This is a genomic window from Salinispora fenicalii, from assembly GCF_000514815.1.
In the GTDB taxonomy this organism is placed as follows: Bacteria; Actinomycetota; Actinomycetes; order Mycobacteriales; family Micromonosporaceae; genus Micromonospora; species Micromonospora fenicalii.
Genome location: NZ_AZWQ01000019.1, coordinates 1 through 115,343 on the forward strand (window position 1 = coordinate 1; position 115,343 = coordinate 115,343).

99 protein-coding genes, 1 tRNA gene and 11 pseudogenes (1 of these 111 running past the window's edge) are annotated in these 115,343 nt (G+C 67.0%); 41 read left to right on the forward strand and 70 right to left on the reverse strand.

Features of this window, described 5'->3' with window-relative positions; all coding sequences use genetic code 11:
* Positions 1–206 (reverse strand): annotated as a pseudogene (locus tag B116_RS26430) (flavin reductase); the annotation flags it as partial.
* Between the two features lie 648 nt (positions 207–854).
* On the opposite strand from B116_RS26430, the gene B116_RS0109080 reads away from it, so the two are divergent.
* The 6 genes from B116_RS0109080 (at position 855) to B116_RS0109105 (ending at position 5,027) form a co-directional block, all read left to right on the forward strand.
* Complete coding sequence (locus tag B116_RS0109080) at positions 855–1,667, forward strand: helix-turn-helix domain-containing protein (protein ID WP_188116015.1); 813 nt, start codon at positions 855–857, stop codon at positions 1,665–1,667.
* On the forward strand, positions 1,664–1,852 hold the full coding sequence (locus tag B116_RS0109085) for a DUF397 domain-containing protein (protein WP_027659882.1): 189 nt from the start codon (positions 1,664–1,666) through the stop codon (positions 1,850–1,852). The genes B116_RS0109080 and B116_RS0109085 overlap by 4 nt, the downstream gene beginning before the upstream one ends.
* Before the next feature lie 217 nt (positions 1,853–2,069).
* The gene (locus B116_RS0109090) at positions 2,070–2,525 is read left to right on the forward strand and encodes a hypothetical protein (protein WP_027659883.1); all 456 of its coding nucleotides are present in this window, start codon (positions 2,070–2,072) and stop codon (positions 2,523–2,525) included.
* Positions 2,522–3,319: a phosphotransferase family protein gene (locus tag B116_RS0109095; RefSeq protein ID WP_027659884.1), complete on the forward strand. Its 798-nt coding sequence runs from the start codon at positions 2,522–2,524 to the stop codon at positions 3,317–3,319. The genes B116_RS0109090 and B116_RS0109095 overlap by 4 nt, the downstream gene beginning before the upstream one ends.
* Before the next feature lie 458 nt (positions 3,320–3,777).
* Positions 3,778–4,644, forward strand: coding sequence for a hypothetical protein (locus tag B116_RS0109100; RefSeq protein ID WP_223874541.1), 867 nt, complete (start codon positions 3,778–3,780; stop codon positions 4,642–4,644).
* A complete protein-coding gene (locus tag B116_RS0109105) occupies positions 4,641–5,027 on the forward strand; it encodes a GntR family transcriptional regulator (RefSeq protein ID WP_018722233.1) in 387 nt (128 codons plus the stop codon). The genes B116_RS0109100 and B116_RS0109105 overlap by 4 nt, the downstream gene beginning before the upstream one ends.
* Before the next feature lie 169 nt (positions 5,028–5,196).
* On the opposite strand, the gene B116_RS0109110 is transcribed toward B116_RS0109105, so the two are convergent.
* The gene (locus B116_RS0109110; RefSeq protein ID WP_027659886.1) at positions 5,197–6,396 is read right to left on the reverse strand and encodes an RtcB family protein; all 1,200 of its coding nucleotides are present in this window, start codon (positions 6,394–6,396) and stop codon (positions 5,197–5,199) included.
* 238 nt (positions 6,397–6,634) lie between these two features.
* On the opposite strand from B116_RS0109110, the pseudogene B116_RS28975 reads away from it, so the two are divergent.
* Positions 6,635–6,739, forward strand: a pseudogene (locus B116_RS28975) (IS5/IS1182 family transposase); the annotation flags it as partial.
* Between the two features lie 75 nt (positions 6,740–6,814).
* On the opposite strand, the gene B116_RS0109120 reads toward B116_RS28975, so the two are convergent.
* Complete coding sequence (locus B116_RS0109120; RefSeq protein WP_155255733.1) at positions 6,815–7,060, reverse strand: hypothetical protein; 246 nt, start codon at positions 7,058–7,060, stop codon at positions 6,815–6,817.
* 30 nt (positions 7,061–7,090) lie between these two features.
* Here B116_RS0109120 and B116_RS0109125 point away from each other — a divergent pair, with 30 nt between their 5' ends.
* The 4 genes and pseudogenes from B116_RS0109125 to B116_RS24875 form a co-directional block, all read left to right on the forward strand.
* Positions 7,091–7,636 (forward strand): PadR family transcriptional regulator, encoded by a 546-nt coding sequence (locus B116_RS0109125; protein WP_018722237.1) that lies wholly within the window; start codon positions 7,091–7,093, stop codon positions 7,634–7,636.
* The gene (locus B116_RS0109130) at positions 7,623–8,258 is read left to right on the forward strand and encodes a GyrI-like domain-containing protein (RefSeq protein WP_027659888.1); all 636 of its coding nucleotides are present in this window, start codon (positions 7,623–7,625) and stop codon (positions 8,256–8,258) included. The genes B116_RS0109125 and B116_RS0109130 overlap by 14 nt, the downstream gene beginning before the upstream one ends.
* 121 nt (positions 8,259–8,379) lie before the next feature.
* Positions 8,380–8,541 (forward strand): hypothetical protein, encoded by a 162-nt coding sequence (locus B116_RS27400; RefSeq protein ID WP_155255734.1) that lies wholly within the window; start codon positions 8,380–8,382, stop codon positions 8,539–8,541.
* A 4-nt stretch (positions 8,542–8,545) separates the two neighbouring features.
* Positions 8,546–8,743, forward strand: a pseudogene (locus tag B116_RS24875) (transposase); the annotation flags it as partial.
* A gap of 230 nt (positions 8,744–8,973) precedes the next feature.
* Here the strand turns inward: B116_RS24875 and B116_RS27405 are convergent.
* Entirely contained in the window at positions 8,974–9,435 is a 462-nt protein-coding gene (locus B116_RS27405) for a hypothetical protein (protein ID WP_155255735.1), read from the reverse strand.
* A 214-nt stretch (positions 9,436–9,649) separates the two neighbouring features.
* Positions 9,650–9,973 carry a pentapeptide repeat-containing protein gene (locus tag B116_RS28980; protein ID WP_155255736.1) on the reverse strand — a complete coding sequence of 108 codons (324 nt, stop codon included), beginning with the start codon at positions 9,971–9,973 and terminating at the stop codon, positions 9,650–9,652.
* A 520-nt stretch (positions 9,974–10,493) separates the two neighbouring features.
* Between B116_RS28980 and B116_RS26450 the strand changes: the two are divergent.
* The 4 genes and pseudogenes from B116_RS26450 to soxR form a co-directional block, all read left to right on the forward strand.
* Positions 10,494–10,830 (forward strand): annotated as a pseudogene (locus tag B116_RS26450) (ISL3 family transposase); the annotation flags it as partial.
* Between the two features lie 597 nt (positions 10,831–11,427).
* Entirely contained in the window at positions 11,428–13,623 is a 2,196-nt protein-coding gene (locus B116_RS0109160) for a carbohydrate binding domain-containing protein (RefSeq protein WP_027659891.1), read from the forward strand.
* A gap of 5 nt (positions 13,624–13,628) precedes the next feature.
* The gene (locus B116_RS27415) at positions 13,629–13,787 is read left to right on the forward strand and encodes a hypothetical protein (protein WP_155255737.1); all 159 of its coding nucleotides are present in this window, start codon (positions 13,629–13,631) and stop codon (positions 13,785–13,787) included.
* A 355-nt stretch (positions 13,788–14,142) separates the two neighbouring features.
* Positions 14,143–14,589, forward strand: coding sequence for a redox-sensitive transcriptional activator SoxR (gene soxR / locus B116_RS0109170; protein WP_018722240.1), 447 nt, complete (start codon positions 14,143–14,145; stop codon positions 14,587–14,589).
* A 51-nt stretch (positions 14,590–14,640) separates the two neighbouring features.
* On the opposite strand, the gene B116_RS0109175 is transcribed toward soxR, so the two are convergent.
* From B116_RS0109175 to B116_RS0109295, 24 genes are all read right to left on the reverse strand, one after another.
* On the reverse strand, positions 14,641–15,912 hold the full coding sequence (locus B116_RS0109175) for an activator-dependent family glycosyltransferase (protein WP_027659892.1): 1,272 nt from the start codon (positions 15,910–15,912) through the stop codon (positions 14,641–14,643).
* Positions 15,913–15,919: 7 nt separating this feature from the next.
* Positions 15,920–17,530, reverse strand: coding sequence for an MFS transporter (locus B116_RS0109180; protein ID WP_027659893.1), 1,611 nt, complete (start codon positions 17,528–17,530; stop codon positions 15,920–15,922).
* Positions 17,531–17,829: 299 nt separating this feature from the next.
* Complete coding sequence (locus B116_RS0109185; protein ID WP_027659894.1) at positions 17,830–19,593, reverse strand: acetyl/propionyl/methylcrotonyl-CoA carboxylase subunit alpha; 1,764 nt, start codon at positions 19,591–19,593, stop codon at positions 17,830–17,832.
* Between the two features lie 174 nt (positions 19,594–19,767).
* Entirely contained in the window at positions 19,768–20,733 is a 966-nt protein-coding gene (locus B116_RS0109190; RefSeq protein ID WP_027659895.1) for a Gfo/Idh/MocA family protein, read from the reverse strand.
* Positions 20,730–22,118 carry an NDP-hexose 2,3-dehydratase family protein gene (locus tag B116_RS0109195; protein WP_027659896.1) on the reverse strand — a complete coding sequence of 463 codons (1,389 nt, stop codon included), beginning with the start codon at positions 22,116–22,118 and terminating at the stop codon, positions 20,730–20,732. The genes B116_RS0109190 and B116_RS0109195 overlap by 4 nt, the downstream gene beginning before the upstream one ends.
* A 40-nt stretch (positions 22,119–22,158) precedes the next feature.
* Positions 22,159–23,139 (reverse strand): dTDP-glucose 4,6-dehydratase, encoded by a 981-nt coding sequence (gene rfbB, locus B116_RS0109200; RefSeq protein WP_027659897.1) that lies wholly within the window; start codon positions 23,137–23,139, stop codon positions 22,159–22,161.
* Positions 23,140–23,275: 136 nt separating this feature from the next.
* Entirely contained in the window at positions 23,276–24,349 is a 1,074-nt protein-coding gene (locus tag B116_RS0109205; RefSeq protein WP_027659898.1) for a glucose-1-phosphate thymidylyltransferase, read from the reverse strand.
* A gap of 378 nt (positions 24,350–24,727) precedes the next feature.
* Positions 24,728–25,351: a dTDP-4-dehydrorhamnose 3,5-epimerase family protein gene (locus B116_RS0109210; RefSeq protein ID WP_223874543.1), complete on the reverse strand. Its 624-nt coding sequence runs from the start codon at positions 25,349–25,351 to the stop codon at positions 24,728–24,730.
* Between the two features lie 76 nt (positions 25,352–25,427).
* A complete protein-coding gene (locus B116_RS0109215; protein ID WP_027659900.1) occupies positions 25,428–26,573 on the reverse strand; it encodes a DegT/DnrJ/EryC1/StrS family aminotransferase in 1,146 nt (381 codons plus the stop codon).
* A 556-nt stretch (positions 26,574–27,129) separates the two neighbouring features.
* Positions 27,130–27,276, reverse strand: a complete 147-nt coding sequence (locus tag B116_RS27420) for a hypothetical protein (RefSeq protein WP_155245725.1) — start codon at positions 27,274–27,276, stop codon at positions 27,130–27,132.
* 32 nt (positions 27,277–27,308) lie between these two features.
* Positions 27,309–27,893 carry an NADPH-dependent FMN reductase gene (locus tag B116_RS0109230; RefSeq protein ID WP_027659901.1) on the reverse strand — a complete coding sequence of 195 codons (585 nt, stop codon included), beginning with the start codon at positions 27,891–27,893 and terminating at the stop codon, positions 27,309–27,311.
* 426 nt (positions 27,894–28,319) lie between these two features.
* A complete protein-coding gene (gene rfbH, locus B116_RS0109235) occupies positions 28,320–29,621 on the reverse strand; it encodes a lipopolysaccharide biosynthesis protein RfbH (protein ID WP_018722253.1) in 1,302 nt (433 codons plus the stop codon).
* Positions 29,622–29,862: 241 nt separating this feature from the next.
* Positions 29,863–30,072, reverse strand: coding sequence for an acyl-CoA carboxylase subunit epsilon (locus B116_RS0109240; protein ID WP_027659902.1), 210 nt, complete (start codon positions 30,070–30,072; stop codon positions 29,863–29,865).
* Entirely contained in the window at positions 30,069–31,613 is a 1,545-nt protein-coding gene (locus B116_RS0109245; protein WP_018722255.1) for an acyl-CoA carboxylase subunit beta, read from the reverse strand. The genes B116_RS0109240 and B116_RS0109245 overlap by 4 nt, the downstream gene beginning before the upstream one ends.
* A 158-nt stretch (positions 31,614–31,771) precedes the next feature.
* On the reverse strand, positions 31,772–33,184 hold the full coding sequence (locus tag B116_RS24885) for an MFS transporter (RefSeq protein ID WP_050591847.1): 1,413 nt from the start codon (positions 33,182–33,184) through the stop codon (positions 31,772–31,774).
* Between the two features lie 125 nt (positions 33,185–33,309).
* On the reverse strand, positions 33,310–34,071 hold the full coding sequence (locus B116_RS28215) for an SDR family oxidoreductase (RefSeq protein WP_027659903.1): 762 nt from the start codon (positions 34,069–34,071) through the stop codon (positions 33,310–33,312).
* Positions 34,072–34,119: 48 nt separating this feature from the next.
* Positions 34,120–35,628, reverse strand: a complete 1,509-nt coding sequence (locus tag B116_RS0109260) for an FAD-dependent monooxygenase (protein WP_027659904.1) — start codon at positions 35,626–35,628, stop codon at positions 34,120–34,122.
* On the reverse strand, positions 35,625–36,569 hold the full coding sequence (locus B116_RS0109265; protein ID WP_027659905.1) for an aromatase/cyclase: 945 nt from the start codon (positions 36,567–36,569) through the stop codon (positions 35,625–35,627). Before B116_RS0109265 ends, B116_RS0109260 begins: the two co-directional genes overlap by 4 nt.
* A gap of 47 nt (positions 36,570–36,616) precedes the next feature.
* On the reverse strand, positions 36,617–37,399 hold the full coding sequence (gene fabG / locus B116_RS0109270) for a 3-oxoacyl-ACP reductase FabG (RefSeq protein WP_027659906.1): 783 nt from the start codon (positions 37,397–37,399) through the stop codon (positions 36,617–36,619).
* 68 nt (positions 37,400–37,467) lie between these two features.
* Positions 37,468–37,734, reverse strand: a complete 267-nt coding sequence (locus B116_RS0109275) for an acyl carrier protein (protein ID WP_026321729.1) — start codon at positions 37,732–37,734, stop codon at positions 37,468–37,470.
* A gap of 101 nt (positions 37,735–37,835) precedes the next feature.
* Complete coding sequence (locus B116_RS0109280; RefSeq protein ID WP_027659907.1) at positions 37,836–39,050, reverse strand: ketosynthase chain-length factor; 1,215 nt, start codon at positions 39,048–39,050, stop codon at positions 37,836–37,838.
* Positions 39,047–40,315, reverse strand: a complete 1,269-nt coding sequence (locus B116_RS0109285) for a beta-ketoacyl-[acyl-carrier-protein] synthase family protein (RefSeq protein ID WP_027659908.1) — start codon at positions 40,313–40,315, stop codon at positions 39,047–39,049. The genes B116_RS0109280 and B116_RS0109285 overlap by 4 nt, the downstream gene beginning before the upstream one ends.
* Positions 40,316–40,382: 67 nt before the next feature.
* Positions 40,383–40,709 (reverse strand): TcmI family type II polyketide cyclase, encoded by a 327-nt coding sequence (locus tag B116_RS0109290; protein WP_018722264.1) that lies wholly within the window; start codon positions 40,707–40,709, stop codon positions 40,383–40,385.
* 53 nt (positions 40,710–40,762) lie between these two features.
* Positions 40,763–42,235, reverse strand: coding sequence for an FAD-dependent monooxygenase (locus tag B116_RS0109295; protein ID WP_027659909.1), 1,473 nt, complete (start codon positions 42,233–42,235; stop codon positions 40,763–40,765).
* Between the two features lie 426 nt (positions 42,236–42,661).
* Between B116_RS0109295 and B116_RS28220 the strand changes: the two genes are divergently transcribed.
* The 3 genes and pseudogenes from B116_RS28220 to B116_RS24900 form a co-directional block, all read left to right on the forward strand.
* Positions 42,662–43,522 (forward strand): hypothetical protein, encoded by an 861-nt coding sequence (locus B116_RS28220; RefSeq protein WP_050565601.1) that lies wholly within the window; start codon positions 42,662–42,664, stop codon positions 43,520–43,522.
* Between the two features lie 395 nt (positions 43,523–43,917).
* Entirely contained in the window at positions 43,918–44,796 is an 879-nt protein-coding gene (locus B116_RS24895) for a ScbA/BarX family gamma-butyrolactone biosynthesis protein (protein ID WP_018722267.1), read from the forward strand.
* Positions 44,797–45,069: 273 nt separating this feature from the next.
* Positions 45,070–45,354, forward strand: a pseudogene (locus B116_RS24900) (transposase); the annotation flags it as partial.
* Positions 45,355–45,596: 242 nt separating this feature from the next.
* Here B116_RS24900 and B116_RS0109315 read toward each other — a convergent pair.
* From B116_RS0109315 to B116_RS0109360, 9 genes are all read right to left on the reverse strand, one after another.
* A complete protein-coding gene (locus B116_RS0109315) occupies positions 45,597–46,289 on the reverse strand; it encodes a ScbR family autoregulator-binding transcription factor (protein WP_082312765.1) in 693 nt (230 codons plus the stop codon).
* Positions 46,290–47,162: 873 nt separating this feature from the next.
* Positions 47,163–47,798, reverse strand: coding sequence for a DsbA family oxidoreductase (locus tag B116_RS24905; protein ID WP_082312766.1), 636 nt, complete (start codon positions 47,796–47,798; stop codon positions 47,163–47,165).
* A 355-nt stretch (positions 47,799–48,153) separates the two neighbouring features.
* Entirely contained in the window at positions 48,154–49,395 is a 1,242-nt protein-coding gene (locus B116_RS0109330) for an MFS transporter (RefSeq protein ID WP_082312767.1), read from the reverse strand.
* A gap of 674 nt (positions 49,396–50,069) precedes the next feature.
* Entirely contained in the window at positions 50,070–51,209 is a 1,140-nt protein-coding gene (locus B116_RS0109335; RefSeq protein WP_223874558.1) for a glycosyltransferase, read from the reverse strand.
* Between the two features lie 2 nt (positions 51,210–51,211).
* A complete protein-coding gene (locus B116_RS24910; protein ID WP_050591849.1) occupies positions 51,212–52,039 on the reverse strand; it encodes a class I SAM-dependent methyltransferase in 828 nt (275 codons plus the stop codon).
* Entirely contained in the window at positions 52,036–52,698 is a 663-nt protein-coding gene (locus B116_RS0109345) for an antibiotic biosynthesis monooxygenase (RefSeq protein ID WP_033667476.1), read from the reverse strand. The genes B116_RS24910 and B116_RS0109345 overlap by 4 nt, the downstream gene beginning before the upstream one ends.
* The gene (locus tag B116_RS0109350; protein WP_027659914.1) at positions 52,685–53,548 is read right to left on the reverse strand and encodes an NmrA family NAD(P)-binding protein; all 864 of its coding nucleotides are present in this window, start codon (positions 53,546–53,548) and stop codon (positions 52,685–52,687) included. The genes B116_RS0109345 and B116_RS0109350 overlap by 14 nt, the downstream gene beginning before the upstream one ends.
* A 613-nt stretch (positions 53,549–54,161) precedes the next feature.
* On the reverse strand, positions 54,162–54,794 hold the full coding sequence (locus B116_RS0109355) for an NAD(P)-dependent oxidoreductase (RefSeq protein ID WP_018722277.1): 633 nt from the start codon (positions 54,792–54,794) through the stop codon (positions 54,162–54,164).
* Positions 54,785–55,735 carry an NAD-dependent epimerase/dehydratase family protein gene (locus tag B116_RS0109360; protein ID WP_027659915.1) on the reverse strand — a complete coding sequence of 317 codons (951 nt, stop codon included), beginning with the start codon at positions 55,733–55,735 and terminating at the stop codon, positions 54,785–54,787. Before B116_RS0109360 ends, B116_RS0109355 begins: the two co-directional genes overlap by 10 nt.
* Positions 55,736–56,303: 568 nt before the next feature.
* Here B116_RS0109360 and B116_RS0109365 point away from each other — a divergent pair.
* On the forward strand, positions 56,304–56,999 hold the full coding sequence (locus B116_RS0109365; RefSeq protein WP_018722279.1) for a response regulator transcription factor: 696 nt from the start codon (positions 56,304–56,306) through the stop codon (positions 56,997–56,999).
* A 174-nt stretch (positions 57,000–57,173) separates the two neighbouring features.
* Here the strand turns inward: B116_RS0109365 and B116_RS28985 are convergent.
* From B116_RS28985 to B116_RS26465, 4 genes and pseudogenes are all read right to left on the reverse strand, one after another.
* Positions 57,174–57,531, reverse strand: a pseudogene (locus B116_RS28985) (MFS transporter); the annotation flags it as partial.
* A gap of 331 nt (positions 57,532–57,862) precedes the next feature.
* Positions 57,863–58,508, reverse strand: a pseudogene (locus B116_RS28760) (nucleotidyl transferase AbiEii/AbiGii toxin family protein).
* A 50-nt stretch (positions 58,509–58,558) separates the two neighbouring features.
* Positions 58,559–58,876: pseudogene (locus B116_RS24920) on the reverse strand (hypothetical protein); the annotation flags it as partial.
* Positions 58,877–58,896: 20 nt separating this feature from the next.
* On the reverse strand, positions 58,897–59,151 hold the full coding sequence (locus B116_RS26465; RefSeq protein WP_155255738.1) for a hypothetical protein: 255 nt from the start codon (positions 59,149–59,151) through the stop codon (positions 58,897–58,899).
* A 754-nt stretch (positions 59,152–59,905) separates the two neighbouring features.
* On the opposite strand from B116_RS26465, the gene B116_RS27425 reads away from it, so the two are divergent.
* Positions 59,906–60,850 carry a hypothetical protein gene (locus tag B116_RS27425; RefSeq protein WP_155255739.1) on the forward strand — a complete coding sequence of 315 codons (945 nt, stop codon included), beginning with the start codon at positions 59,906–59,908 and terminating at the stop codon, positions 60,848–60,850.
* A gap of 531 nt (positions 60,851–61,381) precedes the next feature.
* Here B116_RS27425 and B116_RS26475 read toward each other — a convergent pair.
* The 6 genes from B116_RS26475 to B116_RS0109415 form a co-directional block, all read right to left on the reverse strand.
* Entirely contained in the window at positions 61,382–62,221 is an 840-nt protein-coding gene (locus tag B116_RS26475) for an Eco29kI family restriction endonuclease (protein WP_082312769.1), read from the reverse strand.
* Between the two features lie 807 nt (positions 62,222–63,028).
* A complete protein-coding gene (locus tag B116_RS25920; protein ID WP_027659917.1) occupies positions 63,029–63,613 on the reverse strand; it encodes a hypothetical protein in 585 nt (194 codons plus the stop codon).
* Between the two features lie 4 nt (positions 63,614–63,617).
* Positions 63,618–65,288, reverse strand: a complete 1,671-nt coding sequence (locus B116_RS0109400) for a DEAD/DEAH box helicase family protein (protein WP_027659918.1) — start codon at positions 65,286–65,288, stop codon at positions 63,618–63,620.
* Positions 65,285–67,609 (reverse strand): ATP-binding protein, encoded by a 2,325-nt coding sequence (locus B116_RS0109405; RefSeq protein ID WP_223874546.1) that lies wholly within the window; start codon positions 67,607–67,609, stop codon positions 65,285–65,287. Before B116_RS0109405 ends, B116_RS0109400 begins: the two co-directional genes overlap by 4 nt.
* A gap of 413 nt (positions 67,610–68,022) precedes the next feature.
* A complete protein-coding gene (locus tag B116_RS0109410) occupies positions 68,023–68,403 on the reverse strand; it encodes a very short patch repair endonuclease (RefSeq protein WP_223874547.1) in 381 nt (126 codons plus the stop codon).
* Between the two features lie 383 nt (positions 68,404–68,786).
* Positions 68,787–70,091 (reverse strand): DNA cytosine methyltransferase, encoded by a 1,305-nt coding sequence (locus tag B116_RS0109415; RefSeq protein ID WP_027659921.1) that lies wholly within the window; start codon positions 70,089–70,091, stop codon positions 68,787–68,789.
* 180 nt (positions 70,092–70,271) lie between these two features.
* On the opposite strand from B116_RS0109415, the gene B116_RS24935 reads away from it, so the two are divergent.
* The 4 genes and pseudogenes from B116_RS24935 (at position 70,272) to B116_RS0109430 (ending at position 71,885) form a co-directional block, all read left to right on the forward strand.
* Positions 70,272–70,742, forward strand: coding sequence for a DUF4259 domain-containing protein (locus B116_RS24935; protein WP_050591850.1), 471 nt, complete (start codon positions 70,272–70,274; stop codon positions 70,740–70,742).
* Positions 70,717–70,818: pseudogene (locus B116_RS28225) on the forward strand (DUF6244 family protein); the annotation flags it as partial. The gene B116_RS24935 and the pseudogene B116_RS28225, both read left to right, overlap by 26 nt.
* Before the next feature lie 197 nt (positions 70,819–71,015).
* Complete coding sequence (locus B116_RS0109425) at positions 71,016–71,417, forward strand: CdiA C-terminal domain-containing protein (protein WP_018799921.1); 402 nt, start codon at positions 71,016–71,018, stop codon at positions 71,415–71,417.
* A 15-nt stretch (positions 71,418–71,432) separates the two neighbouring features.
* The gene (locus B116_RS0109430) at positions 71,433–71,885 is read left to right on the forward strand and encodes a SitI3 family protein (RefSeq protein ID WP_027659922.1); all 453 of its coding nucleotides are present in this window, start codon (positions 71,433–71,435) and stop codon (positions 71,883–71,885) included.
* A 371-nt stretch (positions 71,886–72,256) separates the two neighbouring features.
* Here the strand turns inward: B116_RS0109430 and B116_RS0109435 are convergent, their stop codons facing one another.
* A complete protein-coding gene (locus B116_RS0109435; RefSeq protein WP_027659923.1) occupies positions 72,257–72,724 on the reverse strand; it encodes a DIP1984 family protein in 468 nt (155 codons plus the stop codon).
* A gap of 509 nt (positions 72,725–73,233) precedes the next feature.
* Between B116_RS0109435 and B116_RS0109440 the strand changes: the two genes are divergently transcribed.
* Positions 73,234–73,306: transfer RNA gene (locus tag B116_RS0109440), tRNA-Arg, on the forward strand.
* 545 nt (positions 73,307–73,851) lie between these two features.
* Positions 73,852–74,433, forward strand: a complete 582-nt coding sequence (locus tag B116_RS0109445) for a hypothetical protein (RefSeq protein ID WP_027659924.1) — start codon at positions 73,852–73,854, stop codon at positions 74,431–74,433.
* Between the two features lie 534 nt (positions 74,434–74,967).
* Here B116_RS0109445 and B116_RS26480 read toward each other — a convergent pair.
* Positions 74,968–75,318 carry a hypothetical protein gene (locus B116_RS26480; protein WP_027659925.1) on the reverse strand — a complete coding sequence of 117 codons (351 nt, stop codon included), beginning with the start codon at positions 75,316–75,318 and terminating at the stop codon, positions 74,968–74,970.
* 281 nt (positions 75,319–75,599) lie between these two features.
* Between B116_RS26480 and B116_RS0109455 the strand changes: the two genes are divergently transcribed.
* On the forward strand, positions 75,600–76,901 hold the full coding sequence (locus B116_RS0109455) for a choice-of-anchor A family protein (RefSeq protein WP_027659926.1): 1,302 nt from the start codon (positions 75,600–75,602) through the stop codon (positions 76,899–76,901).
* A gap of 378 nt (positions 76,902–77,279) precedes the next feature.
* Positions 77,280–78,575, forward strand: coding sequence for a type VII secretion-associated serine protease mycosin (gene mycP / locus B116_RS0109460; protein WP_082312770.1), 1,296 nt, complete (start codon positions 77,280–77,282; stop codon positions 78,573–78,575).
* 107 nt (positions 78,576–78,682) lie between these two features.
* Here the strand turns inward: mycP (B116_RS0109460) and B116_RS0109465 are convergent, their stop codons facing one another.
* The 4 genes from B116_RS0109465 to eccD form a co-directional block, all read right to left on the reverse strand.
* Positions 78,683–78,970: a WXG100 family type VII secretion target gene (locus tag B116_RS0109465; RefSeq protein ID WP_018722300.1), complete on the reverse strand. Its 288-nt coding sequence runs from the start codon at positions 78,968–78,970 to the stop codon at positions 78,683–78,685.
* A gap of 17 nt (positions 78,971–78,987) precedes the next feature.
* Positions 78,988–79,317, reverse strand: a complete 330-nt coding sequence (locus tag B116_RS0109470; RefSeq protein ID WP_027659928.1) for a WXG100 family type VII secretion target — start codon at positions 79,315–79,317, stop codon at positions 78,988–78,990.
* Positions 79,318–79,460: 143 nt separating this feature from the next.
* Positions 79,461–80,909 carry a type VII secretion protein EccB gene (eccB, locus tag B116_RS0109475; RefSeq protein WP_027659929.1) on the reverse strand — a complete coding sequence of 483 codons (1,449 nt, stop codon included), beginning with the start codon at positions 80,907–80,909 and terminating at the stop codon, positions 79,461–79,463.
* Positions 80,910–80,966: 57 nt separating this feature from the next.
* Entirely contained in the window at positions 80,967–82,355 is a 1,389-nt protein-coding gene (gene eccD / locus B116_RS0109480) for a type VII secretion integral membrane protein EccD (protein WP_018722303.1), read from the reverse strand.
* Positions 82,356–82,492: 137 nt separating this feature from the next.
* Here eccD and B116_RS0109485 point away from each other — a divergent pair, with 137 nt between their 5' ends.
* The 8 genes from B116_RS0109485 to B116_RS24945 all read left to right on the forward strand — a co-directional run bounded on the left by B116_RS0109485 (position 82,493) and on the right by B116_RS24945 (position 93,437).
* The gene (locus tag B116_RS0109485; protein WP_027659930.1) at positions 82,493–86,476 is read left to right on the forward strand and encodes a type VII secretion protein EccC; all 3,984 of its coding nucleotides are present in this window, start codon (positions 82,493–82,495) and stop codon (positions 86,474–86,476) included.
* A gap of 130 nt (positions 86,477–86,606) precedes the next feature.
* Positions 86,607–87,239: a hypothetical protein gene (locus B116_RS0109490; RefSeq protein WP_027659931.1), complete on the forward strand. Its 633-nt coding sequence runs from the start codon at positions 86,607–86,609 to the stop codon at positions 87,237–87,239.
* A gap of 29 nt (positions 87,240–87,268) precedes the next feature.
* Positions 87,269–88,828 carry a WXG100 family type VII secretion target gene (locus tag B116_RS0109495; protein WP_027659932.1) on the forward strand — a complete coding sequence of 520 codons (1,560 nt, stop codon included), beginning with the start codon at positions 87,269–87,271 and terminating at the stop codon, positions 88,826–88,828.
* 100 nt (positions 88,829–88,928) lie between these two features.
* Positions 88,929–90,194: a type VII secretion-associated serine protease mycosin gene (mycP, locus tag B116_RS0109500; RefSeq protein ID WP_027659933.1), complete on the forward strand. Its 1,266-nt coding sequence runs from the start codon at positions 88,929–88,931 to the stop codon at positions 90,192–90,194.
* Between the two features lie 241 nt (positions 90,195–90,435).
* A complete protein-coding gene (locus B116_RS0109505; protein WP_027659934.1) occupies positions 90,436–90,768 on the forward strand; it encodes a hypothetical protein in 333 nt (110 codons plus the stop codon).
* Positions 90,769–90,834: 66 nt separating this feature from the next.
* The gene (gene eccE / locus B116_RS0109510; RefSeq protein ID WP_155255740.1) at positions 90,835–92,457 is read left to right on the forward strand and encodes a type VII secretion protein EccE; all 1,623 of its coding nucleotides are present in this window, start codon (positions 90,835–90,837) and stop codon (positions 92,455–92,457) included.
* Positions 92,454–93,149: a hypothetical protein gene (locus B116_RS27430; protein WP_027659936.1), complete on the forward strand. Its 696-nt coding sequence runs from the start codon at positions 92,454–92,456 to the stop codon at positions 93,147–93,149. Before eccE ends, B116_RS27430 begins: the two co-directional genes overlap by 4 nt.
* The gene (locus tag B116_RS24945; RefSeq protein WP_050591851.1) at positions 93,150–93,437 is read left to right on the forward strand and encodes an ABC transporter permease; all 288 of its coding nucleotides are present in this window, start codon (positions 93,150–93,152) and stop codon (positions 93,435–93,437) included.
* A 66-nt stretch (positions 93,438–93,503) separates the two neighbouring features.
* On the opposite strand, the gene B116_RS0109525 is transcribed toward B116_RS24945, so the two are convergent.
* From B116_RS0109525 to B116_RS27435, 9 genes and pseudogenes are all read right to left on the reverse strand, one after another.
* Positions 93,504–95,006, reverse strand: coding sequence for an aminopeptidase P family protein (locus B116_RS0109525; RefSeq protein WP_027659938.1), 1,503 nt, complete (start codon positions 95,004–95,006; stop codon positions 93,504–93,506).
* A 152-nt stretch (positions 95,007–95,158) separates the two neighbouring features.
* Positions 95,159–95,650 carry a MaoC family dehydratase gene (locus tag B116_RS0109530; protein WP_027659939.1) on the reverse strand — a complete coding sequence of 164 codons (492 nt, stop codon included), beginning with the start codon at positions 95,648–95,650 and terminating at the stop codon, positions 95,159–95,161.
* Positions 95,651–95,722: 72 nt separating this feature from the next.
* Positions 95,723–97,075: a hypothetical protein gene (locus B116_RS0109535; protein WP_027659940.1), complete on the reverse strand. Its 1,353-nt coding sequence runs from the start codon at positions 97,073–97,075 to the stop codon at positions 95,723–95,725.
* Complete coding sequence (locus tag B116_RS24950; RefSeq protein WP_050591852.1) at positions 97,062–98,063, reverse strand: ornithine cyclodeaminase family protein; 1,002 nt, start codon at positions 98,061–98,063, stop codon at positions 97,062–97,064. Before B116_RS24950 ends, B116_RS0109535 begins: the two co-directional genes overlap by 14 nt.
* Positions 98,060–98,920, reverse strand: coding sequence for an HpcH/HpaI aldolase/citrate lyase family protein (locus tag B116_RS0109545; RefSeq protein ID WP_027659941.1), 861 nt, complete (start codon positions 98,918–98,920; stop codon positions 98,060–98,062). The genes B116_RS24950 and B116_RS0109545 overlap by 4 nt, the downstream gene beginning before the upstream one ends.
* Complete coding sequence (locus B116_RS0109550) at positions 98,917–100,170, reverse strand: 8-amino-7-oxononanoate synthase family protein (protein WP_027659942.1); 1,254 nt, start codon at positions 100,168–100,170, stop codon at positions 98,917–98,919. The genes B116_RS0109545 and B116_RS0109550 overlap by 4 nt, the downstream gene beginning before the upstream one ends.
* Complete coding sequence (locus tag B116_RS0109555; protein ID WP_027659943.1) at positions 100,167–100,973, reverse strand: cupin-like domain-containing protein; 807 nt, start codon at positions 100,971–100,973, stop codon at positions 100,167–100,169. The genes B116_RS0109550 and B116_RS0109555 overlap by 4 nt, the downstream gene beginning before the upstream one ends.
* Positions 100,974–101,138: 165 nt before the next feature.
* Positions 101,139–101,863 (reverse strand): annotated as a pseudogene (locus B116_RS24955) (zf-HC2 domain-containing protein).
* Positions 101,860–102,011 (reverse strand): annotated as a pseudogene (locus B116_RS27435) (RNA polymerase sigma factor); the annotation flags it as partial. The pseudogenes B116_RS24955 and B116_RS27435, both read right to left, overlap by 4 nt.
* A gap of 98 nt (positions 102,012–102,109) precedes the next feature.
* Between B116_RS27435 and B116_RS0109565 the strand changes: the two are divergent.
* A complete protein-coding gene (locus tag B116_RS0109565) occupies positions 102,110–102,859 on the forward strand; it encodes a spermine/spermidine synthase domain-containing protein (protein ID WP_027659944.1) in 750 nt (249 codons plus the stop codon).
* On the opposite strand, the gene B116_RS0109570 is transcribed toward B116_RS0109565, so the two are convergent.
* Together B116_RS0109570 and B116_RS0109575 are read right to left on the reverse strand one after the other, a co-directional pair.
* Positions 102,856–106,752, reverse strand: a complete 3,897-nt coding sequence (locus B116_RS0109570) for a glycoside hydrolase domain-containing protein (RefSeq protein WP_027659945.1) — start codon at positions 106,750–106,752, stop codon at positions 102,856–102,858. The two genes, B116_RS0109565 and B116_RS0109570, sit on opposite strands and share 4 nt — an antisense overlap.
* A 109-nt stretch (positions 106,753–106,861) precedes the next feature.
* Positions 106,862–107,659 (reverse strand): class I SAM-dependent methyltransferase, encoded by a 798-nt coding sequence (locus B116_RS0109575; RefSeq protein ID WP_018722320.1) that lies wholly within the window; start codon positions 107,657–107,659, stop codon positions 106,862–106,864.
* A gap of 159 nt (positions 107,660–107,818) precedes the next feature.
* Between B116_RS0109575 and B116_RS0109580 the strand changes: the two genes are divergently transcribed.
* Entirely contained in the window at positions 107,819–108,862 is a 1,044-nt protein-coding gene (locus tag B116_RS0109580) for a sodium:calcium antiporter (RefSeq protein ID WP_018722321.1), read from the forward strand.
* A 52-nt stretch (positions 108,863–108,914) separates the two neighbouring features.
* Here the strand turns inward: B116_RS0109580 and B116_RS28630 are convergent, their stop codons facing one another.
* From B116_RS28630 to B116_RS0109600, 4 genes are all read right to left on the reverse strand, one after another.
* Positions 108,915–109,037, reverse strand: a complete 123-nt coding sequence (locus B116_RS28630; protein WP_263404868.1) for a hypothetical protein — start codon at positions 109,035–109,037, stop codon at positions 108,915–108,917.
* A 234-nt stretch (positions 109,038–109,271) separates the two neighbouring features.
* Positions 109,272–111,563, reverse strand: coding sequence for a heavy metal translocating P-type ATPase (locus tag B116_RS0109590; protein WP_027659946.1), 2,292 nt, complete (start codon positions 111,561–111,563; stop codon positions 109,272–109,274).
* Between the two features lie 8 nt (positions 111,564–111,571).
* Positions 111,572–111,769 carry a hypothetical protein gene (locus tag B116_RS0109595; protein WP_018722324.1) on the reverse strand — a complete coding sequence of 66 codons (198 nt, stop codon included), beginning with the start codon at positions 111,767–111,769 and terminating at the stop codon, positions 111,572–111,574.
* Between the two features lie 23 nt (positions 111,770–111,792).
* Complete coding sequence (locus B116_RS0109600; RefSeq protein WP_027659947.1) at positions 111,793–112,002, reverse strand: heavy-metal-associated domain-containing protein; 210 nt, start codon at positions 112,000–112,002, stop codon at positions 111,793–111,795.
* 105 nt (positions 112,003–112,107) lie between these two features.
* Between B116_RS0109600 and B116_RS0109605 the strand changes: the two genes are divergently transcribed.
* The 3 genes from B116_RS0109605 to B116_RS0109615 all read left to right on the forward strand — a co-directional run bounded on the left by B116_RS0109605 (position 112,108) and on the right by B116_RS0109615 (position 115,102).
* The gene (locus tag B116_RS0109605) at positions 112,108–112,410 is read left to right on the forward strand and encodes a metal-sensitive transcriptional regulator (protein WP_018254491.1); all 303 of its coding nucleotides are present in this window, start codon (positions 112,108–112,110) and stop codon (positions 112,408–112,410) included.
* A gap of 43 nt (positions 112,411–112,453) precedes the next feature.
* On the forward strand, positions 112,454–113,788 hold the full coding sequence (locus B116_RS0109610; RefSeq protein WP_027659948.1) for a YibE/F family protein: 1,335 nt from the start codon (positions 112,454–112,456) through the stop codon (positions 113,786–113,788).
* 297 nt (positions 113,789–114,085) lie between these two features.
* A complete protein-coding gene (locus B116_RS0109615) occupies positions 114,086–115,102 on the forward strand; it encodes a coiled-coil domain-containing protein (RefSeq protein WP_027659949.1) in 1,017 nt (338 codons plus the stop codon).
* Positions 115,103–115,222: 120 nt separating this feature from the next.
* Here the strand turns inward: B116_RS0109615 and B116_RS0109620 are convergent, their stop codons facing one another.
* Positions 115,223–115,343: the 3' end of a carbonic anhydrase gene (locus tag B116_RS0109620; RefSeq protein ID WP_027659950.1), read on the reverse strand. The gene runs 578 nt beyond the window's last position; the window shows 121 of its 699 coding nt (coding positions 579–699); its start codon lies off the right edge, out of view; its stop codon occupies positions 115,223–115,225.

Consider the following 115,343-nt stretch of genomic DNA (forward strand, 5'->3'; position numbering starts at 1 on the left):
CTTTCCCTGAGGTCGGGTCTGGTGCCGTTGAGTCGGGATAGCTGATCTGATGCCTCGGCCAGGAGCTTGTCCTGGTGGGCCAGTAGTGCTGACCTCCTGCCGCGATACTCGGCCAGCAACGCGAGCCGCGCGGGTTGGCAGGGCCAGTCGGCGCCGCAGGCCCGGCACCGCCACAGCGGGCGCATGGGGTCGTGTGCGCGGATCATGGTCGGTTCCCGCCCGCGTGGTCACGTAGGCAGCGTTTGAGGTCACCACACCGGGGGCACCAACTGCCCGAGCGGCTTTTGGTCACCAGGCCCAGAATCACGCCAACGGCGAGCCCAACGACTACGGCAGTAGCAATGCCGACCATCGATACCCCCCTCAGTCTCGCCTGTCGGCGCCTCGGGCAGGCGGCCGGTGCGCGGTCACCAGCGACCTCCGTTGGCTCGCCACTGCTGGGCCGGAGTGAGCCAACCAACGCGGCCTACCTGGGGGTTGGCGACGGTGGGTTGAGTCATCCACGCCGGCAGATTGATCGACCTAGCTCGCTGCACCATCACAGGGCACAGGACACCGTTCCTCTGCTGCCGTGCGATCGCGGGGGACGGTGAGTTCTTCCTCTGGCGGCGGAACCAACGACTGGGGCGCATGTCTCCTCCTGCACGGCTGGGGATGTGGCGACCTATACGGGTTGCACATGGGGCGCTACGTCGAGTCCATCGTGCATCATGCACACAGGGCCATGCAATACACGTGATTCAAATCGGGTCGACCTTCGGGGTATCTGGATTCGCGTCTGCGTGAGTACGATGCGATGCATGGCCAACTCACGGCGGTACCAACCAGGCAACATGGCTGGTCGACGGCTCGGAATGATGCTCCGGGCGCTTCGAGAGGCGGCCGAGCTAAGCACGGCTCAGGTTGCGGAGCACCTTGCCAGCAGCCAGCCGAAGGTCAGTCGGATCGAAAATGCCGTATCCCCTGTATCCAAAGGGGATCTGATGCTGATGCTCAACCTGTACGGCGTCACCGACCCGGACGAACAAGATCGGCACTGGCAGCTTGCCCGCGCCGGACGAGAGCGGGGTTGGTGGGAGTCGTACCGGGACGTCATCACCGGTTCCCTCGGGTCATACATTGGATTCGAGAACGACGCCACGTCCTTGAAAGTTTGGTCCTTGGGAGTCTTCCCCGGGCTGCTCCAAACCGAGTCGTACGCTCGGGCGCTGTTTGCGGCGGACCCCGTACGAACGGAGCCCGAGGAGGTGGATCGGCTGGTGGCGGCTCGAATGCAACGTCAGCAGCGGATCGAGAACGACGGGCTGAGCTTGTGGGTCGTCCTTGACGAATCGCTACTACACCGTCAAGTCGGGTCCTCGGAGGTGCTTGCAGGGCAGCTTGAGCGAGTGACCGAACCACCATCAGGAGTTACTGTGCAGGTGCTGCCATCAAACATCGGATGGCATTCCGGACTGAGCGGCGCTTTCACGATCATGGAATTTGCGGAGTACCCCACGATCGCGTTCCGTGAGGCGTTGACCGGGGACACCCCGGTCGACGCCGCCCGCGATGTGGGGCGATACACCTTGGCTTTTGATCACCTCCGAGCTTCAGCCTTGAGCCCGGTAGAGTCACAGAAAGTCGCCGCGTCGGTGGCCCGTGAACTACGGAGGGACCAGGTATGAACCTCGACGGCGCCGTGTGGCGCAAATCCACCCGAAGTTCCGGTGGCGGTAACGGGGACTGTGTGGAGGTCGCCGACAACCTTCCCGGCGTCGTCGGCGTCCGTGACAGCAAGGACCCAACCGGGCCGGCGCTGGTGTTCGGTCCGGAGGCGTGGCAGGCGTTCGTTACGCAAGCCCGGCGCTGACAAGCACTTAAGCCCCCCAGTGCTGGCGCGCTGGGGGGCTTAAGCATGCCCGGTCCTCGACGTCAGGTATCACCCTCCAGATAGCCGATATCGGCTTCGAGCCCGGCCGTACTCGGCTGGTGAGCAGGCCGCGAACACCTGTTCGTGAGCACGGTCATCGGCCTCGGTCGGCCCCCCGAAAGGTCAAGCCGGTTGACGGCACGGTCAGAATTCGGGGGTGCGTGCCTTCCAGGAACTGGTTGACGAGGCAGCAGCGGCGGACGTGTCCGGGTGGAGCTTCGACTGGCTCAACGGCCGCGCCACCGAGCAGCGACCGCCATGGCGGTACTCACGTCTGCTCGCGTTTGAACTCATCGAGTACTTTCGCGGCCCCCTGCCCCACGAGCGTTTTGCTCGTGACCCACACCGGGAGGTCGCCGCCGCTCGGCGCTCCGGGTTGGAGATCGTGGAGCTGCGCACCACCCGCTGCCGGATGGAGTTCTTCGAGATCGGCGCGGTCGTCTACACCCTGCGCAAGTGCGCCTGGTGGGTACTCAACTTCGCCGTTGAGCGGCACCGCGCCCGACTCGAACGGCTCGACGCCCACATCCGCACCCACGGTACGTTTGTCGCGCACTCCACCAGGACCCTGATCGAGGTCAGCCGCGTACCCCGCCGAAAGGCACAACAATGATCGGAACCAAGATCGGCGCCGGGCGGGAGGCGGACGTACACGTGTGGTGCGACGATGCGATCGTCAAGCTGTACCGGCCCGGACTGCACGGACACCGCGCCGAGGCGAGAGCGCTGGCCACGCTGGCCGGGCACGGCGTCGCCCCGAAACTGACCGACACGGTGGAGTGGGATGGACGCGTCGGCCTGGTGCTGGAACGCCTAGACGGGGCAGACATGCTCACCCTGTTACAGCGACAGCCGTGGCGGATGCTCGGCGTGGCCCGCACGCTGGCCGCCACCCAGCTCGCCGTACACCAGGTGTCGGCCCCCGCCGACCTGCCCGAACTCCGCTCGGTCCTGGCCGGCCACATCACCGACGCCACCATGCCGACGCGGCTACGGGACCACACGCTGCGGCTCCTCGAAGACCTGCCCGAGGGGGACCGCCTCTGCCACGGGGACTACCACCCCGGCAACCTGATGCTCACCGGTGGTCGAGCCGCGGTCATTGACTGGCCCAACGCGACGCGTGGTGTCCCAGCAGCAGACCATGCCCGGACGATGCTGCTCCTGCGCTACTCCGCTCCGCCACCGGAGATACCACGGGTGTCTTCTAGGTTGATCACGAGCAGCCGGTCGGTGTTCACCCGCCGCTACGCCCGCGCCTACCGGGCTGGCTCGGTGCAGCCACTACCGCAGTCAGGGCCCTGGCTGGCGGTACAGGCCGCGGCTCGCCTCGCGGAAGGCATCGCGGGCGAACGAGCCACCCTCATCGCTCTCCTGGAGCGCCGCTACCACCAGACCAGGCGGTAACGGGCGGGCGACCCTCCGGCTTCGACGGCACGGCTCCCGTCTGTCCCTGTCGGCGGGCTTCCTCTGGGGAGACAATCAGCCAGGGACGCGGGACGCGTAGCGGGTCCGCCGAAGCGGACGAGGTAGTGCCAGACGCGCTTGAGATCCTGCCGGTGGTAACAGCTGGTGCGGACAGCGTCCCACCACAGCACCCAACGGCACCACGCCGCCGCCGGCGGCGCCTGGAACCGCTACAGCCCAACCCGCAACGCGCCGTGACTGGCGAGCGGCCGGTGAATACAAGAAGGTTGGACTACCGCGCACCCTGCCAGACTCACCGGCCTGTTTTGGCCCGGGCGCCGCCGAAGCGAAGCAGCTGAGCCTGTCTGGCTGACCTTGGTTGTATCAACCACTTGACACAACCAAGGTGTCCCGGCATTCTCGCTTGTATCAATCACTTGATACAAGGAGGTGTCATCGTGGTTGGTGCTTGGATTGTGGGGCTCCTGCTGGTGCCGTTGCTCGGCGTCGCGCTGGCCGGCCCGTCCGCGGCGGACGAGCCCGCAACCGAGCACATCCGACGCACCACCCGGCGCTGGCGGTGGGCCGGCCTGGCCGTCGGAGCGGCGGTCGCCGCCGTCACCGCCGGCTACGACCCGCTGGGACGAGGCGTCCTGCTGGCCGCACCCCTGTTCGGGCTCTGCGTGCTGGCCGGAGTGGTGGCGGGAGAAAGCCGGGTCGTCGCGCGCCCCGCCTGCAGCACCCGCCAGGCCGCTCTGGAGACCCGGCAGGTCCGCCACTACCTGCCACGCCGACCGTTCCGGGCGGTGGCCGCCGCCGGCACCGCGCTAGCCGTCCTACTGGCCGCTACCACCGCCGCTGGATCCCCCGACGGCCTCGGCCGCGCCGGCCGCGCCCTGGCCTACGACTGCGGCGACTTCATCGGCACCCACGGCCCATGGGCCGGCTCCTTCTACAGCCTCCCACTCGCCCCGCTGGTCGGCCTCGGCGTGCTGATCGCCGCGCTGGCGATGCACCGGCTCGTCGGGCGTCCGCGCCCGCAGGCCCCCGCCGGTGACATGGTGCGTGACGACGCCGAGCGGCGCCACTCCGCCACCGCCGTCACCGGCGCCTGCGGCGTGCTGGTCACCATCCCGCTCATCGGGATCAGCCTGTTCACCGCAGCCGGACTGCTGTCCAGCCCGTGCCGGCCCCTGTGGTGGACCGCCGCGGCCTGGGGGCTGTTCCTGCTCGTCCCGGCCTGGATCGTCCTGCTGGCCTGGAGCTCCGTCGCCGTCCTTAGCCCCGGCCCCCGCGCCGACCGGCCCGCCCCGGTGTCGGCGTGAGCACCCCGACCCTACGGGTCGACACGCAGGACCCCACGCCCCCATACGAGCAGCTGCGCCGGCAACTGTCCGACCTGATGCACACCGGAGCACTCAAACCCGGCGACCGCCTGCCACCGCTGCGGCAGCTCGCCGGCGACCTCGGCCTGGCCGTCGGCACCGTGGCCCGCACCTACCGCGAGTTGGAGGCCGCCGGGCTGGTCCGGTCCCGACGCGGCGGCGGCACCCGCGTCGCGGACCAGGCGCCCGCGCCACCCGCTGACGGACACCGCCAAGCGCTCGACCGGCACGCGGCCGCCTACCTGCGACAGGCACAGCTGCTCGGCGCCGACCGGGAAACCGCCCTCGACGCTGTACGCCGCGCTTGGCCCGCCGACGCGTGACACAAATCAGGCCCCGCCGCACCGGAATACCCGCGTCATCAGGCGATCATCGTGGATGCAGATCTCGCCGCCAGCACCACGCTCAGCGTGATTCACCGTGATTGCTGGACGAGCCATGAACACGAATACAAGACATTTAGATTACGCGACCCTGCCAGTCTCAAGCGGCCTACCCCTTTACGCAGACCACCTGCTTGAGGTGCGCTACCACCTCGACCAGGTCGGTCTGCTGCGCCAGCACGGCCTCAATGTCCTTGTACGCGCCGGGAATCTCGTCCACGACACCGGCGTCCTTGCGGCACTCCACCCCGGCGGTCTGCGCCGCCAGGTCATCGGTGGTGAAGCTCCGCTTGGCCTGCCCCCGGGACATCCGCCGGCCCGCACCGTGCGACGCGGAGCAGTACGCGGCCTCGTTGCCCTTACCCCGCACGATGTAGGAGCCGGTCCCCATCGATCCGGGGATGATGCCCAGCTCCCCCGCCCCGGCCCGGATGGCGCCCTTGCGGGTGACCAACACCTCCACGCCGTCGTAGGTCTCCTCGGCGACGTAGTTGTGGTGGCAGCTGATCGGCTCGTCGTAACTCACCTGCGGGAACCGGTCCCGGACCACGGTGCAGAGCAGCGCGAGCATGACCGCCCGGTTGCGCCGCGCGTACTCCTGCGCCCACCACAGGTCCCGGCGGTACGCGTCCATCTCCGCCGTCCCGGCGAGGAAGACCGCCAGGTCACGATCGGGCAGGGCGGCATTGTGCGACAACCGCCGGGCGATGGCCATGTGCCGCTCCGCCAGCTCCTTGCCGATGTTCCGGGAGCCGGAGTGCAACATCAACCACACCCGACCCGCGTCGACACCACCCTGCTCAAGGCAGACCTCGATGAAGTGGTTCCCGCCGCCGAGCGTCCCCATCTGGTTCATCGCTCGGCCTTCCAGCCGGGCGACTCCGGCGTGCAGGCCGCTGAATCTCCGCCAGAAGTCGTCCCATCCTGCCTGCGCCAACCCCCAGATCCGACGCGGGTTCACCGCCTCCTTGCGCTGGGCGAAACCGACCGGAATCGCGTCCTCGATCGCGCGCCGCAGCCCCGCGAGGTCGTCCGGCAGGTCGGCCGCGGTCAGCGAGGTCCGAACCGCCGACATGCCACAGCCGATATCGACGCCGACCGCGGCCGGCGAGACGGCCTGCCGCATCGCGATAACCGATCCGACGGTGGCGCCCTTACCGAAATGCACGTCGGGCATCACGGCTACGCCCTGCACCCAGGGCAGGGTGCCGATGTTGCGGAGCTGCGCAGCGGCCTGCGGTTCAATGCTGTACGGGTCGGTCCACACCCGGACCGGAGCCCGGGTGGAGGGCAGCACGGCGTACGTCATGATCTGCACTTCCTGACGGTTTGCGATTCACAGGTCTACCGAACACCGGAGTGCGCCCTCGCGCTCGGCACAACGGTTTCGACCTCGTCGAGCCCAGTATTGCGAAGACAACCGTCGAGATCACCGGAATATTGGGGCTCAACCCGTACTGGCAACCGACTGCCGATCCGACGAGGCCGGGTGTCACCGCACTGACCACCGAGATCAGGTGGTGGCGACAATGCACCGGCAGCAAGTCCGACTCGCGGCTGGCTTCGAGACCGGCGTTGCCACCGCCTGGCGCTACGTCCAGGAGGCGATAGCCCTGCTCAGCGTGGCGGCCGACGACCTGGACACCGCGATCGTCCAAGCCATCCTCGTCCTGCACCACGTCGAAGCGAACCGCTACGCAGGATGAAAGCGGCTCAATGAGCACGACTCACAAAATGTGTGCCAGAGCCCCGTTTGAGGGCTCTTCGAAGTTAAGCGGGGTTGAGGTGTCCGCGGTGGCGGCGGGTGGTCGCGGTACGGGTGCGTAGCCGCTGGGTTTCGGGGTTGCGGAACCTACCTCGTCGTCCAGCCGGACCCGCGGCAGGTGGCCGCGCATCTGGTTGAGCAGTTGGAGATCACGGACGTATCGCGCCTGGAGCTGCACGGAGAGCAGCACGCGACCGCCCCTCTCCATGGCAGCTATTCTAGTACTAGAATATTCGTCATGGAGCTGACTCCGGCTGAGCTAACCGTCCTAGGCTTGATCATCGAACGGCCGCAACACGGCTACGACCTAGAGCAGGTGATCGAACAGCGCGGCATACGACGGTGGACAGAGATCGGCTTCTCCTCGATCTACTACCTACTCACCAAGCTCGAGCGACGCGGTTTCCTACACGCTCCGAAGGCTCCAACCGGGAAGTCACGCCGCGTCTTCCACGCCACCGACGAAGGTCGCCGGGCCGCCGCACGTGGCGCGCTGACCCTGGTCGCCGACGCACAGCCGGTCCCCCATCCCCTGCTGGTCGGTGTCGCCAACCTGTCCCTACTCTCGGCGCAGCAGTACGCACAGGCGCTACGCACTCGACTGACGCAGGTCGAAGCCCAGATCGCTGCGGTCCAGGACGCTCAGGCGATCCAGGAACGGGACACGCAAGGCTTCCCACCACTCGCTACACGCGAACTGTTCTCCTATTCCCTCAGCCTCTTGGAGGCAGAAAGGCAGTGGCTCGCCAGCCGAGTCCAGGAACCCGATGATGAACAAGTCTGAAGAGAAAATCGACTTCAAGAAGACCCTTGACGCGTATCGCGCACAACCAGGTCGACTTCGTATTGTCGACGTGCCGGACATGCAGTACCTCATGACCGACGGCCACGGTGATCCAGGCACCTCAACTGCCTTCGCCGAGGCGATCGCGATGCTCTACCCAGTGGCATACGGACTGAAATTCACCAGCAAGCGAGACCTTGGGCGCGACTACGTCGTCCCGCCGCTGGAGGGCCTGTGGTGGGCCAAGGACATGAACTCCTTCACCACCGCACGGGACAGGACACAGTGGGATTGGACACTGATGATCATGGTCCCGGGGTGGATCGACCAGCTCATGTTCGAGGCGGCCATCGAGCAAGTCAGAGCCAAACACCGACCGGCTCGGCTCGACCACGTCCGCCTCCAGACACTGTCCGAAGGGAAATGTGTGCAGACGCTGCACGTCGGCTCCTTCGACAACGAGGGCGACGTACTTGAACACATGCATCACGAGTTCATCCCTAGCCACGGGCTACGCATGACCGGAAAACACCACGAGATCTACTTCAATGACTTCCGCAAGGTCGCACCAGACAAGCTACGCACCATCCTCAGGCAGCCGGTCACCGACATCCCGGCGTAAACGGGCTCTTCGAAGTTGAGCGGGATTCGCGACTGAGGTCGACCCGAGAGTGAAGGCTCGCAGCTCATCAATAGTCATCTGGGTATCTAGATCGGATAGTCACAAGTGAAGAGCTGCGAGCATGGTCAACGATACGACCCGGCTGCTGGGCCTGGACGGCCTGGTCGCCGAGCGGGTCGAGGTGGACGCCTCAGACGTCCCAGTGGTGGACCTGTCCACCGGTTGTGAACAGGCACGATGCTGTCCGCGGTGCAGGCAGCGGGCGCTACGGGTGAAGCAGTAGACCCACCACCATCAAGACCTGGCGGCCCGAAATCCTCGCGTTGCTGCGCACCGACATCACCAACGCCGGCGCCGAAGGCACCAACCGCGTCATCAAACCGGTAGCCCGCAACGCCTACAGGTTCCGCAACCCCGAAAACCAGCGGCTACGCACCCGTACCGCGACCACCCGCCGCCACCGCGGACACCTCAACCCCGCTTAACTTCGAAGAGCCCGTTTGAGGCGGCGTTGACAACGAATCGCCTGCCAAACGCACGCACGAGCAGGCTTCACCCTGCTCCGCCACCGCATCCTCCTCGGATAACAGCACCCTCCGTCACCACCGAATGTGAGACAGGGCCGTTACTTGACAGACCCACGGGGTTGGCGCGGGAGTCTGGGATGTGTCGAATGGTCCCGCCGAGGTTTCAGCGGGACCATTCGTGCCGGGTATCAGGGCAGTCGGATGGTCCAGGTGTTGGGGAAGCTGCCCGGACAGGAGGCAGCCGAGCCCTCGCCGATGATGACGTACCCGGCGGGCACGGGGGAGATCTTGCACATCACGGTGGGTCCCGTGGTGGACGGGGTAGTGATCGTCCAGGTGTTGGGGAAGCTGCCCGGACAGGAGGCAGCCGAACCCTGGCCGATGATGACGTACCCGGCGGGCACGGGGGAGATCTTGCACATCACGGTGGGTCCCGTGGTGGACGGGGTAGTGATCGTCCAGGTGTTGGGGAAGCTGCCCGGACAGGAGGCAGCCGAACCCTGACCGATGATGACGTACCCGGCGGGCACGGGGGAACTCTTGCAGATCGTCGTTGTCGCCGCACTGGCTGGCGTCGCGACGGTCACCGCCGAGATGATCCCGAGGCTGATGGCGGCGGCCGCCCCGAGGCGGCGCAGGGCCTTCGCCATCCGTCCACCTGTCTGCGGTCGTCGCGGCAGTCGCCGGACCCATTCCGGTCGAGTCATGCTGCTCCCTTTCGATCCCATGGCAGCGGAATGCGCTGCTGTCGTTATTTACTGCGATGATTAGCCGAGTGCTCTGGACATTTCAATGGCTACCATGATGGATAGACAAACAGAGTCTGTGCGGGTCGATGCGTGGCCGCGACCTCCGTAAACGCGTTCAGGGACTAGTGTGCCGAGTCGTTAATTCGTTGGCAGTATGCAGCGACCGTTTCGAGGATGTCGTCAGCCGCCTTGGTCTACACGAACGGTTTGGAGTCGGCGCTCCACGCCTCGATGAAGGGCCGGGCCACGCCGCGTGAACAACGCCATGGGTGGACAGGCTCGCTACCGGCAACGCCAAACTCACGCGGCACAGGTCCGCCTCGGACGGGTCCATGCCAGTCAGGCTCACGTCAGACAAGTTCGCGCGGTTCAGGCTCGCATTGTTCAGGTACACGTAAGTCAGGTCCGATGTAGTGCTCGATAGTCTTGGGAAGATCACTTATGGCTACAATTCCTCCCGTCTCGGAAGCCAATGGCGTTACCCTTGGCACTCGGAGATTCTCACGCCATGCAGCGGGTGTCCATTACGTGGCAGGTAAAACGAGCCCTTTCCAAGCCATCCGCCCACGCGCAGTGAACCTTCCCGAGTAACGGTCCACGACTCTGTGCAGTGCCCTCGTCTTGAACAGGCTGTTGCCGCGTTCGCCACCGCGCGGAGCCGGTTGTGGGCTCGGTTGGATGCCTGCTGCAGGTCGGTGAGCTGACCGTTCTTGGGTGTTTGCACGCAACGGCGGTGGTGTCGGCATCGCATTCATAGCCAAGGTCGGCCAGGGTCCGCACGTTCTCGCGGATATCGGCGAGGGTGGACGAGGCCGGGGTGAGCACGCAGGCGGCTGGTGTCGCGTTCCCGGCCGGGCCGTACTGGCGAGGTCCGCAGCGGCCAGGCGCGGGACTGTACAAATAACGGCCCTGTCTCACTTTCGGTGGTGACGGAGGGTGGCGGCTGTTGCTATTCCTGTGTGGCGGATGTCAACAGGCTTGTACAGGCGGTGATCTCGGGGTTGTCTCCGCTGGTCGTCGAGGACGTGGCCGACGAGGGTGAGCGGGTCGTGGTGCGGGCCCGCACGCCGTGGGACGCTGCGGTCTGCCCGAGGTGCGGGGCCTCGTCGGGACGGGTGCACGGCTATCACTGGCGGACGGTCGCGGACGTTCCGGGCGACGGGCGACGGGCGACGCGTGGCGGTTGGTGGTCCGGGTGCGGGTGCGGCGTCTGGTGTACCCGCACAGGCTGCCGCCGCACCTTCCGGGAACAGGTCTTCCGGGGTGCTGGAGCGATACCAGCGCCGCACAGCCCGACGCTCGACGGGCTTCGTAGCGAGCCACTTTGCCGCAGTAGGCCGCCAACGCCTCACGCTGCGCGTCGGCTGGTGACTCACCAAGTAGTTCGAGCGGTAGCGACAAGATCCACCGCTGGCCGACCGCCAGTCACAAATCGGGGTTCGGTGTCGGGTTCCCATTCCCACTGGGTGCCCGTCGTCTTCGGCACGATGTAGCTGTTGCTGCCTGCGGGAGCGGTGATGGTGTAGTAGCTGGACTCCGTTCGATGCACGTCGCGGGGTTCGCCGCGCCCTCCCCTCTCCGGGGTGTAATCAGCTGCACTACCATGCGACCATGTTGGTGTCCCCTCGCAGCGCCCGTCGTATTCCCGCCGCGCTCTTGCTGTCGACTGCCGTGATTGGGGCTGCGGGCGTGGTCGCTCCAGTGTCGAGCACCGCTGCAGTATTGGGGGCGAATACCGTGCGTCTACTGGCGAACGCGGGCTTCGAATCCGATGCGGATAAGCCCGAGTTGTGGTCCGGCGACGTAACCTCCGGGGCGGTGACGATCGTCGACTCCCCGGTCCGCAGCGGCCAATATGCCGCGCGCCTTGTGGATACCTCATCCGATTCTGGGGTGAGTCTGCGCAGTGCGCCGGTGGCAGTTCTACCCGGCGAAAGACTGACCGCATCTGCCTGGCTGAATCGAATCTCTGGCTCTGGAGGCTGGCTGTACCTGGAGTTCTGGCGCGCGGACGGCACGCGCACCTCGGCCTTTTCAGCGCCGGCTGGCGGCATGTCGGGGTGGCAGCAGGTGACCATCCAGGGTGTCACTCCGAATGATGCCATTACCGCCACCGTTCTGGCCTACAGTAGCTTCGCCGATGCGGCCACCACGGTGTGGGACGATGTCGAACTGGTGTCCCGGGCGCCAGGGCAGCGTCGGGTGCCCAATGCGGGGTTCGAAGAGCCCCGCGAAAATCCGAAGCCCACCGAGTGGTCGGTGGATGCACCGGGTGGATCGGCGACCGTCGTCAACACCGCTACTGCGGCACACACTGGCGTTAGGGCACTACAGATCGTTGATGTGTCGTCAAGTGCCGAGGTGTCGGCGCTCAGCCGAGCTGTTCCGGTGTCCCCAGGTGAGACGGCTACCGCCTCGGTGTGGGCGAGACGGATCAGCGGCACTACCGGCACCCTGTACCTGGAGTTCCGCGACGCCGCCGGAGTCCGCCTGGCCGCGGTAACCGACGACGTCGACGGTGTTTCGGGGTGGCAGCAACTTGGTGTCACGGGTACTGCGCCAGCAAGGACCACGACTCTGACCGTTCGTCTCTACAGCAGACAATCGTCCAGAGGTACCACCATGTGGGACGATGTCACGTTGCAATCTAGTCTGGATCGCCCCTACGACCCAGCCCTCGCCCGGGATGCTGTGGTGTTGGCGGTCGGTGACCAACGGATCGAGACGTACTCCGGCCTCAGCCGCGTCATGCACCCCGGAACCAAGGACGGTGATCCGGCGCAGGCGCATGTCGGTGCGGGTGTCGTACTGACCGGAACGGCCGCCGGCACCTGGGACGCCAACCCGAGGATCAGCGGTAGCGTTCTCCCCGAGGATCCGGGATACCGGATGTGGTACACGACGTCCTCCGGTACTGCTCTGGCCACCAGTGTCGACGGCCGTGTCTGGAGTCGCGACGGCCGCACCACGACGGTGACGACCAACGGCAACGGTGGTGTGGTGCGCAGCCCGACCTGGACCCCAGGTGGTACCGAGCCCCAGTACTTCACCTCAAGAAGCACCAGCGACTTCCGCTACCACGCTCTGCAGTCGGCAGACGGAATTTCGTGGAACGCCCTGACCGACAGCATGCCACTCAACGGCTGGGATGTTGTGAACGTGACCTGGGATCCAGCCACCCAACGGTTCGTGGCGATGCTCAAATACTACCCTGTGTCGTACCCGCAAGTGCCGACAGGACCACGCACAGTATGGGTTTCGACCAGTGTCGACTACAGAACCTGGACTACACCGCAACCAGCCTTCGCCGCTGACCACTTCGACAACGAACTGATTACCGATGCGGGCACCCACGGCGTCACCCCCTGGAGCGAGATCTACGGCATGCCGGCCATCCGACATGGCGACCAGTACCTAGGCCTGCCGTGGGTCTTCGACGTCATTCACAGCCCGAATCCGGTGCAGGGGGACCCTGGATTCGACAAGGGCCGCCAGAAGATCCAACTCGCCGCGTCCCGAGATTTGGTCAACTGGAGTCGGCCGAACCGCGACGAACTTGTCGCTCGAGGCCCTGAGGGGTCGTGGGACTGGGGCTTTAACCTCACTAGCACGACGATGCAGACTGTCACCGTCGACGGACAACAGCAGACCTGGCTCTACTACGGCTCATTTTCTGGTGAGCACAGTTGCTTAGCAGCGAACGTGGCAGCGGGTGACTGCCGAGTAGCTTACGGGCGCTCCAACATTGGCAGAGTCGTCTGGCCAGCTGACCGCTTTGTCTCTTTCCAGGCGGCCAGCGACGTCGGCACCGTCACCACCCGGCCACTCGCGCCTGCCGGCAATCGACTCGCCGTCAACTTCGAGCCGGGTGGCCCCGATGGATCCCTGATCGTGGAGGTGCTTGATCTGGCCGGCAACCCCATTCCCGGCTACGACACGGGTGCCGCCACCCCTGTCACCGCCGACTCTCTCGCCCCCGGAGCGATCGTCCGCTGGGGCGAAAAGACCACACTTCCCACCGACGTTGGCCCCCTACGATTGCGCTTCACCGTTACGAACGGAGATCTGTACGCATTCACCATCAACTGACCCTGATGCCGGCAACCGTTCGACAGCCGCTCGTAGCACACTGCATCGAGGGTGGGGCGGACAGTCTGCTGATCCGCCGCAACAACACCACCGGTGAACTGGGCCCTCTACCGCTGCTGGACACCCAACCGACCACCCTCACCCTGCTCGTGCGGGAGTATTGATCTAACGGCCCTGGCTCACTTTCGGTGGCAGCTCGGTCCGTTGCCCACGTTCCGGCCACCGACCGAGCCGGGTGATCAGGGCCGTCGAGGACGGCGACGGTCAGATACGGCCTTCGCGCTCGCTCTTCCTTCTCTGATTTGGTTCATCTTGGAGGATCAACGCGATGACCGTCTCTCATCTACGCAACACGGCCATCATGGGCAAGTCGTAGACCACGTGGACGCAACCCACTTTCGGCGGGCGCAACCTCAACCAGAAGCGCCGGGCATTCTGCTCTGCACTCTCTAGCGAACAAATGCCACTACCTACACTATTCGACTTGAACTTAAGTTCAGGTCAAGTAGTATGGTAACAATGAGCGACACGACCACCACGCGGGGGCTGACGGTCGGCGAATTGGCCAAACGCAGCGGCGTCCCGGCCTCGGCGCTGCGGTTCTACGAACGCCAGGGCCTCATCCAGAGCCGCCGCACATCCGGCAACCAGCGCCGTTACAGCCGCGACGCTCTGCGTCGTATCGCGTTCATCAAAGCCTCCCAGCGGGTTGGCATCCCACTGTCCACGATTGCGCACGTACTGGGCCTGCTGCCCAATGGACGCACCCCCACCGAGGAGGACTGGCGTCGGGTCAGCGACTGCTGGCGGGCGGACCTGGACTCCCGGATGAAGCTGTTGGCGCATCTCCGCGACGAACTGATGGACTGCATCGGCTGCGGCTGCCTATCCCTGGAGCGTTGTGCGCTGGCGAATCCCGCTGACGTTCTCAGCAGCGAGGGCCCGGGCGCACGCCGGCTACGGTGATGCCGACCTCGGTGACACCCAGCTCCGGGATGCACCGACCCACGTAGGCGGTCACTGGCGATGTTCCGCCATCAGCTTCTCCAGCAGCGGTACGATGTCGCTCGGGCTAGGGGTGGCCAGCATGTCACGGTGCAGTGCCGCCGTCCCGGTACGCAGGGAAGAGTCGGTGAGCAGGCGTTCCAGGTGATCGCCCAGGGTCTCGGCGCTGAGGCCGGCACCTTCGATGGTGAGCCCGGCACCTTGCGCTGCTACGTACCGGGCGATGTCAGGAAAGTCGCCGCCCTGAGTCGGGATGACGAGCTGAGGCACTTGGTGCGCGACGGCGGTGGCGAACGTGCCGGCTCCACCGTGGTGCACTATGCCGGCACACGTCGGCAGCAGAAGGTTGAGCGGGATGAAGTCGACCGTACGGACGTTGTCCGGCACGGTGATCGACGTCAGCTGCTTCTGATCGAGGGTCGCGACCACTTCGATGTCCATACCGGCGACGATCTCGAACAGGTCGGACAGGGAGATCGCGCCGTCTCTGGTAAAGAACTTGCGCCCGCTCACACCGAGGGTCAGGCAGACACGGGGCCGGTCACCGGCGGCATACGTCCATGGCGGAATGACCGCAGCGCTGTTGTAAGGGACCCAGCGCATCGGCACGGTCCGTACGTCGAGGGGCAGTCTCATTCGCGCCGGCATCGGATCGATGGTCCATTGGCCAAGCAGCAACTCCTCGCTAAACGTCAGGCCGTACCGCTTGAGTGTGGGTTCGAGCACCTCGGCCATCAGATCTTCGGAGATCCCGGAATCAGCCGCCTGCAGCCGCTCGCGGAATCGCAGCCGGGTCCACCCCATGTGGTCTAGGCCCCAGAGCAGCCGCGCATGGGCAGCGCCACATGCCGCCGCGGCGATCGCCCCAGGGAAGAACAACGGGTCCCAGAGGACCAGATCGGGCTCCCATCGCCTGGCGATGCTGACTAGGTCGTCGACGGCAGAACTCGCGGCCGTACTGGCACCGGCCTCGTGGTAGGCGGCGAATGGCGCGAGCATGTAGTGACGGACCGCCGTGTCGAGGTTCGTGTCGCCGGGGTCGATGTCCAAGGCGTCCGCGATCCGGGTCAGCACCGGGTTGTGGAAAGTGGCTCCCACCGCCGCCGTGAGATCGAAAACTCCCCCGACGGGGGCGGCGGATAGTCCGGACGCGGTGATCGTCTCGTTCATGTCCGGATGCGTTGTGACACAGACCTCGTGGCCCGCTGCCGAAAGGGCCCAGGCCAGCGGCACAACCGGGTAGAAGTGCGCCGCAGCGGGGAGAATGCCGATCAGTACACGCATGACGTACTCAAGCTCCTACAGTGTCGTCTCGGGCGGAAACGTTGTCACGGGGTGGTACCGACTCGTGGTCGGCACCGGCAGGCGGGGATACTCGGTCGTCGCTGTCTCGATGCTCCCGGCGCAGCAGGATGCCGACGGCGATCGCCAGAGTGACCAACACCGCGCTACTGATCGCCGATGTCACCGCCATCCCTGTGGTGAACGCCTCACGGGCAGCGGCGAGCAGACCGTCTCGGAGCTCGCCGGGCAGCTCGGCCGCCACACTGACCGCGCCGCCCAGCGTGCCCGTGGCGACCTCCATCGACTCGGGCGGGGTCGTCACGGGCGCGGACCCGGACAGTTCCTGGCGATAGACGACACCGCCGATGCTGCCCAGTACTGCGATGCCCAGGGCGAGGCCGAGCTCGCTTCCAGTCTCGGAGATGGCCGACGCCGACCCGGCGCGTTCCTCGGGAGCCGCCCCGACGGCCAGGTCCGTGCTTAGGGTCATCGCGCCGGAGATGCCGAGAGAGGCGATGACCATGCTGACCAGCAGCAAGGTGAGCCCTGTGGCCGAGCCGATTCCGGCCAGAGTACCGAAGCCCACGGCGCCGAGCGCCAGGCCGCCCGCCATCACCGCCGAGCGCGACAGGCGGCGGACGGCAAGCGGCGCCAGCATCGCCCCGGTGACGCCCATGAGCGTCCACGGCAGGGACCAGAGTCCGGCTCGTAGCGGGGACATGTCGAGGACGAGCTGGAGGTACTGGCCGGCGAAGAACTGCACGCCCGCCATCGCGAAGACCGCCAGGGTCTGCATGGCGACGGCCACTCCGAACGTTCGGCGGGTGAACAACGCCAGGTCGAGCAGGGGGTCCGGCAAAGTCCTCTGCCGGCGGACGAAGAGCCAGCCGAGACCGGCACCCAGGGCGATGCACGCCCACGGCAGTAGACCGCTGGCCCCCTCGGCGAACTGCTTGAACCCGAACACCACGGCCAGAATGGTGACCAGCGAGACAAGGGCGCTGAGCAGGTCCGGGCGGCCGGCGACGGGATCCGCCACCTCCGGGAGGAGCATCGGACCAATGATCAGTAATAGCACCATCACTGGCACGCCGAGCAGAAACACCGACCCCCACCAGTAGGACTCAAGGAGAGCCCCACCGACCAGCGGTCCGATCGCGGTCCCGGTGACAAAGCTGGTCATCCAGACACCGATCGCCATCCCACGCTGCGCCGGGTTCTGGAACATGCTACGGATCAACGCCAGCGTCGAGGGCATCAGTGTGGCCCCGGCGACGCCGAGCAGCGCCCGGGTGAGGATAAGCATCTCCGGCGTGGTGGAGAAGGACGCCAGCAACGACGCGACACCGAACCCGAATGCGCCGATCAACAACAGCCGACGTCGGCCGATCCGGTCGCCGAGCGACCCCATCGTGATCAGGAAGCCGGCGATGAGGAAGCCGTAGATGTCAGTGATCCAGAGCAGTTCCGAACTGCTCGGTTTGAGCGCTTCGCTGAGTGCCGGCACCGCCAGGTGCAGCACCGTGAGGTCCATCGCCACCAACAGCGTCGGCAGGGCCAGGGCGGCGAGACCCCACCACTCTCGCCGCCCCGCCCGCTGTGACTCCTGAGCCGCCATGACACACCTTCCTATTGAAAATGAAGGGATTTATGGTCGATGTACGACATCGCCGACCACTACCAAGCCTAAAAGTTGAAGTCATATTCAAGTCAAGTAGTGACCCGCCGAGGCTGGGACGGCCATGGACGGCTCAGGAGGTCAAACCGCGCAACACCACACGGCACTGCCGCCAAGCCACTCAAGCCCTGCCAGCCGCACCACCACAGATACGTGACTGACCTTCCCGGCAACCGTGCAGGAGGCCGTTTCGCCCGACCATGGCGGAAGCTGACGTTCGGGTAGCGCTGAACAGCGACTCACACGATTCGGCAGATCGCCTCCCCCGCCGCGACTGGGCCACCGGTCTCAACGCTCAGGCCGACCACCTGGCCGGCTCGGTGGGCGACGATGGCCTGCTCCATCTTCATCGCCTCGATCATCACCACCAGGTCGCCCTCCCTAACACTCGTCCCGTCGGCAACCTCCACGTGCACGACGGTGCCCTGCATGAGAGAGCGCAAGGTCTCCTCCGAATCGCCCCGGGGCGCGCTCCGGGACGCGCGCTGGGGCCGCGGGGCCGCGGCAGCGGTTCGTTCCGATCTCGCCAGGACCAGCGAGTCCGGTACGGTGACCTCCAGCCGCTTCTGCCCGACCTGGATCACCACTGTGCGCCGGCCCTCTTGCTCTCCTTGCTCGCCGGGATCTCCCTCGAATGGTGCAGCGGTGTTACGGAACTCCGACTGGATCCACTGGGTATGCACGGTGAATGGCGCGGTCGAGCCAGCCAACTCCGGCGCGAAGGCCGGGTCCACCACCACCTGACGATGGAAGGGCAGCACGGTCGCGAGACCTTCCACCGCAAACTCCGTCAACGCCCGGCTGGCCCGCCGTAGGGCCTGGGCCCGGTCGGCACCGGTCACAATCAGCTTCGCAAGCAATGAGTCCCACTCTGGGCCGATGACCGACCCCTCGACAACCCCGGCGTCGAGCCGTACTCCGGGCCCGGACGGGGGCGCGAAACGGGTGACGGTACCCGGCGTCGGGAGGAAGTCCCGCCCAGGATCCTCGCTGTTGATCCGGAACTCCATGGAGTGCCCGCGCGGAGGTGGATCGTCGTACCCGAGATGCTCGCCCTGGGCAATGCGGAACATCTCCTGTACCAGGTCGATCCCCGTGGCCTCCTCGGTGACCGGATGTTCCACCTGCAGACGCGTGTTCACCTCCAAAAACGAGATGGCGCCGGTCGAGTCGATGAGGAATTCGCAGGTCCCGGCCCCCACGTACCCGGCCTCGCGCAGGATCGCCTTGGACGCTCGGCGCAGCTCCCTGTCCTGCTCGGGGGTGAGGAACGGGGCAGGTGCCTCCTCGACAAGCTTTTGGTTACGTCGTTGTAGCGAGCAGTCCCGTGTGGAGAGCACCACGACGTGGCCGTGCTGGTCCGCGAGACACTGCGTCTCGACGTGTCGGGGACGCTCGAGATATCGCTCAATGAAGCACTCACCGCGACCGAAGGCTGCCGTCGCCTCACGGACCGCCGACTCGTACAGCCGTGGGATTTGGTCGAAACTGCGGGCGACCTTCAGGCCCCGACCACCGCCACCGTGAACCGCCTTGATCGCGACGGGCAGTCCGTGCTCCTCAGCGAAGGCGACGATCTCGGCGGCCCCGCCGACAGGTTCTGTGGTACCCGCGACCAGCGGCGCTTCGGCCAGCCGGGCGATCCGCCGCGCCGTCACCTTGTCGCCGAGAGCGCGGATGGCCTCCGGCGACGGACCGATCCAGACCAAACCGGCGGCAAGCACCATCTCGACGAAGTCGGCGTTCTCCGACAGAAAGCCATAGCCTGGGTGGACCGCGTCAGCCTCGGCGGCGCGTGCCGCGCCGATCACCTTCGCGGCGTCGAGGTAGCTGGTGGCTGGAGTATCGCCGCCCAACGCGTACGCCTCGTCTGCCATCCGGACGTGCAGGGCGTCCCGGTCCGGCTCCGCGTAGATTGCCACGGACGTGAGCTGCGCGTCCCGGCAGGCGCGGATGATCCGGACCGCGATCTCCCCCCGGTTTGCGATCAACACCTTGCGCATATCACTGCGGTCCTTCCGATCGGTGGGCAGTTGGCGGGCGAAATCGGCCCGGTGGCTCTGAACGGTGACGTTCATTGGCCCTGCAACGGAGCTCCAATTCGCATGGAATCCGAGCGAAAAGAGGGCAATTCCCACCCCTGGCTCGCCACCAGATTCACGTCACGCCGCGTGTCGTCACGTCAGTGCGGCGCTACGGATGCCATCAAGCAGTTGGATCTGCCGCTGCAGGACAGCATCTGTTGTGGACGAGACGCCACGCACCGCGGCGACGAATGCGGTGAGCGCGTTGGCGACCTGGTCGTCCGGCTCCAAACGCCTCTCCTCGACGGCCCCGTCACGCTCTACCTGGAGCAGCGGCTCGTAGTCAGCCGGCGGGGTGAAGGCTCGGTCGACCACGATCCTGCCGGTGCTGCCCACCAGTTCGTAGGCCGATCGGTAGGCGTGTTGCAGGCCCCAGTCGAGCTGGGCGAAGATGCCTGTCGACGTCTGCACCAGCAGCGCGGCTCCGGAAGTATCCACCTCTTGGCCGGGGCTGGATGTCAGGGCAGCACCCACGACGTCCAGTTCCAAACCGAGCATGTGCAGCGCCAACCGGACTGGGTACAGGCCTACGTCCCAGAGGGCACCACCGCCGAGTTCGGGGCGGTACCGGATGTTCCCCTCCGGCAGGGTCGGAATGCTGAAGGCGGCGCGCACCCCACGTAACTCGCCGATCTCTCCCCGCTCCAGCATTCCCTTGACCACGCGGTGCTGGTGATGGTGGACGAACATGACGTTCTCCGCCAGTACCAGGCCCCGCTGCCGCGCGAGTTCGAGCAGTTCGGCAGCACGATCTGCAGTAACGGCCAGTGGCTTCTCGACCAAAACGTGACGGCCGGAGCACAGCGCCGCTGAGGCCCATTCACTGTGCAGGGCTACCGGCAGGGGTACGTAGACCGCGTCGAGGTCGTCGCGACGCAGCAGGGCGTCGTACCCGCGTACCGCATGGCAGCCGAAGGCCCGTGCGACCTTGGCGGCGCGGTCGCCGTTACGGCTCGCGACGGCGACCAGCTCGATGTCGCGATGCGCCGCCATGGCCGGCAGCAGCCGACGGCGGGCGATGTCCGCACAGCTGAGGACTCCCATCCGAACTGGCGTCATGACGCAACGTTCGACATGGCGCGAAAGCAGGCAAGCAGGGAGCGTGCCTGCACGTTCAGGTAGTGGCCGTGCCGGACCAGTGTGGTGAGCTGTCCCGCGGTCACCCAGCGGTATCCGGGGGGCAAATCCGACAAGGTGTTCGTATCGTCGACGTCGACGATGAGGTACCGGCTGACCGCGTTGAGGAACCGCCCGCCCTCCTCGGCGTGCACTGTCTCGAAGCGAATCCGCTCCGGCGGGGCACCGAGCACCGCGTCAAGGAAGGGTGGCGGGGTGTCGTGGCTGGCGGGGACGCACTGCACCGTGGGACCGAGCTCCACGGTATCCAGGAAGCCGGCCTCGACAGTCGCCCGCACCAGCAGGTGCGGCACACCGCCGATCCGCCGGTGTAAGAATGCGATGACACCCGGCCCCACCGGCTCGAATAGCGGCTGGGTCCAGGCCGGCACCTCCCGGTTGGCGGCTTGGACGGCGACGGCGACGACTCGGAAGTATCGGCCCTCCACCTGATCGAGAGTCCAGTCGCCGCGCCGCCATTGGCGTACCTCGTCGAGCGGAATCAACCGGGCTCGGACGTCGTGTCGGGCGCGCTCCGCGGTGAACCAGGAACGCAGATCGGCGTCCGAGTGCAGTGCCCGGCCACCGTCGTCGGTGTCCCACGGCAGGCAGGACAACACGGTACGGGCGTCCATGTTGACCACGTTGTCGTGGTGCAACAGCTCGGTCACCTGGCCCAAAGTCAGCCAGCGAAAGTCTTCGTGCTCCGGAATCGCCTCGGTGGTTTCGACGATCATGTTGCGGTTGCTCTTATGGTGGAACCACGAGCCGTGCTCCGACTGAAGCACGTCAGCCAGCACCCGGCTACGTCCCTGGTCGGTGAAGTACTCGATGTATCGAACGCGCTGCCCCCGGTGCACCCCGGTGTAGTTGCTCCGGGTGGCTTGCACCGTCGGCGACAACTGCACCAGGTTGGGATTACCCGGCTCCATCTTGGCCTGCATCAACACGTGCAGTACGCCGTCAAACTCCTTGGCCAGGATACCTAAGATCCCGACCTCCGGCTGAGAGATGATCGGTTGCTGCCAGTGGCGGGCCGGGACGTTCTCAGCCTGGACGTCGAGGCCCTCGACGGTGAAGAACCGCCCGCTCTGGTGTACCAGGTTGCCGGTGTCCGGGGTGAACGACCAGCCCTGCAACTCGGCGAACGGGATGCGGTCGACACGGAACCGACTGCCCTGGCGTCGCTCATCGAGCCAGTCGAGCACGGCAACGGCGCCGGTACCGGTGCCGTGGACCGGTGCGAGGGAGCGAGCCAGGCGGTCGGCGATGCGTGCGTCCGTACGCTGGGTCAGCGGGCTCGGCCCGGCTAGCGTGGGAAGTGACATGGCGGATACTCCTGGGGTCTGTCGGGACGCTGCCAGCGGACTAGCGCCAATGGCTGCGGTCCTTCGTGGCTTTCCACCAGTCCGGGTTGTCTCGGTACCAGGCCACGGTTTCCGCGAGACCGCGGTCGAAATCGATGTGCGGCTGGTAGCCGAGCTCCTCGCGAATCCGGGTGTCGTCCAGCGCGTACCGCTGGTCGTGCCCCTTGCGGTCCGGCACGCGACAAATCATCGCGGGGTCGGCGCCGCAGAGCTCGAGCAGCTGATGGGCGATCTGAAGGTTGGTCCGCTCGTTCCCGCCACCGACGTTGTAGATCGCGCCGGCCCGGCCATTCCGCAGGACCAGTTGTATCGCGCGGCAGTGGTCATCGACGTGCAGCCACTCGCGGACGTTACTACCGTCGCCGTACAGCGGGACGGTTCGGCCCTCTAGCAGGTTCGTCACGAACAACGGGATGAGCTTTTCCGGGTGTTGGTACGGGCCATAGTTGTTGCTGCACCGAGTGACCGACACATCGAGCCCGTGCGTACGCCAGTACGCCCGCACCACCAAGTCGGCAGCCGCCTTGGAGGCGGCGTACGGGGAGTTGGGGGCCAACGGCCAATCCTCGGTCCAGGCTCCCTGCTCGATGGAGCCATACACCTCGTCGGTCGAAACGTGCACGACCCGCCCGACCTTGGCGGTCAGGCAGGCGTGCAGCAGACTCTGCGTGCCCTCGACGTTGGTGCGGACGAAGTCCGTCGGGGCCAGAAGCGAGCGGTCAACGTGGGACTCCGCGGCGAAGTGGACCACCGCGTCATGGCCGGGCACCACCTCGTGTAGCAGCGCCTGATCACAGACGTCACCCTCGACCACAGTCAAGCGGGGGTGAGAATTCGGCAGATTCGCACGGCTACCGGCGTAGGTCAGTTTGTCCAGAACGGTGACATCCGATGGCGAATGATCGGGATAGCAGCCGTCGAGCATCGTGCGGACGTAGTGCGAGCCGATGAAGCCGGCACCACCGGTGACCAGGATTCTCATGTCGCCTACCTTTCGTGAAGAGCTCGGAGTGGGCTGGGCTGCTGCGGGTGCGGGTGTGGGAAGCTCGGGGTGCCGGCGGCTGGTCTGCCCGTCGTTGCCTGCCGTACGGACGCCTTGCTGAGTAGCGCCGTCACATTCAGCAACCGGTAACGACCTCGACCCGGGAGTGGTCCCCGACGATGAGCCGACTACTGACCACGCCGCGGTCGGCCGTCCGTACCATCGCGGCCCGTCCCACCACCGAACCATGCAGTCCTGGCATATCGAAGACGGCGGCGTCGTCGAGGGCGATCGAGTAGCCAATGTCCGAGCCGCGCAACACACAGTCTCGGCCGATCGAGGTATACGGGCGTACGTGACTCTCCTCGACCAGGCTGCCCGCCCCGATGATGACCGGCCCCTCGATTCTGGACCGGATCACTCGCGCCCCCGGCTCGACGACCACCGCTCCGACCAGTACGCTGGCGCCGTCGACCTCGCCATCGACACTCCCGGCGATGCTCTCCAGCACGGTGCGGTTGCACTCCAGCACGTCCTCAACTCGGCCGGTGTCTTTCCAGTAGCCGTCGTACTCGGTGGCATGGACGACTGCACCGGTCGACACCAACCACTGGATCGCATGCGTGATCTCGAGTTCACCCCGCTCGCTCGGTTCGACCGCCGCCACCGCCTCGTGGATCGCGGGGGTGAAGAAGTAGACACCGATGATCGCCAGGTCGCTGGGCGGATCGGCGGCCTTCTCCACTAGCCGGTGCACCACTCCGTCGACGCCTAACTCGACCACTCCGAACTCGCGAGGGTCAGAAACCTTGTGCACCAAGAGGTGGGCGGCGGACCGGCTGGAGCGAAAAGCCTCGGCGTAGTCAACGATGCCGTCCAGCAGCATGTTGTCGCCGAGGTACATGACGAAGTCGTCGTCGCCGAGGAAGTCCCGGGCGATCAGGACGCAGTGCGCCAGGCCGAGCGGCTCGTCCTGTGGGATATAAGTGATCTCGACTTGAAGGCGCGACCCGTCGCCCAGCACAGCTTTGATCTCGCGAGCCCGGTCTCCGACGATGATGCCGATCTGGGTCACGCCGAGTGCACGGATATTACTAACGACATGTTCGAGCACCGGCGTATTGCCGACCGGGATAAGTTGTTTGGGCATCGAATGGCTGAAGGGCCGAAGCCGGGTTCCGGCCCCGGCGGACAGAATCAGCGCTTTCATAAACCTTCGTCTCCTCGGAGGTGAGAACGGTGGTGATGGTCGCATTGCAGCTCGGCTGCAGTGACGCCTGGAAGATCACAGGCAGTTGCGTCCCTGCGGTCACCGTCGGTCGGCCTGCTCCCGCAGCAGGTCCAAAGTCTCATTGCTGACCGAGAAGCGGCCCGACCAGCTCAGACGGCAGGCTTGGCCCCCAGTTCTCCGGTGCCGGGATACAAGGATCTCTGTCGGCCGCGATGGGTGAATCAGACCCCACAGTCAGTCGACGTGCTGTCGCGGAGTCACTGGCGCCGCTGTCCACCCGAATGGACTTGCCATCGTCCGACGCCTACCGCACGTACGGCTGCCCTGAGCGGGTGGCTCCTCGTGGTTCGCTTCCGGTCACCGGCGCGGGCGGTGGCCATGCTCGTCGTCTCGGCGCCGGTCGCGTACGGCAGGCGGCACGGCCGCCCACGCCATCAGCAACCCTGCGTCAAGCGTCTCCGTCAGGGAGCGCGCCGTGGTGTCCTTGTGGGACATCAGTGGTGGTTCGGTGAAGTTCCACGGCAGCGCCAGGTCTGGATCCAAGGGATTGATGTCGACCTGGGTTCCTGGCACGTGGGCGCTGGAGAGGACATAGCAGATGCAGGTGTCGTCGGTGAGGGTGAGGAATCCGTGGCCCACTCCCTCGGGCACATAGACTGAGCGGGCCGTGATCGTGTCGAGCACCGTGCCGTCGAAGTGCCCGAAGGTGGGCGAGTTGACCCGCAGGTCGACCACGATGTCCCGGGCCGCCCCTCGAACACAGGTGACAAGCTTCGCCTGCCCCGGAGGGACAGTGACCGAGTGGATCCCGCGCAGGGTGTTCCGGCGCGAGGTCGAGTAGTTGATCTGTTGTGGCCGGAACGGCTCTCCGGTAACCTCCTCCAGTTCTACGGTGCGCAATGCCTCGTGGAAGGAACCCCGCTCGTCGGTGAGCTGCTCGGGGGTGATCAGGTAGGCGCCCGGCACCTCTGTCTCAGTCACCCGCACGGTGAGCTCCGCGCGGTCGTTCCAGGCCAGCCCTCCGGCACTCCGGGACGAAGATCTGCCATCAGTCGGCCTAGCCCGTCGAGCACTGCCGGTGCTCGACCGACTTACGCAGTTCGTCGACGACCACACGGACTTCACTGTCGTCCAAGCCTTGATGCAGCGGCAGCAGCAACGTGGCCTCCGATGCCTCGGCGGTCGCCGGCAGGTCCACAGCCCCTCGGTAGGCAGGTACCCGGTGCAGCGGCGGGTAACGGAAGGTGGTGTAGATACCCCGGTTGAGCAAGTCGGCCGCCACCTGGTCGCGGATACGCGGGTCGACCTGGATCCAGTAGAAGTAGTAGGAGCTGGTGTGTCCCTCGGGGAGTCGTGGCGGCAGCCGGATGCCCTCGGAATCGTCGAGCAGCCGGTCGTACATCTCGGTGATGGCACGGCGCCGGGCGATCACCTCCGGCAGCTTGCGCAGTTGGACCCGGCCGATCGCGGCGGTCACGTCGTTGCCGACGACGCGGCGACCAAAGTCCCGGACGTTCAGCTCCCACCACCGGTGTGAGACCCTCGCGGCGGCGAAACCACTGGACTGCTCCAGGCCGTGATACGCCAACCGCCGGGCCCGCCGGGCGGTCTCCTCGTCGCGTACGTACAGCATGCCGCCGTCACCGGTGACAAGTACCTTCATCGAGTCGAAGCTCCACATACCCATATCGCCGAAGGTGCCGCACGCCCGATCACCGGCCTGTGAGGCGACCGCGCAGGCGGCATCCTCGACCAGGAGCACGCCGCGGTCCTGACAGAGCTGGGCGATGGCGGCTATGTCGCCCGGGTGGCCCCCGTAGTGCAGGACGAGGACAGCCTTCGTCCGCGGGGTCAGCGCGCTCTGAACGTCCTCCACCCGAGGATTGAGAGTGCGCGGGTCAACGTCGCAGAAGACGATCCGGGCGCCGGTGGAGGCGACGGCGTTGGCCGCGGCGACGAAGGAGATCGAAGGCATCACCACGTCGTCATCGGGGCCAAGACCGAGCAGTTCGGTCGCGAGAAAGAGCCCGGCCGTCGCGGAGTTGATAAACGTCAGACGGTCGGCCGGGACTCCCAGATGGGCCGCGAACTCCTCCTCGAACGCCGCAGTGCGAGGGCCATGGCCCAACCAGTTACTGTCGAACACCTCCCGCACCGCCTGAAGCTCGTCGGCTCCGAGACTCGGCTGAAATACATTGATCAATGCTCATCTCCTTGGCGCAGTGGATGAACTTCACGGTCGAAAGGCTTCTCCGGGCCAGACGACGACGGCCGCTGGACGGCGAGAATCGCCGCCCGGCGGCCGTCAGGCAGCCCAGTTGGGTTCAGTGGTCGGGGGCGGAGCCGGCCCCGCGTCGGCCAGCGCCCTCGACTGCCTGGCAGGACGAGCGCAAGGGCCGGAACCACCCACAACGCGGCAGAGGCCAGGAACGCTTCGGTGATCGACCCGGTGTCGACCACAGGCCCGAGCACGAGCGGAGAATCGAGGTGGAGCGCCATCCCATAACCGGTCTCGCTCGGCGTCCCGGTACCTGGCCAGCAGCGTCACCGTTGTACCGGCGAAGACCACCGCCGCGGCGACGCCGAACAGAATCCGACTCGCGATCAGCAAGGGGCAGATACCGGTCAGCGTCCCCCGCCGCCGGCCAAGCCGTGGAGAATTCGGCCCCGGACCAACGGGAGCCGCACGCCGAGCCAGTCGATCGCGGTCCCGATCAACGGGCTGACAAGGGCGATGGCCAGCCCATGTGCTGTGATGATCAAGCCAACCGGGGTGTCAGTGGCCCCAAGCCCAGCCGAATGGCAACCAGCACGGGTGTGAGGATCGCCCCCGCCATGACGGTGAGGGTGGAGGCGAGCGGCAGTACCCAGGACAGCCCGGCGACGGCTGCCGATCTTCCCGCCATGGAGACGGTAGCCGACATGGGGGCTGTCGCGTTCAGGCGCCGTAGGGACGTTCGTTCCTCGCCGTACGCAGTGCGGTGGCCCACCAGGACAGCTGGTCCAGCAGCGACTTCGCGGCGGTATTGCACCCGTCGGGATCCCGCGGCTGGCCGTTTTCGTCGAACCGCTCCCAGGCACCGTGAAAGCTCACCGTGTCGCGGATACTCGTGGCATGCACCTCGCTCAGGACCGGCCGCAGGTGTTCCACCGACCGCAATCCGCCCGAGACGCCACCGTAGGAGACAAAGGCGAACGGCTTCGCCTGCCATTCCTTTAGGTACCAGTCGATGGCGGTTTTGAGAGAGGCGGGATAGCTGTGGTTGTACTCCGGAGTCACAAGGACGAAGCCGTCAGCTGCCGCGAGGCGTGGCGCGAGCGTCTGGACGGCCTCCGGCTCCTGCTCATCGGTGAAGTCCGGCAGGGTCGCCGGCAGGTCGACCTCAGCCAGATCAATGACATCGAACTTCATGTCATCACGCTGCTGGGCCTCCCCGACAAACCAATCGGCCACCACGCGACCAAAACGACCCTTTCGGGTGCTGCCCACGATTACCGCAATCTTCAGCGGGTCCACTGACATAGTGCGTCCTTTCCTCCATTTGTTAATCATCGTCTGCCACCTACCCTCGGGTACAAGATCGGAGACGGCGCGATGGCGGTCGGTGTTGCTGAATCCAGCGTCCACCTTGAACATAGGTTCAAGTCAAGTACGTGGGTAACTGCGAACAAAGACAACCGACACAAGGGGAACCTCTGGACCCTCGCCGAGCTCAGCAAAGCACCCGTCTCGGCAGCACGGTTCCACGAGGGCCAAAACCCGCCCCAGCCGCGGCACGTCGGGCAACCAGCGCCGCTACGCCTGGGACGCCCTGCGTCTTGTCGCCTTCACACGGTGCCCGAGCCGGCGGGGGTCCCGATGTAGCTGCTCCCTCGACGTGCTGGCCCTACTACCAGCGGTCTGCACCGCGGCAACGAGGAGCCGGGACGTTCAGCTCCAATGGGTCTCTTACGAACGCGCGACGAACCCCCGGATCGAGGAGATCATGTAGTCCACCATCTCCTCGCTGATGCTCGGATATACCCCGACCCAAAAGGTTTGGTCGGTGATGATGTCGCTGTTTACGAGCTCTCCCACCACTCGGTGCGGCTGGTTGATATAGGCCGGATGACGAGTGAGGTTGCCGGCGAACAGCCGCCGGGTACCGATCTTCCGGCTCTCCAGGAAGTCCACCAGCTCGGCCCGGGTGAAGGGCGCCTCCGGGTCGACGGTGAGCACGAAACCGAACCAGCTGGGTTCACTGCCTGGGGTTGGTTCTGGCAACCACAGATACGGCAGCCCATCCAGCCCTTCCCGCAACAACCGCCAGTTGCGTCGCCGTACGGTGCAGAATTCATCGAGCTTGGCGAGCTGCGTCAGACCCAGTGCCGCCTGCAGGTCGGTGGCTTTCAGGTTGTACCCGACGTGGGAAAAAATATACTTATGGTCATATCCATCCGGTAGCGTTCCCATCTGGTACTGAAACCGCTTGAGGCACCGGTCGCTCTCACCCGGTTCGCACCAGCAGTCCCGCCCCCAGTCACGCATTGACTCCACGATCCGCGCCAGGCGCAGGTCGGCGGTGAGGACGCAGCCGCCCTCCCCCATCGTGAGGTGGTGCGCCGGGTAGAAGCTAACCGTCGACAAGTCACCGAAGGTGCCGGTCAGCCGACCCTCGTAGGTCGATCCCACTGCGTCACAGTTGTCCTCGATGAGGAACAGATCGTGGTCTGCGGCGAATTCAGCGATCTCACGGACCTCGTACGGATTACCCAGGGCGTGGGCCAGAAGGATGGCCCGGGTGCGCGGGCCGAGCGCCTGCGCCACCCGTTCGAGGGTGGTGTTGTAGGTACCCAACTCGACGTCGACGAATACTGGGATCAACCCGTTCTGCAGGATGGGATTCACCGTGGTCGGGAAACCGGCGGCGACCGTGATGACCTCGTCGCCGGGGCGCAGCCGCGCGTCTTCCAGCAGATGTGAGGTCAGCGCGGCGACCGCCAGCAGGTTCGCCGAGGAACCCGAGTTGGTCAGATGCGCCTTGCGGCGGTTCATCTTCCGGGCGAACTGCGACTCGAACCTGCGCGCACTGCTGCCGGCGGCGATACGCACGTCGAGCGCCGCCTCGACCAGGGCCACGTGGTCCTGCTCGTCAAGGGTCGCGCCGGAGGGCCAGATCTCGGTGGCACCAGGCACGAACGGCTGGTGCTGTCGGGTGTTCTGGTGGAACTTGCGGACCTCGTCGAGGACCGACGCCTTCTGGTCGCTCATGGAGCCGTCCTTCCGTCTGCATCTGGCCTGAGACAACCGGCGGGCGGATCCGCCGGGTCGAGCGGCCACCTCGCCGTACCTTCATGATCTTGTTGTGGCCCCCATTTGACAGGGATCAGACCGTCGGTGGTCCTCGAGTAGATCGACCACGTAACGACCGGCCCTCGATCCGGTCCCTGGATCGCCTCGTCGAATTGCCCTACGTCGCGTCGCCGAAGTCGCCGAACAGGATTGGCCGAGCTCACTGGCGGTGCTGCCAGCTCCGGGGCGAGCGAAAGGTACGGTCACCCACCCAGGCACGCATCCTGGGCAGCTTCCGCAGCGGCTCCCCCGCCCGAACGTCATTGCCCAGCAAGACCAGGACGATCGCGGCGATCTCCTCGTCCGTCGGGGCGCCGCGTCGTACGGCGAGTACGGGCGGGCCGAGGGCCACCGTGTCCGACGAGTTCACTGCGGCGGGTTCCCGTGCTTGCGCGACGGCGAGTCGGCGTGCTTGGCACGGAGCATGGCCAGCGAGCGGATCAGCACGTCCCGGGTCTCTCCAGGGTCGATCACATCATCGACAAGGCCGCGTTCTGCCGCGTAGTACGGGTGCATGAGTTCGGTCTGGTACTCCTTGATCTTCTGTTGCCGAACCGCATCCGGATCGTCGGCGCCGGCGATCTCGCGCTTGTAGATGACGTTGGCGGCTCCCTCGGCCCCCATCACGGCGATCTCGTTGGTGGGCCACGCTAGGGAGATGTCCGCGCCAATCGAGCGGGAGTCCATCACGATGTACGCACCGCCGTACGCTTTACGCAGTACTAGGGAGATCCTCGGCGTGGTGGCGTTGCAGTAGGCGTAGAGCAACTTCGCCCCGCGCCGGATGATCCCACCGTGTTCCTGCTCGACACCAGGCAGGAAGCCGGGCACATCGACGAGGGTCACCAGCGGCACGTTGAACGCGTCACACCATTGCACGAAGCGGGCCGCCTTCTCGCTGGCCTTGATGTCGAGCACACCGGCCAGCGACGCCGGTTGGTTGGCGACGATGCCCACCACGTGACCGCCGAGCCGTGCCAGTGTGCAGACGATGTTGGTGGCCCAGGTAGGTTGGACTTCGAAGGTGAGCCCATCGTCGACGATGTCCTCGATGACCAACCGCATGTCGTAGGCACGGCTGTTGTCCGTCGGGACCAGGTCGAGCAGGGCATCCGTGCGACGATCCACGGGGTCATCGCACGGATGCATCGGCGGCAGTTCGCGGTTGTTCGCGGGCAGCAGGGACAGCAGGAAGCGGACATCCTGGAGGCAGGACTCCTCGTCATCGTAGATAGCGTGGGCCACGCCGGACTCGGTGCCGTGCACGTCCGCACCGCCGAGTTGGTCGTGCGACACCTGCTCGCCGGTGACAGCCTGCACCACGTCCGGGCCGGTGATGAACATCTGCGAGGTCTGCCGGACCATGAAGACGAAGTCCGTCAGCGCCGGAGAGTACGCCGCACCGCCGGCGCATGGTCCGAGCATGATGCTGACCTGCGGGATGACGCCCGACGCGTACGTGTTGCGACGGAAGATCCCCCCGTAGCCCGCAAGCGCGGTGACACCCTCCTGGATCCGGGCGCCCGCCCCGTCGTTGAGGCTGATCAGCGGTGAGCCGGCACGCTGCGCCATGTCCATAATCTTGTGAATCTTGGCGGCGTGCGCCTCACCCAGTGCGCCGCCGAAGATGCGAAAGTCGTGGGCGTACACGAAGACAGTGCGCCCGTGCACCGTGCCCCAACCGGTGATCACCCCGTCGGAGTAGGGCCGTTTGCGTTCCATGCCGAAGCCGGTGGCGCGGTGCCGACGCAGCGGCTCGATCTCCACGAAGGAATTCGGGTCGAGCAACAGGGTGATACGTTCCCGGACGGTCAACTTGCCCTTGCCATGTTGCCGCTCGGTAGCGACTGGATCTGGTCCGTTCCAGCTGCCGTTCTTGATCTCGTGCAGCTCTCGCAGCCGGTCGCGCATGGTGTTCGCGCCAGCGGTGGGGGAAGGCTTGAGTCTTGCCGGGCTCGACTCGGGTTGCGCATTCGTGGGATCGATCTGCTCTACGGTGTGCATCGGGAACGCTCCTCGAGTAGGACGGCCCCACCGGTCGACACGTTGGGTGGCTCCGGTCAGGATGGTCAAGTCGTAGGCGACTGGCCTCGGTCCGGCGCGCAGGCGGCCCGGTCGCGCCCACCCGTCGCGGCGACGGTGAGGCCGGCGAGGCAGATGGCGCTAATGACAGCAAAGGCCCAGCGGTCACCGAGTTGGCCGGCGCCCGAGCCCGTCGCCGCACCAGCGGTCAACGCGGCGGTGACCGCGGCAAGCGTCAGGGCGCCGCCGATCTGTACGCCGGTCTGGTAGACGGCACCGGCCGCCGCCCGGTCGGGCGGTGCCGCGTGCTGGGTGGCGCTCGTGTGCAGTGCCGCGAACGCAAGTGCGAACCCGATCCCGACCAGTACCACTGTCGGCAACACGTCGGGGAGGTAGTGCGCCGACTGCCGCGGCACGAGTTGATAGGCGTAGCCGCCCGTGGCACAGCACATGCCAGCCGGGATCAGTCGGGCCGTACCGAACCGGGCCACGATTCGACCGGAGAACGGTGCCGCCACGGCCAGCAGCAGACTCGCTGGCAGGAACGCCAGCGCCGATTCTAACGGTGTCCAACCCAGCGTCTGTTGCCAGCGAAAGCTGGCGATCAGAAGAAATCCCCAGAAAGACCCGTTCATGGCCGCCGCCACCAAGACCGCGCGGCGCAACGACGGGTCGGCCAGCAACCGCAGCGGCAGCAACGGCCACCGCGCGGCGCGCTCCACCAGGACGAAGGCGCCGACCAAAAGCACAGCGAGGCCAACGGCACCGAGTACCCGGCCGTCGCGCCAGCCCCGTTCTCCCCCGGCAACCAGGGCGTACGCGGCCAGAACTGCCGCAGCCGGGAAGGTCAGCGCGCCGGCGAGGTCGAGATTACGCGGTGAGGTGTCCCTCGGCTGGTCATCCCGTGGCAGCAGCACCAGCCCGAGTACGAACAGGAGCAGGGCGACCGGAGCCGGAAAGAGCAGGATCCAGCGCCAGTCGAGCGGGGTGAGCAGCCCGGAGAGGAGTAGGCCAGTGGAGAACCCGACAGCGCCGAAGGCGGTGTAGACCGACAGCGCACGTTGTCGGGCAACACCCTCAGGAAAGCTCGTCATGATTATCGCGAGTCCGGTGGGGGCGGTCAAAGCGGCGCAGAAGCCTTTGACGAACCGACTCGAAAACAGTGCCACCGGGTCGTCCAGCAGCCCACCCACCAGTGATGCCGCCGCAAAAGCCAGCAACGCGGCAAGATAGACCCTGCGCCGTCCCAGTACTGTGGCGAGGCGGTTGGCGAAGAGCAGCAGGCCGCCGAAGCCCAGAGCAAAGCCGCTCATCAACCACTGCGTTGACGCGGGCGGCAGGGTCAGGTCGGTGGCGATCGATGGCAGCGCCACCACTACCACCGACACTTCCAAAGCATCGAGCAGCATGTTGCTCGATAGCAGACAGAGCAGGGCCAGCAGATACGGCTGGGACTGCATCGTCGGTAGCCCGGCTGTCCGGTGCCTGAGCACGATCGACCGCCCTCCCAAACGAAATCGACGCCGGGTCCCGGCACCGCCCAGCGGACGGTGCCGGTAGACGCCGGCGTCCTTCCTGTCGCGGCTCAGCCGAGCAGCGTGCCTCCGCTGGCGTCGATGAACGCACCCGTGATCCACCGGGCGTCGTCAGAGGCGAGGAACGCCACCACATCGCCGACGTCGGTCGGATCCGCGACCTGACCGAACGCGTTGAGCTGCGACATCTGCTCGACCGCCTCGGGGATGTCAAAGACGGGGCTACCATTGTTGGTGATGCCGGGGGCCACACTGTTGACCGTAATCCGCCGCGAGCCCAGATGCCGGGCGTAGTGCAGGCCGATCATCTCGATGGCGGCCTTCGTCATCGCGTACGCCACTTCCTGCGGGTTGGCGAACCGGGTCAGGCCCGACGAGATGTTGATGATTCGCCCGCCGTCCGGCATCATCGTCAGCGCTCGCTGCACGATGAACAGTGGGGCCTTGGCATTCACCGCGACCAGCCGGTCGAAGGCCTCGGGGGTGAGCTCTTCCGGCGACACGCCGCCCATGACGCCAGCGTTGTTCACCACGATGTGGAGTTCGGTGCCGCCGCCGTGCTCCTTCAAGCCGGCCTGGAACCGCTCGAACAGGGTGTCTACATCACCGGGAACACCTAGTTCGGCCTGCACCGGGAACGCGCGTCCACCCGCTCCGGTGATGGTGGCGATCGTCTGCTCTGCGGCGTCTCGGTTCTCCGCGTAGTGCACGGCGACGAGGGCGCCCTCCCGGCCCATCCGTTCGGCGACGGCCCGGCCGATGCCTCGGCTCGCGCCCGTGATCAGTGCCGTCTTGTTGTCCAACTTACCCATTGCCTTTTCCTCACTTCCTCGGGAATTTTCGGTGTATCGGTTCCGGCGTCACTGTCGGTCGCTCGGTTGGGAAGGCCGAAACCACTGGTCAAGTGCCTTCTCGATTGGCTCGGTGCCGTCATCGACCCATGCCACGTGCCCGTCCGGCCGAAGCAGGAGCATGCTGACGCCCGGCAGTACCTCGTCGCCGTCGGCCTTGGCACGTACCACCCGGACCCACTCCGGCCAGGACCGCGCCGACGCGCTCCACCGCTTCTGCCGGTGGGGTGGACGGACGTCGATGAGCAGCCCGGTGGCCGGGCGCAACATTGCTGTCGTACTGGTGCGTCCGGCGTCGGTGACCACGTCCCGGCACGGCAGCCGCGACCCCAACATCGGATGACGTCCGCTGATCGGATAGCTCACATCCAGACCGGCGATCATCGTTGCCAGGTGACACCGGGCCGCGCGGTGAGCGAGCAGATCACCGATGATCGCTCGAAGCGGCTCCACCTCCGCGCCGCCCAGCAGCAGCTCACTCTGCGCGCGGATGTTCGTCAGGGTGCGGCTGCCGATCGCGTGCCGCTCCCGGTGGTAGCTGTCCAGCAAGGCCTCCGGGGCCCAGCCACGAACCTGCCCGGCCAACTTCCAGCCGAGGTTCACCGCGTCCTGCAGGCCCAGGTTGAGCGCCTGACCACCTACCGGCATCTGCAGGTGGGCCGCGTCGCCGGCAAGCAGCATCCGGCCCTTCCGGTAGGCGGACACCTGTCTGCTCGCGTCGCCGAAGGAGTTGATCCACAGCGGTTGGCCATCCGTGATGTTGTCGCCCGTGATTCGCTGCCAGACCCTGGCCACCTCGGCGAACTCCGGGGCGCTCGCCCGAGTTGTGCCCGGTCGCCCGAACTCGTGCATCATGATCCGGGTGACACCCCCGCGGGTCGCGGCGATCGCGAGTCCCCGGGGCAGCCGCTGGAAGCGGCGGTCCGGGATGTCGATCCCCGTCACATCGGCCCGGATCAGCTCCCGTAACGCGTCGTTGCCAGAAAACGCGAACCCGCCCAGCCGCCGCACAATGCTCTGTTCACCGTCGCAACCGACGAGGTAGGCGGCGCGGAACCGGGCCGGACCGTCCGGGCCGGCCGCCTCCACCTCCACGTACTCGCTGGCTTCCGTGAGGCCCCGCACCTCGTACCCACGCCGCAGCCTGGCTCCGAGGCGCGTCGTCCACGCGGCAAGCAGTGCCTCGAGATGGGTCTGCGGCAGCTTCCACAGCCCTGGGAACCGGGTCGGGCTGTCACCGAAATCCAATGGAAGACCACCGAAGTGACCCCGTACCTCGTTGGGCAGGGTCCCCAGATCGTCGAGCAGTCCCCGCTGGTCCAGGACCTCCATCGTCCGCGCGTGCAAGGTCGAAGCCCGTGACTCCGTGGTGGGCCGCGGTAGCCGTTCCAGCAGCAAGACGTCCGCGCCACCGAGGCGCAGTTCCCCGGCGAGCATCAGCCCGACGGGGCCCGCCCCGACCACGATCACATCGGCGTCCAGCCGGTCGTATCGCGCCGTCGTACCGCTGGCCGTCATCGGCGGCTCTCGGCGTACTCCTTCGCGTGGTTCAGCGTCGCGAGGCTGTTCCCGCTCAGGGCGCTACGGACAAACTCCCGCGCATCAGCGATCCCGGCACCGGCACCGAGGATCGAGGTGATGCTTTCGGGATTCACCACCACCGTGTGCTGTGAGGTCACCTCGACGTGGTCGGTGGTCTCCGTCAGTTGCCAGTAGCCGGTGTGCAGCGACATCAGGGCCGGAAGGGTGACCTGCTTGTAGACGATCCGACGGTGCGGAAAGCAGACGCGGAATGAGGCGGTCGTGTGCGTGGAGCCGTCCTTGGTCCGGGTGTCCATTTCCAGCCGCTGCAGACCGCGGGTGTCCTCGCGCAGGTCCACCCGGGCGACGTGTGGCAACCGCTCGCCCCAGTGCTGAGCCTCCGCGATGAACTCGTAGACGTCCTTCGCTGCGCCGGCCACCCGGACAGTGTCGGCAAAAGAGAGTGTGAGCTCTGTCGAGCCGGTGGCCAGCTCGACGTTCCTCCGCAGCGCCGCCAACTCCGACCGGCTATTGCGGTCCACCGCATCGTCGATCCATGCCAGCTTGGCCGGGTCGTCGTCGACAGCCCGGTAGTCGTGCAGCAGCCGTACGCGGGAGCTGTCATTGGTTAGCGGCTCGATGAGCCATGTCCCGCCCATCTGCCCCACCGGTGGCGCGGACACCTCCTGCCGGAAGTCGATGCGCAGCCCTTCCGGCTCCAGTCGGCGCCGGGAAACCCAGCTTTTGGCCTCACCGTTGGCGGTGGCCCAGATCCGGATCCGTTCGTCCCGGTCCCCCCGTGCCAGGTGGTCGACGTGGATGGTCGGCGGGAAGATCGTCGGCCAATTCTCCACCTCGGCGATAAGCCGATAGACGGCTTCGGCCGGAGCCTGCACGGTGATCTCGTGCTCGACCTCTCGATGGTCCAGCTGCGGCATGGTCAAGTTCCTTCCAGTATCCGTGACCGCCGAGGCAGTCGTCAGCATCAGAAGTTGCCGAGACCGCCACAGACGTTGATCGCCTGGGCGGTGATGGAGGCAGCGGAGTCCGAGGCGAGGTAGCCGACGAGGCCCGCGACCTCGTCCGGGGTGGAGTACCGGCCAAGGGGAATCTTGGCCTGGAACTTGTCCAGCACCGCCTCTTCGGTGGTCTGCCAGGCGGCGGCGTAGCCTTGTCGGACCCGCTCGGCCATCGGCGTCTCCACGTAACCCGGGCAGACCGCGTTGACCGTGATCCCGGTGGGAGCGAGCTCGTTGCCGAGGGCCTTGGTGAACCCGACGACACCGTGCTTGGATGCCGAGTAGGGAGCGCCCAGCACGACACCCTGCTTGCCCGCGGTCGAGGCGATGTTGATGATGCGGCCGCGGTCACGATGCCGCATACCGCCGGCGTTGAGGACCGCTCGGGTCACCCGGAACACGCTGTGCAGGTTCGTCTCCACCACGTCCGACCAGAGGTCGTCGGTGAGGTCGGCGGTCACCCCGCCGCCGCTGCGGCCGGCGTTGTTGACCAGCACGTCGACTGGGCCGAAGCGGTCCACCGCCGCTTGGACGAACGCTTCCACCGCCTCGGTGGACCGCACATCGCAGCGGGAGCCGTCCACCTTGAGACCCTCGTCCTGCAACTGCTTGACGGTAGCGGCTAGCCGCTCGCCGTCCCGAGCGCAGATGAATACGGCATGTTCCTGAACGGCCAGGGTGCGGGCGACGGCCAGACCGATCCCGCTGGTCGCGCCAGTAACCAGGGCGACCTTATGCTGTACTGACATCTTCTTCTCCTGGGCTCACGTGGTCGACCACCGGCCGGTAGTGGCCGGGGCCGCCCGATAGGCGGTGGCTAAACGGGTGTGGTCGCAAGTGCGGCGTTGACCGCCCCCACCAGCTCACGCGGCGTCTGTGCGGAGGTCACCGTCTCGTCGTCCAGCTCGACCCGGTACTCGCGAGCGATCCGGGCGCTGGTCTCCAGCAGAGCCAGTGAGTCGTAACCGAGCGCCGGAAAGTCCTCGTCGAGGATGTCGCCGTCGAGGTCGACCTCCTCGTCGGTGCCCGCTCCCTCCCGAAGGATGCGGCGCAGGTCGTTGATCGTGAATTCGAGCTTGCTCATGACGATCTCCTTCATCGTGCTGGTGCCGCCGGCCCGCGACACCGGTTGTTCGGCCACGAGGGCGTCGCACCCAACGCGGCGGTGATCCCAGTCGGCAGTGGTCATCGTGGGGCGCGGACGATGAGGGCCGAATTGAAGCCGCCGTGCCCTCTGGCCAGCACCAGCGCCACCCGGACACGAGCCGAGCGTGGTTCCGCGAGAACCAGGTCAAGGTGGTAGTCCTCGATGGGTTCCACGCCGACGGTGGGCGGGATGATGCCGTCCTGCACCGCCAGCGCGGCGGCAGCCAGGTCAAGTGGTCCGCCACCGGAGTTGAGCCGGCCGGTCATCGTCTTCGGGGCGGTCACCGCAACGCCGTAGGGCCCGAAGACGGCCTCGATCGCCTCGGCCTCGATGCGGTCCAGCTCGGGCATCGCCGCGGCGTCGGCAAAGACCACGTCGACGGCCGAGGCGTCGAGGTCGGCGTCCGCCAGCGCGAGTCGGATCGTCCGCTCCAGACCCGGCGGGCGACCACTGCCCCGGCGTGGGTCGAAGGTAGCGGCATAGCCGATGATCTCGGCGTAGCCCGTGGCACCCCGTAGCCGAGCCGCCTCCGCATCCTCCAGCACCATGATCGTCCCGCCCTCACCCGGCACGTGCCCGGCGGCTCGGGCGTCGAAGGGCAGGTACGCAGACTCCGGATCCTCACTGGTACTCAGCCGACGGCTGGCCAGCTGGGCCACCCAGCCCCACGGGCAGATTGAGGCATCCATCCCGCCAGAGAGGACCACCGGGGTACCTTTGCGGATCTGCCGCCGTGCCTGCGCCACCGCGTCGAGACCACCGGCCTGGTCGGCGACCACGACGCCGCTGGGCCCCCGTAGCCCGTGCCGGATGGAAATCTGCCCCGAGTTGACGGCGTAAAACCACGCGAACGACTGATAGGCGCTGACGTACCGGCCACCCTTGCTCCACAGGCTCTGCAGTTCTCGCTGTCCGAACTCGAAGCCACCCGAGGAACTGGCGGTAATCACGCCAACGTCGAACTCGCCCAGCTCGGCAGGGCCGATACCCGCATCCGCCAGGGCCCAGTCGGCCGCGACCAGCGCGAGGCGCGTCATGCGGTCAGTCTGTGGCATCAGCCGGCCCGGCAAGTACGACCGGGCGTCGAAGCCCGGCACCTCCCCGGCGAGTTTCGAGGGGTACTGGGCTGCGTCGAAGTGGGTGATCCGACCCAGCCCACTTCGACCGTCGCGGGTAGATTTCCAGAAGTCCCGCTTCCCGAGGCCATTGGGGGCAGCCACCCCGAGGCCCGTGATCGCGATAGATTCACTCATGCAGCTCCTTTCCCCGGCCGAGTGAGGACCATGGCGCTCTGGAACCCGCCGAACCCGCTGCCCACCGTCAGCACCGCGTCGGTACGCCACTCCCGAGCAGTCCGGGGGACGTAGTCGAGGTCGCATTGGGGATCGGGGTGGTGCAGGTTCGCCGTCGGCGGCACGGTGTGGTTCGCCATGGCCAGCACCGACGCAGCGATCTCGATCGAGCCGATGGCACCCAAGGAATGCCCCACCATGGACTTGATGGAACTCACGGGCACCTGGTATGCGCGTGGTCCCAGGCTCCGTTTGAACGCGGCGGTCTCGTGCCGATCGTTCTGCTTGGTGCCGGAGCCATGCGCGTTGATGTAGTCGATGTGCCCTGCGTCGACCCTGGCCTCGTTCATCGCCGCCCGGATCGCCTCAGCCATCTCCCGGCCGTCCGGCCGGAGGCCGGTCATATGGAACGCGTTGCACCTGGTGGCGAAGCCGGCGATCTCGGCATAGACGTGCGCTCCGCGCCGACGAGCGCTTTCCAACTCTTCTAGGACGAATATCGCTGATCCTTCACCCAGCACGAAGCCGTTGCGGGTGGCGTCGAACGGGCGGGATGCGTGCTCGGGGTCGTCATTGCGTGGGGTCGTGGCCTTGATCGCGTCAAAGCAGGCGACCGTGATCGGCGAGATCGGGGCGTCTGTGGCACCCGCGATCATCATGTCGGTGCTGCCCTCACGGATGAGATCACAGGCGTGCCCGACGGCATCCAATCCGGACGTACAGCCCGTGGACACCACCGCGGCCGGCCCTTCGGTGTCGAACTCACGGGCCAGTTCGGCGGCGAAGGAACTGGGCACGAAGTGCTGGTAGAGGTGCGACGGCGCGTACTCGTGGTCGACGAGCCACAGGCGTCCTTCGTCGCTGACCACCCGGTACTCTTGGTCGAGGCTCATCGTCGCACCGACCGCGCTGCCCACGGAGACCCCGATCCGGTGCGGGTCGAGATCCGCCCATTCGATGCCGCTGTCGGTGATCGCCTCGTGAGCGGCTACGACAGCGAACTGGGCGGCTCGATCCATCCGGCGGATGTCCTGTGAGGACAAACCGTGCGCCTCGGGGTCGAAGTCCGCTTCAGCCGCCACCTGAGAGCGAAACGGTGACGGGTCGAAGAACGTGATTCCGCGGGTCGCCGTCCGGCCGTCGCTCAACAAACTCCAGAAGTTCTTGACGCCGATGGCACCCGGCGCGATCACTCCGATCCCGGTGATAGCTACCCGACGCGCCACTGTGGACTACCTCCAATCACGTGCACGACTCTTTCGATGGCCGTCGCCGGTGGCGACAAGGTCCGGATCACGCCGGTGCCGCCCACTCGTAGAACCGGTCCGCCATAGCGTCGGCCGGCGAACGCCAGGTAGTCGCGTCGTACGGCTGGATGTGGGCTCCCAGATCGTCGCTGATCTGCATGAAGAGCCGGTGGGAACGGGCCTCAGCAATGGCTCTTCCGCCGTCTCCGTCGAAATCCTGCAGGTGGAAGTAGAGACCTTGGTACGAGAAGAGCTGTCGGCGCCGTGTGCCCATGATTCCCGGCATCTCGGTGCGATCGAAGGTGCGGAACAGACGCGCGACGTCCGCCTGGGACTCCGGTGACATTCGGGCCACGATCAGTGTGCTGTGCATGTCGTCCTCCTCGTGGGTGGCACATCGTCACGACGGCACGGACGGCCGTCGGATCAGCGGGGGTCACCCAGCCAACGGCGCAGCGCCTGGGTCAGGGTCAGGGAGCCCTCGTCGGGCGCGGTCCAGGCGACGTGGCCGTCGGGACGGATCAGCACCGCGTCGGTGTCACCGAGCCGGGCCGGCTCGGCCGCGTCGAGTGGGGTGGCGGTGACCACGTCGAGGCGATCCGCCCAGCTCGACACCGTGTCCCGCAGAGCCTGGTCGTCGGCGAGGTCCAAAAGGACCGCCCGCCCTTGGCGAAGCAGATCGACTGTCGTGATTTTGTCACCATCGCGGACCAGCTCCACCCGGGGTACCCGACTGCCCAGTAGCGGGTGACTGCCCGGACCAACCTCGTAACGGATGTCGAGCCCGCTGACCATTCCGGCGAGGTGACGACTGACCTGCGCGTAGGCGGTGAGCTCGGACATGATGTCCCGTAGCGGCTGCACTTCCGCGCCGCGCAGGAAGAGCAGGCCCTGGGCGCGGGTGTTGAGCAGCAGTCGTCGACCCACCGGGTGTCGCTCGTCGTGGTACGAGTCGAGCAGGCCCGGTGATGCCCACCCGCGTACAGTCGCTGCCAGCTTCCAGCCCAGGTTCACCGCGTCCTGAACGCTGACGTTGAGTCCCTGCCCGCCGGCAGGTAGGTGGATGTGGGCCGCGTCGCCGGCCAACAGCACCCGGCCCCGCCGGTACTCGGTCACCTGTCGGGTGGCGTCGCCGAAGGCGCTGACCCAAAGCGGGGTGCCGCCGCTGATGTCCTCGCCGGTCAGTCGCTGCCAGGCTGCGGCGACCTCCTCGAAGGCCGGCGCCTCGGTGCGGCGGCGCGGTGCGGTACCGCGTTCGCACACGATGATCCGATCAACGCCATCGCCCAACGGACCGGCCATCACCATGCCGCCCGCGCTAGTCTCGCCGATCATGCGGGCCCGCAGGTTGCAGCCCTTGACGTCGGCCAGGTACATCTCCATCGTGGCCGCCGTGCCGGGGAAGTCGAATCCGACCAGCTTGCGCACCATGCTGCGCCCACCGTCGCAGCCGACGACGTACGCCGAGCGGAGCCGTTGCCGGCCCAACGGCCCGTCGACCTCGACCTCCACGACGTCCGCCTTTTGGGTGAGCCCGACGACCTCACACCCCCGGCGGACGTCGGCGCCCAGTTCCTCCGCCCAGGCACCGAGGATCTCCTCCGTGCGGGACTGTGGGACATTCTTGACACCAGCGTGTCCGTCCCCGAGCACCCCGAAGTCGATCGGCAGCCCGCCGAAGTGCCCGGCGTTGGTGATCTCGACGTCGCCGAACCGAGACAGCAGACCCCGCTGGTCGAACACCTCCATCGTCCGAGCCTGGAAGCCGAGTCCTCGGGACTGGCCGGTGGGCTCCGGAAGACGTTCGAGCACCACCGTATCGACACCGGCCAGTCGCAGCTCACCGGCGAGCATGAGTCCGGCTGGACCCGCGCCCACCACGATCACTTCTGCGTCCATGTATCTCTCTCCTCGACTCCCACGGTGGCCCCGCAATCGGGATACTATTACTCACCTGAATTGCGCATCGGGCCCTTGTTGACTGGGTCAGCATCCGTCGAATTTCTACGAAAAATGCAAGGTCAGCGTCGACACCGACGTTCGCCATACCGCAATGAAAGTCGGTGGAGCTCGTCCTCTTGTTTCTGCGGTAGCCGCGCAGACGGATGAGGAAGTTAGCACCATCATTCTTCGGTACGGACACCCGAGTCAAGGGGGCTTTCGCAAACTTCGCGTCGTTCATCCGTCAAGCAAGTGCCAAGACGAAAGACCGGGTCAATCCTGGGTCAAGAACCGGCAAATTCGGGGTTGCCGCATTGTCCGGACGACACCCGCCGCCCTATGTTTCGGCATTCGGATCTACTACGGATAGCTGCTGGGGGGCTGATGGACAGCACTGCCGATACCGTCCGGTCGAACAACCACTGCCTGGGCATCCGGTGCCGGCGCAGCGGCGGGGAACGACTAGTGAGCGCGGGGACGAACCTGTGCCAGAGCTGCCGGCGGATGCTGGCCTCCGACCTGCGCCACCTGCCATGGCTGCACGAGGAGTGCGGGCACCGCCTCGGTGGCAGCAACACCGCCGGCGACCGGGTCTCCGGCGGGCCACTACCGGGCATGCCCTTCAACGCGTCGGCGGCGGAGGTCCGCACCAACATCATCGGGATCCTGGCCGCCTGGGTTGCGATGATCAGGCAGGAACGACGGGTCCCACCCCCACTCCGACGCGACGTCCCAGAACTGGTGGACTTCCTGCTCCGGCAGTTGGACTGGCTGGGCGGGCACCCCGCCGCCGGGGACATCAGCAAAGAGCTAATGCAGCTGGTGTCAGCCGCCTGGCGGGTCATCGACGCCGACCCGGTTCGAACGTTTCCGCTCGGGCCTTGCCTGACGAACGCCTGCCAGGGCCAACTCACCGCGGTGCTGCACCCGGACGGCTCACGACGCCCGACGGCGGTGCGGTGCAGTTCCGAGGGCGATCATCGGTGGCTCGGTAGCGAACTACTGCAACTGGGACACGCACTGGCGAGCCGACCGTCCGCGGACCGGGGCACGGCAGCAGAGGACACCCGCTGGCTAAGCGCTGCCGACATCGCCGCGCTATGGGATGTCCGGTCCGGCAGCGTCTACCGGTTGGCCAGCGAGCAACGGTGGGGCCGGCGTCGTGTCGGTGGTCGGACGTACTACTTGGTGGACGATGCACAGAAGGCACTTGGCATGCGGCGCCACCGACCGTCGGGAACATGACCTCGACTTGAAAGGCGGCCCCAGCCGGTCTGACAACGGCGGCCACGCTCGCCGTCGTATCGGCGCGGTCAAGGATCACAAGCCGACGCCCCGCTCCTAGCTAGAGCAGCGAGACGCCGCTGATCGCCTACTCAGATCCCCTTTTGATCACGATTAAAGCGGCTCAATTCGCGGGGTTGCGCACTAGGCAAAATTGGACTTAGAGGAAGTTAGTAGCTGACTACCAAAATTCCATCACTGAGACGTGAGTCACTCCACTCGATTTGCAACCCTTTGCTATATTTCGTTTCATGACTCCCCCATCTTCGGTCAGTATGGATTTGACCACTCCATCGGCCGACGAAGATAAGACACGCGGGTCGATTCACTTCCAGGAGCATCGACTGTCGAACCGTGTGACCGTCGACCGCAATCTCGTCCATCGGGCGGCGACGTCGGAGGTACTGCTCACGGATTGGCGCCAGATCGATGAACACACCTTTCTCAGCGCCGCCCAGTGGCCACGTGGGCACAGCTTGTACGGCACCACGGATGAGCATCTTGACCCACTCTTCGTCGGTGAAACCATCCGACAGGCCGGAATCCTGATCACCCACGTGGGCTACGGGGTGCCGCGCGGACATAAAATGATCATGAAAAATCTGAAATGGACCTGCGAACCGGCGAACCTACGCTCCCCGGAGGGACCGCTGCAATGCGAGGTCATGATCAGGGCAAGCAAGGTGCTGCAGGGTCGTGGCACTGCTAACGGGATGACGCTGGACTTCCTGCTGAAGCGAAAGGGGCAGTGGCTCGCCGAGGGCACTGGGATGGTGCGGTGCCTGGTGCCGAAGGTGTACGAGCGGGTGCGTTGGCACGGTGAGCCACGAGTCATCGGTCCCGCTCCAGTCGTGCCCCCCGCCGCTCCCGGCGAGGTTGGACGTCTTCTGCACCGCGACGTGGTACTCGGCCCCGCCGACGAGTCCGGCGGGCGCGACCTGCGGGTCGTCACCAAGCATCCGGTGTTCTTCGACCACCGACTCGACCACGTGCCTGGCATGCTGTTGTTCGAGGCGATGCGGCAGGCCGCCGTCGCGACGACCGGTGGACGCCTGAGCTCCGTCGTTGCGGCAGAGGGCGACTTCCCTCACTTCGTCGAACTGGATCGGACGTGCCGGGTGGTGGCCGAACCCCTCGGCCGCGAGTCCGACCCAGTACTGGTCCGCTTCGTCCAAGACGGCCGGGTGGTCGCGCACGGGTCGATCATGCTCTGCGCCAGCCCGACAGGAGAATGAGATACTTCTATAATTTGTCACGCGCTGGCGATGGCTGGGTTAGCTCCGTTCAGCGTGTGAAGAGTTGGCTCTGATGTAGCGCTTGAGGCTACGCATGTTCTCGCGTGTAGTGCGGCCCCCACTGGTGCAGCGGGTGACGTGGTCGCGGGATTGTCAATCGTGACCCAGGCGGGCTGGCGTGACGGTGCAGATCGCTCGGTTCCGGCGCTGTTCGCCACAGCGGCTGAGCCGGTAGCGGTGGCGTTGCCGGACGAGTCCGTGACGGTCGCGATCGTTGCGCCGGTCCTGACCTCGATGCCCGGCATCGGCGTCAGGACCGCCGCCCGGATCCTGCTCGAAGTCGGCGACGGCACCGCCTTCGCCACCCCTGGCCACCTCGCCTCCTACGCCGGGCTCGCCCCCGTCACCCGCCGCTCCGGCAACAGCATTCGCGGCGAGGGCAACCGCCACAACGCCGCCCTCATCTGCCTCGCCCGACGCCGCTGCGACGTCCTGTTCGCCATGCTCCGCGACAACATCCCCTACCAACCCCGCCCGCCAAGCCCCATCCCCGCTTGACCAAGCCCGCAGGAACATCCCCCGTAGAGTTCTATCAGCGACAGTTGTCAGGCCTGCCACAGTCAGCGCCACGATAGTGCCGTGGGTAGGGGGAACCGACAGATCACGGGCCCACCGGGCAACGCTGCCGGGTGTGGTACCACCGTTGCTCAGGCAGTGCTTCTGCCGTGGCGCGTTGAGACGCCGCCAGCTGGATCGGCGCTGGTTGCGACGGCTGACCCGCAGGATGAAGGTCGAATGCCTCAGCCGCAATGATCAAGCACTTCCTTCTGGGCTGTCCGAACGAATCTGAGATAGTAGATCTGCTTACGCGGCAGCACCAGTCCGGGCAGAATGACGTACCACATGCCGGCGATCCGTTCACCGAGTTCGCGTCGCTCCCCGAGTACCTGGGCCACCAGTTGCACCCCGGTGAAGGCGCTGACCATGAACCGGGCAACGTCACCGAGCGGTACGTCGGTGCGGATGTCCAGCTCCGCCACGGCACGATTGAACATCTCCGTGCTGATAGTGATCCAGTCCTGATACGGATCCGGCAGGGGACGCTGGAACGTCCACCGTTCAAGCGTCAGCCGGATGCCGCCACGCACGACAGGTTGCACCTGCAACTCCTGCCCCAACCGGTAGGACAGCCGAATCAGCGACTCGAGAGCAGGTGCCTCCAGGTCCGCGTAGAAAGTGGCGTGCCCGACGAAAATGGAGTGTTGCTCCTGCAACACCGCGAAGGCCAATTCCTCCTTCGAGCTGAAGTGAAAGTACAGTGCTCCTTTTGTCACACGCGCATGAGTGAGGATATCGCTCAGACGAGTGGAGCCGTAGCCGTAGCGGTCAAACATCTCCGCGGCCGCCCGGATGATCGCACTCCTCGTCGCCTCGGCCCGCGCCTGCCTCGCCATCACGCCACCTAACGTCACCGATTCCAGCAAATAAATCATTCGGTATCTTACGAACAATCAACCAAGAGTGATAGGCCACACCTCACACGGCATCCCTTGTCGGGTGTGAGCCCGCTGACGCCACAGTTCCGCACGGACATTCGCCGCCTTGCGGAGGTCGCTGCCCGCTTGGGGGAAGCGGACCGGATCAGTGAGCTCGCCGGCGGAGGGCCGATCACCCGCAGGGATATCCGCCCCGGTGGACAGCGACCCACCTATCGAGACAGCTCAACGGCCTTCGGGTCACGGCGGAGTTCCTTCGCCTAGTCCGTTCAGACTTCGAAACGCGAGGACCAGCGAAGCTACCACAATCCACGACCGCGGCATGGTGCCAGCCAGCGGGATGGGCCCAGAACGGAACGCGAGCACCAACATCGCCGATCAGGGACAGCCACGATCAACTGCTCCGCGGCGACCGCCCGACGACTTCCCGGCCAGCGGGGCTACCGGCAGTTGGTCACGACTCCAGCTCAGGGCTGAGATCTGTCAGCGGGAACGTGGCCTTGCCGATACTTCAACCCGACACTACCAACGAGAACATCTCCGCTCCGGCGGTGATCACCAGCCGGTAGATGTCGCCGAACTCCTCGGACGATTGCCGTCGTGTCGGCGCCCCCGCCCAGACCGGCAGTCTGCGGTGCGGACGCCACACCGCAAACTGCTGACCCGGTTGAAGACGGGGCACTTTGAGCCTCGGCAGTGGATGCCCCCTGTGCGACAACGACTCAAGCCAGGTGGTCACTGTGCTGGGTCGGGAACGCCGGCACGTGGTGATCGCTTGACGCGGTAGCCGCCGCGGTCCGGGGTCGCGCCGACAAACGACTGCCCGTCCCATCTAGCGATCGTCGTAGGGAACGAGCGCTCGCAGTTAGGTCAGCGAGAGCCAGCGACCTCAGCGGATTCCCTGATCACCTCGTCGAGCTGCGCCCGGGACTGTGCGCCGCGCAACGGTACTGAACCGGCCACGGTGACGACGGGTACGCCCTCATAGCCTTGGGCCCGAACCTCGGCCAGCCGCCGTCGCAACTCGGCACCGCCCGAGCCATCGAACGTCATGCCGAGTTCAGCGGCGAGGGCGTCCAGCACTTCACGATCGGCAATGTTGAGACCATCCTGGTAGTACGCGCGGAACAGCCTCTCGGCCATCTCCTCGCCCTTTCCCAGCTCGCCCGCCTCGGCAAGGAGCAGATGCGCGTCGAATGTGTTGACGTGCAACGCCGATTCGACATCAGCGTGGATTCCCTCGGCAGCGAGCATCCCGTCGAACTGGGGATCCGGTTCCACGGCACGGGGGCCAAAGGCGCGATACAGCACCTGGCTCAGCGGTTCCCCCTGCGTGCCAGCGTCGGGATGCACCTGGAACGGGTGGAACGCTATCCGTACCGGGGTTCCGGCCGCACGATGACGGCCCAAGACGTGTTGGAGGCGAGTAAAGGTCAGGTAGGACCAGATGCAGGAAACATCCATGATCATATCGATTTTTAGCATCTTTCCTCCGCGCGAGTTCATGTCTCCTCCTTTAATGGGATGTCGTGCGTGCGTTTGAAACGGATTTTCCAGCGCAGAGTCAAGACTAGAAGTTGAACATTGGTTCAGGTCAAGTGGTCGCTAGCGCTTGGAAGCTTTGTCACGATCAAGTGTGATGTGGGGTCCAGCCCGGCCGGCACCGACGTCCGCTGACCCAACCGGCGCACGAAGCCGAAGCACTCTTCGCTGTCGGCTCCAGGAGTCACCATCCGGACCGCCCTTCAATGCCGCATGGCAGGCGCTCGTGGACCAACGCCAGAGGGCACCCGGGCTTGGAGCAAACTGTCATAGCAGACGGTCGATGCCGCCCACGTCTCCTGACCGGTCGACGGAGTGGTCACCGCTCGGCGACCTCCGTCACATGCCGCTCGCCCTCTTCTTCTTTCTGTGCTGCGTCCACCTTGCTGGCCGCTGTCCCCAGAATCGAGGTGGACGAAACCGCCATGGCAACGAGCGACAGCACGGCGGCAGCCAGAAATCCGTCGGCGACCGAAGTGGCGTCGATGAGCGGACCGAAGACCAGCGGAGACGCAAACTGCCCAAGAAACGCCGCCGCCCCCAGCAGAGCGGTGACCTGGCCGCGGAGCGTGGGGGGCGCGCTCTCACCGATCAGCACGGTGAGCGCCGGGATGAGAACACCCATCGACGCGCCACACGTGGCCAGCGCCGGCAGCATCAGCCAGGCGACGCCGGTGAAGGCGATCAGCAGGAACCCGACCGCCCACCCGACGAAGGCAATCCGCAGGAGAACCGGATAGCCCAGCCGGGCGCGCAGTTTTCCGTAGAACAGGCCCGCTGCGGTGGCACTGATCGACATAGTGACCAAGAAGAGACTCACCACGAAGGGACGCTCAACGTCCAACTGCGCGAGTCGCTGCGGTAGAAACACCGCGACCACGTACATCAGGGCACTGACCAGCATCTGAAACGCGTACAGGCTGAGCACAGACGGCTGTTGGAGCAGCGGCAAGACCTTCCCCCTGGGACCAGATTGCGTCTGCCCCCGGTGCGGCAGTAGTACCAGGGAAGCCAGCCCGAGCGGGACGCCGATCAAGTAGATGCCGAACGGGGCATGCCAGGAGAGGGTGCCTACGGCACCACCGAGCAACGGCCAGGCAATGCCGCCTCCACTGATCGCGGCCGAGCGCCAGCCCATCACTCGATCCTGCATGCTTCCTCGGTAGAAGGAGAGCAGCGCGACAGTCGTGCCGCTGAAGACCGCGGCGGCACCGAGTCCGAATAGCAGTCGACTGAAGATCAAAGCGACGTACGACTCGACCACAAGACCAGCACCGCCGGCGAGACCGTACAGGAGAAGCCCGCCAGCTAGCGGTAGGCGCACTCCGAAGCGGTCGATGAGCCAGCCAACGAGCGGGCTACACAGCGCGATGGACAGTCCATGGGCAGTCAAGATCATTCCAGCCGCCGTGCCGTCCACGCCGAGCTCACCTCGAATGACCTCGAGCACCGGCGTGATGATGGCCCCAGCCATGACCGTCAACGTAGAGGCGCTCAGTAGCAGCAGCAGAGCAAGCCGCGGATGCCACCTGCCCGCTTCGTCCGTTGGGATGGGTGCCATGTCGAGTCCTTTCCTAGCAGTGCCGTACCGTCCGCCATGACAGGGTCCTACTTAAACAATGGTTCACGTCAAGCCTGACTGGTCGACATGGAAGATCATCTAACGGCGCCGTCCTACGTACTGATGCGCCAGTTACCTGCCCCGCAGTTACGTTTCGGATCTCACTATTCACTCTACGAACGGCAAAGCTGATATACAGCACAAGAATATCGGGCAACTAACGTTGATACACCCATGATCCTCCGCGCTCGACCACTATTCGGATCCGCGGCGAATGAGAATTCAGCTAACCGTGATCCGGGACGCGCTTGCCGTCCTTTGCCATGGGCGAACCCCAACGCGCGGCGACGGGGAAAGCGTCTGTCGCCATACTGGCGTACTGAACTTGACGCCCGCATCACGAGATGACGACGCTGCTGAGCCTCACCGGTTGCATCGACTACGGATGCCTTTCTCTGGACCGAAAAATAGACTCGCCGATCCAGATGATGTTCTCGGCAGGCAGGTCCCCCGGCCCTCGTGGTCTAATCGTCCAGATCTGGTTGCCCAGACCGGTTCGATACATGGTCTGAGGGCCGGTGAACAAGGCCTTCAGCTCAGCACGCCACGGATGCCGACACAGGCGTCGCCGGAGTCCGACCCCACGCCGAGCCTCCGGCGACGAACTCAAGCCGCTATCCGGCTCGCCGTGCCGCGACCAGCTTCTCAATCTCCGCGACAACGTGCGCCGGCGACGGAAGCGTTGCCATCTGTTCGGCGAGCAGACGCGCCTGCCTACGGTACGTGGGATCCGACAACGCCTTGCGGCATGCTCGTGCAACCGCGTCGCTGTCCTGCTGACCAGGCGGCAGCACAATCGCCGCCCCATAGTCCGCGGATCGCCGCACCGTATCGAGCAGGATGTCCCACTCGGGGACAAGAACCTGCGGCACGCCCGCTCGCATCGCCGTCATGGTGCTGACGCCACCCCCAGGATGTACCAGCAGATCACAGGTGCCCATAGCGACGTCGAGTGGGAGCCACCCAGCGCGCAGCCCGGGAATCTCGGTACGAAGCGCACCGGCGAGATCTTCCGGGGCTGCAACCATCGTCTCCACGTCCAATCCCGCGACCTGAGTCACGAGGGAACGCACAAACTCGAGACTGGACTCACGGGTGGCACGGCTACCCGCGGTGACACAGATCCGTCGCCCTTGGGGTGTGGAATACATCCACTCCTCGAGCGGCTCCTGGCGGTTCGCCGGCGTCCACCGCATCGCCACGGTCGGCCCGGAGGGTGGCAGCCGCAGCGCTGCCGGGCCGATCTCGATCCGCAAGTCCGGGGCTGGCAGCTCACCGAGGCCGAGGGCGGCGAGTTCCGGTTGCAGTTCCTCGTCTGCGCCGGCCTCTTCCCGTCCGGGCTCCCCCGCATCCCAGCTGTGCCAGATGTACGGCACGTCCAAGGCAGTAGCCAAAAGCGGCGCACCGAACGCCAACGGCACACCGATCACCGCATCGGGACCCCAGCTACGGGCCAGCCGGTGCAGGCCCGGCAAACTGGCCGCGGCAAACCGACCGAACATACCGCCCAGAAACCGCCGTCGGCCGGCCGGGTCCTCGGGGGGCGACAACGCGGCGCCATCCCTACCCTGGAAGATCGCCTGATGCAGAGTCATCCCGGTCACCGATGACGCCGGTACGCCCACCGCCGCAGCGGTGGCGGCTATGCTCTCGTTCGAAGCCACCAACACCTCGTGCCCGGCAGCCCGGAGGGCATGTGCCAGCGAGGCGGTGCAGAAAACGGTGGACGGGCTGAGCCCCGCCACGAACAGCACCCTCAAGACGACACCTCCTGGTGCTCGGCCCTGCGGCGGCCCCATGCCGATGTGGCCAGCACGGTAATGTCCCATGCCCCTTCCGTGCCCAATTCGAGGACGAACGCGTCCAGTTCCTCGCGCATCACCAGGCCCCGCTCGACGAGGATCGAACCCTCCTGACGCAGCCGAAGGCCGATCAGCTCGTCGTCCAAGCTCGACTGGCCCGGACCGGCCGGTGATACTCGGGCCTTCACCGACTCCAGACCCGCGCCCGTCAGCGCCCTCGGTAGTCGTCTGGCCCAGCGCAGGTCAGCACCGGAGTCAGCCATCTGCCGCCGGTACCCGCCGAGCAACGCGCGGCCCACCGGCGTCGGTGCGTCCTCGGGGGGCAGGTGGTAGAAGTCCTCCACCACCAACCAGCCCCCGGGTACCAGCCATGAGACCATCCGGTGCAGCACCGACTCCGGATCGGGCAGGTGAGCCAGCACCCCGCGGGCGTGCACCAGGTCGAAGGAGCCGGGAGCGAACAGTGCCGTCGTCACATCTTCGTGACGGATCTCGAGATTGCGGTGAGCGGTCGGATCCAGATAGCGGACGTCGATATCCAGGGCGACGACGCCACCATGTGGCACCTGTTCGCAGAGCCAATGCGCGACGGACCCCGCACCGGCGCCTACTTCGAGGCACCTCGCTGACGGGCTCAGCGGTAGGTCGGCCAACACCGCGCGGGTCTGGGGGTCGTGCCGTGCCTCGAAGAGACGTACCTGGTCAAGCGCCGAGACCGCTCCCGGCGCGAGTGCCCCGGTGCTGTGTCGCTGTTCCCGCTCAGCACGCGGCTGGCTGCTCATACCCACCCCCGGACGGAACGCGACGTTGGCTGGACCGACCTGTCGGCGAGCATGCGACACATCGTCAGGCTCGCCGGTGCCACCTCCAGCCGCGTCACCTCCTCCTGGCCGAGGCGAACCCGGGGGTCAGACATATAGGAGTGGTACGCGGCCTCGTCAAGCCACTGCACATAGTTGAGCAAGCTTCGGCCGTCATCAGCGAGGAAGGGAGCCGCTCCGACGAATCCGGGATGCTCCCGCTTCCACCCACCGGTGCGGGCCAGTACACCGGCTGCCGCACGGACTCCGGCGGAATCGGCGACCTGGCGGCGTACCACACAGGTGAGGCCGGGCAACCGGTTCGCGGCCGGGCCCTCGATTCCCGGTGCTGCCACGCCCTGAAGCACGGTCACCCGGTCGGGTACCGGTCCCGACGGTGGCTCGACGGGTGCGGGAAGGCCAGCCGCCTGGCGCTGTTCACGCCCCTCCCACAGCTCATGCACCACGACCGTCGCACGGTCGAGGCTGAGGTGCACCCGCGTACGCACCAGCCCAGGGGCCGAGGGTTCCCCCTCGATCAGCCGGGATGCCAGCTCCGCCGCGACAACTACGGCGTGGTCGGGCTCGTACTGGTAGAGCGAGAAGAGACCGAACATCTCCGAGCGTTCAGCGGAATGCATCGGCGTTCTCCACCGCCCACTCACGGAACGTCCGCGGCGGCCGGCCGAGCACGTCATGTACCGCTGTGGTGACCAGTTCCGACTCCTGCACCAGCTGGGCGAAGTAGTCGAGCGCACCATCAGCGTACGAGGGCGGCCACCCCTGGGCGATCATCTGCTCCCGCGCCACGGACGCTGGTACGTCTTCCCAACGCAACTCGCGGCCGATGACCTCGCCGATGATCGCGACCTGCTGCGCTTGGGTCAGGGTCTCGGGACCGGTGGTGACGTAGCGGGCACCGGCATGGCCTGGTGTGGTCAGTGCCCGTGCGGCCACCTCTGCCACATCACCCTCGTGTACCGATGAACGGGCCGCGGCACCGTACGGGAACCGGACCACTCCGTCGCCGCGGATCTGTTCGGCGAGGCCTCGGGCATTGGAGGCGAACCCGGTGGTCTGGAGAAATGTCCACTCCAGATCGGTCTTTTCGATCATACTTTCGAGGTACGAATGGCAATTATTATCCCGCGCCTCAAGGCCGATGTGCACGCCAATGGAGGAGACAAATGCGATACGGCGCGCGTGTTCGGAGATGAGGTCCAACACCGCCGGGACGGTGTCCACACGAAGGGTGAAAAACGGCCACATCAGTAGGACGCCGTCGACGTCAACTAGTGCCGGCTCGACGGTCTCGGGCCGAGCCAGATCCCCGTGTACCACTTCGACGCCGGCCGGTACACGATCCGCCCGCGGATCGCCTGGCAGCACCAAGGCCCGGACCCGACGGCCGGTTGCAAGCAGATGAGTCAGGGCATGAGGGCCCAGGTTACCGGTAGCCCCGGTGACCAGAATGGCACCCGAATCGGGCATGATGATCTCCTGTCAGCAGGCACAACGAGCAAACGAAGCGACGGAATGGGGCGATGCAGCTATATGAAAGCCTCGCGAATTCGCGCCGGAACTGTCAAGCAGTTCATGTCAAATCTGCGTAAGGTCGCCCGAGGCAGTTCGGCTCGCTAGCTACTTCAGATCACCTCCGACCCAGGACTCTTGTCACCCGCCTCGGTGTGACTTCCTGCCACTGCCGTTCGGATACTCCCGGGGTAGCGTCATCGCCGGCCGAGAGCATTGGCGGACCGCCGACAGTACCTCTTCCTGTCGAGCGCCCGCTGCGTGTGCCGCTTCGGGCGGTGGTCACCGTGGCAGCAGGACACGGTCGTCGGTCAGCGGTGTCTCAGCTCCGCCGATCGATCGGTGGTCTGACTTGTGGGTCCCATCGGTAGTGACGTTGGCGATGGGCGCTTCCAGATACGGCGAGCTTCAGCCGCCACCTTGTTTTGTCGATTGTGCTTTGGTGGTGGGCACGTCCGTGTTCCGAGCGCCAGGTTCGGACCACGGCAATGATGCTAGGGCGGAGTTGAGTAGGCGGTTGCCTCCGCGCGACCACTCTGTCGGCACCCATGGCGAGCGCCACAGAACAACGTCACGCGGCCAGGTTCACCGCGTGGCCGACGAGCCGGCTGTCGGTCGTCGCCGCCAGCATCGCTGCAGCCAGGTCGGCGCGGGGCAGGGTCCAGGCCCGAGGCAAGGGCGCGTCAACCGCCCATCGCCAGACGCCCGTGCCCGGACCGTTGCTCAGATACGGGGGTCTCAGGACAGTCCAGTCGCGGTCGCTGCGGGCGAGGATCTCCTCCAACCGACGCATGTCGTGGTAGGCACCCCCGAAGAAGCGGTGCAGAACTGGGTTGACCAGATGACGGTGGGTGATGTCCTGTTCGGCGGGGGGCGCCACTGGCAGTGCGGTCACGGCCACCAGCCGCCGTACGCTGGCCTCGCGCATCGCTACGACAATCGCCAGTGCCGCAGCCGAGTACAGGCGGGTGGGTCGTCGCGCGTCGGATGCTCCGAGAGCGGACAACGCGGCGTCGGCGGAGGCCAGGGCAAGACGCAACTCCTCAGGGGCACACACATCGGCCCGGACCACCCGCAAACGAGGATCCGGCGGGCCGGGCATGTTCCGACGAACGACCGCAGTCACCTCATGGCCGGCAGCCAGCGCCTGGGCGACCAAGAGCCGCCCCGTACCTCCGGTAGCACCGAACACAGTCAGGCGCACGGGCCACTCCGTTGCGCCCGCCCGGGAAAGAGGTCGGGATACCACGCCGGTGCCGAGGCGAGGTCGTCCGGCACCTCGGGGCCCGGGTCGCAGCCCGTAAGCCGCCAGATCCGGTCCGAGCGGTACCAGTGGTCGACCGTAACCATCGTGAGGTTCCTCCGAGTGAGCCCAGACGGTAGAGGCATTTCGAGGAGACGATCGGCAGCCACCGTCCCTTGCGGAATTCGGACACCAAGATGTCGGGCGAGGGCACCAGCAGCTTGCAAAACGGTGACCGGAACAGGGTGGTCGGCGTGGAAGAGCGTACCCGGCGCAGGTGGCGTCACTGTCATCGCGACCGTCAACTGAGCCAGGGCCCGGACGTTGACCATCGACAAACGAGCCTGCCCGCCGTCAACCCAGCCGGGCATTGCCGCCAGCAACCGCACCAGCCCGGGCACCACCCACCGGTCACCGGGCCCATACACGAGGTGCGGCCGCAGGGTAGAGCCACCATGTTCGCGGACGGCCGCGTCAGCCGCCGCCCGACTCGCGCTGACAACGGAGACCGGAGCATCGGGGCGCTCCCCCTCCAATAGCCCCTGGTGCGGGCCGGTGCCGTACACCGCCGAGGTACCGATGTAGAGCACGCGCTTCACACCAGCCCGGGCGGCTTCGGCGAGAAGATTGCGGGTGCCGAGGTGGTTGACCTGTTCGCAGCGAGCCGGGTCGGGGCCGACGTAGGAAGCGGCGTGGACAATCGCGTCGACGCCCTCGCAGGCGCCCCGTAACGATCGGGCATCGGTCAGGTCACCGTGAGCGACAGGACTGACGGGGTCACGAACGGGTCGGCGTAGGAGCCGGTGCACCCGGACTCCACCCTGGCGGAACGCCTCGTGTATGGCCGAGCCGATGAATCCGGTAGAACCGGTCAGGAGCACCGCGATGTCGTCGTGCGCCATAGTGCCTCGCCAGGTTGTGCGTGCGGGATCCTTGGAGAAGGTATCGAACGGCCGGCTTCCTGACGAGGGGCGGACGATCGGGGCGAAGGACGTGGTCGCCCACAGCCGCGGCGCGGCCGATGGGTTCGTACGCCCCCATCACCGCACGTCGGTGGGCACCAGGGGCGAGGGGCCCCTGGAGGGAATTGGAACCGTCTCTACTGTTACCTGACTCACAGTCAGTCCGGCCAGTAGCCAACCGACTACCCTTTTGTTCGATTTTCGAAGGGAAAGCCAGAGCTGAAACACTCTCACCTTTTCGGTAGATCACGACATATCAGACATACCCAGAGTGATCCACTAGTCACTAGAACGTTGACTAAACAGGGTGGCCGGTTTTTTATGGAGCATGTCGGTGACCTTCGCACGATCATCCCGATCGGGTCACCGCCACGTGCGATGCCCGCTCAATGACCGACGTACAGCCGGGTGTCACGACAGGCGTCCAGCTGACTCCACACGGCCGGTGGAGGTGCGGTCAGGGCATCTCCTGATTACGCCACCAGGAACCTACTCTCGGGGGAAGTCGATGCATGTTCTCGCGGTCGAACACGACGAGCACGCCGCGGAGCGGCTTGTCGCCTGCGCGCGACGTCTCGGCCATCACACGTCGCTAGTGCGAACCGGACGGAAAGCACTCGCATCATTCGATAACAGTGACTTTGTTCTGTTGGACCTCGACCTGCCCGATGTCGACGGCCTGGACGTGTGCCGAGCCATCCGCGCTGCCGGGAGCACTCCGATCATCGCATTCACTGGCGGCGGGGGAGAAACGGACCGCGTGCTTGGGCTACAGGCAGGCGCGGACGACTGCATCACCAAGCCGTATGGCCTGCGTGAGCTAGCAGCCCGGATAGAGGCGGTACTCCGCAGAACGGGCGGCAATCGGGACGCTGGCACCGTGCAGCGGGGGCCCTTGCGGATCTACCCCGCCCGGCGAGAGGCCACCCTGCACAAACGTACGCTTTCGCTTACCCGTAAGGAGTTTGACCTACTGCACCTACTCGCCTCCAACCCGGAGAGAATCTTGACTCGCGAGGAACTAATGGCACGAATCTGGCAGGACGGCGAGGCCGTAAACCGCCGTTCGTCACGAGCCAGCCGGACCCTGGACACACATGTGGGGACGCTACGCAACAAGATTGGTTCTGGAACCACGATTGTCACAGTACGAGGCGTCGGCTTTCGGCTCAGCATCAGCGAGTTGCACGCCCTCGCTACCTGAGAGGACAGCATGACCAGGCCGAGGAAGTCAAGGTAGCCCATCGCCCTGGCATCGCGGCGTTCGGCCAGCTCGTGCGGGGGGGGGAGCGGCAGGTACAACAGGCCCAGCTGGTGACGCCCGCCTGGAGGCAGCTTTCGGCGGAAAGTTCCACAATCATGCTTACGAGGCATGCCCGGCGGAAGTCGCACTCGCCCGCCGCTGCTGGGACACCTGCGGCGGTTCGGTGCACCGCTGGACAGCGAGCGCGCGGGTGAGCGGAGCCGACCTGATCCGGGGCAAGTGAGCCGAGCACCGTCCGCCGGGCCCGGACCAGCGAGCCGAGCGGCAGGGCCGACACCCCCACGAGCGCGGCGGAGCCGATCAACGTCCACGCCGGCGCGGACCGGCCGGCCAGGACTACAAGCGCCACCATCCCGAAGGCATGCACGAGCACCGAGATGGCGATGACGATCCGCTGCCCGAACTGATCGACGGCCCGCCCCAACACCGGGGCGGCAACCGCCTGCGCCAGGCCTGGAGCGCGCATCATGATCTTCGGTGATGTGCGCGGAGTGTGTGCTCCTGGGCCGGGCGAACAGGGGTCCGGGTGACGTGGGTGAACGTGGGCCACTCCCTGCCACCCCAGGTGAACCCCCGGGTCGCTAGACTGGGCGCTCGCGCCCTCGTAGCTCAGGGGATAGAGCAACGGTTTCCTAAGGCGACGCTCCGCCGGTGTTCGCAGGCTGATGACCTGCGGCGTTCCTGTCGCCACCCGTTGGGTGCCGGTCGCTTCGCGGGCTCGCTGCGATCGCTCGCCGAAGATCATCTGGAACGTTTCGGGCCCTACGGGTGCGGGCTCAACGTTGCCGTGAGTCGGGGCCGAGTCACCCTCTCTCGTCGTCGAGCAGTTCGCGGCGCCACTGGGCGAATCGGCTTCGGAGATCGTCCAGCGCTGGGCCGGTGACGCCGTACTGGGCGAAGTCATCGGGATCGAGCTGGGTGGCTTGTCCGAGGGCATCGGCGAAGATGCGCGGGTCAAAGCCACGGTCGGCGCGCCGCGCGAGGGCGAGGAGGGCATCGCGGGTGTAGCGGCCGGATCGGAGGGTGGCGTCGATGTCGATGAGTCGCGGGCGAACGCCCGCCCGTAGAGAGCGCTTATCTTGTTCGCTACCGCGTCGTCAGGTGCAGGACCGGTCCGATCGCCATGAGAATCGGTTCGTTGGCACGCCAGTCCACGCCGAGTTCGACCTTAGAAACCCGCGCACCGTCGGTGACGGCCAGCCGGGCGAAGGTGTCGTACTGCCGCTCGGTCTCGACGGTGAGGCCGTCGTCTCGGTAGGCCTGCACCACGGCGGTGACCGCGGTAGTGAACTCGTCGCGGCGATCCCAGGCGGTGAACAGGTCGACATCCTCACTAGGCCGCTCCAGCAGCCCGGCGGCCTGAACCGCGTAACCGCCGGCCGGCGCGAAGCCGTACCGCTCGGCAGCCCCGAGCCCGGCACGGGCGAGGCGTTCGTGGAAGGGGTCCACCGCTACGCCGCGTTGCTGCGGGTCGCGGCGAGTTCGGGGAAGGCGTCCTCCTAGCGCTGCCGGAGCTGCGGTGGCAGCCAGAGGGTGGGCCAGAGCCGCCGGAGGAGGTCGGCATTGAGCCAGGTGTGCAGATCCTCAACGGTACCGGCTTCGGTGAGCACCACCTTGTACATGCTGGCCAGGCGCGCGGGCCGGTTCAGATCGTACTCGGCGTGCCCGGACCAGTCGAGATGACGCGAAAGCGTCACCACGCCCTCGGTCGGGCCGTGCAGCGCGGCGAGGGTTTCGGCGATCACATAAGGCTTCCGGTCGCCGTAGGGTCGATAGTCCGCCGGCGGCCGGAGTGGGGTCCGACACCGGCTGAGGTGAGGATCGCAAGGGGATGCGGTCATGTCCTGGTGAAGTCGAGGGCCCGGTATCCGGGCATGCGACGTGGGAGTGAGGCGGCGAGGACGGGTGTGGCCGGGTGGTGGTAGTCGTGGACCTCGGCGAGGTCCTTGCTGGGGGCGGCGCGGATGACGTGGTCGCCACATTGGACGAGTAGGCCGTCGTAGGAGATCGGGCCGGTGAGGAAAGGGTGTCGAGGACGGGGCGTCGAAGCATTCGCCGATGAACGGTGTGGTGCCGATGACGAGGAGGCCATCGCCGGCCTTCGTGCCGTCGAGCCGGTCAACGATGGCCCGCCGTTCGCGGTTACTCATCGCGCTTTGGAGCACAAACGCCTGATGTCCGCGTGCGGCGAGCAGGGCGGTGAGTGCCTCGACCTGGGCGACCCGGCGGGTCAGCACGAGACAGTTGCGACGGCGGGTCAGGGCCGCGCCGGCATCGTCGGCGATCTGTGGGTGTTGCGGGACTCGTCGAGGGCCAGTCTTCGGTGCACCTCGGCGAGTGCGCCGGGCACCCATCCGGGGGCCAGGGGCAGGCTCCCGATGCAATCGTTGGGAGATGCAGAGGAGAGGCGCCGTCCGACACGGCAGGATCCGTGGCCTACTGGTACCACCTCACCCCATCCCTGCACCCAGCCGACATCGCCACCCAGATTGACAGATTTAGAGCGCACCGTCCCCCCGACACTGGCCATCCGCATCGTGAAGCACGAACGGACATCCCACCAGCCGCATCGCCGAGCACCCGGCACTAATAGACTCCAACCAACGAACCGACGCGGCATGCGGGTGAAGCATAATCTGTCTTCGCCGAGCTTCACGAGTCGAGATACTACAAATCCTGTAGGGTTCGGCTCACTTAGCTCGAAGAGAATTCTCCGTGACAACACAGGTGACACCTAATGGTACTGTACTGAGGTGCACAAAGGCCACCCTCGAGCTACGGGACACCGTGGATCTGACACAGAGTCACGAATCGCAGCAATTATCTCGGGTCGACAATTAATCAGCATGAAGAATTTTTCCTATATTCAAGCTGCCAGAAGAATCCTCCACATCTGCCGCCAGGCTCTTCGTGAACACGATGATGAGGTGTTACCGAGGGAGATGATCGCTCTGGCGATCATCTTGTCGGCAGTTGCAATCGTGCTTGGCCTCAACGCGGACGAACAGTCCAGCTTCGCGCTATGGCGCGTTGCGGCCGATGGATTCGCGCTGAACGTTCTATCCAACCTCGCGCTACTCGGACCCTCGCTTGTGATCGCGAACATTTTCTTCGCTCGCTGGAGACGTCGCAGACAGATTAGTACCGCAAAGCCAGCGCTTGATATTTTGTATGGTGTCGTCGATCTTACCCTTCGATGGTCGGATGATGTCTGGACCGTTCTTCATAAGGTTGATCTGCGTTTTACACCTGACCCGGTCTCTTTTCAGGCACCAAGCCACGACGGTAGCATGGTGCGTTCGGTCAGATCACTGGAAGATCAGCTCGAACTCGTCGATACGCGGAGACGCGCATTCTGCACAACACTCGACCTTTTTGCGATAAGTGGGCTGCCACAGCCCCCATTACAACCAGGCACCTTACCAATCTTCATATACGGCCTAGGATTCTCGATGCTTCGGGACAGCATGCTTCAACTTGACGCCGCCCTGGGCCGGTCAACCGACCTTCGCGAGCTGGCCGACCGTATCGATGACTACGAGCGTGGCACGCGCGAACAATCCGGATTCGGGGACCTTGCCAATTCCGCTGGGCTAGTCCTAGATTCCCTTACATGGATTCTTCAGGGGCTAAAGGGAAATTTGCCGAGTCACCTGGGACACCTAATGGAGGTTGACTTCGCCAAGGCAGCGGCCGAATCGGAATTACAAAATTTGACTGATCTCAAACAATCGCATCCTGGGTTGGCCGCCCGGATCCTATCTGCGAAATCGGAATCTCCTGACCTTTAACCTCGGCCCTTCGTTAAGCGCGTCAAGGTATTGCTCCAGCCAGAACACGACGGCCGGGCGGTCGTCGGCCGAGTCGAGTGCCTGACACATAGCCCTGACACTGCGAAGATGCCAACCACTCTCGTGTCCGCAGGTCCCGCATGCGCTGTCCTCCAGGTTGCCGGCCTCCTCCGGTGCCGCCTGCGCCGCGAGGACGTACCGCAACACGTTGTCGGCCTCTCGCAAATCATGGCTGATCAGCTGTGGGGTGCGGCGGCGACTCGCTTACCATCCGACACTGGTCCTGGAAGAAGTCGGCGGCGCCGTGGCTCACCAGAGGGCGAGCTGCGCGACAACCCGCGCCTGCCTCGGTGGCAACGCGCCCGCGTCGTTGCTGTCCTGCGATCCGAACCCCACCAACATGACTCCCTCGGGATGTCGTGCGTTTACGAGCCTCCGTGCGTGGGGCGAATCCCAACCGTGGTCGTCGCCGACGACCCGCATGGGCCGACCGCGGCGGGGGCTGCACCGTGGCCCATCCGGGTCGTGCCGCTACCCCATGGTCTCCTCCTCATCGTGGACATCTCGAAGTAGGTCCCCCTGGCCGTATCCCTTCAGCGCGTTGGCATCGGCAAGGGCTCGGAGATCCTGGTTGCCGTGCGCGGCGAGGTGGGTGCGAATGCGCTTGATGGAAGTCTCTGGTCGGATCGCGCACGGCGTCGGCATCATCTCGTGCTCCGACCACCACCGCCCTGGATGAAGTTCATCCCACGCGGGACGCTGTTGGGCCAACCGCCGGTTCTTGCCGGGATCATGGTTGCCGAAGCCGTCGAGCTGAAGGTTCCACACCGGCCTGAGCTGCCGAATCATGACGCGCTCTGCAAGCGCGATGAAGATCTCAACGGTAACCAGGTACCGGACTACAAAGTCGGAGACGTTGAGACTATCGACTGCGGCAATCGATTCCCGGTGCTCTTCGAGCCGATCCCATAAGGCGACCGTCTGGTTACGACCGTCGACCGTTCCTTTGCGAGCGCCGGCGGGGACAGCCTTTCCAACATAGATCGGCGTATGGCAGCCGTCGTCGCTAATGGGCGCATAAAGATCGTGCGGGCCGGTGTAGTAAATCGCGTAGACGCCAGCACCGAGGAACGGTGGGACCGCTGCCAACGGCACCGGGTCGCCGGCGAGGAGGGCCAGTTCGACGCTACGCGCGAGGTTGACCAGGGTAAGTGGGTCGTAGGACTCGGGCCGCTCCGCGTTCGCGAACCAATTCTTGCTTCGCGGGGGCTTCCGCCTGCGCGTGGCGCCCTTACCCTTCGCGGCTCCAACGACGGTGGTAGCCACAGGCGGGATGGCGACGGGTGATTCGTCCTGCTGGTTGACCACCATATGCTCCGCTCCCTCGTCAGCCGACTTCGAGGTGATTGACCGCCGCAGCGTGCGGACGGCAAAGGGCTCCCAGTTTGTCAGTCATCGTCGGTCTCGCGCGACCCCGTTCTCGTCGGCCCATGCTGGCGCTCGACGGCGCCTGCCTTGAGCGGGCCTGACATGCGTGTGGATCGCAGGCGTGCCGGAGGTCCGCTTCGCCGTCGTCCAAGCGGGTAGGCCGCGTCGTGTTCCGCACGGCGCCGGCCCAGTGGCCTCGCGAGTCAGTGGACTGGATGTGTGTCCGGTGATCCGCTCTACGGGCACAGCGACGGGGATACCGAGCGCTGCCGCCTGTTCGCGCAGTTCCTCAGACGGAAAGGTGGCCTGCGCGGCTAAGTCACGCAACGCGCGATCAAGGTTGGTCGGCGAGACGCTCCATAGATCGTCGAGCCGACCGGCCCAGGCTATTGAGGGATGTAGACCTCCATGAGGGTAGCAGCGTTCGTCTGCCCTCCGGGGCGCCGGTAGTGGGAATCCCTTTGAGGCCTTCCGCCGCGATAGCCACCTCGGCGGCTGCCTGACTGATCAGGCGGGACACCACTCGGGCCAGCAAGCATCAGCGAGGGCCACCAGGGTGCCTTTGTCTCGCGGATGACTCGCCTGACCCGTTCTCTAAACACGACGTGGGCCGTGCCAATGACATCGAGGGCTGCACGGCAGCCCGGCGAGCGAGTATGTCGCGGGCGTGGTCGTCCAGCTTGGCCCACGCCATCGCCATCCGATGATCGCTTATGTGCGCCGAGGAGGCAGGCATGGGTGACTCGTCGGTCATTCGCGGCTCGTAATGTGGGCGACGCGTAGCCCGCAGCGCTCGCCGATCTTCTCGTGGAGGAGTCGGTCCTCCCGTTTGACGGGTTTCGCGAACGAGCTGACCACGCACAGAATCCAGGGATCGCTGTCACCGTACGCTTGGGCCTTAAGCGCTGCCCAGACAAGATGTTTGAAGTCCTTAACGGGTGCCCAGGCGAAGCGGATGGTCTCATCATCCCGGTGGGCGAGGACCCTCAGTGGCTTGATTCGCAGAGTTTCCCTGTCTATCTCCCACCCGTCCCCAAGGGCCAAGCGGACGTGGTCGCTTACCTTGGCGGTAGGGTTGTCCAGGACAGCCGCGTACTTGCCTACACCGTTGCGGGCTCGGGCGTACTCCTTCATGGGCCCGTCCTTGATCCACACTCTGCGTTCTTGGGGAGTCTTGATCCACAGCGAAAGGCGGTCAGTGAAGCGAGGGTCCTGCGCCCATTGGTCGTAGCTAGGGCTCTTCTCGGTGTCGGTCAGGTGCTCCCAGTCCAGCTGTTGCGCGTCGGCGTAGAGAAACCGAACGATGTCCAGCTCTACTTCCTTGGGCATAGCCATGGCTTTAGTCGACTCCTCCGTCGGCGGGGAACTGCAGGCGCACTTCGTCGGCCGCGGTCTCCAGACTGGCGGCGTCCTTGATCCAGTGGTCGAGTAGGTCGCCGATGGTCTCGTCGCTGAACGTGATCCGCGAACCGTGTCGCCGGGTCAGGGTCAAGTCCTCGGTCTCAGCGGCGTCCAATGATCGCCTAAGTCCGAGGGTCGCGGCGACCCGGCGGATGTCGGTAACGAAGTCGAGCACCTTGAGCGCCTCCTTGCCATGGCTCAGCCGCAAACCGCGGCCAAGTTGCTGGACGAAGATGCGTCTACTGTGGGTGACACGCAGGAACGCGATGAGGTTGACGTCGGGGACGTCGACGCCCTCATTGAATACGTCCACGCAGGTGATGATTGGGACACGACCGAGCCGAAATTCGTTAAGTAGGACTTGACGACGCTGGCGGGACAGGCCGCTATGCAGGAATGACGCCGACCGCCACTCCCGATCGGCACTGGCGAGCTGGGAGGCCATGCGTTCGGCGTGTTCGATGGTCTGACAGAACAGGATGGCCCGTGGTTCGGGGGTCAGTCGCCAGGCGCCTCGGAGCTGTTCGACGATCTCCTCGTCGCGCTGAGGTAGGAAGAGCTTACGGTTAAGTTCCTTGATGGAGTAGCCGTGCTGGCTAGCCTCCTTGACCGTGTCCCAATCAAGGTTGTCCACGAAAAGCCGGTAGTCCACGGCTGACAAGAAGCCCGCGCGCATGCCTTCAGCGATCCCCATGGAAAAGCTCGGCGGCCCGAAACGGGCGGTGATGTCGAATTTGTCTCCCCGCCAGGGGGTCGCGGTTACGCCGAATGTCAGCGCATCACCGCACAGATCGAGCAGTTCCGCAAACCTACCCTGCTCGGCGACGTGGTGCGTCTCATCGACCATGACCAGGTCGGGGCGCCAGCCGGACCTCACGGCACCAAGTACAGACTCTACGGTGCCGACGAGGACGCCGTCGTAGGTGCAGGGTTTGGTGTCTCCGGTTAGTAGCCGGGTGGGAACACGCTTGTCGAGGTGCCGCCACATCGCGCGCTCCAATTGCTCGACGAGGTCCTTCATGTGCGCGACAACGAGAACTCGAGCTCGAGGGCGTTTCCGAAGAAGCTGATCGATGATCTCCCCGCCTACCACCGTCTTGCCCAGCCCCGTGGCGAGGATCAACAGGGCGGCGCCATTCGCGGCGAGATCGGCCTCGATGGCGCCGGCGGCAGCAGACTGGTAATCGCGCAGAGCGTAGCGGACCGGAACCCGGTCCGGCATGCGCTGCCACAGCTGGGCGAGGGTCGGGCCATCCCACACCCGGATACCCACGCCGACGGACCTCAACGCCTCCAGCCGTTTGATGGCGGGTGCGTTGACAGCGGTGTTGGTGACCAGGACACACTTGTCGGCCCGGTAGCGAGTGCGGGCCCGTTCGAGGTCGTCGATGCCTTCCCGGCCAATCGCCCCCCGGCTGGACCACTTGCATTGCAACACCCACTGCTCGCGATCACGGACGGCCAGCAGGTCGGCTCCCTCGTCGCCAGCACCGTCAACGATCCGCACGTCAGCGAAGCCCATGTGCCATAGGGCTCGCTCCACGGCATGAGTGAGCCCCCGTGGACCACCTTCGAGGAGTTCCTCAGCCGAGAGGAATCCATCGCTCATGCTTCGGCGGCGAGTTGGTCGTCGACCATTCGCACACTTAGACGGGTTCGCTGCAAGATCAGCGGGTTGTCCGCGTTCGGGTGCTCCACCAGCATCGCGACGTCGCCAAGTGGACCGGCCGTGCGGGCGAGGCTCAACCGTGCGGCAGCGCGGGAGGTCAACGTGGCGTAGGGGTTGCTGAACGTCTTGCCGTCCATAAACGCCTCGGGCCAAGACTCCAGAAGTGTCACCAGGTAGAGAGGCGGCGCGTGCAGGACGAAGTCGCCGTCCTCGCCGAGCGTGGCGGTTCGGGAGACCATGCCATTGGCGATCATGTCGTTCTCGACACTACTCACCTCATCGGGGCTCAAGTACTGGAAGGCGCGACGAGGTTCGTCTTGCACGCAGGCGGCCATGCGCGCGCGGATAACGCTAAGCAGCTCCCGCGCCTCACCGACGACGGCATGGGCGTTTAGGGCGGTGTGGGGAAGGCACTCCGCTCGCAGCGACGCGACCAACTGAGACAGGCTCGTCGAGCTGTCCGCCCGCACTCTCAGCAAGGCGGCGATCTCAATCAACAATGGCTCGGTCACGTCAGCACCGAGCTTCGCGAACGCCTCATGGTCCGGATCGACGAAGGCGGTAGCACTGCCGCCTGGCCCCTGGACCAGCAGCACCGGGGTCGTCTGGCCGTCCTGATCGACCAGGTGGGCGCTGGACAAACGTCGCGTTTCGATGGCCAAGTGCCCCAGGCGGGCGAGGCCGAAGTCGCGTGACAGTTCCGGAATGACTTCAGAGTCCGCGCGAAGGCGCTCGATGCGCTCCTGACTGGTCTCCTTCCTCGGCCTCGGCACGGTGACGGGCGGATTCTCCCCCGTAAGCTTCGCGGTCGCACCCGGCCCCGTGGGTCCGCCGGTCGATCCAGACCCGCTGGATAGGCCGAGCGCCTCCAGGACAGCCGCCTCGTCGTGGGTGGCGGGATTGTCCTGCTGGGCGGTGTCGAGCTTGCCGCGCTTGGCCCGCGCTTCATGGCTCTCGATGGCTTCCCACCAGAGGTGATCGGTCTGATAGCGCGGGTCGCCGTCGTGAAAGCGCTGTGCCCAGCGACGGGTAGCGTCGTGAATGGGCCCGTGGCCGTCGCCGGGGACCAAGTGTCGCTTGCCGACCGCGTTACGTCGGAAGCCCTTGTACAGCGAACCCAGCGGGCTGTCGTTCTCCGGATACCCGAGGCGCTTGGCCTTCTCCGGCTGCAGGGGACCTGTCCCCCGGATGTAATCGATCGCCGCCCGCCATCCACGGTCCCCGTAGTCGAAGGCGTTCTTCTGGTATACGACCGGCACGTGGTCGAGGTGGATCTCGCCAATAAGCCGGCCGCCCTGGTTGGCGAGCTCGATGGGATATTCCGTGTCGACCAGGCTCAGGGGATCATTGGGGTTTTGCCAGTCGAAGACTCGCTTGTCCCATTGAAGGATCTTTCGTCCGTTACGGAGGAAGTCGATTCCGAACTCGCGCTTGTCCAGGTGCCGCTGAACACCGAGCCAGCCGTGGAGGCGCCGCTCTCGTCGGGTTAGACGGCCCCCGCCGCATCGCTGGCAAGCACCGCGTTCGGGCTCCTGCCAGTTGCCGCAGTCGGCACAGGCGTCAGCGTCGGCGTACTTCTCGTTGATCTCGCGGTAGGCACGGATGGTTTCGGCCTTGGCGCCCGCGCCGTAGGTGATCGACCGATCCTCGCCCCACCGACAGTGGCGACGGGGCTTGACTCGCACACCCCGCACGAACAGTTCGAAGGGTCGGTTCTCCAGCAGCCAGGCGTAGACGCTGCCTAGGGTCTTGCGAAGGTTGTTGGGGTTGCGCCGCAGCCAGTCGGCCCGGTCCCCGTCAAGCTTGCTGATCTCGATCCGAGTACCGTGGTCGTGCGGGTCGAGTTTGGTCTCAGTGATGTCAGTGGCCTCGAAGTCATCACCGATCTCATCAAGGTCGATCTCAACGCCGATCCACTCGGGATCGTTGGGACGGGTGGTGAGGATGCGGGTGCGGCGACCGAGGCGCGCGGTGGCCACGTTGAAGCCCATACCGAAGAGACCTAGCTTGTCGTAACGGTCGTTGCTGGACCATCCCGCGCGCACGGCCATCTCGAGGGTTTCACGACTCATGCCCCGCCCGGTGTCGGCGATCTCCAGGCGCGCGTCGGAGGACTTCGTGGTTCCCGGCAGGCTGACCGAGACCTTGAATCCACCCGCCCACGGCTGGTCCGCCCGGAGGATCTCGGTGAAGTCGTCGAACGAGTTGTCGATCAACTCGGCGACACACTGCCAAGGGTCGAAGTCGATCTCACCAAGCATACTTAGGATCCGGGCGGAGGGCGTGATCTTCATAAGTGGCGTCTCCAGTCGTATCGCGCCCCTGGGCGACCAGATGGCATTCGCTTGATATCACGAAGCCCCTCGCCACGGGGGACCGGGGTACGAGATGAGACTAGACAGCTTCCCCGACATTTCGGTCGCGGCGACGCCGTCCCTACGATGACCGAGACCCCCAGTCGCTGACGCAGCCGTGGTGTCACGCCGATCGGTCGCGGCCCGTCGGATCCGAATCGCCGTCCTGCGGCTTGAATAGCCTCGCGTGCGCGGTGGTCGCCGCCGACGCTCCGGAACCCTCGACTTGGCGCTCTTCTCGATGTCGGCGCGGAACTCCGATCAGGCCACTTCGACAAACGGCTACCTAGGAATCCTGGTGTGGTCACTGAGGCGGGGAGCTAGCCACGAACCACCCCTTCCACCCGCGCGGCAGCCTCCTGTGGATCATCGTGTTCCCAAACGCGGATCACGGTCCAGCCCGCGTCTTCGAGTAACTGGTCGGTCTCTCGATCACGAGCGCGGTTGGAGTCGATCTTGTCTCGCCAGAACCGATCATTCACACGGGCGGGACGGTAATGCTCAGGACATCCGTGCCAGTAACAGCCATCGACGAATACCGCAACGCGGGCGGCGAAGAACACGATGTCGGCGGTACGGCGAAGGCCAGGCAATGGCTTCGCGTTGATCCGGTATCTAAGACCACTCCCATGCAGGACCGAACGCAACCGCCGTTCGGGACCAGTGTCGCGGGCCTTGTTGGCTCGCATGACGGCACGCACGGCCGGGTTCTTCGCCCAAGAGGTCGCGTGGGTGCCCGGTCTCGCGAGAAGGCCCCGGGCCAAAGCCAAGCGCCACCCCTCGGCCAGGTTCTCGGCTCGGGTGGCGTGCTCGACCTCCCCAAGGTAGCGGGTGGGTGAACGCCCCCGATCTGACCATCGTAAGTAAGCCCGGATCCGGCGAGTTCGGGGAAGTAGCTTGAGCTCGACAGAGGCGCGGGCTCGACGCCCGTCGCCGAGGTCGATCCACCGCCGGTCAGTCCCACCGGCCGCGCGGTCTTGTTCGAGCGCCGCCGCCCTCCGGCTGCGACCCCGCCGGCCCTTCCAGGCCCTCGAATGCGGGGGCTTGTCCGCCCAACGGTTGCCTGATCGGGCCACAGTCGAGGTCACCGTTGACTCTCAGCCTCGTCGAGAGAAGTCGCGATAGCCTGGGCGAAGAACTCTCCAAGAGCAACGGGGACGGCGTTTCCGAGCTGGCGCATCTGTTCCCCTCGGGGTCCAGCAAGCCTCCAGCTATCAGGAAATGTCATGACTCGCGCTGTCTCTCGAACCGTCATGTAGCGATGCCGGTAGGGGTATCGCGCGTCGTTAGGCGATTCGAGCAACGGTTCATCGGTCAGTAGCACGGATTCGCCGCCGGGGACGCCGTGAACCCCTGCCTTGACGGTCTTCGCTGGCCGATCCAGCTCGTTCGGGGTGTGGCCGGCGTAGATCCGGGCATCTGGCCAGCCGATGTGGTCGGTGAACCCGCCGAGGTGGTACTCGCGCCGGTCGAGTCGATCCCAAGGCACAGGGGGAAGCGGGGGCTGTCCCTCAAGTCCCTTGATCGCGTCTCGCAGCGTGCGCCAGGGAAGAGTCCCGTCTCCGGGCGGAGGGGTGGCCGGTAGCCGGGACATAACGCGTCGCCGGACGTGATCTGGTACATCCGGATGCCTCTTCCAGTATGCGCCGTCCAGCATCGATCGGAGCAACGCCGCTTCCGAGTAACGTGGACGGACCGCCTCCCGGAAGCGATCGATATCCACCCCCAGGTCTGACCGGAACGCGACCATGATGATCCTGTTCCGCACCTGCGGAACGCCGTAGTCGGCGGCGTTGACTCTCGTCGTGATGACCTCATAGCGCCGCTTGGGGTCTGTGGGTTCCTCCGCCAGACGCTTCCTCAACGCCTCATCGTGATCACGCCATGCAGTCTCATCGTCACGCTCCTCGAACGGCAGTCGCAGCTCATTCTCGATGTACTCGAAGTACGGCTTGAAGGATGGACGCAGCAGGCCGCGGACATTCTCGCAAATGACGGCCTTCGGCTGGATCTGGCGAATAGCGCGGAACATCTCCGGAAACATGTTGCGCTTGTCCTCATCGCCTCTCGCTACACCGCCCAGACTAAATGGCTGGCAGGGCGGCCCCCCGGCGAGCAGGTCCACACGACCCCATAGATAGTCGAACTTATACCGGCGCACATCGCCTTCGACCAAAGGCCATCGCTCCCCGGCGGAGGGAATCCGCTCGCCGTCACCCCTCGACACCGCCGCGTTGGCCTTGAGTGTCTCGCACGCGTGCTTCACAAGCTCGTTGACCAACAGAGGTCGGAAGCCCGCTCGCTGGACGGCCATGGCCAGACCACCGCCGCCGGCGAACAACTCCACCGAGGTGCGGTCCCAAACTGGCTTTCCTAGCGGCTCAAGCATGATAAAAGCATACCGCGGAGTCGTGGATCTTTAATACCGACACCCGGGTAGGGCGAGCAGTGAATCTACTCCAACCGACGGCAGCGGCACGCGGGGCCAGCGACTTAGGGGTCCGCTCCCGACCCGCGGGATTCACCGCGGAAGCGATGTGATCTCGTTACGCGATCCCGAGGAGGAGCGATGGCGACATGGCAGGTCGGTCCATTCGACAACGACGACGCGGTCGAGTGGTGCGGCGCACTCGAGCACACCACGCCTGATCAACGGTCGTATCTAGTACGCCGCACCCTCGAGGTGGCGGTCTCGGCGGGACGTGCCCTCGCCCCAGAGGATGCCGCTCGAGCCATCGCCGCAGCGGCTACCGTTCTCCAATCAATTACCGGCATCCCCGTCTCAAACTCGGCCTACGCCCCGCACTTTCTCCTCGATCGCGACGACATCCCGGTCAACTCCCCGCTGCGTGAACTGGCCACGCGGTCGCTCGACGCGGTGCTGGCCGATGAGTCGTCGTGGCGCCTACGGTGGGCTGAGAACATAGAAGGGGAGGAGGCGCTGAGAGTCATCGAAGACCTCCGCGTCAGCCTCGCCGACAGCGGCGCCGTCGAGTCGCCTCAGGCCAGCGATCAAACAGATCGTGGTACTTCTCGTTGAACGTACCGGCACTACCCGGCAGGCTATCGAGGCAGCGGTCGCTGAAGCACGACGACTGGGATCGTCGGGAAACTAGCCGGGGCTGGTGGCCCCGCACCCGCCAGCCCCGCCCCCAACTCCACCGCCGCCGACGGCCCGACCACGACAGCAGCCGCCACAGATGACCCAGCCATCCCCGAATCGAGTCCCACATCCTGCAGCCGGCCGCCAACCGGCGTTCCCGGCGGCTCGCCCACTGGGCCCCGAACGAAGATCCCACCACGCGAGGACACGGTGGTACAACGCTCGCTGGAGTTAGAAAACGAGTGCGCCGACACTCTCGCCCACGACGGCTACCGCGTACATCAGAACCCGACGCGGCAGGAAATCGCCGACGCCCGCCAGAACACCGGCGACAGGGGGAAGCCGGATAAGGATCCGGACTACCTCATCGAGGGCCACGTCTTCGACTGCTACTCCCCCACTGCCGGCAAGGCGGTACGCGGGGTATGGACGGAGGTGTCACAGAAAGTAGCGAGGCAACAGACCCAGCGAGTGGTGTTGAACCTGTGCGACTGGCGCGGCGACATCGCCGGCCTGCGAAAGCAGTTCAACGACTGGCCGGTCCCGCACCTCAAGGAACTGGCAGCGGTGACCCGAAACGGTGCGATCATTCAGATCGTCCGACGAGACTGAGAAGGCAGGCAACACGTGGGCATCGAATACCGACTGACCCTAGCCGGCGACATCCCCCTGGAAGACCTCGCGTCCCTCGTCGCCCCGCACGGCGTCGAGGAGTCAACCCTGCCCGGCTACCCCCGGCTGCTCACCGCCGACCTCGGGGAGGAACTCGGCTACACCGTCACCGTTTCCGCAGGCAGCAGCGGCTACTTCGACGCCGAAGACGACGACGGCACCCAGTGGGAATGGGAACCCGACACCTACACCAACATCATCTTCGACCTACGCAAGAACAACCCACCCGAAGACGTGGTCCCAACAATGGTGTCAGCCGTGGCCCGTGTCCTCACCGACCGGCCGGAAGACGCCGCGTTCGTACTCAACGGCAACTGGCTCCTGCTGACACGAGTCACGGGACAGCTACGCGAACACCGGCCAACCTGGTGGGACAACTACGACGTCAAAGGCGTGATCCTCCGCTGAGCCACTTCCGCGACATCCTCGCTGGCCCAACTCAGAGCGCCGCCTCCGGAAGGCGTAAGCCTTCGTGGCGCTGCCCTCGGCGAAGACGCATGGCTCCACGCAGGAGCCGCGCATCCCCTACCGAGGTCACGGCAGCCGGCCCTGTTGTACGAGATTGCGGAAGTCCCCTGTCCCGCCCTCACCGTCGTGGATCTGCACCCGGTGGTGTGCCGTGCCCTGTGCGCCGTCACCTGTGTGCTGTGCTGGGCATGCGATGTATACCGGGGGAATCGAACCCCCGCGCCTGCCCTCGGCGCTCCAGGAGTGAGCCGGATTGCCCGCCGGCTCGCGGGTACGTGCACGCCTCCACGTCGGCTACCTGCTCCGCAACATCAGTCGAGCAGATCGACCTCCCAATTCGTCCGCTGGATCAACGTGTCCACCTCGCGTAACTGCCGGGCGAGGTCGTCAGCCTGCCTGCGTAACTCACTCACCGACAGCGCCGGAACCATCGTCAACTCCGAGCGCAGCTGCCGATACCCACGCTGACCTTCACCCGCAGCGGCGTCCGCGGCGGACGTGACCACGCTGTGCCGCAGCCGGAGCACATCGCGATGCGCGAGCGCGTCGGTAAGTGTGCCCCCCTCCCGTACGACGATGGCAGCGTTGGTGCGGTTAATCCGCCGGATCAACGACTCCAGCTCACCGAGCACCTCGCCCGCCTCCGCGAGGAGCGCCGACGCGTCCTCAGCTGGCGTCTCACCCTCCTGATAGCGGGCGCTAGCCGTGATGCGGGCACGGAGTTGTTCAGCGCGGCGCGCCGCGTCCGAACGCAGCGCCAATGCCTCAGCAAGCTTCATGGGCACCATTATGACCAACGAAGATCAGCACCGCTGCCCCATTAATGCTGACGGGTTGGCAGCCGGACACCCAGCGCCGCTACCCCCATCAACGGATGCGGCGGCGCAACCCCAACCAGAGTCAGTACGACATCTCGCGACAACGACGTGCCCACGATGAACCCTCCACACGCTCGCCCCAGATCGGGTCACTTCCCACCTCGGCACTCGAAGCCCGGCACCGTCACCGCCGGGCCGTCTCCCACCGGCCAGCCAGGGCCATTTCGCCGGGAGCGGGACCCTTCGCGACCTTCGATGATGTGCGCGGTGTGTGCTCTCCAGCGGATGCCAACCTGGGCGAACCGATGCCAACACGGGCCACTGCGGGCGACCGCCGGTCGCAACCCGGGGTACGTGTGCTCGGGGTGTGGTCCTGGGCTGCGACAACGGCGGTCCGGGTGACGTGGGTGAACGTGGGCCACTCCCTGCCACCCCAGGTGAACCCCCGGGTCGCTAGACTGGGCGCTCGCGCCCTCGTAGCTCAGGGGATAGAGCAACGGTTTCCTAAACCGTGTGTCGCAGGTTCGATTCCTGCCGGGGGCACCTCGAAGACCAGCCGAAACGCTATCTGAACTGGAAATACATACGCTGTTCAATTCGCACAGATGTACCAGCGTAGGTCACCGAAAGTCGCTGCTTGTCGTAGGTCGCGGAACATACGCGGAATGACCTTGAGGGCGTCCGCCCAAGGCAGCCGCTGGATATTGAGCAAGATCCTGAAGTTCCCCCGATAGCTCGGAGGCTTTCGATCATGCTCTGCTGGAGCTGAAGGGAGTCATCCCTGGCAGCACCGAAGAAGTACCCCGATGAGCTGCGTGAACCTGCGGTGCGCTGGGACGGGAGTCGGACCCGAAGCCCGTGATCCGCCAGCTTTCCCTCGGAACTCGACCCGACCTGGCGACGGTCGTGACGCTCGTTGACGAGCTGAAAGATCGCTTCGGGGCGAGCCCACGAGCGGGCACGAGGGGAAGCCAGCCTTGCCGCCGGCCGCAGGCGTTTCAGGCATCACGACCGCTTGAGCACGCTCCTCCAAACTGCAGCAGTCCGCATCCAGTCCTCACGTTGCGCGCCCAGTACATCATGAGGCGGTGGATGGAGGAGTTCAGCTGCGCCGCAACACAGCGAAAGCGCGCGGGAACTACCTGTTCATGGCTTTCATTGGGGCCAGCGGCTGGGGCGCGGCCCGGTACTCCGAGGCGGATCCGAACTCCGTCTTCACCAACACCGGACCCGTCAAGTACGCCGGCGCGGCTTTCTTCCTCGTCGCCACCTGCGCCCTAGCCTCTCTCCTCTGGCCCTTCGTTATCAACGTCGACGACGACGGGATGACCCTTCGGTCGCGTGGCGTCACGGCGCGGCTGCCGTGGAGTTCGGTCGAGATGCTGACTGCGGCGAAGAGCGACACGGACTGGATGGACCCGATGTTGCAGCTCCGGGTGGCTCCGGGAGTGCGGATCAAGGGGCGCATCGGCAGCGACAACGACGGGCGGCGGGTGTACAACCTGCTGCCGCTTGAGGACTTCACCTTTCCGCCCGAGCAGGTGGTCGCCATCCTGAGGGAGCGCAGCGGCGGCAAAGTAGAGGCCCAGGATTACCTCAACTATCGGGCGGGCAAGAGAGCGGTCGCACGGTGGTTGACCGACGAGGACGGCGATGACCGCAACGGTTGACAGCAACGGTGCTGGGCGGGCCGAGGCGGCAGCGAACTAGCAGAGCGCTGGGACCAGCGGCTGCTCCTTCTCCGCACCGAGTTGGACAATCCGGCCGGGGGCAATAGATCGGGAGGTGGCTGTACAGCTGTCGGTGCAGCCAAGCCGGCCGACATGCCCGACCGGAGACCGACCGCAGCCGACATGGCGAGCAGGTCAGCAGCCGTCACCGACGGCAGCTGATAGCAAAACTTGATCTTTGCAAGGTAGGGGCAGCACGCTTGCGGCTCGCCGGGCTTCGTGCAGAGTGTGTGCAGTGATCTTGTCATGTGGAACCAGTCGGCATCCCGGAGGCGCGGGCCAACACCACAGAGGCGAGACTGGCTGAGTCCTTCCTAAACCGTGTGTCGCAGGTTCGATTCCTGCCGGGGCACCAGGCAAAACAAGAAATCAACTAATCACGATGTCAGTCGCATGGCCTCACCGTGGCCTCACGACCTTCGCGACACGGCGAGACTCGTGCCCCAACGGATGCCTGCCACCTTACCGCGAGGGTCAATTTGTGTCGGGTTGGCGGGAGCGCACCAATAGGTAGCCGGCGTAGGCCGCGAGCGCGATGGCTGCCAGCGCGGCGGGCGGCCCGGTGAGTGCGCGGGCGCTGCTGCGGGAAGCCAGCGCGGCGCCGAAGGACTGGTCGGCCAGGAGCGACCAGCGCGACCGCCAGGACAGAGCCGATCCCGCCGACAGCGCGGAGCCGACGGACAGGATCGATCCGGCCGACCCGACACTGGCGATGGAGGCGATCGAGCCGACACTGCCGATGGACAGTACTGAGCCGTGGGAGCCGATCGACAGCAAGGAGTCTGTGGACCACAGTGACAGCCGTGAGGAGCCGGTAGAGGTCATGAGCGGATTATGCGGCACTCCGGTGGTACACGCGGCTCATTGGAGCTGAGACACGGCTGGGTAGTCGTTGGCGTATGGGGAAGCATCATGCCCGATACGACTGTCCCGCATCGCCGACGCCCGGTGTGGCGTGCCTCGGCGGCATGCTCGGGCGCACCAACCTCGGTCTGGTGCTGCGCGGTCTCGACTCGACAGGCCCGGACAGGTCAAGACACATGAATAGACCATTCGACACCTATCATTCCTGGCAGGGCAAATAGTCGTTAATGTGATGGGAAATCATGAACAAGAGCGCAAAGGTGACCACTACCCGCACCGCCGCGATCGCTGCGGTCGCCGCCACCACCGCATTCGTGATGATGGGCAACGTGGTCAGCGCCGCGCCCGTCGGCCCGATCGACCCCGTCCAGGCCACCGAGGGATTCCTGGTCATGACGGAGGGAAACGCGACGTTGATCGGTACGGAGAACGAGGGGACGCTCGCCGTGGGCGGAGACCTCGTATTCGCGCAGTATCAGCTAGCAGTGGTGAGCGCGGGAAACTTCTTCGCCCCCGGCGAGAACAACCCGACAGCGCTCGTGGTTGACGGGCAGGTGGACTTTGTGAACAGTCTGCCCGCCACCCGCCTCCAGGTTCTGCAGAGTGGCTACGCCAAGATCGGAAATCTGACCGACACCTTCGTGCGGAATTTTGACAACAACAACGCACCGGCCAATACGCGGATCCTGCCGGCCAACGACTACGACGCCGCACCCCGGATCGAACTCGTCACCAACCAGTCGGTACCGAGTGTCGGCCCGGTCTCGGTGATCGACTTCGCGGAGGCGTTCCAGACCTTCCGGTCGAACTCCACCGAGCTCGCGACGTGCCAGAACACCGTCGTGCTGCAGGACCCGAACGGCAACCCGATCTCCTCTCCCATCCCACCGGGGACCAACGCCGTCATCAACCTGAGCTCGAACACCACGAACGTGCTCAACATCAACTCAACCGATCTGGACAACATCAGCGTCCTGACCTTTGCCGATCAGCCGACCGCGAACGGCCCGTTGTTGGTCAACGTCAACACCACCGACGTGGGGGACACCTTCGCCTGGACCGCACCGAACTTCGCCGGCATCGGCGGGCCCGAAGCCCGCTTCATCCTGTTCAACTTCCCCACGGCCACCGCACTCACCCTCGCGCCCGGCGGCGCCACGGTCGAAGGAACGATCTACGCGCCGCGGGCCGACTTCACCGATCTTGACCAGAGCAACACCGAAGGCAGCATCATCACGCGTACCCTGGAGCACCGCGGCGGGGAAATCCACGACTACCCCTTCAGCACAACGCTCGCCTGCGACAGCGCTTCCCCGACGGCCAGCCCGACGGCGACGCCGACCACCACACCGTCCGGCACACCGACCGCTGATCCGACGGTGACCCCGACCGTCACGCCAAGCCCGACCGGGACCGACCTACCGATCACCGGATCGTCCAGCGGGTCGATGCTCTTCGCCGGCAGCCTGGCCGTCCTGACGGGCACCGCCCTCCTGCTCACAATCGGTCTCACCCACCGGCGCCGGCGCTCCGCCGGAAGCTAAGCGACCGGTCGGGGCATCCAACAGTGCCGCCCTGACGCCCAAACCCACCGTAGGTGAGGCGGGAGCACAGCTATCGGCGCTCACGCCGGCACCGCACGAACGATGGCCTGGGTAACGAAACCACTGCCTGCCCAACCAACCCAAACATCGTGTACGCCGCGAACACCGTCACCAATGCGTTAGACGAACTGACCAACGTTCCCACCACTCCATAGCCAGCCCATAAACGCGCCCGGGGACACCGGCTACCCAAATTCCTGGGCTGCTGCGCGGTCAGTAAGGCCCACGATCCTGATCCTGGCGCGAAACCGGAGCCCGACGACGGCCGGCAAATCGTTAGGATGCAGCGGCGCTGTGCGAGTGGGAGGTGAGTGCGACGTGCTCCGCTATCGTCCTCAGTCCGCTGGGGCGCTCCTGTTGGCACTGGTCAGCTCAACCATCCTGATGCCACAGACGCCGGCCCTGGCAGCTCCTGTCGTCTGCGCCGGTCCGAGCGAGCCGGGTCAGATCATTAGTGACACGCCCTGGCACCAGCAGTGGCTCGCTCCCCGACGAGTATGGCCGTTCAGCACCGGGGTGGGGATTGAGGTGGCCGTCGTCGACTCGGGCTCCGACGGCGATCACCCGCAGTTAACCGGCCGGGTGAGTTCCGGGTTCGACGCCCTCCGTGGGGCGAGCGGTGGTGACGTCGACTGCGTTTCCCATGGCACGGCGGTGGCCAGCCTCATCGCCGCCCGTCCGCAAGAGGGCATTGGCTTCCACGGTCTGGCCCCGGACGCCACGATTCTGCCGATCCGAGTCAGCGAACAGGCCGGAAGCGAAGGCAACGAAGCCCAGGGCGAAAGCGTCTCCCCTGCGGTCTTCGCCGAGGCTATCCGTCGGGCTGTCAACGACGGCGCCGACGTGATCAACATGTCCGTTACGCTCTACCGCCCCGACTCCGCCGTCGAGAGCGCGATCCGCTACGCCCAGACGAAGGACGTGGTCCTGGTCGCCGCCGCCGGAAACCTCCATCGCAACGGCGAGCAGCCCGACCCGGTGCCGTATCCCGCCGCATATGACGGTGTGGTCGGCGTCGGCGCGATCGACCAGCAGGGTGTACGGGTGGCGCAGTCACAGGTCGGTCCCTACGTCGATCTGGTGGCTCCTGGTGGCGCGGTCGTCGCCGCCACCCGGGTGAACGGGCACGGTGTGTGGAGCGGCACCAGCTTCGCGACCCCGCTGGTGAGTGCGACAGCGGCCCTGATCCGCGCCGCCGAACCGCAGCTGTCGGCGGCGCAGGTTTCTCGCCGGCTGCTAGCCACCGCTGACCCGGCACGGGGAGGTCCGGAGCAGGGCTATGGGCAAGGTGTGCTCAGCCCCTACCGGGCGATCACCGAGCGATTGAGCACCGCGGCTTCGGTGCCCCTGGCGCCCCTGCCCGACCTGCCCTATGACGCGGTGGCACAAGAGCGGGCGCAGCGGTGGGACGGCTTCCGGCGGGTTGGGCTCTGGGGTGGACTTTCGGTGGCGGCGATGGCGCTCGTTGTCGGAGTTGCCTTTTCACTTCTACCGCAGGGACGGCGACGCCGCTGGCGCCCGACGCGCCCCGAAGGGCCACCACCTTCGCCTCCGGAGGTCGACGAGCCCGAAGAAGTGTTCTTCCGGGTACCCACCTCGCTGCCCCGCGGCTGACGCCCCATCCGAAGCCGCCGTCGCCCGCTCAAGCAGACCGGCATTCGGGTCTGCCCGGACAGTCCGATGGCCCGGCGCTGGCCGGGCCATCGGACATTCGACGAGGATCAGCCGCCGAACTTCGCCTGGTTTGCGGCCTCCCGGGCTTGCATCCTGGCGGCTGACTCGCGCAGCGCCCTCTCGATTCGACCGAGCAGGTCACGCAGGTCGTTCGCCGCCGACTCCCACTCGCTCTGCCGACGGAAGTACGCCTCGCGAGCGTCACCATCCCAGGTAGCGAGCATGGGTGCGATGCTGGACTTGAGCCCGTCAAGCTCACCGTTCATGTTCTTCAGGCTGCTACTGCAGCTGTCGGCCGCGGCGTGGAGCGCAGCGAAGTTGTACCGAATTTCCATCTCGGACCCTTCCCCCGTCAGAGCTTCAGCGCGGCGGTGATGTGACCGGCAGTCGCGCCTGCAGAATCCATTTCGGACTTAATCTCATCGTCCGCGACGTCGTAGTCCCTACCGGACGAGCCAACCGCCTCGGCGATCGCCCGCAGCGCTACATTCAACCGCGCCATGTCCTGGTCGAACCGCTGGCGCACCTGCTGGAACGAACCCGCTCCAGCGCCCTTCCACTGGTCGTATAGCGGCGCAAGCTGGTCCATAAGCTGGTTCAGGTTGCCGGTGAGCCGGTCGGCGACGACGTTTACCTCGCCCCCGGTCTTCACCATCAAGCTGGTGTCGGTACGCATCGTCATGGTGGAGTGACCCCCGTCCTCATCGATCGCCTCGCTGTGGCGGAGGCGGCCTCAGTGCGGCGCACTCGCACCGCTCTATGCGAACCGTAACGGGTTATGTCCAGCCTGCGCTAGGTCAGGCAACCCCGCCCGCACAAGCGATTCTATTGTGGAGACGAAGGCTGATCGGGATCGATCGCCCGCTTTGCGGCCGCTGGGTCGAGTGCAGGACCGGCGGGCAGCCGATCGACCAGGCTCGCGGGTAGTTCAACAACCCGCGCACGGGAATAGCCGAGCATTTCCGCCACCTCTACCGAGGCGAGCGGATACCGGTAGCCGAGGTCGGTAACCAGGCTCAGCCCACCCGTCGAGGCCTCCGGCGCCGGCACAGCCTCGACTAGGACGCCGTGCCCTGGTGCGATAGCCACCCGGTCAGCGAGAGGGATACCGGTACTGCTCTGTTCGGCGGTTCGCACCGGCTCCTGAACCGGCTGCACCTGCCCGCCCAGGAGCAGGGTCGGTTCGCTCCGCCCCGGTTGGTAGGCCGCACAGACAGCTGGCTGCTCGCTGGCCCCCTGGACGATCTCGGGACGCTCGTCGGGCGCGCGGTGAGACCCCTCAGTCGGCGGCGACGCCTTGCGTGCCGTAGCCGCGGCACCGGCTGAGAGGGAGACCGGCTCCGGTAGCGCCCCAGCCGGATAGGCCTGCGTGGCTTGCGGGTCAGCCAACAGCACCTCGGCCTGAAGCTGGGTCAGCGGCCGCAACTGATCGCGCTCAGCAAGATAATACTGGCGACCACCGTTCTGGCTTTCCACGACGAAGACCTGGCCAACCCGGGCTTCCGGCAAGGCACCGGACCGCTCACCCCGGCCGACCACCTCCGGAATCCCGATCGGCTCGCCGGCGGGCAGGGCGTTCAACCAGGCTCCGCCCACCTCGACCACGGGCTCCGTGGTCATGGTTAGTCCTTCCAGGACGACGTTTTCATCGCCGATCTCGTACCGGTGGTCATGCCAGATCAGATGCAGGCCATTCGTCGCCGTGTCGCGGACCAAGAGAGCGGTGTCGCCCATCTCCCGGCCACCACCGGGCGCCGCACCGACGGTCAGCACCGTGGTGGCGACATCCCCGCCCGCCGAGTCACGGGCCAGCTGGGTGCAGAGTGTCCACGGACCGGAGAGGAGCCGTTTCGGGTCAGGCAGCGCATCTGGCGCGTCCCGAATGCCAATCGGAGTGCCGCGGGACGTGCCGACCAACGAGTTGCGGGAAACAGAGACAGTGGGCGCCGCCGTCCCCAACGCCAACAGCGCGGACGAATAGTTGACCACCGGGTAGAGGCGGCCCTCCCGGTAGATGTATCGAGTGCCGGTCTCCTTTTCCACAATGACCGCCGCGTCCGCCTTCCACTTGGTGGCGCCACCGGGGCGGAGCATCCCGTAGACGCCCACCACGGCAAGGCAGAGCACCGCCACCATGACGCTCGCGAAGCCCGCGCCACCGAGCCGCCGAAACGGCGCGGCACTCTCCGGATCGGGCTCCCGGGCCACGAGCGCGGAGGTCATCCGCTGAATGAAAAACTGGTACGACTGGACCTGGTCCCGCCGCGATGGCATGGCACCCTCCCCTTGCGTGCGGTCGACACAGACAGAGTCGTACCGCGATGCCTACGATCAGCCGTTCAGTGCACGCATGAACGCGTACAGGCCCAGCACCCCGCAGGCCACCGGCACCACCGCGAGCTGCAGCACAATGTCGAGGAAGTCCCCGAACCGGGCCAGCCGGGGCGACGGGGCTCGTCGGCTGTAGGCGAGCCCGGCGCTGACCGAGATCCCGGCCGCCACCATCGCCACCGGCAGCACCGTCAGCACCCGCACCACCGTCCCGGCGTCGGCTGCGCCAACCAGAGGCAGCAAGGCCAGCCCGACGAGGCCGCCAGCGAGCATCGGCACCCGGTGCCGGACAGTCGGCACCAGTCGGGCCCGCAGCAGGTAGCCGAGGGAAACGACTCCGGTCAACACCAGTGCAGCGACCGAACCCGCAGCGGTCAACACGATCAGGCAACCGACGGTGACCACGATCGAGCCAAAGATCATGCCGGTGAGCACTTCATCAGCCCGCGCAGTCGCCTGATAGACCGCCTCCCTGCGAGGCTGCGGCTCGTCGCGCAGCAGGTCCTCGGCGGTCCGGGGCAACACCGGCATCGGCATCTTGCCCAGCCGCACCGCGAGCAGCGGCAGCGCCGGCAGCAGCAGGGTCACCCCGCTGACCACGATCGCCGCGCCCTGCGCCGCGTCAATCGAGCCAAGAGCACACAACCCGCCGAGCAGGCCCCAGATCCCGGCATAGACCGCCGCGACAAAGACTCGGGCAGCGTCCCCCACCCCGAGGAGACCGAGTAGGCCCGTGAAGAGCAGGATGGCAGAGCCGAGCAGCACGTGCGGCGCACCGAGTGCCCAGACGGACTCCCCGGTCCCGATCACCAGAATCCCGCCGACGAAGGCGTAGGGCAGGCCGGCGGCGGCCAGCACCGCCCCGGCGAGCGAGTCGGCCATCGCCCGAGAGAGCACAATCCCGGTCAGTAGCAGCCCCACAGCGGCACTGAGCGCGATCACGCCGCCGAGCCAGCCGGGCTCGTCCGAGCCGACGATGACGGCTAGGCCAATCAAAAGCAGCGCACTCGCGACAATCAAACCCGTCAGCCGAGTCGCGAGTGGGTTCCACGCGATCCCACGGCGACGCGCGCCGGCCGCGACAGCCTCCATCAGATCGTCATACGCCAGCTCGGGCCACTCGGTCCGGCGCGGAGCCAGGTGCAGCGTCTCTCCGTCGCGGATGTTCTGCGCCGCCAACGTACGGTTGAGATCGATGGCAGCGCCATCGGTACGGCGTAGTGTCCAGCCACCATGCGCCGTACCGTCTGAGGGGTGCTCCGCTGCCTGCCGTAGCACGGCGGGCAGCATCCCGACCAGCGGCAAATGCTCCGGTAGGGCCAGATCGAGCCGCCGGTCCGGGGCGACGATGGCGATGCGCGCAAGTCCGGTTCCGGCCTGGGAAACCATTGACGCCCTCTCCGACGAGGAGCGGACCCAACCGGCCCGCGGCTGTCATAACGAGAAGAGGCTACCTACCATGTGCCGGTGGCGTGGACGTCGGTTCTGATCGATCGAGTCCAGGCACCAACGGGGAGGTTTGGTACGTGAGCACCGTCGTTGTGAAACGCCCGGATCGGCAGCCGGAGCCGGAGTACCCGGCCGGCGAGGTATTGCTGGAGGCGCCGCCGGAGGTGCCGGTACCGGGTGGGCGCAGCTGGGGTCAGATGCTGATGATGCTGCCGATGCTCGCCGGTTCGTTCGCGATGGCGCTGATGTTCGCCGGCCAGAGTGGCAACACAATCCGATACGTCGCCGGTGGTCTCTTCGGCCTCTCCGCGATCGGAATGCTCGCCTCCCAGTTCGCCAACAGCCCCGGCGGTCCGAGCAAACAGGAGATGCTGCAAAAGCGACGCGAGTACATGACACACCTGTCGCGGCAGCGTCATCGCGTCCTCAAGGCAATCCGCAAGCAGCGCGAAGCCGCGTTCTACCGACACCCCGAGCCGGGCGCGCTCTGGTCAGTTCCGATCGGCCCACGGTTGTGGGAGCGCCGGCGCGGAGACGTCGATTTCGCGACCGTTCGAATCGGGCTTGGGCCGCAGGAACTGGCTACGCCGTTGATCCCGCCGCCGACGACAACGTTGGAGAAGCTGGAGCCGATGTGCGCGCTGGCCCTGCGCCGCTTCCTGACGACCTACGGAGAGGTACCGGATCTGCCGGTGACGATGGCCCTCAACGGCTTCGCCCGGGTACATCTCCAGGGGGACGACGAAGCGACGCGTGGGCTGGTCCGTTCGGTGCTCGCCCAGGCCGCCGCATTCCACGCCCCGGACGACCTACTCGTCGCGATCTGCGTCGCCCCGGATCGGCGTGACGGGTGGGAGTGGGCGAAGTGGCTTCCGCACGGACTGCACCCGAGTCGCACCGACGCGCTGGGGCAGCTGCGGCTCGTCGCGCCCTCCGTCGCCGGGCTGGAGGCGATGCTCGACGACGTGCTGGCCAGCCGGCCCCGATTCAACCCGACCGGCGGCCCATCCCAGGTGGGCGGCCCGCACGTCCTGGTCGTCATCGACGGTGGCGACACCGCTGGATCAGACCACCTGATGACCGAGGGCGGCGTGGAGGGCGTCACCCTGCTCGACCTCTCCAACCCAGCGCCACGGCTGCTGGACCGGGCCCGACTGGTCCTCGAGGTTTCCGTGGACCAGCAGCTCTGGAGCACCACCGTGGAGGGCACCGCCGAGATCGGGCAGGCCGACCACTGCCGAATAGCGGAGATCGAGACGCTCGCCATGCAGCTCACCCCACTGCGCCTATCGGCCGCGTCCCGGGGCGGCGACAGTCCACTCACCGCCGAGCTGGGCCTGGCTGACCTACTCAACATCGGCGATCCGCACGAGTTCGACCTGGAGGCGGCCTGGCAGCCGCGGCCAAATCGGGACCGGCTGCGGGTACCGATCGGTACGGGCACCGACGGCGCTCCGGTCGAGCTCGACCTCAAGGAATCCGCGCAGGACGGCATGGGGCCGCACGGCCTGCTGATCGGTGCTACCGGCTCCGGCAAATCCGAGCTGCTGCGTACGCTGGTGCTGGCGCTCGCCGCCACGCACAGCTCGGAGAACCTGAACTTTGTCCTGGTCGACTTCAAGGGTGGTGCGACCTTCACCCGGCTGGACACTCTCCCGCACACCAGCGCGGTCATCACCAACCTCGCCAACGAACTGCCGCTGGTGGACCGGATGGCCGACTCGATCAACGGTGAGCTGGTACGCCGCCAGGAGTTGCTGCGCGCGGCCGGCAACTACGCCTCGCAGCGCGACTACGAGAAGGCCCGGGCTGCGGGTGCGCCCCTCGCTCCCCTACCCAGCCTGCTCATCATCTGCGACGAATTCTCCGAGCTACTCGCTGCAAAACCGGACTTCATCGACATGTTCGTGCAGATAGGTCGGGTTGGCCGGTCGCTCGGTGTCCACCTGCTGCTGGCCTCACAACGGCTGGAGGAGGGCCGGCTGCGCGGCCTGGACACCCACCTGTCGTACCGGATCGGGCTGCGCACCTTCTCCCCCATGGAGAGCCGGGTGGTGCTCGGCGCCGCCGACGCGTACGAGCTCCCCAGTGCGCCGGGCCACGGCTACCTACGCTTCGGTACCGAACCCCTGGCCCGGTTCAAGGCCGCGTATGTCTCCGGTGCCTACCGCAACGAGACGGCGACCGCGGTCGCCGGCGGTGACAGCGAGACGCGGGTGCAGGAGTACAGCACCAGCTATGTCGCACCACCGGTGACGCCGACCGAGAAGGAAGTAGCGCCGGAACCGGACAGCGTCGCCGCCGGCGACAGCCTGCTGGACATCTTGGTGGGCCGGCTCACCGGCCGGGGCACGCCGGCCCACCAGGTGTGGCTGCCCCCGCTCGCGGAGCCGCCGACGCTGGATCAGCTCCTGCCACCGCTGACCACAGACCCGGACCGGGGGGTGACGGTGGCGCACGCCGGTCTGGTCGGCGAACTCCAGGTCGCCACCGGCATCATCGACAAGCCGTTCGAGCAGCGTCGCGACGTACTCTGGTTTGACCTGGCGGGCGCCGCCGGCCACGCGGTGATCGTCGGTGGCCCGCAGAGCGGCAAGAGCACCCTGCTGCGGACAATCGTCACCTCGCTGGCGCTGACCCACACGCCACGGGAGGCGCAGGTCTACTGCCTCGACCTGGCCAGCAACGCGCTCTCCTCACTGCGCGACCTGCCGCACGTCGGTGCGGTGGCGACCCGGCTCGACGCAAGTTTGGTCCGACGCACGATCGCCGAGTTGCAGCTGCTGATGGGCATGCGGGAGCGGCGGTTCGGGGAGCGCGGAGTGGACTCGATGGCCGCGTACCGGCACGCCCGCCGGCACGGCCAGCACACCGATGACCCGTTCGGCGATGTTTTCCTCGTCATCGATGGCTGGTCCACTATTCGTACCGAATTCGAGGACCTCGAGCCGGCGATCAGTGACATCGCCAACCGGGGCCTCTCCTTCGGCATCCACCTGATCGTCACCGCCGGCCGTTGGATGGACCTGCGCCCCGCCATCCGGGATGTTTTCGGCACCCGGCTGGAGCTCTGGTTGGCGGATGCGAGCGATTCCATGCTGGACCGCCGCGCCGCGACAAACGTGCCAGAGAAGTCTCCCGGTCGGGGAATCAACCCCGACGGTCAGCACTTCCTCGCCGCGCTGCCCCGCGCCGACGGCGGCCAGGAGCCGGGGAACCTCCCCGAGGGCTCCCGCAAGCTGATCAACGACATCGCCACCGCCTGGGAAGGGCCCGGAGCTCCGCCGATCCGGCTGCTCCCGCCCACGATCCCGTACGGCAGCCTGCCATCCACCGGACGGCCCGGCGTGCCGATCGGCCTCGCCGAGGTGGACCTGCAGCCGGTGCACCTGGACTTCGCTGCCGACCCGCACTTCCTGCTCTTCGGGGACGGGGAGTCCGGCAAGAGCACCTTCCTGCGGGCACTGGCCCAGACGATCGTTGACCGCAACGAGCCAAACGAGGCACGACTGATCCTCGTTGACTATCGCCGCAGCATGCTCGGTGACATCACCACCGACCACCTGGTCGGGTACGGATCATCCGCGCAACTCACCGAAAACATCGTCGCCGAGGTAGCCGCCGTGATGCGAGACCGGTTACCCCCCGCCGACGTGAAGCCCGACGAGTTGCGGGCACGCAGCTGGTGGAAGGGGCCCGACCTCTACGTCCTGGTCGATGACTACGACCTGGTGGCGGGAACGGGTAGCAATCCGCTGATGCCGCTGCTGGAGTTCCTGCCGCAGGCCCGAGACATCGGTCTGCACCTGGTCGTCGCCCGCCATACCGGCGGCGCGAGCCGGGCCCTCTACGAGCCGGTGTTGATGCGGCTGCGGGAGATCAGCACACCGGGCATCGTGATGTCCGGCAACCGGGACGAGGGGGTGCTGCTCGGCACGGTCCGCCCCGGGCCACTGCCACCGGGGCGGGGCTGGCTGGTCACCCGACGGGAGGGCACCCGCCTGGTGCAGTTGGTGAATCTTCCGTCGCAGGCGGGAGCACCCGACGGGGTTGCGCGATGACGCTATGTTCCGCCAGAGTGGATACTCAGCCTGCGGCTGCAAGCACGCACAATTAGGGACATGTGCCAATATAGGCGGCAGCCTAGTTGACCGAGCGCGCCGCTGACGGGTGAGCGATCGGGGGAGACGCATGGGCGACGACTGGCTCGCCGGTGAAAATATCGACGTCGACATCCAGCAACTCGACGACTTCGCAGCCGCCATCAAGGACGAACTGGAAAAGAACTTCAGCCCCAGCCGCCAAAACGGCGTAGTTCCGATGCTCCAAGTGCAGGCACCATTCGGCGAGGGCGGAATGCGGGAGGGCATGTACTTTCAGACTAGTCACGACCACAGCCTTACGGCGATACAGCAGCTACTCGCCGAGGTAGAGGCGGGCCTGGCATCCCTCAGCGTCGCCGCAAAATCGATCTCCGTCGCCTATCTGGCCGAGGACGCCCTCATTGAGGCGACCCACGACGATGTCTTCAGTGCCTTTTACAACGTAGAAGAGCAACAGACCCTCAACAATTCCTGGCAGCAGGGCAACGACGATCAGGCAAGCTCGGTCGACTCACATTCGGAAGCGCGCGTCGACTCGGCGGCCACCCGCTTCGAAGAAGAGTTCATCCTCAGAGAAGGGGATGGCAGCGGCGAGGGGCCTTCGACGCACGACCAGCCTGAGACGGTCGGCAAGGGCTCCGCTGCGTACCAGATCCAGGGCGACGATGAGGGGATGCGCGGCGACGCGGTAGCCCCGCCGGATACCGACCTACAGGGCTGACAGCGGGACGGGAGTGTTGAGGAGCGGGTATGACCGAGCAGTATTACGGGTATACACCAACCCGCACGATCAATGGGGTGTTTGCCGGTTTCACTGACGATTACCTCAACGACACGGCCGTAACCTATACGCCCACCCAGTGGGACTCGGTCGATATCGAGCAAATGTGGGATTATGTCCGCGGCGAGAGCGACGAGCGCACCGTCGCTCTCGCTGAGGCTTGGCGCCGCACCAGCGTGCTGCTGCAAACCACGCGGGAAAATCTGAAACGGCACGCCGACGGGCTGACGGCGAGGTGGCAGTCGCCCGCGGGTCACTACTTTATGAGCAAGGTAGGCGCCGCCCTCCACTCGCTGGACGAGTGGAAAGAGGTCGCCGACCGGCACGCCAGCGGCTTAGAACAGCTCGCCAGCAAGATCGCGCAGACCCAGCGGGACATGCGCGAGCTCTGGCTGACGTACCAAGCTGAGCAGCAGCACCAAGCCCAAAAACGCAAGGATGATGAAGGTTTTCAGTGGCTTTTCGAGCCCTTCAACAACGGCAAGTCGTTCAAGGAGGTGCAGCAGGAGTTCCATGCGCGCGCAAAGAGCATCGTCAAGCCGCTCGCCGAGCTGTACATCGACGTTTCCTATGCGAATATCTATCGTGGCGGTAGGTACAAAGGGCCAATAGATGCAGCAATAATCAACCCCGAGGGGTTCCCGCAGAGCGGTCGGCCGAACGCGCCGGTCGGGCTGCCGCCCGCACCGACCGTGCCCGACGACGGGCCGAAGCTGCTCAGCCGCCTCGAGGTGACACCACCTCCCTCCCCGCGCGAGTTGCCCGACGGGGTCGGGCTCGCCGGGGGCACCGTGACCGCGCCGCCTCCGACACCCGGACCTCCGCCGGCCACACCCCCGATCCCCACCACGCCGACACCTGCGCCGGTGCTCCCGCCGGTACTACCGGGCGTCAACGGCCCAACGGCTCCCCGCCCGAGCACGCCAACCACCAGCCGACCCGGCATCCCCCGCCCCACCCTGCCCGGAACCAGCAGCCCCGGTGCCCTTGGCCCGGCGCCCAACCCCCACCGGCCCACGCCTCCCAACACCGGCACTCCCAACCCGACACATCGTGGCCCCTCACCAAACCGCGCCACCCTGCCCGGCCACACCGGCGCCCCACAGCCACACAGCCTCCACCCCGGCACACGGCCCGCCAGGCCCACACCACCACCGCCCATCCTCAGCGGCAAACACGGCACCAGCCCCTCAAGCATCGCCCACCCCACCCCACCACCAACCACCAACCGCCCGACTCCGTCAACCGGCAATGGCACCCGGGCTGGTGGCCCCCTCACCGGCCGAAGTGCCGCCGGTAGCACCCGACCGGCACCCGCCACCGGACCCACACCGTCACTGGGCGGCCGCCGGAGCGCCCCCATCACCCCCCGCACCAGGGCTCGACAGGCCTCGGAGAAGACCGAAAGCTGGGGAAACGGCGAAGGCGACGACGAACTCTGGGCCACTGACCCGCCCCCGGCCGGCATCATCGACGCGCCGGCCGAACGACGGCCACGACATCACGGCAAGGCTCTCGGCCAGAGCTAACCCCGCAACGGGCCGGTCACCCCGCCCCGGGGGGACCGGCCCATAGCATGTGACAACCGCACAACCGGCCCCGCTACGGCCACAGAGGAGGTATCCGCGAATGCGCCTCGCCCGCCCGGTAACCACCATCGCCGCCGCGACGCTCGGCGCCATAGTGGCACTCGGTGTATCAGCCCTGCCAGTCTCCGCCGTCGACCGGAAGGATGCCTGGCACCTCGACGCCCTCGAACTCACCGAGCTGCACGAAATAACCGAGGGCGAGGGAATCACCGTCGCGGTCATCGACACCGGCGTAGACGCCACTCACCCAGACCTGAAGGACAACGTGCTGCCCGGCGCAGACGTCTACAACGATCAGTCCAGGGGACACCAGGATCGGAATGGCCACGGCACCGCGATGGCCTCCCTCATCGCCGGCCACGGACACGGCCCCAACGGTCGCGACGGAGTCCTCGGCGTCGCGCCCAAAGCCAAAATCCTGCCAGTAACCGTGGCAGCATCGCGGGGGAACGGAATTGCGCCAATCATCGAGCCGAGCGCAATCGCTCGCGGAATCAACTGGGCGATCGACCAACGCGTGGACGTCATCAACGTCTCCCTAAGAAGTCCGTACAGCAAGCAACTTGACCAGGCGGTGGAGCGGGCCTATCAGAACGGCATGATCGTCGTCGCCGGCATCGGCAACCGGAAGAACTCGGGCATCGCTAACCCCGCGCTACACGAGGCCTCGCTCGCGGTAGCCGGCACCGACCGCGACGGCCAACCCAGCCGCATCGGCTCACTCCGAGCTGGGGAAATCCACCTCGCCGCACCCGCCGAAGACCTCTACCAAGCAGTACCCGGCGGAGGATACGCAACGGTCACCGGAAACAGCGGTGCTACCGCACTCGTCTCCGGCGCCGTCGCCCTGGTGAAGTCGAAATACCCGAACCTCAGCTCGTTGGAGCTGTTCAAACGGATGGTCGAGACCACGCGCGACGCCGGCGAACCAGGCAAGGACCTCGACTACGGCTGGGGCCAACTCGACCTACGCGCGGCCCTGACCGGCGAACCAGACGGCCGCGCCAGCCGAACCCAAGCCAGCCAAGAACCCCAAGTCGACCCAACCCTCGCCCGGGCCCGCGCAATCGAGTCAGATCCAAGGACCGAGACCATCGAATCGATACTCGCGATCGCACTAATGGTCCTAATTCTCGGTCTGATCACTACGCCGGTCCTGCTCCTGCTGCGATACCGGCGCCGACGCCGGCGTCAAGCCGAAACACCCGCGATGGAAACCGCCGCCGCACCCCCGATTCCCACCACCGCACCACCAACCAACACCACCGACCCAACGGACGACTCTCCCTGGCGCCGCCCCGACTAGCCAGTGGGCGGGGCTTCCCCGCCCACCCCAGGAATGCACCAGACCGGCAGCCTGCCAGCACCCGTCCTCCAGATAGGAGGTCAGGTACCGGTGTGGAGTTTGCAGCTACAACTGGATCGGCAGGTTCGGGTCGGGCTCGGAGTGGGCTCGGTTTCCGCCCAGCTTTGGGGCCCCGCTAGGCCAAGCCCCTGGGATATCGTCAGGCGCAACCCCCGTCCGTCGATGTACGAAGCCCGGAGCCATGACGCGCACCCTTCTCGTCACCCCGGACCAGACCGGGCACGCCGGTGTCGCCGTGGTGCACCAGTCCGCTCCGGAGCTGCGGCGCTGTCGAACTCGAGACACCCGGGGCCCGGCTATCTCCTTTCCTCGTGGCTGCCATGGCACGGTGCAGGGGTGCACCACCGGGAACATCGCGCTACCGGCGATCGAACTCGCAGCCGGCGCCACTCCTACCATCGTGGGGGGTTCCGTCAGGCCGGAGCAGCTGGTCGTCGAACGCGTACGCAAGGCCCAGTCGCAGCGGTTGCGGCGTCTGGTCGGCGCCCCGGCCTCGACGAGCTGCGGACCGTGACGATGGCCGAGATCCGCGTTGCGATCGGAAACTTGGTGGCATCGGCCCAGCTGAGGAGGACATGAGGTGACTCATCCGGGTGCGGCACCGCCGGGTGAACCGGATTGGCAGCACCACCCGGAGACGGCCGCCCAGCCGGCCCGGCAGCTGCCGCCCGAGCAGCGGAGGGCAGCAGGGCAGCAGGCCGGCGCGCCGGTGCCCGCGCGGCCGGTGAGCCGGGCGAGCAGCGGGCCCGGTCATGCCTGGGCCGCGCAGCACGCGCAGGGTCGACAGGCGACCAACACCCCACGGGGAGCAGCGGCAACACCACCCAATATGGCAGCACAGCCGCACCCGGCGACGCCGGCCAGCATGGCAGCACCGCCGCACCCGGCGACGCCGGCCAACCGGGTGGCGCAGGCCAAGCGGCCCTCACCAACGCCCCGGGCGAGACAGTCAGCCGCCGTCGCGACGGCGGTGTCGCCGCCACAGGCTGCCTCTGCCTCGTCGGCCACCGTCGCTGCCGCAGCCGAGACACCAGCCACGCCCGACCGTCCGGCAGCCCGACGGGTACGCCCATACCGGCCTCCACTTCGAATCGGCGGGATCACCGTCTTCCAGTTGGTGGCGTGGCAGCTCGGGGTGGCGGCGGTGCTCGCCGCCACGCGACACAGCGTGGCGCTCACCGCCGGGATCGCCGTCGTGACGGTGCTGGTGCTCGCCCCGACAGCGATCCGGTTGCGTGGCCGCTGGCTGCACCAGTGGATTTCGGTCTGGTGGGGGTTCCGGAGGCGACGCCGGCAGCTGACCGCAGTCGACCCGGATCCGGCCCAACGCCTCCTGGCCCAGCTGGGGCGCGGCGTCGAACTGGAGGATGTCGAGGTCGACGACCAGCCGGCGGTGTTGCTGACCCACCCAGCTGGGCTGAGTGTCGTCTTCGACGTTGACCCCACCGAGGGTGCCCTGCTGATGAGTGCCCCGCAGGCTCTGCCCTCCCCCGCTGCGCTCCTGCCGCCGGCAGACGAAGAGGCGCCCCCGGTGGTGGTGCAGTTGCTGATCCAGGTGACCCCGGCACCGCGTGCTCGCCCGGGCGCGGCCGCAGCGGACCGGGCGTACCGCGAACTGACCAACGGGGACGTGCCGGCCACCCGGCAGGCGTGGGTGGTGCTCCGGACGGCGCGGACCCCCGACTTCCACGCCGACCGCGACCTGCTTCCGACGCTGACCGGGGTGATTCGACGGACCCGGCGGCTGCTGCGGCAGGAACGAGTGACAGCGCGGATGCTCAATCGGGACGAGGTGCTCGCCGCGGTCACCACCCTCACCCACTTGGCCGGTGTTACACCGGGCGGGGTCGGCGAGCAGCCACTCGCCCGCGAGTCCTGGCGGGCCTGGTCGACCGCGGGCGCCCGGCAGAGCTGCCACCGGCTGTTGGACTGGCCCAGCCAGCGGTGGGAGATCGACCCGCTGCTGCGGGGACTCCCCGCCGCTGGGGGCGTGGTGTCGATCGCCGCCAGCCGAGCGAACGGCGACGACCTCGCCATGGAGGCGGCCTTCCGGCTGTTGGGCAACGGACCGGAGGGTCTGGCCGCTGCCGACCGAGCCCTGCACGAGGCGATCCGCCGCCACGGCGGTCGGCTGCAACGACTCGACGGCGAGCACGCCCACGGGGTGGCCGCCACGTTACCGCTCGGAGGTTTCCTGCGGTGAAAAGTGTCGCGTTCCCGGACAGCCGGATGGGCTTGTACCGCGCCGACGCCGCATCCGTTGCTGGCCTGCGCCTGGTCGCCGGCGGCGGTGGCCTGGTGGTCGGTCGCAACCGGCAGCAGGAGCCGGTGGGGTTGCGCCTGTTCCGCGCCGAGCCGACTCGGCTGATGCTGACCGGCGGCGTTCGCAGCGCCCAGCTGATCGCTTTCCGCGCCATCGCGCTCGGCGCCCGGCTGTTCATCCAGACGGGCCGCGAGCGGGAGTGGGACGCCTTCCTGCGGCGCTGCGTCATCGGCCGGGAAGTCGCCTCGTTCCTGCCGCCCGGCATCCCGCCACCGGCCGCGGCCAACCCGACCGAACCGCAGCTCGTCGTTGTCGACACCGGCCCGGTCACCGGCCCCGACCCCGGGCTCAGTACGCCGTGGCGGGCCACCCTGGTGGTCCGCGACGACCTGGCCGGCTGGGACTCCAACGCCCTGGTACGCAGCGACATTGTGCTGCTCCAGCGGCTGACAGCGGCGGAGGCGGCGACGGCGGCGACCGCGCTCGGGCTGGTGAGTGTGCAGAGCTGGTTCACCCAGCTGCACCCGGAGATGGTCGGCCTGATCACCAGGGGCAAGGTGCAGTGGGTCATGCTGAGTATGACCCACACCGAGCGCCAGTTGATCGGTTCGGTGGCCCGCGACGCCGCCTGATTGCCGGTCGGCCACCTCATGGCCCTGGCGGCGGTGGGGCGCCGCGGCGACCTCGCCGTGCTGAGGTCGGCCGGCGGCATCCGGCGACAACTGCTCGGGGTCGCGGTCGGCGAGACCGGGCTACTGGTGTTCATCGGCTCGGTGCTGGGTCTGCTCGCCACCTCGGCACCCTGGCTCTGGCGACGGGCGCGAGTGCCTTCGTGTCCTGGCGCCAACTGCGTCGGCGGGGCAACTGAACGTGGCCCGCGACCGGTGCTCCGGTCGCGGGCCACGTCGTACGGGCGGTAACGGGCCATGTCGCACGGGACGGCGGTCGCGGGCCTCGTGCAGGGTGGTTCAGGCGTGTGGGGTGGGTCAGGCGTTCGCCCAGACCCGCGCCATCCACTCCTCCACCTCGTGGGAGGTGCGCGGCATCGCCGCGGAGAGATTTTCGCAGCCGTCCTCGGTCACCAGCACGTCGTCCTCGATCCGAACGCCGTTGCCCCGGAGCTCCGCCGGCACCCGCAGGTCGTCGGACTTGAAGTAGAGGCCCGGCTCGACGGTGAGGATCATGCCCGGCTGCAACTCGCTGTCCATGTACTTCTCGCGCAGCATCAGCTGGCAGTCGTGCACGTCCAAGCCCAGGTGGTGCGAGGTGCCGTGGACCATCCAGCGGCGGTGCCAGCCGCCCTTCTCCCGGTCCAGGGTCTGCTCCAGGGTGACGCCCTCGGGCAGCAGCCCCCACTCGTGCAGGATTCGGGCGATCACCGCGTTCGCCGCGGCGTGAATGTCGCTGAACTTGTTGCCCGGCTTCACCGCGGCCAGACCGGCCTGCTGCGCCTCGTACACGGCGTCGTAGATCCGGCGCTGCACCTCAGTGAAGCGGCCGGTGACCGGCAGGGTACGGGTGATGTCGGCGGTGAAGAGCGAGTCGATCTCGATCCCGCAGTCGATCAGGATCAGGTCGCCTTCGCGAACCTCGCCGGTGTTCTTCGTCCAGTGGATCGTGTTGGCGTGGTCACCGGAGGCGCAGATCGACTCGTAGCCGACGCCGTTGCCCTCGTGCCGGGAGTAGAGGCCGAAGACGCCCTCGACCCAGCGCTCGCCGCGGCCCTTGCGGACCGCCTCGGGCAGCGAGGCGATCATCGCGTCGAAGCCCTTGTGGGTGGCGGCGACGGCCTTGCGCATCTCGTCCACCTCCCACTCGTCCTTGATCAGGCGCATGGTGGAGAGGTGCCGGGCGAACTCCACGTCCGCCTCCTCCCGCTCCTGCTCCGAAGCGGTCGCGCTGGCCTGGGTGCGGACGCTCTCCACCAGCTCGGTGAGGCGCGAATCGACGTCCCGGACCACCCGCAGCCGGGCGGCGGCGGCGTCCTTGGCCAGGTCGTCGGCGAGTGAGTCGATGTGCCGCGCGGTGATGCCCAGCTCCGACTCCCGGTCGGCGATGCTCGGGCGCGGACCCACCCAGAACTCGCCGCGACGGGAGTCGGCGTAGAACTCCTCGCTGTCTCGCGGGGCCAGCGGCCGGAAGTAGAGGATGGCGTGGTGGCTACCGCCCGGCTTCGGGTCGAGCACCAGGACGCTGTCCGGGTCGGTGTGCGCGCCGAGGCCGGAGAGGTGGGCGAAGGCGGTGTGCGGCCGGAACGGGTAGTCGGTGTCGTTGCTGCGCACCTTCAGACCGCCGGCTGGGATGACGAGCCGCTCGCCGGGGAACTGCTGCGACAGCGCGGCCCGGCGCCGGGCGGCATGGTCGGCCACGGCGGCGCGAGGGGTGGGCTCCCGGTCGGGGTTGGCCCATCCGGAGCCGATGAATTCACGGAACTCGTTGCTGCTGGGAATGCCGCGGTGGCTGGCCTTCGCCTGCTTCTCGCTCGTCATGCCGACACATCCTGCCAGATCGGGTCATCGGTGACGACCCACGGTTTCCCGCACGTGGTAAGTGCTCGATGGGCTATGGCACCTTTCCAGGGGCCCGCGCCCGTCGGCGGTGCCGGCCTCTCGACACCGAATGGCCGCCTCGCGGCAGCGGACTAGCCGGCCTCCCGGCAGCGGACCAGGAAGGATCGCTCAAATACGATCACCGGCTCCCCAGTCGCTTTCGTACCCGTTGTCTCCACCGTCACGATCCCGTTGCCGGGACGGGAGCGCGACAGCCGCTTCTGCATGATGCGACTCGTCGCATAGAGGGTGTCCCCGACGAAAACGGGCTCCTTGAGCCGCACCTTGTCCCAACCCAGGTTGGCCACCGCGCGCGCGGAGAGCGCCTGCACAGTCATCCCGCCGATCAGGCAGAGGGTGATGCCGCTGTTGACCAGTACCTTGCCGTATTCGGCACCGGCGGCGTAGTGCTGATCGAAGTGCAGTGGATGCTGGTTCATCGTCAACAACGTCAACCAGGTGTTGTCGGACTCGGAGAGGGTGCGTCCGGGCCAATGCCGGATCACCATCCCGGGTTCGAAGTCCTCGTAGTCCCCACCGTGCTCTTCGATGTACTCGTTGTCGTTGACTCGGCGTAGCGTCATCTGCTGTCTCTCCGACATTTCGGGTGGATAGGGTCAGCGGCCGGCCGGGCGGTCAGAGCGGGCTGGGGACGGTCAGAGCGCCACCATGGCGTTGTCCGCCCCGGTGGCCGATCCCCGGGCGTTGACGATCCCGGCCGCGCCATCGGTGCGGTAGCGGCACCACAGCCCCGCCGGCCGACCGCCGAACAGCAGCGGCCCCAGCACCGGGGCGACGTCGGCGTCGTGGGGTTCGTCGGCGCCGTCTGCCAGCAGCGCCACCCGGCAGGTCTGGGGCGGGACGAACTCCTGCACGATGCTGGTGCCGTCGACCCCGGCCTCCACCGCCGTCTCCCACTCCGCGGCAGTCACCTCTGATCCGATCACCACCTGCTTGCCGCAGTCACCCAGCGCCTCCTTGAGCACCAGCCGCTCGCGGTTTCGCAGCACGTACGGCAGCAGGTCAACCTGCTTCCCCGCGCGTTCGGTCCGCCGCTCGGAGAGCACCCGGGTCCAGGGCAGGTACCGGTTGACCAGAGCCCGCTCGGCCGTGGTCATCCAGGGCCGCCCCTCCGAGAGCAGGCCCATGGTCAGCTTGCTGTGCAGGAAAGTGGAGGTCTGGGTACCTACCAGCAGGCAGCCGTGGTCCAGGGCCTCCTGCACCGCGGCCGTGGGGACGCCGGCGTCAACCCAGTCCGGGATGGTGAAGTTGCGCAGCCCGATCGGATAGCGCAGCCCCGGCGGGCAGTCCCACGCCTCGTGCAGCTCCTTCGGCTCGAAGAACCGGGTGGGCAGCCCCTGGCTGCGGTGATACTCGGCCTCAGCCTCGAAGTAGTAGCTGGTCACACCCGTGACCTGGGCACTGCCGACGATGGCCGCCCGGGGCGCCACCCCGAGCTCCGCGCTGAGCGAGCGGAACATCCCGGTGCGGACGGCGAACGGATCCGGCGAGTGGTACGGCAGGTGACCGTCCCTGTCGGCGTACAACCCACGCCACACGTCGAGGCGGCGCTGCGTCTCGACCACACCGCCGAGTGCGCCGCTGACGTTGAACTCCACGAAACGCAGCCCGTCCGGGCCGACAACCGCGTCCGGCCGGGCCACCCAGTCCGCGTACCGCTCGTCGAGGAGGGGGTCACCCAGCCAGAGCTGGTCCTCGCTGGCCGGCATGCGGTAAAACGCCAGCCGCTCCCGAGCGGTCGGCGCGGTCTCCAGGGCGGTCCGTCGCAGCAGCCCCACCAGGACACCGGCCACCCGGAAGAGCTCCGCGTACGAGGCGCGGGGGATGGTCATCGGCGCGGCCGGCAGCACCGGCTGGTAGGGCCAGCCGGTGCCCTGCAGCACCTCGCGCAGCCGGTGCCGGAGCGTCTCGGCCGGCGCGGCCGGCGCCAGCCGTTGATCCCCGAACCATGGGTGCCCCGCCGCGGCGACCGGTTCAACCTCGCTCATCCGGCGCCCCCACCGGTTGATGCGGCGCCACCGCGCCGCGCTGCGCTACCGCATCGTGCAACGCCACCGCGGCGGCGGTGTCCTCGATGGCCATACCCACGGTGCGCAGCACCGAGTTTCGGCCACCGAACTCGACCTGGCCGCCGATCAGGCGGCCCAACTCCCGCAGATCCTCGGCGACGAGCAGGCCAGCGGCGACGGCGGCCCGCACCTCGCCCGCACCATCCAGCGCGGCGGCCGGCTCCTCGACCATGGTCACCGCGTCGCCCAGCAGGGCCGGGTCCACCTCGATCGCGTCCGGGTGGGTACCGCCGACCACGTTCAGATGCGCCCCGCGCGCCACCCAGTCCGCCGCCACCACCGGCGTGCTGTCGCTGGTGGAGGTGGCCGTGCAGATGATCGGGGCGTCCGCGACGGCGGTCTTCGCACTGTCGCAGACCGTCACCCGGATCGGCGTCGTCGCCCGCACCTCGTCGGCGAGCTTCTCCGCACCGGCCCGGGTCCGCGAGAAGACCCGCAGGGTCTTGATCGGACGTACCGCCGCCACCGCCCGGATGAGAGCACGGGCCTGCACCCCGGCACCGATGACGGCGAGGTCGTCGGCGGCGGCCGCGGTGCAGAAGCGGGTGGCCAGGGCCGCCACCGCCCCGGTCCGTACGGCGGTCAGCTCGGCGCCGTCCAGCAGCGCGGTGATCCGCCCGGTCTCCAGGTCGGTAAGGGCGACGATCCCGTGGATCAGCGGCAGCCCCCGCCCAGGGTTCTCCGGGGTCAGCGTGGTGATCTTGACGCTGCCGACCCCACGCCGCTCCCAGACCGCCGGGCTTACCAGCAGCACCCGCTGCTCGCCGTGCTCCACCACCGTGCGGGCCGGGGAGCGGGTCCGGCCGGTGGCCAGGTCCACGAACATCTCGCCGAGTACGTCGATCACCTGGGTCATCCGGCGTGCGCCCGCCATGTCGGCGGCGGTGACCATCGCCGTCGCGGTCATCCGGCACCGCCGAACCGGGCTTCCCAGGCGTCCTGACGCGCCACGGTGGCATGGGCCATCCGGGCGAATGGCGGGCCTACCATGCTGCCGTCCAGGACGGCGATCCCGCCGTTGGCGCTGCCGACCGCCGAGACCACCCGGCGGGCCAGCCTCAGGTCTTTGTCCTGGGGACGCAGGGCCTGGTTGATGGTGGCCAGCTCGCTGGGGTGCACCGTCGCCTTGCCGTGGAAACCGAGGGCCCGCACCCGCATCGTCTCCTCCGCCAGCACGGCCGGCTCGGAGAGCCGGAAGTTGGCGGTGTCGATGCAGGCCGTGCCGTGCCGCGCGCAGGCCATCGCCATCGCCTGCCGGGCGGCGAGCATCGCCGCCCAGGTGATCTCGACGTTGAGCGTGGCCGCCAGGTCCGCCGACCCCAGCACCAGCCCGTCGGCCGCCTGGGCGATCGCGTCGATCTCAGTGACCGCCTCGACGGTCTCCACCGTCACGTAGATCTCCGGCTGGGCGCCGGCCGAGGCCAGGATCCGGCGTAGCAGGGTGACCTCGGCCGCGGAGGTGACCATGGTCATCACGACGATGCCGGGCCGCACCGAGCTCTCCGTCAGCAGCAGCAGGTCGTGCACGGCCTCGACGCTGCCCAGCTCGTTGATGCGGACGGCGACGTTGGCCGGCCGGGGGGCCTTGAACAACGCGTCTCGGCAGACCACCCGCGCGGCCGGCTTCTCCGCCGGCGGGACGGAGTCCTCCAGGTCGATCAGGTGCACGTCCGCGTCGTACGACCAGGCTTTCACGACTTGGTCCAGGGAGAGCGCCGGGGTGTAGAGGATGCTGCGCGGAATCGCGCGCGGCGGGGCGCTCACCGGGGGCCGGGCCCGTCGAACGGGGCGGCCGGACGCGCCCCGGCCCGCACCAGGACCGCACAGAGCCGCCGGATCTGCTCCTCGGTCTGCCCGGCGCGCAGCATCACCCGCAGCCCCGCGGTGCCCCGGGCGACGATCGGGAAGAACACCGGCGAGGTGTAGAAGCCGGCGGCGAAGACCTGCTGGGCGGCGTCAACGACGGTGTCGTCGCTCATCGGCACCAACCGGATCGGGTACGACTCGCCGGACTGCTCGGTGTCGAGCAGCGAGTCGAACAACGCGATGTTGGCGCGGAGCCGCCCCTGGAGCTGGTCCAGCTCCTCGGTGCGGTGAATCTCCGCGGAGGCGAGCGCGGCCCCGACGGCGGCCGCATTCATCTTCTGCGAGTAGCCCAGCGGGCCGGCGAAGCGTTCGACGAGCCGACGCGTCTCGTGCGGGTAGCCGTCGAGCAGGACGGCCGTACCGCCCGCGCCGAAGCCCTTGCTCAGCGTGGCGACGGTGATGGTGCGCTGGTCGAGGAGGGGCGCGTGGGTCCGCACGTAGCCGATACCCCGCTGCCCGTACGCCGACAGTGAGTGCGAGTCGTCGTAGAAGACCAGCATGTTGTACTTGTCCTGCAGGTCGGCGAGCTCCTTGACCGGCGCGTAGCCGCCGAGGCTGTCGGCGCCGTCGACCACGTAGCAGACCCGCTCGTAGGTGCGGCACATGTCTTCGAGGTAGTCGAGGTCGTGGTGCTTACAGGTGACCACCTCGGACTCGTCGGCGCAGCTCGGCTTGGCGTTGGCCAGCGACACGTGGGCGTTCTTGTCGAAGACCATCAGCGGCCGGGTGCCGTTGCCGAGGTGACCGGAGGCGATCAACGGCAGCAGGCCGGTGCTGGCCGCCGCGGTGGAGACCGCGCTGATCACCATCGCGCCGAAGAGTTCGCCAAGTGACTCCTCCAGCTCCAGCAGCACCGGCGTCTGCACTCGGGTGCGCGGGATGCAGTGGTCCAGCACGTTGAACCGGCGTAGCGCCGCGACCGCGCCGTCGATGACCTTCGGGTGGGTGTCAAGATCCAGATAGGAGCAGACGGTGAAGTTCACGAACTGGTGGCCGTCGGCCATGGTGAACACGCCGTCGGCGAGGTCGCCGACGATGCCGGCCACCCCGTTCGCCTCGGACATGTTCCAGAAGGCGTTGCCGATGCCGATGAGCTTGTCGTTGTTGCGGTAGCGGTGCGTGGGGGTGATGGTCTTGCGATCGGTCACGAGTTCACCTCGGTGGGCTGGTAGCTGTAGACACCCTTGACCCGCCGGTAGGCGTACGTGTAGAGGGCGACGCCCAGCACATGTGGCCGGCGCAGAATCTTCTTCGACTTCAACCAGAAGTTGACATTGATGTTGACCGGATCGAGGGATTCGGCCTGGTGCCACCAGCCGAGCGGCAGGTAGAGCATGTGGCCGGGTTCGAGGACGAAGTCGCGGCGCTGGGCGAGCTTCGGCGCGATTCTCGGGTAGCGCCCCAGGTCGACGTTGTCGAGGTCGAACACCTGGGACTTGTCCCCGAATCCGCGCAGCACCGACCGGGGGTAGTAGTCGCGGGACCCGGGCGGCGCGATGATGAACCGCTTGCGGCCCTCCAGCGCGATGTTGAAGTTCTCGAACTCGTCGAAGTGGTTCTTGGTGAAGACGCCGCGGTGGCTGATCCAGAGGTTGGCCGCGTACAACGAGCTGCCGTAGCCGAAGAACCCCTCGGCGTCGAAGCCGACCACGGCGTTGACGTCGGCCGGGCTGTTCCGGATGTTCGACACCACCCGGTGCCAGGTGTCGGACTCGGTCAGATGGCGTTCGTCGGCGAAGAAGTCCCGCAGGGTGATGTCCCGGGTCTCCCAGCGCCCGGGGTGGTGTTTGTCGCCCGGTTCGGTGAACAGGGTGACGGTCATGTCGGCCAGCCGGGCCGCCACCCCCTCGCGCCCGAGCCCGCGCACGCTCTCCGGCAGTGAGATCACCGTCGGCACATCGGCCTTGAAGAGGCCACCGGGGCCGAGCGCCTGGAACTCCTCGAACGTCATGCGGGCGACTGGTACGCCAGCTCCCTGCGGAACCGTCACGATCCGTCCTCCGTCTTCTACCACCGGGAGCCCTAACGGATTTACCGCAGGAGCGTCCCAAAGCGACGCATTCAGGACACCCTACCGAGCAGCATGTGCATTGTGAACGTTTGTAATCAGTCCACTTCAGATAGTAGCCGAACTAAGTAGCAGACGGCGACCGACGGCAGAACCACAGCACGCGTAGCCGGCGAGGCCGAGCGCGAGCACTCCGCCGGCAGCCACCCATGAGGCGGCAGCGGTGGAGGGCTGCACCGGCCAGGCCCACAGCGCCACGAACACACCGGCGTCCCGGGGCGCGGCGACGTAGACCACGCACCCGTAGCCGAAGGCCGGCAGCCAGGCCAACCGCGCGCCCAGCAACGCCGTGGCGCCGGCGACCAGACCGATCCAGCCGAGCGTGTTCCGGGCCAGCGCCTGGGCGCCGAACGTCTCGGGGGCGCGCAGCCCCGTCAGGACGAGCGCCGTTGCCACGGCGAGCACGGCGAGGAGAACATGTCCGGTCCGCCAGGCTGGCCAGCGCAGCGGAGTGCCGCGTTCGAACTCCTCGTCGGCTCCGGCCAGGGTCGACCTGAGCAGCACCGCGGCCCGAATGACAGGGCCGCACCGACCAACGCCCGCACCCGTTGCCACCCCGTCGCGGGCCGTACCCGCCCCGGCGTCGACAACCGATCGTCCAACGCCAGCGCGACGCTCGTGACCGCTCGCTGCACCGCCTCACTCGGCAGAAGGCTCGCCCGGCAGGCGTCGCAGCCGTCGAGATGCGCCTCCACCGACTCGGCGTCCCCGTCGGTCAGCCGTTCCTCGGCGTACGCCGCCAGCACCTGCGCACTCACATGCTCGCCGGTCATGACAGGGCCGCCCGTAGCTGCTGCCGGGCGCGCATCGCCCGGGACTTCACCGTGCCTTCCGGCACCCCAGCAACGTCGCCGTCTCCCGAACGGTCCGGCCGTCCAGCACCGTCGCCTGCAGCGTCCACCATGAAAGGTTAGGACGCAGAACTGCCCAGGACGGTTCGCTGACCGGCGCCTATAGTGATGCGACGCGTTGGCCCACCTGACCCGTCCCGTCTTTCACGTCCCGCGGGGGTACTTACCGTGAACGATTTCCGGCAGCCACCAATCACCCTGGACCGGGTGACGACCGGCCGGGGTGAGCTGGTGCTCCGCGAGGCGAACGGCCGCTACGAGGTCATCAGCAACGGCGTCTTCCTGATGGACACCTCAGATGGCCGGTCCGAGCGGCTACTGGTTGACGCGGCGATGAGCAGGTGCACGGCATCGGCACCCCGGCTGCTCATCGGCGGGCTCGGCGTCGGGTTCTCGCTGCTACGCGCGATCGAGCACACGCAACTGGCCGCCGTCGACGTGGTCGAGATCGAGGCCACCGTGATCGGCTGGCACGTCCGCCACCTGCACCACCTCACCGGCGCCGCGCAGGCCGACCCCCGGGTACGGATCATCGAAGCGGACATCCTCGCCTGGCTGGCCGAGACCGACGACCAGTACGACGCCATCTGCCTGGACACCGACAACGGTCCGAACTGGCTGGTCTTCGAGGCCAACGCCGAGTTGTACGCCCACCGCGGGCTGGACCTGGTGGCCGGCCGGCTCCGACCGGGGGGTGTCCTGGCGATCTGGAGCGCGAGCCGGGACGAGGCCTTCGAGCGGCGGCTCCGGGAGCGCTTCGGTGACCTGGAGCTGCTGGAGACGCCGACCGATGCGGGCGCACCGGACGTGGTCTACCTGGTCCGGGCTACCGCGGCGGCGTGGGGGGCGGCAGATCCGGCCGCCGTCCTTGCCCACCTCGCCGACGAGCTGGGTGGGCAAGGACGGCCCGGAAGCTAGGCTGGCTTCACCTTCAGCCCGGCCAGCGCCTTTGCCAGCGCCGCCTCGGCCTTGGTCAGCTTCGCGTCGCTCGCCGCCGCGTCGGCCAGGGTGGCCTTGGCCGCATCGAGGGCGTGGGTCAGCGCCGCCCAGGTTTTCTTGGTGTACCGGTCCTCGTCGAGCGAGTCCGCCTGCTCGACGGTGTTCTCGAGCGTCAGCCGGGCCCGCGGGACCAGCTGCTCGTACGCCAGCCGTAGCGCCCGGGCCTGTGCGTCCACCTCGGCCTGGGTGGCGGTTCCGGAGCCGGCGACCGCGCGGGCCGCATCCAGCTCCCGTCGGAACACTCCGAAGTCGATGCTCCCGTACCGGTCCTCGCTGTCGACGTACTTCTCCGCCGCGGTGATGGCGGCGTCGAGCGCCGTGGTGTCCACCGGCCCGTCTCCCGGGTCGTCGGGCTGCGGACCGAACTGGAACCAGTCGAAATTCGACACCCAGTCCTGCCCGTCCGGGGCGTGGAAGACGAAGGTCACGTCCCGGGCCTGCACCAGCGCCTCGGGATCAGTGATCTCCGCCTGGGTGGTGGCCCAGTTGCCCCAGCTGCCGGTGCCGGGCAACACCGCCTCACCCACGACCGGGCCGTCCGGTGTGCCCGCGCGCACCTGCAGGGAGCTCGGCGCGCCGTCGGGCGAGTACTTGCTCGCGTAGCGAATCGCCAGCGTCGTCGGTGCGACATCGAAGGCGAGATTCTTGTACTGAATCCACGCCCCGTCCCGCACCCCACCGAGGTTGCCGCTGCCGGAGTTCGCCTCGTTCTTCAGGTCACCGCCCGACCACTCGTCGGACTGCTCCCCCTCCAGTACGCGCTGGCCGCCCTCGTCGATGGCCAACGCGGCGATCATGCCGGTCAGCGACTCGCCGGCGCTGCGCAACGTCGCCGTGCTGGCGGAGGTGTCGGCGAGCGCCGCCTGGGCCCGCCGCACCGCGGCGTCGAAGACCCGGTAGGTGGCGTAGGAGTAGTTTCCCTGACGGACCAGGACCGCCTCGGCAACGAGCTCCTGCAGCTTCTGGCGCTCCGCCGCGGCCACCGAGATCGCCAGCGGAGTACGCGACGACAGCCCGTCACCGGTGACCTGAGCGGCGGAGACGCCGCGGGCGAAGGCCGAGTCGGTGAAGGTGAGGAAGAACCGGGCACTGGTCGTGGTCGAGCCGGTCAGCGCCACCCGGGCTTTCTTCGCGTTGACGACCTTGACCTTCGCCGAGACGCCGGCCGGCAGTCCGTGGATCGAGGCCGCGCCCGTCTTCAGGTAGTCCGTGCCGGGCCGGCCGGCGAACCGGGCACCCCCCTCCAGCGCGAGCTTGATCGAGCCGTCCAGGTCACCATTGGCGCGAGCGGCGATCGTCGTGGCCGACGCGCGCACGGTGTAGTCACTCGGAGCGCCGCCGTCGTTGTCGCCCGCGGTGCTCATCGAGTACGCCGGCTCGCTGTCGGCACCCCAGTCGGAGGGGGTGGCCCCCATCCGTACGTCGAGGGCACCGCCCTGGACGAGGGTGTGGTGGTCGAGCCAGGTGTTGCCGAAGTTTGCCCCGTTCAACGAGGCGGACTGGAGGTAGTAGTTGTCGGCGGAGACGCCGTCGGCGGAGATGGTGAAGGTACGCCCGTCCGCGTACGAGATGGTCGTGCGGTCGAAGAACGGCGAGCCGAGCTGGTACTGGGACGAACCCGAGGTCACCGGGAAGAGGCCGATGGCCGCGGCGACGAACATCGTCGACATCGTGCCGGCGTCGTTGTCCATGGTGGGCAGGAAGCCACGCGGGTCAAGCTGGTAGACCTTGGTCTTGATCGGTGGGCGGAACTCGCCGTCGCTACTCGGATAGTCGGCGGTGCTGCTGGAGGCGAGGTAGCGGTTCCAGCTCTCCTTCGTGTAGATCGTGCGCACCCACTTCTGGGTCAGGCTCGGAAGTCCCACGTAGTTGAAGAGGTAGGGCGCCTGCAGGTCGACCTCGTTCGCGTTGGAGTGCAGCATGCCGAGGCCGTTGTCCGGGTCGTCCTCGCCGAGGAAGTGCACGGCCCCGCGTTGCCCCGCCGCCGGCCCGCCCATCGCCGCGACGACGCCAGCCAGGTCGTAGACCGGGTACCAGGTGTACTGCCAGAGCGTGCCCTGGTAGAGGTTCGCCGCACCGAGCCGCTCGTAGTCGGCCTCGATCCAGTCGCCCTCCTCCTCGCGCGGAGTGAGTAGTCCGACCTGGGTGCCGTCCGCCGCCGTCCAGGCATCCGGCTTGTACAGGTTCGCCATCGGCAGCGCGGCCGCTTCGCGCAGCTGCTTCGCCTCGTCACCGTGGCCGAGCGCGTCGGCGATGATCGCCAGCGCCCACTGGTCGTATCCGCGCTGCACCGAGTCGCCGGGGCGGTCTCCCGGGTGCCCCTGGCCCAGCTGGTCGCCGTCGGAGAAGCCGACGTACTCCTTCAACGCCGGGTACGCCTCGTCGAGCCGTTCGAAGCCGGTGAAGCCCTTCGAGATGGCGTCGGCGACGATGACCGCAGAGCGCTCCCACCGTACGGTCGGCACCGAGTGGGTGAGCCCGCCGATGCTCTTGCCGGTGCTCGCCGCGTCGGCGAAGAGGTAGCTGAGCGACTGGATCATGTCGCGGTACAGCTCGGGGTCGAGGTACGCCAGCACGGAGTACTTGCGGAAGTCGTCCCAGGACGCCCATCCGTCGTAGTAGGTGAAGTCGTCCACCTGATGCACCACGCCGTCCACGCCCCGGTAGGTGCCCGATGTGCTCGTCGCGTTCACCGGAAGCGCGAACATGCGGTAGAGGTGGGTGTAGAAGAGGCGACTCAGGGTGCCGTCCGGGTCGGCCGCCGCCGAGGCGGAAATGTCGACCCGGCCGAGACGCTCGTTCCAGACCGCCTTCGTACGCGCGCGTACCTCGTCGAAGGTCCGGCCGCCGACCTCGGCGACCTGGTCGATCCGCGCCTGTTCCACGCTGATCGGTGACAGCGTGATGCGCAGGCCGATCTCGCCCGCGTCCTCGGGCGCGAAGGCGAGGATGGCGCCGGTGTCGATGCCCTGCCGGGACGCGGCGTCGCCGAACTCGTCCGCGGCCCAGGTCGTGACCGAAGTGACCGGCTGCTCGGTCTCGGCGTAGTAGTGCAGGGCGTAGGAGGCGCCGTAGAAGCTGCCCCGGAGCTCACCGGTGAGCGCGACCCGACCGTCGTCGAGCTGCGCGATGTCCACTGCCGAACCGGTCCGATTCGTGAAGTTGTGGTGCAGGTCGACAACGAGTTGCGGGGTGGCTCCGTCCGGGAAGGCGTAACGGTGCAGTGCGGTACGCGTCGTCGCGGTCACCTCAGCGTTGATCTCACCCGGGCCGTTCTCCACGGCGCCGTCCGGGCCCGAGATCTCGCCGAGGCGCACCTGGTAGTACCCGGGTGCGGCCGTCTCGGCCTCGTGCGTGAACGGGTGCGCATACGATTCGGTCGATGGCCGGGCGTCGTACTCGACCTGGGTCGGCACGACGAGGATGTCGCCACCGCCACCGGAGCCGCCAACCCCGTCGAGGTTCGTCTGGGTGAATCCGGCGATATGGGTCTGGTCGTAGTCGTAGCCCGCGTGGTTGCGCTCCGGCATGGTCAGCGGGCTGACCTTCGCCAACCCGTTCGGCGCCTGGGCCCCGGGCAGGTCGTTGCCGTAGTCACCGGCGGTGGACACGAACGGGTTGACGAACGACGTGTAGTCAACCGATACGCCCTCGGCCGGGGTGGCCGCCGCTGGCGCGGCGACCACCCCGGCGGACGCCATGGCCACGACCGCGGTGATTGCAGTGGTGCGCCAGCGGTTGCGCCCGCGGTTGGCCCGCCGCCTCGGCGCGGTGGAGATTCCACCCCGGGGGTCGGGTGACAGTGGTGGCACAGCAGAGCTCCCAACGACGACAACGTTGTCGGCGCTATCTTGCCGGCCCCAGGTGTTGATCCGGTTAACCGACGTCGAGCCAGCTAGGAACTGGTGTCACCGGGTCGGTCTACCGCCGTACGCTCGGTCGCCGGCCAAGATGGATCAGGAACTCGTTCTCCTCGATGAAGGTGTCGGTGTCGGTGCACTGGGCCAGGGCGGCACGGACCGCGTTGTCGAACTCGTTGAGCCGGTCGCCGAAGAGTTCTGGCTCGGCGAACGAGGTGGAGTGCAGGTAGCCAAGGATGCTGTTGGCCGTCCAGGTCCGGTGCACCGGCACGACGAACTCCTCGACCTGGTTGAATGGCGAGTCCCGCAGCGCCTGGATATCGGGGCGCCGGTGCTCGTGGAACGTGCCCGAACCCGCCCGGCGTTCCTCGCCGAGGAAGTCCTGGATGACCCTCCGGACGGCCAGCTCCCAGTCGTGGTGGGCTACCCAGAAGCTCTTGTCGGCGAAGATGGCGACGACGCCGTCCGGGCTGATCTGTGCGTCCAGTTGGTTCAGGACCCGCGCCTGGTCGAGCCAGTGGAACGTTCGGCAGATCGCCACCAGGTCAGCCTGCCATCCGGCCGGAGGGGTGAACTCCTCCGCGGTAATCTCCTCCAGACGTAGCTGGGCGTTGGCGGGCAGCCGCGGGCGGAGTGCGTTCTCCGCCGCAGCGAGCATCTCGGGGTCGGGGTCGATGGCGATGATGTCGTCGAACCGCCCCCGCAGGGCCTCCACCACGAGGCCGACACCGGTGCCGACGTCGAGCAGACGCCGCGGCGAACCGGCGGGGACCGCGGCGTCCAGGATATCGGCGACCGCCTCCGGGATATCCGGTCGAAACTGCCGGTAGAAGCCGACGGTTCCATGGAAAATACTCATAATTGTCTCCTTGCCGCGAATATCATAAAAACGATAAACATCGGGCTGTTCGGGCAGCGGCAGAACAGCCAACCCGCTCCAGCCGGCCCGTCGTGGGGTTGCGATCCGGACATCCGCCACCGGCGGATTCGATCGGACAGATCTGGGAATCCCCGGCCGGTGCCGGACGTACTGACCAGCCTGCCGTGGCCAACCGGGCCGAGCATCGCCGTCTTCGGAGTGGCGGGGACCCTCACAGTGCTGGGCAGCATCCGCCTGGTCGCCCTCGGCGACACCCTCGCCGACCGGACCGGCTGGGGTGAGGCGTTCTTCGGCGCGGTCTTCATCGGGCTGGCGACGTCGTTGTCCGGCATCGTGATGACCGCCGTCACCGCGGCGGCGGAGCAGCCACAGCTCGGCTACAGCAACGCGGTCGGCGGGATCGCCGCCCAGACCACCGCAGTCGCCGTGGCGGACGCCTTCCACCGCCGGGCCAACCTGGAGCACGCCTCGGCGTCGCTGTCGAACGTGCTCTTCGGGGTCCTGCTCATCGTGCTGCTATCGCTGGCCCTGCTCGGCCGCTACGCACCGGATGTCACCGTGGCCGGTCTACACCCCGCCTCACTCGCCATGGTCGCCGCCTACCTCGGCGGCCTGCATCTGGTCCGCCGCTCCGGAGCCAGTCCGCTCTGGCGGGCCGTCGCCACCGCCGAGACCCTGCCGGACATCACCCACGAGCACGGCAGCCTCGACCGGACCAGCTCCAGCCGACTCTGGGTGCGCTTCGCAGCCGTGGGTCTGCTGGTCGCGATGGGGGGTTGGGCGATCGCCCGGGCCGCCGAGAGCCTGGTGCTGGGCACCGGCCTGAGCGCGGGCTTCGTCGGCGCGATCCTGATGGGCGCGGTGAACGCCCTCCCGGAGACGGTTACCGCCGTGGCGGCGGTCCGCCGGGGCGCCCCGACCCTGGCCATCGCCGCCGTTCTCGGCGGCAACAGCCTGGACGCCCTCAACCTGGTGGTTGGCGACGTGGCCTACCGGGGCGGCTCGATCTACCACGCCGCCGGCGACCCTCAACTCTTCGTGACCACCAGTGCGCTGTTCATGACCGCAATCCTGCTCGGCGGCCTGCTGGTGCGGCAGGCGTACGGCTGGGGACGGCTCGGCTTCGAGGGGATCCTGCTGTTGACCAGCTACGCGGCGATGACCATCATCCTGGCCACCTGACCGGCACCAGGACACCGGGCGAAGATCGTCACCGACGCCGCGAGCTGGCGAGTCAGCGGCTCGTCGTGACCGGCGGGGATGGAGTGGCTGGGCTGCCCGCGTCGCGCCGCTCGCCGTGACCGCTCAGCACCAGCACGACCAACGCCGCCACCGCGGCGGCCCGCCGCGCGATCACCACGCACCTCGACACCCCGACTCACCCCCGTTTCGCACCGCGACATCCCCCAGTTGAGGTCAACACCGCCGTACGGCGTTGTCTTGGCAACGAGTGGACTCGACGGTGGGACACGTCCCGCCCCACGGCCAGGGCGGGCCCGGCGACGACGGATCCAGCAGTCCCAGCAGGACGCGTACCCGCCCGGCAGCTCCGCAAAACGCGCTGGCCGGGCGGGCTTGGGATGCTCCGGCGTTACCGCAGGTGGCCGGAAGACCGGTGCCCCTCCGAGAGCTGGGGCAGCGGGCGGAAACCCCGCAGCCGGAGACTGTTGGCGACCACGAAGACCGAGGAGAAGGCCATCGCGGCCCCGGCGATCATCGGGTTGAGCAGGCCGGCCGCGGCCAGGGGAAGCGCCGCCACGTTGTAGGCGAACGCCCAGAACAGGTTCCCCTTGATAATCGCGAGGGTCCGCCGGGACAACCGGATGGCGTCGGCGGTGGCGGTCAGGTCGCCCCGCACCAGGGTCAGGTCGGACGCCTCGATCGCCACATCCGTACCGGTGCCCATCGCCAGCCCGAGGTCGGCCTGGGCCAGCGCCGCGGCGTCGTTGACCCCGTCACCGACCATCGCCACCACCCGGCCCTCCCGCTGGAGTCGCTGGACCACCATCACCTTCTCGGCGGGCAGTACCTCCGCGACCACCTCGTCGATCCCGACCTCGGCCGCGACCGCCTGGGCGACGGTCTCGTTGTCGCCGGTGAGCAGCACCGGATTCAGGCCCAGCTCCCGCAGTTGTCGGAGTGCGAGCGCGCTGGTCGGCCGGACCACATCGGCGACCGCGAGCAGCCCGCGGGCCTGCCCATCCCAGGCCACCAGCACCACCGTCGCACCGGCGGCCTGCGCCGTGGCACCGGCCGTCACCAACTCCTCCGGTACGTCCAGTCCCCGCTCCCGCAGCAGTCGAGGCCGGCCAACCAGCACGCGGTGGCCGTCCACCACACCCTCGACGCCCAGCCCTTCGAGGTTGGCGAAGTCGGCTACCGGCGGCAGGGGGCCCGCCTCGGCCGCGCTCACCGCGACCGCCTGGGCGATCGGATGCTCCGAGGCGGCCTCCAGGGCACCGGCGAGTCGAAGCAGCTCGGCCCGCTCCACACCGCTCGCCGCGACCACGTCCACCAGGGTCATCCGGCCAGCGGTGACGGTCCCGGTCTTGTCCAGCACGACCGTGTCCACCGTCCGGGTGGACTCCAGCACCTCCGGCCCCTTGATCAAAATGCCGAGCTGCGCACCTCGACCGGTACCGACCAACAGCGCGGTGGGGGTAGCCAGGCCCAGGGCGCAGGGGCAAGCAATGATCAACACAGCTACCGTCGCGGTGAAGGCGGCGGTCGGGCCGGCTCCGCTCCCTAGCCACCAGCCCAGGGTGGCGGCGGCGAGAGCGATCACGATGGGAACGAAGACCCCAGAGATCCGGTCGGCGAGCCGCTGCACGGCCGCCTTGCCGGACTGCGCGTCCTCCACCAGCCGGGCCATCTGGGCGAGCTGGGTGTCGCTACCGACCCGGGTGGCCGCCACAACCAGCCGACCACCCGCGTTGACGGTGGCGCCGACCACGGCGTCGCCAGCCTTGACTTCAACCGGCACGGATTCACCGGTGAGCATGCTGGCATCGACCGCCGAGCTCCCCGCCACCACCACCCCGTCGGTGGCGACCTTCTCACCGGGGCGTACCACGAACCGATCCCCCACCACGAGCTGGTCGATCGGGATGCGGGTCTCCACGTCACCGCGCAGCACCGCCACGTCCTTCGCACCCAACTCCAGCAGGGTGCGCAGGGCAGCGCCGGCGGTGCGCTTCGCGCGCGCCTCGAAGTACCGGCCGGCGAGGATGAAGGTGGTGACGCCGGCCGCCGCCTCCAGGTAGATGTGGCCCGCGCCGCCGCCGGAGACGATGGCGAAGCTGAACGGGTGGGTCATGCCGGCAACGCCAGCCGTGCCGAGGAAGAGCGCCCAGAGCGACCAACCGAACGCGGCGAGAGTGCCCAGCGACACCAACGTGTCCATGGTCGCCGCGGCGTGCCGGAGGTTGACCCAGGCGGCCCGGTGAAACGGCAGGCCACCCCAGACCACCACCGGGGCGGCCAGCGTCAACGACAGCCATTGCCAGTAGGTGAACTGCCAGGGCGGCACCATCGCCAGCAGGATCACCGGCACGGTGAGCGCGGCCGAGATCCAGAGCCGGGTGCCGAGCCCGCGCAGTTCGTCGGCCGGCTCCACGGCGGGCGCCGCCGCGGCTGCCGGTGGGGGCGGTACGTCGGCGGTGTATCCGGTCTTCTCGACCGTGGTGATCAGATCGTCCGGGGTCACCCCGTCGGCGTACGAGACCCGGGCCTTCTCGGTGGCGTAGTTCACCGTGGCGCTGACGCCGGGCATCCGGTTCAGCTTCTTCTCGATGCGGGCGGCGCAGGAGGCGCAGGTCATCCCGCCGATGGACAGCTCAATCTGGTTGGCGGCCCGCGGCTTCGGGCTGCTCGTGGTGGTCATCGCACTCCCTACCGGTCGGGCCCATGCCCCGGAAGGCTGGACCCGGCGCCGGGGTCGTCATGCTCGGGGTTTGAGTGCTCGGGGTCGTCGTGGTGGATTTCGACGGCTGGGGTGCCGGGGCCGGTCACCTGACCGACCCCGTACGCCGCGCCGAACACCGCCGCGAGACCGAGCAGGAAGGCGGTGAGCTTCGTCGCCGTTTTCATGCGGGCCTCGGTCTCGCCGCGCGTCAGGAGCTGACGAGGTCGTAGCCGGCCTCGTCAACCGCGGCGCGTACGGTCTCGACCGCCATCGGGTGCTGGCTGGTGACGGTCAACCGGCCAGCCTCCAGGTCAACCTGGACCTGCTCCACACCCGGCAGCCCACCTACCTCGGCGCTCACCGCGGCTACGCAGTGCCCGCAGGTCATGCCGTGCACCTGATATGTAGTGGTGACCATGGAACCCTTCCCTTCCGCCAGGCCAACCCCCCGAGTCCCATACCCCCCGGGGGTAACTGTCGGCGACTTTAGCATACCCCCGAGGGGTACGATATTCTGGTCCGCATGACCAGACCCGACCCCGCCCCGGTCCGCGGCTACACCGCCAGCAAGGACCAGCTACTCACCCGGCTACGTCGGGTCGAGGGGCAGGTCCGGGGGATCGAGAAGATGGTCGAGGAGGACCGATACTGCATCGACGTCCTCACCCAGATCTCCGCGATCCAGGCCGCGCTGGATAAGGTCGCGCTCGGGCTGCTCGACGGGCACGCCCGACACTGCCTACACGAAGGGGCGGCCGAGGGGCGAGCCGACGAGATGGCGACCGAGATGATGGCTGCCGTCGGCCGACTGATGAAGCGCGGCTAACCACCCCGCCCCATTACTCGCCCGGTTGTCGTTGGGAGAACTGATGGGCGCCGACCACACCCGACCCGCTCCGTCCACCCCACCTCGGGTGCGACGGATCCTCGTTGCGACGGTGGTCCCCCTGCTCCTCGCCACCCTGGCCACCGCGGTGGCCCTATGGCCGAGCGACACCCGTGCGGCCGATCCGGGCACCGAGCCACCCCGGTATCACGGCACCGTGACGAAGGTGGTCACCGAGCCCTGTCCCCCCGCCCCGGAGCCGCTAGAACCAGGGCCGGCCACCGACACCGGCCCCTGTGGCGAGATAACCGTCCGCGTCGAGCAGGGGCCGGACGCCGGGCGTCAGATCAACACGCCGATACCCGCCGGACCCGGTGCCCCCCACGTCGCTCTCGGCGACGAGATCATCTTGGTCGAGCTGACCGACCCGACCGACCCGACCACGAGCACGTACACCATCGCGGAGCACCAACGGGGTAAGCCCCTGCTGTGGCTGGTGGCGCTCTTCGCCGCCGCGATCGTGGCGTTCGGCCGTTGGCGGGGGCTCGCCGCCCTCGCCGGCCTGGCGGCGAGCTTCGCCGTCCTCCTGACGTTCGTTCTGCCGGGGATCAGCGCCGGCCAGTCGCCGCTACTGGTCGCGGTGGTCGGCGCCGCCCTGATCATGTTTGTGGTCCTGTACCTCACCCACGGCGTGACCGCGCAGACATCAGTGGCGGTTCTCGGCACCCTGGGCAGCCTGATCCTCACCGGCCTCCTCGGCACCCTCGCCACCGCCACCACCCGGCTGACCGGGTACGGCAGCGAGGAGGCGATCACGCTGTCGATGTTCCAGACCAACGTCGACCTGCACGGTCTGCTCCTGGCCGGAATCATCATCGGCTCACTCGGCGTACTGGACGATGTCACCGTGACCCAGGCCGCCACGGTGACCGAGCTGGCTACCGCCAACCCGGGGTTGTCCCGCCGCCAGCTCTACCGCTCCGCCACCCGGGTCGGTCGGGCCCACATCGCCTCCACGGTGAACACCATCGTGCTGGCGTACGCCGGAGCCTCGCTCCCGGTGCTCCTCCTGCTGACCGCCGACTCGCGGCCGGTGAGCCAGATCCTGACCAGCGAATTCCTCGCCCAGGAGATCGTCCGCAGCGCGGTGGCGACACTGGGATTGATCGCCGCGGTTCCCCTCACCACCGGGCTCGCCGCCATCGTGACCACCGCCGGTCGCCACGCGGAGAAACAGTTGGGCGGGAACACCGCTGCAGCACCACCGCCGCGACCGCGCACCGCCCGGGTCGAGGCGCTGGAGGCGCTTAGCACCCCCCGCACCGGCCCAGTCGCCCGCGCCATCGACCGGGACCGGAACACGGAAGAGCCATGGTGACACTCCGCAGTGTGAGGAACCGGACTGGTGGACCTGACAATCGGGGCACTTATCACCCAACGTACCGGCAAATTCGTCCGATTAGTCGATTTTGGGACGTAGCTCGACCGGATACGCGTCAGGTAACCTCGCTGCCGGTCACCGCCGAAGGCGCGCACCGGCATCTGCGGGACCACCGCCCAATCGCCTCGAGGCGAGCCGGGGAGCGAGGCGACTGGAGTCAGGCCGCGCCAGCGGGGAGCACTCCCAGCCCCAACCCATCAGCTCGCCCGGTCGCGGTCAACGGAAGGGAACATTGTGACGGCACCCCCACGCCGCTGGTTGACGCCCGTGGTGGCCGTGCTCACCGCGCTGGCCGTGCTTGCCGGGCCAGTCCCGGCGTCCGCCACCCCCACCTCTCCCCCGCAGCCCTCGGGACACGACGAGGAGCCGGGGCTACTCGGTGATCTCATCGAGGTCCGCACCCGCGAGTATGTCAAGGCAAAGGCACAGCTGGCGGAGTCCGAGAAGCGCCAGGCCGCCCTCGAGAAGGAGATCAAACAGACGCAGACCGAGTTGGACAAGCTCGCCCCTCAGGTAGCGGAGATCGCGACCCACTCGTACCGGACGGGACGGGTCGGCGCGATATCAATGCTGCTGAACGCGGATACCCCCGACTCCTTCATCGCCCGAGCTACCGCGCTGGATGAGCTGAACAGCATCAACGATCAGCGCATCAAGGCGGTTAACACGATCAAGATCCGCGCCGAGCAGGCGAAGGTGGGGGTCGACGAAGAGGTACGCAAGCAGAAGAAGCTGGAGAGCGACCTCGAGCGCGGAAAGCTCGAAGCGGAGAAAGCCCTCCGCCTCGTCGGGGGTAACGGCCTCACCGGCGGCCTGGTTGATGCCGAGTCGCCGGTCGCCCGAGTCGCCCCGGGACGCACCTCAGATGGCGGCTGGCAGCCGCTTGGCTGCACCGAGGATGATCCGACCACCGGCGGCTGCATCACCGCGCGGACGCTACACATGTACAACGAGGTCAAACGAGCCGGTTTTGACCGTTTCGTCGGGTGCTACCGCTCCGGTGGCCCATGGGAGCACCCGAAGGGCCGGGCCTGCGACTGGTCGCTCCAGGACAGCGGGTTCCGCTCTTGGTACAACGACGACATGCGCATCTACGGCAACAACCTGACTGCGTTCCTGGTCCGTAACGCCGACCGGCTCGGCGTTTACTACGTGATCTGGAACCGGCAGATCTGGTTCCCGACCAGCGGCTGGAAGTCGTACAACGGCCCCTCGAACCACACCGACCACGTCCACGTGTCGTTGCTGTAGCCGCCGAAATGACCGGAGGGCCGGTACCGCGAAACGCGGTACCGGCCCTCCGCGGTTTCCGGGGCATCAGCACGGTCGCGCCAACCATCGACGAGGCGGCTCCGCCCGACGACACCGGCCTCAGGGTGTGCTCGACGCCGCGAGTCCGATCTCGGTCACGGTCCGCACCGCACCTGTGGTGAGTTGGTACGACATCCCCACGACCGCGCAGGTGCCGGCGGCCACGGCGGCAGCAACCGCC

Coding starts and splice junctions, on each gene's coding strand:
- B116_RS0109180 (WP_027659893.1), bottom strand. CDS start 17,530: ATGGCGGCTCAGGAGTCACAGCGGGCGGGGCGGCGAGAGTGGTGGGGT.
- B116_RS0109465 (WP_018722300.1), bottom strand. CDS start 78,970: ATGGAAATTCGGTACAACTTCGCTGCGCTCCACGCCGCGGCCGACAGC.
- B116_RS0109590 (WP_027659946.1), bottom strand. CDS start 111,563: ATGACCACCACGAGCAGCCCGAAGCCGCGGGCCGCCAACCAGATTGAG.
- B116_RS0109095 (WP_027659884.1), top strand. CDS start 2,522: ATGATCGGAACCAAGATCGGCGCCGGGCGGGAGGCGGACGTACACGTG.
- B116_RS24950 (WP_050591852.1), bottom strand. CDS start 98,063: ATGACCGCGACGGCGATGGTCACCGCCGCCGACATGGCGGGCGCACGC.
- B116_RS0109265 (WP_027659905.1), bottom strand. CDS start 36,569: ATGCCGCAGCTGGACCATCGAGAGGTCGAGCACGAGATCACCGTGCAG.
- B116_RS0109125 (WP_018722237.1), top strand. CDS start 7,091: ATGGAGCTGACTCCGGCTGAGCTAACCGTCCTAGGCTTGATCATCGAA.
- B116_RS0109130 (WP_027659888.1), top strand. CDS start 7,623: ATGAACAAGTCTGAAGAGAAAATCGACTTCAAGAAGACCCTTGACGCG.
- B116_RS0109405 (WP_223874546.1), bottom strand. CDS start 67,609: ATGCTTGGTGAGATCGACTTCGACCCTTGGCAGTGTGTCGCCGAGTTG.
- B116_RS0109455 (WP_027659926.1), top strand. CDS start 75,600: ATGAACAAGAGCGCAAAGGTGACCACTACCCGCACCGCCGCGATCGCT.
- B116_RS0109350 (WP_027659914.1), bottom strand. CDS start 53,548: ATGCCCGATTCGGGTGCCATTCTGGTCACCGGGGCTACCGGTAACCTG.
- B116_RS28215 (WP_027659903.1), bottom strand. CDS start 34,071: ATGGGTAAGTTGGACAACAAGACGGCACTGATCACGGGCGCGAGCCGA.
- B116_RS27420 (WP_155245725.1), bottom strand. CDS start 27,276: ATGGCGGGAAGATCGGCAGCCGTCGCCGGGCTGTCCTGGGTACTGCCG.
- B116_RS0109190 (WP_027659895.1), bottom strand. CDS start 20,733: ATGACGCCAGTTCGGATGGGAGTCCTCAGCTGTGCGGACATCGCCCGC.
- B116_RS0109110 (WP_027659886.1), bottom strand. CDS start 6,396: ATGACGTACGCCGTGCTGCCCTCCACCCGGGCTCCGGTCCGGGTGTGG.
- B116_RS0109365 (WP_018722279.1), top strand. CDS start 56,304: ATGCATGTTCTCGCGGTCGAACACGACGAGCACGCCGCGGAGCGGCTT.
- B116_RS0109525 (WP_027659938.1), bottom strand. CDS start 95,006: ATGACGAGCGAGAAGCAGGCGAAGGCCAGCCACCGCGGCATTCCCAGC.
- B116_RS0109080 (WP_188116015.1), top strand. CDS start 855: ATGATGCTCCGGGCGCTTCGAGAGGCGGCCGAGCTAAGCACGGCTCAG.
- B116_RS27400 (WP_155255734.1), top strand. CDS start 8,380: ATGGTCAACGATACGACCCGGCTGCTGGGCCTGGACGGCCTGGTCGCC.
- B116_RS0109360 (WP_027659915.1), bottom strand. CDS start 55,735: ATGGCGCACGACGACATCGCGGTGCTCCTGACCGGTTCTACCGGATTC.
- B116_RS24910 (WP_050591849.1), bottom strand. CDS start 52,039: ATGAGCAGCCAGCCGCGTGCTGAGCGGGAACAGCGACACAGCACCGGG.
- B116_RS28220 (WP_050565601.1), top strand. CDS start 42,662: ATGGACAGCACTGCCGATACCGTCCGGTCGAACAACCACTGCCTGGGC.
- B116_RS0109490 (WP_027659931.1), top strand. CDS start 86,607: ATGGGCGACGACTGGCTCGCCGGTGAAAATATCGACGTCGACATCCAG.
- B116_RS0109315 (WP_082312765.1), bottom strand. CDS start 46,289: ATGATTTATTTGCTGGAATCGGTGACGTTAGGTGGCGTGATGGCGAGG.
- B116_RS0109610 (WP_027659948.1), top strand. CDS start 112,454: ATGGGCGCCGACCACACCCGACCCGCTCCGTCCACCCCACCTCGGGTG.
- B116_RS0109575 (WP_018722320.1), bottom strand. CDS start 107,659: ATGAGTATTTTCCATGGAACCGTCGGCTTCTACCGGCAGTTTCGACCG.
- B116_RS25920 (WP_027659917.1), bottom strand. CDS start 63,613: ATGGCTATGCCCAAGGAAGTAGAGCTGGACATCGTTCGGTTTCTCTAC.
- B116_RS0109195 (WP_027659896.1), bottom strand. CDS start 22,118: ATGTCACTTCCCACGCTAGCCGGGCCGAGCCCGCTGACCCAGCGTACG.
- B116_RS0109470 (WP_027659928.1), bottom strand. CDS start 79,317: ATGACGATGCGTACCGACACCAGCTTGATGGTGAAGACCGGGGGCGAG.
- B116_RS0109555 (WP_027659943.1), bottom strand. CDS start 100,973: ATGACGTTCGAGGAGTTCCAGGCGCTCGGCCCCGGTGGCCTCTTCAAG.
- B116_RS0109330 (WP_082312767.1), bottom strand. CDS start 49,395: ATGGCACCCATCCCAACGGACGAAGCGGGCAGGTGGCATCCGCGGCTT.
- B116_RS0109205 (WP_027659898.1), bottom strand. CDS start 24,349: ATGAAAGCGCTGATTCTGTCCGCCGGGGCCGGAACCCGGCTTCGGCCC.
- B116_RS0109495 (WP_027659932.1), top strand. CDS start 87,269: ATGACCGAGCAGTATTACGGGTATACACCAACCCGCACGATCAATGGG.
- B116_RS0109085 (WP_027659882.1), top strand. CDS start 1,664: ATGAACCTCGACGGCGCCGTGTGGCGCAAATCCACCCGAAGTTCCGGT.
- B116_RS0109345 (WP_033667476.1), bottom strand. CDS start 52,698: ATGCATTCCGCTGAACGCTCGGAGATGTTCGGTCTCTTCTCGCTCTAC.
- eccB (WP_027659929.1), bottom strand. CDS start 80,909: ATGCCATCGCGGCGGGACCAGGTCCAGTCGTACCAGTTTTTCATTCAG.
- B116_RS24905 (WP_082312766.1), bottom strand. CDS start 47,798: ATGAACTCGCGCGGAGGAAAGATGCTAAAAATCGATATGATCATGGAT.
- B116_RS0109535 (WP_027659940.1), bottom strand. CDS start 97,075: ATGAGCGAGGTTGAACCGGTCGCCGCGGCGGGGCACCCATGGTTCGGG.
- eccD (WP_018722303.1), bottom strand. CDS start 82,355: ATGGTTTCCCAGGCCGGAACCGGACTTGCGCGCATCGCCATCGTCGCC.
- B116_RS0109605 (WP_018254491.1), top strand. CDS start 112,108: ATGACCAGACCCGACCCCGCCCCGGTCCGCGGCTACACCGCCAGCAAG.
- mycP (WP_027659933.1), top strand. CDS start 88,929: ATGCGCCTCGCCCGCCCGGTAACCACCATCGCCGCCGCGACGCTCGGC.
- B116_RS0109595 (WP_018722324.1), bottom strand. CDS start 111,769: ATGAAAACGGCGACGAAGCTCACCGCCTTCCTGCTCGGTCTCGCGGCG.
- B116_RS0109120 (WP_155255733.1), bottom strand. CDS start 7,060: ATGGAGAGGGGCGGTCGCGTGCTGCTCTCCGTGCAGCTCCAGGCGCGA.
- B116_RS0109295 (WP_027659909.1), bottom strand. CDS start 42,235: ATGGACGCAGAAGTGATCGTGGTGGGCGCGGGTCCAGCCGGACTCATG.
- soxR (WP_018722240.1), top strand. CDS start 14,143: ATGAGCGACACGACCACCACGCGGGGGCTGACGGTCGGCGAATTGGCC.
- B116_RS0109275 (WP_026321729.1), bottom strand. CDS start 37,734: ATGAGCAAGCTCGAATTCACGATCAACGACCTGCGCCGCATCCTTCGG.
- B116_RS0109530 (WP_027659939.1), bottom strand. CDS start 95,650: ATGACGCTACGCCGAGTCAACGACAACGAGTACATCGAAGAGCACGGT.
- B116_RS27415 (WP_155255737.1), top strand. CDS start 13,629: ATGCCGGCAACCGTTCGACAGCCGCTCGTAGCACACTGCATCGAGGGT.
- B116_RS24885 (WP_050591847.1), bottom strand. CDS start 33,184: ATGCAGTCCCAGCCGTATCTGCTGGCCCTGCTCTGTCTGCTATCGAGC.
- fabG (WP_027659906.1), bottom strand. CDS start 37,399: ATGTCAGTACAGCATAAGGTCGCCCTGGTTACTGGCGCGACCAGCGGG.
- B116_RS0109230 (WP_027659901.1), bottom strand. CDS start 27,893: ATGTCAGTGGACCCGCTGAAGATTGCGGTAATCGTGGGCAGCACCCGA.
- rfbB (WP_027659897.1), bottom strand. CDS start 23,139: ATGAGAATCCTGGTCACCGGTGGTGCCGGCTTCATCGGCTCGCACTAC.
- B116_RS0109280 (WP_027659907.1), bottom strand. CDS start 39,050: ATGAGTGAATCTATCGCGATCACGGGCCTCGGGGTGGCTGCCCCCAAT.
- B116_RS0109400 (WP_027659918.1), bottom strand. CDS start 65,288: ATGAGCGATGGATTCCTCTCGGCTGAGGAACTCCTCGAAGGTGGTCCA.
- B116_RS0109245 (WP_018722255.1), bottom strand. CDS start 31,613: ATGCGCGACCGGCTGCGAGAGCTGCACGAGATCAAGAACGGCAGCTGG.
- B116_RS27425 (WP_155255739.1), top strand. CDS start 59,906: ATGAAGAATTTTTCCTATATTCAAGCTGCCAGAAGAATCCTCCACATC.
- B116_RS0109175 (WP_027659892.1), bottom strand. CDS start 15,912: ATGCGTGTACTGATCGGCATTCTCCCCGCTGCGGCGCACTTCTACCCG.
- B116_RS0109505 (WP_027659934.1), top strand. CDS start 90,436: ATGACGCGCACCCTTCTCGTCACCCCGGACCAGACCGGGCACGCCGGT.
- B116_RS0109600 (WP_027659947.1), bottom strand. CDS start 112,002: ATGGTCACCACTACATATCAGGTGCACGGCATGACCTGCGGGCACTGC.
- B116_RS24935 (WP_050591850.1), top strand. CDS start 70,272: ATGGCGACATGGCAGGTCGGTCCATTCGACAACGACGACGCGGTCGAG.
- B116_RS0109415 (WP_027659921.1), bottom strand. CDS start 70,091: ATGCTTGAGCCGCTAGGAAAGCCAGTTTGGGACCGCACCTCGGTGGAG.
- B116_RS0109435 (WP_027659923.1), bottom strand. CDS start 72,724: ATGAAGCTTGCTGAGGCATTGGCGCTGCGTTCGGACGCGGCGCGCCGC.
- B116_RS26475 (WP_082312769.1), bottom strand. CDS start 62,221: ATGGTGGTCAACCAGCAGGACGAATCACCCGTCGCCATCCCGCCTGTG.
- B116_RS26465 (WP_155255738.1), bottom strand. CDS start 59,151: ATGGCCTCCTCGTCATCGGCACCACACCGTTCATCGGCGAATGCTTCG.
- B116_RS27405 (WP_155255735.1), bottom strand. CDS start 9,435: ATGGCGAAGGCCCTGCGCCGCCTCGGGGCGGCCGCCGCCATCAGCCTC.
- B116_RS0109290 (WP_018722264.1), bottom strand. CDS start 40,709: ATGCACAGCACACTGATCGTGGCCCGAATGTCACCGGAGTCCCAGGCG.
- rfbH (WP_018722253.1), bottom strand. CDS start 29,621: ATGAGCGACCAGAAGGCGTCGGTCCTCGACGAGGTCCGCAAGTTCCAC.
- B116_RS26480 (WP_027659925.1), bottom strand. CDS start 75,318: ATGACCTCTACCGGCTCCTCACGGCTGTCACTGTGGTCCACAGACTCC.
- B116_RS0109260 (WP_027659904.1), bottom strand. CDS start 35,628: ATGACGGCCAGCGGTACGACGGCGCGATACGACCGGCTGGACGCCGAT.
- B116_RS0109185 (WP_027659894.1), bottom strand. CDS start 19,593: ATGCGCAAGGTGTTGATCGCAAACCGGGGGGAGATCGCGGTCCGGATC.